The organism is Aeromonas sp. 600886, assembly GCF_049174935.1.
Taxonomy (GTDB): domain Bacteria; phylum Pseudomonadota; class Gammaproteobacteria; order Enterobacterales; family Aeromonadaceae; genus Aeromonas; species Aeromonas veronii_A.
Genome location: NZ_JAAKUB010000005.1, coordinates 57672 through 172773 on the forward strand (window position 1 = coordinate 57672; position 115102 = coordinate 172773).

Consider the following 115102-nt stretch of genomic DNA (forward strand, 5'->3'; position numbering starts at 1 on the left):
GATTGATGCGCAGGCGCGAGGCGACCCGCACCTCCTCGCTCTGGCCATCCTCACCGACAAACTGCCAGCGCTCGTGCTCGCCCCAGTTGCCGTGCAGACACTGGTGGCGAGCGAGATCGGCCGGATGACGGGGCACGCCGTGGCGATTGAGGTAGTCGGGGGCCGCGCAGAGGCGGTAGTGCTGGGTCAGCAGCGGACGGGCGATCAGCGCCTCATCCTGCGGGCGCAGGGTGCGGATGGCGGCGTCGAACCCCTCCTCCACCAGATCGACCCAGCGCGGGGTGAGCTGCAGATCCAGATCCAGCTTGGGGTAGCGGTCGAGAAAAGCGGGCAGCAGCGGCACCAGCCGGTGGTGGCCAAAGCTGAGGGGAGCTGCGATGCGCAGCCGTCCGGCCGGCTCGGCCAGCAGGTTCTGGGTGAGCGACTCGGTCAGTGCCAGCTCCTCCAGCACCCGCTGGCAGCGAGCCAAAAACAGCTGGCCCAGCTCGGTGAGAGTCTGCTGGCGGGTGGTCTTGTGAAACAGCTTGCCCCCCAGCCACTGCTCCAGCCCCAGCACATGCTTGCCCACCATCTGGGCGCTGATCCCCTCTTCGCTCGCCACCGCGCTGTAGGAGCCGAGATCCACTACCCGGGTGAAGATTCGCATGCTGGTCAATCGGTCCACAACCCCTCCTTTTTGCCCGTTTCAAGGCCGTTTGTCCCGCGACCAGGGCCCCGATTCACAACCAAAAGTTTAGTAAGAAATGGATTTTAGCCAATTTATTCAACTTTTAGTTACCAATACAGTGATGCCGTCCCTTCCCCACAGGATAAATTCCCATGAAAAGCACCTATCTGGCCGCATTACTGGTCGGTCTGCTGGCCAGCGGCGCCAGTCAGGCTGCCGAGAGCAGCTTTATCAGCAACCACGATCATGCCCCTGCCTCAGCAACTCAAGCCCGGCCCGATATCTTTCGGGTCAGCCTGCTCGGCACCGGCACTCCGGTACCCCAGATCAGTCGTGGCGGTTACAGCACTCTGGTCGAGGCGGGCAACCAGAAGCTGGTGTTCGATTTTGGCCGCAACTCCGCCACTCGCCTGTGGCAGCTGCATATCCCCATCGGCCGGGTCAACGCCTTCTTCCTCACCCACTTTCACTCCGACCACACCAACGGGCTGGCGGATCTCTGGCTGACCGGCTGGCTGCAACCGGCCTATGGCCAGCGCCACGCGCCGATGGAACTCTACGGCCCCAAAGGCACCACAGCTCTCGCCCGTGGCTTGCAGCAGGCCTACGCCACCGACATCGCCACCCGGGTCAAGGATGAGGGTACGCCGCTGGATGGGGTGGAGATCAACAGCCACGAGGTTACCGCCGGGGTGGTCTACAACCATGACGGGGTCAAGGTAACCGCCTTTGACAACGACCACGGGGTCAACATCAAGCCGTCATTCGGCTATCGCATCGACTATCACGGCCATAGCGTGGTGCTCTCCGGCGATACCCGCTACAGCCCCGAAGTGGTGAAGCAGGCCAAAGGGGCCGATCTGCTGGTGCACTGCGTCTCCATGACCTCTGCCGAGCAGATGAAGGCCAACCCCGGCTACAAGGCGATCGCCGGTCACCTCGCCTCCCCTGAGCAGGCGGCCCGGGTAATGAACGAAGCCAAACCGGCGCTGACCGTGTTCAGCCATATCGGCCTCAACGGCAAGATCAGGGTCAAAGATCTGGCGCAGGATCTGCGCGCCCGCTACTCGGGCCCCTTTGTCATCGGCAACGACCTGATGCAGATTGATCTGCCTACCACGGCCTCCGGCAAGGGCTATGCCCTCTGGCAGTCGGAGAATATCGACAATGCCCAATCCTGAATCCCGGCCATAAAAAAACCGCCTCTTGCGAGGCGGCTTCTTCATTCAACTTGGTAACCTGAGTTATCAGGCAATCAGCTTGTAGATGATACCGGACATGGCGATCAGGCCGATGATGGTCACGAAACCGTTGCTGATGTTGCCAGCGTATTTGCGCATGGCCGGAACCTTGGTGATGGCGTACATCGGCATCAGGAACAGCAGCATTGCGATGATCGGGCCGCCCAGGTCTTCAATCATGCCGAGGATGCTCGGGTTGATGGTAGCGATGGCCCAGGTGGTCAGGATCATGAACACGGCAGTGACTTTGTTCAGTTGCTTGGTGTCAACGTTCTTGCCCTTCTCGCGCAGCGCCTTGGCCATCAGGCCGTTCATGCCTTCTTGCGCACCCAGGTAGTGCCCCAGGAAGGATTTGCTGATGGCAACCATGGCGATCAGCGGAGCCACAGTACCGATAACCGGGTTATCGAAGTGGTTGGCCAGGTAGGACAGGATGGAGATGTTCTGTTCTTTGGCAGCAGCCAGGTCAGCCGGGGAGAGGCTCAGTACGCAGCTGAATACGAAGAACATAACGGTCATCACCATCATGACGTGGGCGCCCAGCAGGATGTTGCTGCACTTCTTCTCGGCACCTTCACCGTAACGACCTTTGTTGTCCACCGCGAAGGAGGAGATGATCGGGGAGTGGTTGAAGGAGAACACCATTACCGGGATAGCCAGCCACAGGGTCTTGATGAAGTCACCGTTGAAGGCGTCGGACAGGGCCGGAGCTTCAGTGATGATGGCACCGTTCCAGTGCGGGATCAGGTAGAACGCCAGACCCATCAGGGTGAGCACGAACGGGAATACCAGCACGCTCATCGCTTTGACGATAACCTGGCCGCCCAGACGAACAACCGCCATCAGACCGAGGATCAGGGCCAGTGACAGAACGGCACGGGGAGGTGCAGACATGCCCAGCTGGTGAACAATCACGCTCTCGACGGTGTTGGTGATGGCGACTGAATACATCAGCACGATCGGGTAGATGGCAAAGAAGTAGAGCAGGGTGATGAATTTGCCTGCGGTCTTGCCGAAGTGCTCTTCTACTACTTCAGTGATGTCGCCATCACGGGTAGAGCCGGACAGCACGAAGCGGGTCAGACCACGGTGAGCAAAGAAAGTCAGCGGCAGCGCCAGGATCAACATGGCAACCAGCGGCCACAGGCCACCTACACCGGCGTTGATTGGCAGGAAGAGCACACCGGCACCGATCGCGGTACCGTACAGACCCAGCATCCAGACCACATCGGCCTTGTTGACGCCGCGGGAGGTGTTGCTGGCTAAACGACCATCAGCTGCAATATTCATGTCAGACATACGTTGTTCCTGTCATCTAGGAAAATGGGATTCTTGTTTGGTCGGGCCTTGGCCCGGTTCCATCTCCCTGGAACGCCTGCTGTCCGTCCTTGATATTAACCTCTCGCCCCCCGGCAACCTGGCCATCACTCCTTGTGACAACAGGATTGCAACAAACAACAGTGCGAGATTTTGACCCTGAGGGTCGGCGCCCGTCTCACTTAACAACCGATTAACGTGCGCCACTCTTGATGGGCTGACTTTAATTAAATGCCCTTATTAATCACAGCGTTTTTTTGAATTAATCAACCAAAGTTTGATTTTGGTCGCCTTTCGGACGACCAAGATCACACTCAAAGCGCCTTATTGTGAGTTTTTTTTAACAATTCAACTTAGTTTCACTGGAATCAATGGCCTGCGAGCAGCTACATATTTGCAACAAGCAACCCATTTAGCGCGGATTGTGTGCAGCACGGCCTTGGCGTACCCTTGTGACTCACGCCTTTTTGTTGATTGATGATGACCATTACCCGTACCGATCTCGCCGAACTGGCGGTGTTTGCCGCCGTCGCCCGTCACCGCAGTTTCAGCAAGGCAGCCCTCGAACTCGGGGTCTCCGCCTCCGCACTCAGCCATAGCCTGAAGGGGCTGGAAGCCCGTCTGGGGGTGCGGCTGCTCAACCGCAGCACCCGCGCCGTGGTGCCGACCGAAGCGGGCCAGCGGCTGCTCAAGCAGCTGCTCCCCACCCTCAATACTCTTGAAGAGGCGCTTTGCGAGCTAGCCCGCAACAGCGATGAACCGGTGGGTCGACTCAAACTCTGCGCCCCCCGCGGCGCCATCGACAGCCTGCTGGCACCTGTGCTGATCGACTATCTGGCCCGTTATCCGCGGATGCAGGTGGAGGTGGTGGAGCAGGAGCTGATGCCCCGGCTGATTGAAGATGGTTACGATGCCGCGCTCTTTTATGGCGATCTGCTGCCCAAGGAGATGATCGGCATCCCCCTCGGCCCGCCCCAGCGTTATCTGGTGGTGGGCTCCCCGGCCTATCTGGCGGAGCACGGTACGCCGGAGCACCCGAGCGAGCTGAGCCGCCACGCCTGCATCGGCTATCGCCTCACTCCGCACCATCACTATCGCTGGGCCTTTGCCGCCGACGGCACCATGCTGGAGATCGAAGTAACCGGGCCGCTCACCACCAGCACCCCGGCCCTCTATCTGGGCGCCGCCGAGGCTGGGTTGGGGCTCGCCTACTGTCTGGAAGAGGAGGTGAGCCAAAAGGTCGCGGAGGGGAAACTGCTCACCGTGCTGGAGCCCTGGTGCCCTACCTTTGCCGGCTTTTACCTCTTCTATCCCAGTCGGCATCAACTGGGCAGCGGGCTGCGCATCCTGATCGACATGCTCAAGGCCCACTACCAAAACCCCGGATTAGTGAGTAATACTCAGCAATTCATCAAGTGAAACCCTGATTATCACCAAATTAGTATTAATCTAGACTAGCTGTTCGATAATCGAACTCCCCGAGAGAACAGATATGTCTGCCTATTTAACACTGCGGCAACGGGCCATGACCCGTCGCTTCTGGGCTTACGCCCTCCCCTCCATTCTTGCCATGCTGGTCTCGGGGGCCTACTACCTCATCGACGGCATCTTCGTCGGCCACTATGTCGGCGCCGCTGGCCTCGCCGGGATCAACCTGGTCTATCCGGTCATCATGGTGCTGATCGGCCTGGCCGCCATGATCAGCATGGGGGCGGCCACCGCCATCTCCTTCCAGCAGGGGGCGAAAAACGACACGCTGGCCCGTCAGGCGCTGGTCAACGCCCTCTGGCTGCTGGCCGGTCTCGGGGTAGTTGCGCCGGGGCTGCTCTATTACACCCACACCGATATCCTGCTGGGGCTGGGAATTGAACAGGGCACCGAGACCTGGAAACAGGCGAGTGACTACCTCACCTGGATTGGCGGCGGTACCCTGCTGCTGGCCAGTAATCTGGCGGTGCCCTATCTGCTGCGCAACGATGGCCGCCCGAAACTGGCCATGGTGCTGGTGAGCAGCGGCGCCGTGCTCAACATCATCCTCAACTACATCATGGTGGGTCGGCTGGGGCTGGGATTGATCGGTACCGCGCAAGCCACCCTGATGGCAGAGGGTGCGGTGAGCCTGATCGGCCTTGGCTACTTCTTTACCCCCTGGGCGCGGCTGCGCCTCAGCTGGCGGGATCTGGTGCCCAACCTCCCCGCCATGCCGCACCTGCTCTTTACCGGTCTGCCGAGCCTGATTGCCCAGTTCAACCTCGGCCTGCTCTTGATGCTGCACAACAGCCAGCTGATGGTGTATGGCAATGTGAAGGATCTGGCGGGTTTTACCGTGGCCGGTTACACCGAAGCTGTCTTTATCGTCATCCTGCAGGGGCTCGCCTTCGGCATTCAGCCGCTCATCAGCAAGGCGGCGGGGGCCAAGCGCCACCGCAACCTCAAGTACCTGATGGAGATGGGGCTCAAGTTCACCTTTATCTACGGCATGCTGGTGTGGCTCACCATCCAGTTGCTGCCGGGACAGGTCGCCATGCTCTATACCGGCGACAAGGATCCCGAACTGCTGGCCGCCGCCATCAGCAGCCTGACCCTCAACCTCGGCGCCATTCCGCTGGAGGGGATCATCATGTTCGGCATCGTGCTGCTGCAATCCATGGCGCGTACCCGTCAGGCGCTGGTCATCTCCATCGCCAAAACCCTGTTGCTGCTGCCGCTCATCTTCCTGCTGCCGCAACTGTGGGGGCGTGATGGGGTGCTGATGGCCCAGCCCGCGACCGTGCTGTTGCTCACCCTGCCGCTCTGCTGGCTGCTGTGGCGCGAGTGGCTGCGCCTGAAGATGGCCTGCGCGCCAAAAAACAAGCGTCGCCCGCAACCGGCCCGCGCACGCGCCGCCGTCCAGCTGGCCCGTTAAGGCCACCCATCCCGCAAAATAATAAAAAACCGGCATCCATTGATGCCGGTTTCTGCTATATGGGCTGGTCTGCCTGCCCTTACACGAGGATTCAGGCCAGCACTGCTGCCCACACTATGCCAATACTTCTGGCCTGAGCTGGGCCATCAGCCCCGGGTTGTCGGAGTAATCCACCGGGATCGCCACCACAGCAGGCCCCTCCACCGCCAGTGCGGCCCGCAGGGTGGCGCGCAGCTCATCGGCCGAACGCACCGCGAAACCGGCCGCCCCGAACGATTCGGCATAGCGTTTGAAGTCGATGGGGCCAAAAGATACGCCGGAGGTGCGGCAATACTTCTGCTGCTCCTGCATCGCGACCATGTTGTAGCCGTTATCGACCCAGATGATGTGAACGATATTGCTCTTGAGCCGCACCGCCGTCTCCAGCTCCATGCTCGACTGCATAAAGCTGCCATCCCCCGATACCGAGATCACCTTCTCACCCGGCCGCACCAGCGCCGCACCGATGGCCCACGGCAGTGCCACCCCCATGGTCTGCTGACCGTTGGAGATCAACACCTGACGAGCGCGGAAGCTGTAGAGGTAGCGGGCAATCCAGATATGGAAGCTGCCCATGTCGACGCAGAGGGTCATGTCGTCGCGTACCAGATCCTGCAGCTCGCGCACGATACGCAAGGGGTGAACCGGATTGCCGTGCAGATCGTCGGCCCGCATCGCCAGTCGCAGCCGCTGCTGGCGAACCCCTTGCAGCAGCCGATCCACCTCGGGGGGGCGGATTTTCGGATTGCCCATGATGCGGGTCAGCTGCAACAGGTTGGCGCGGATCGACCCCACCAGCTCGGCGGTCGGGCAGTAGCTGCTGTCGATATCGGCAGGCAGCACGTCGATATGGAGGATGCGCCGCTCCCGGTCGCCATTCCACAACACGGGGTCGTACTCGATGGGGCTGTAGCCGATGCAGATCACCAGATCGGCCCCTGCCAGCAGCTGATCCCCCGGCTGGTTGTTAAAGAGCCCCACCCGTCCGGCAAAGTCATCGAAGTGGCAACTGTCCACCACCCCGGCCGCCTGATAGGTACCGGTCACCGGCAGCCGCGCCTTGTCGAGGAAGGCGCGCACTGCCTCGGCATTTTCCGGCCGGCTCGCCATCAGGCCGAGCAGTACCACCGGATTCTCGGCGTTGCGCAGCAGGGTCAATGCCTGCTCCATATTCTGTTCGTCGGCGCAGCCCGGCTCCGGCACCTCCCGGGGCACCAGCACATTGCCCTGCACCGGCTTGTTGATGATGTCCATCGGGAGGCTGACAAACGCCGCCCCCGGCCGTCCCAGCTCGGCGGCGCGAAAGGCGTTGGCCATCACTTCCGAAATTGCCGTCCCGCTGTTGACCTGGGCGCTGAACTTGGTGACCGGACGGCAGAGGTTGACCGTATCCATGCTCTGGTGGGTGAGCTTGAGACCATCGGCACGGCGCACGGCGCCGCCCAGCGCCACCATGGGGTCCCCCTCCGAGGTGGCAGTCGCCAACCCGGTAATGAGGTTGGAGCAGCCGGGGCCCGAGGTGACCAGCGCCACCCCCGCCTTGCCGGTCAGGCGCCCCACGGCGGCCGCCATAAAGGCGGCATTCGCCTCGTGGCGTACCACTATGGTCTCGATGGGGAAGTCCTCCAGCGCATCGAACACCCGGTCAATCTTGGCCCCCGGGATCCCGAACACCTGCTTGACCCCTTGCGCCTCCAGATGACGAACCACCAGCTCGGCACCGCACTTCCACTGTCTGTTTTCCATGATATTGCTCCTTGTCTATCAGCCTTCGGCGGCCTGAATGGCGCGATCGAGATCGGCGGGGTTGAGGTCGGCCTGCCGGAAAGCGGGATCCGATGGCAGGGCCAGATTGAGGTGACGCACCACAGAAAGTCGCAGGGTGCCGTGGGCCATGGTGTAGTCGAGCAGATGACCGCCCCCCTTGCGATCGGCGGTGATCATATGCTCGTGAAAGCCCGCCACATTGACCCCCTGCACGAACGGCGGGCAGCGAAATCCCACCAGGGTTCCCGCCACCGCGGCAAAACGGAACAGCGGCTGCTGCTCGATGGCCTCCAGCATGGGGCGATAGGGCGGCTCCTGACGCGGCACGGTACGTACCTTGGCCGTTTCAAACTGGCCGTCGAGGCGCAGGGCGACGAAGACGTTGTCGGATCCCACCAGCCGATCCACCCACTGGTGGATCTCGTCACGGCTCAGGGGGTGGTCGAAGCGACGCTCCAGACAGGGGCGAAAATGGGTCATCACCGCGAAGGGGGTCTTCTGATCGGCGCGGGCAGGACGGGCCGAGCCATCGGAGCGCAACTGGTGGATCTGGCGCTCGAAGGCGATCAGCTCGCCATCGAGGTGATTGAAGGTGCCAAGGCCAAAGTCGCCGTGGCGCAGCAGCTCGCTCATGGTGGTCTCCCCTTCGTAGACCCCTGCCAGCAGGGCGCTCATCAGGGAACTCTGGTAGATCTCACCACCGTCATGCTGCCTGCGCCAGCGGGAAAACTGCTGGCTCACTTCGAGGGCACAGCTGCACCCGGCACTGTCAGATGTTGCAATATGTTCCATTCGGGTTTCACCTCCACCGTGAATCCTGTTAGCGTTCGGATCCAATGGTGACTTGGTTCACATTTCAACACCAATACGCTGATCCCATGACTTTGAGACTCAATCGATATGGAACTTCGTACGCTCCGCTACTTCATGGCCGTTGTTGAAAAGCAGAATTTCACCCGCGCAGCCGAATCACTCAACATGGCCCAGCCGCCGCTGAGCCAGCAGATCCGCAAGCTGGAAGAGACCCTGGGCACCCCGCTGCTGCGCCGTTTGACCCGCAGTGTCGAGCTGACCGAGGCGGGCGAAAGCCTCTATCGGGATGCGGCGCAGATCCTGGCGCTGGCCGATGCGGCAAAACTTAAGGTGAAACGGATTGCCCGGGGCGAGCAGGGGGCGCTGCGGATCGGCTTTGCCGGGTCCACCGTGCTCCACCCCGCGGTGCTGACCCTGCTGCACGACTATCGGGAGCGCTACCCCGAGGTGGCCCTCAGCCCGCAGGAGGGCACCATGCCGGCACTGGTGGAGGCGCTGCGCAACGATCGGCTGGACGCCGCCATCTTGCGGCTGCCCTGCCGGGGTAGCGAGGGCTTTGCCCATCACCTTATCGAGCAGGAGCCGCTGCTGATCGCCCTGCCGACCAGCCACCCCAAAGCCAAGCCGGGCCCCTTGTCACTGGCCAGCCTGAAGGATGAGAGTTTTATTCTGTTTCCCCACGCCATCGGGCCCGGGCTCTATGACGGCATCGTGGGTCTCTGCCGGGAGGCCGGCTTCGAGCCGATACTGGGGCCCGAATGCCCGCAGGTGATCTCTACCGTCGGCATGGTGCAGGCGGGCTTTGGCGTGACTCTGGTGCCCAGCTCGGTGGCGGCGCTGCGCCCGCTCGGGGTCAGTTATCACCCCATCGCCGGCAACGGCATGATGACCAGTATCAGTCTGGCGACACGGCCACACCCAAGCAGTGCCGTGTTGCGGCACTTTATCGCCCAGATCCGTGCAGCCCAGATACGACAAGACCTCCCGAAGGAGGCCCTGTTAAACAAGCTTGAACCGGCCTGATGCGACTGCTTATTTGACAGTCACGCGGGCAAACTTGCGCTTGCCGACCTGATAGACGGCGGTACCGGCACCGATGAGTGCCTTGCCATCTTCCAGCTTCTCGCCATCCACCTTGACCGCGCCCTGCTTGATCATCCGCAGCGCTTCGGAGGTGGTGGCCACCAGATCGGCCTCTTTCAGCAGGTTGGCGATGGCCAGACCTTCGCCTTCCAGAGCCAGCTCGATTTCCGGCATCTCGTCCGGAATGGCGTTCTTGGAGAAACGCTGGGTGAAATCTTCGTGGGCCGCTTCAGCCGCCGCTTCGTCGTGATAACGGGCGATGATCTCTTTGGCCAGCCAGATCTTCACATCGCGCGGGTTGAGGGTACCGGCAGCGATGCCTGCCTTGAACTCTTCAATTTCAGCCAGCGGGCGGAAGGAGAGCAGCTCGTAGTAGTTCCACATCAGATCGTCGGTGATGGACATGATCTTGCCGAACATCTCGCCCGGAGCGTCGTGAACGCCGATGTAGTTGCCTGCGGACTTGGACATCTTCTTGACGCCATCCAGACCAACCAGCAGCGGCATCATCAGCACGCACTGGGTCGCCATGCCGGCATCTTTTTGCAGCTCGCGGCCCATCAGCAGGTTGAACTTCTGGTCGGTACCGCCCAGCTCAACGTCCGCCTTCAGCGCGACCGAGTCATAGCCTTGCAGCAGCGGATAGAGGAATTCGTGAATCGCGATGGATTGGCCGCCGGTGTAGCGCTTTTTGAAGTCGTCGCGCTCCATCATGCGGGCCACGGTCTGCTTGGCCGCCAGCTTGATCATGCCAGTCGCACCCAGCTCGCTCAGCCAGGTCGAGTTGTACTCGATGCGGGTCTTGGCGGGGTCGAGGATCTTGAACGCCTGCTCGGCATAGGTGAGGGCGTTATGCTTGATAGCCTCTTCGGAGAGCGGCGGACGGGTAGCGTTCTTGCCGGAGGGGTCACCCACCATGGCAGTGAAGTCACCGATCAGCAGGATCACTTCATGGCCCAGATCCTGGAAGGTCTTCAGCTTGTTGAGGATCACGGTATGACCCAGGTGAATGTCAGGGGCGGTCGGGTCCATGCCCAACTTGATGCGCAGCGGGCGCCCTTCCTTCAACTTGGCGACAAGTTCTTCTTCAACCAGAATTTCTTCCGCTCCGCGCTTGATCTCGGCTAGCGCCACCTCGAGCTGGGACATTTTTTGACTCTCCATCACGATTCCACAGGGCCAAACATATTACTGGAATGGCGGGCCAATTGGAAAGGCTGTAAAATCCGTCCATTCTGCCCGACTTCATCTGCTTCTCATGGTTATTTGGCACGCCTTCAACGCACTCCCCCACTGGCACCGCAAGATGGTGCTGATCTTGAGCATCATGATCATGATGCTGGCTGCCTGGCCAAGCGAGCAGGCGGTGGCAACACGAGTCGATGAAAACGGCAACGAAATTGCCCTGCGGGAACCGGCCAACGACAACGCGCTAAACAACGAGCTGCCAGCCGAGGCCGCCCAGCCCGTTACCCCGCCCAAGCCGCGCTATATCACCAAGCAGGTGAAGGTGCGCCGTGGCGACAACATGGGGGTGATCTTCCAGCGCATTGGCCTGAGCACCACGGATCTGCACCTGATCGACCAGCTCGAGGGCAGCGATCCCCTGCGGATGCTGCAACCGGGGCAGGAGCTCACCTTCAAGCTCACCGAGAACGGCGAGCTGCACAGCCTCTATTACCCCCACAGTCTGGAGCAGGCGCTCAAGGTGAGCCGCAAGGAGGAGACCTTTGTCGCCCGCAACGTCAAGATCGCCCTCGACACCCGCGAACAGGTGAGCAAGGGCGAGATCCGCTCCAGCTTCTGGGGCGCGGCGGTGGATGCGGGGATGACCGAAGATCAGATCATGGACTTGGCCGCCATCTTCGGCTGGGACATCGACTTTGCCCAGGACTTGCAGCCGGGGGACAGCTTCCGGGTGGTCTATGAAGACAAGTTCCGCGACGACGAGCGGGTCGCCTCCGGCGATATTCTGGCCGCCGAGTTCGTCAACCAGGGCACGGCCTACCGCGCCGTGCTCAATGAAGATGGCAACTACTACACCCCGGAAGGCAAAGCCATGCGCAAGAGCTTCCTGCGTGCGCCGGTCAACTTCAAATACATCAGCTCCAACTTCAACCCGCGCCGCCTCCATCCGGTGACCGGCAAGATCCGCCCCCACAACGGCATCGACTATGTGGCGCCAGTGGGCACCCCCATCATGGCGGCGGGCTCAGGCAGCGTGGTGGCCGCCGGTTACAACCAGTTCAACGGCAACTACGTCTTTATCAAGCATGCCGGCAACTATGTGACCAAGTACCTGCACCTCTCCAAACGCACCGTCAACAAGGGACAGCGGGTGAAGCAGGGGCAGACCATCGGCACTCTGGGTGGCACCGGTCGCGTCACCGGCCCGCACCTGCACTACGAGTTCGTGGTGGGCGGCATTCACAAGAACCCGCGCACCCTCACCCTGCCGCAGGCAGAGACCCTGAGCGGACGCGAGCTGGCCAACTTCAAAAAGCTGGCGATGCCGCAACTGGCCAAGCTCGACAGCCCCGAGCTGCAGCTGGCCCAGAACAAGCGGGATAGCCGCGGCAACTAAGCCATCAGGGCTGGCGGGGTAGCAGCCCCGCCAGCCCTTTTTATTTTGCCTGCGCATGGCTCGGCGCCATGCTGCATCGGTGTCGGGAAGCGGACTATCCCGACCAGCGAGTGAGGAGAGCCAATGGCTGAACGCTATATCGGATTGATGTCAGGCACCAGCATGGACGGTATTGACGCCGTGCTGGTGGTGATCGACGGGGATCAACTGCGGGTCGAGGCGGCCCTCAGCCACCCCTGGCCCACCGCCCACGAGCTGCATGAGCTCTGTACCCCTAGCGACAACGAGATCGATCGCATGGGGGTGGCCGACAATCTGGTGGCGCGCGAATTTGCCGCCGCCACCCACGCCCTGCTGGCCAAGACGGGCCTCACGCCCGCCGATATTCGCGCCATCGGCAGCCACGGCCAGACCATCCGCCACCGCCCCCAGCTTGGCTTCACCCTGCAGATCGGCAACGCGGCCCTGCTGGCGGCGCTGACCGGCATCGATGTCATCGCCGACTTTCGCACCATGGACATGGCCCTCGGCGGTCAGGGGGCCCCGCTGGTGCCCGCCTTCCATCAGGCCTTCTTTGCCCGCCCCGGTGCATTGCGGGTGGTGCTGAACCTCGGCGGCATCGCCAATATCTCGGTGCTGCCGGGCCATGCCAACGGGGTCTATGGCTTCGATACCGGCCCGGCCAACACCCTGCTCGACGGCTGGTATCGCCGCCATCACCCCAAGGGGACCGGTTACGATGCCGGCGGCCAGTGGGCGGCCAGCGGCAAGCCAATCCCGGCCCTGCTAGAGAAGCTGCTGGCTCACCCCTATTTCGCCGCCCCCGCCCCCAAGAGCACCGGGCGGGAGATGTTCACCCTGGCGTGGCTCGATGGCGAGCTGGCTGGCCACCCCTATGCTGCGGCGGATGTGCAGCGCACTCTGCAGGCGCTCACCTGCCACAGCATCGCCCGCCAGCTGCCTGCCCCGAATGAGGCGCAAACCCGTCCCGAGCTGTTTGTCTGCGGCGGCGGCGCCCATAACGCCCCGCTGCTGAGCGAATTGGCCAGCCTGCTGCCCGCATGGCGCATCGCCAGCACTGCCGAACTTGGCATTGCGCCCGACTGGATGGAAGGCGCAGCCTTTGCCTGGCTGGCGGAGCGCTTTATCAAGCACAAACCCGGCAACCTGCCCGCCGTCACCGGCGCCAGCCGTCCGGCTGTGCTGGGTGCTCTCTACCCCGCACCCTAGATATCCCCCAGATATGCAAATGACGACAGCCCCGATATGGGGCTGTCGTCATGTCACATCATGAACAGTGGCACTTTGGCCAACACCCGTTGTTACATGGCATTGGTGGATTCAAAAATTTTGTCGGCGGACGCTTCGACAAAGCCCGGATAGAGCACGCCATCAGGCTGCGGGTAGCGCAGGGCAAACTCGTAGAAGCAGCTCGGGATGGTACGCACCCCATCGCTGAACGGCACCTCTGCTTTGTCGGCCATGGTGGAGGATTGCTCCAGCATCACCTGCGGGTCCCCTTTCACCTCGCCACCCACGCTGTTGAGCACGAAACCCGCCGTCTTGAGCGCCGCATTGACCTGATGGATGGTGTCAAAATCCTTCAACTTGTTGATATTGACCGTGAAGTGGTTGGCACGATAGCCCCATGCCGCCATCCAGGCCGCGTACTCACTCTCCGCCAGCAGAGTCTGATAATCGGCATAGGAGACCTGCCAGGGGGCACCGGTGTAGAGAAATGCCGGGGTATCGGTCAGATGATCGGGCACCTGATCCGCCAGCTTATGGATAATGGCCTGTGCGCCTGCGGAGAGTTCTTCGACCTTCAGCTCACTGATAAACACCTTGGGAGCGTCCGGATCTTTGTGCTCAAAGTGCTTGGCGTAGAGCTTCTTGGCCTTGAAGACGTACTCGCCCTTCTGCTCGTAACCGAGCGCCAGGAAGTGGGCGGCCAGCTTCTCCAGCCCCAGCTTTGGCAGGTTATAGGTACGAAACGCCACGTGATCGTTGACGATGGGCTCGCCGCCACCCAGCAGGGTGTGCACCTTGAGGGCACTCGGAGTCACCTTGATGTAGTTGTCCCACAGATGGCTGAACAGAGTGTCGATATCCTTTTGCATCTATCTTTCCTTTGATTGCGGGTACGAAACGGGGCCCCGATGGGTGCCCCTTGTAGTTGTCCGTTTAGAAGAAGAGGCCCGGCGAGAGCTGCTCCGGCATAGCGGCCTTGCTGTCTTCGACCGACGCAACCGGATAAGCACAGTAGTCAGCAGCGTAGTAGGCGCTCGCCCTGTGGTTGCCGGAAGCGCCGATACCGCCAAACGGCGCAGCACTGGAGGCACCGGTGATGGGCTTGTTCCAGTTGACGATGCCAGCGCGGATCCGCTTGAAGAAGTGATTCCAGTCCGCCTCCTTGTCACCCAGCAGACCGGCCGAGAGGCCGTAGCGGGTAGCGTTGCCCTGATCGATAGCGGCATCGAAATCATCGTAACGAATGAGTTGCAGTAGCGGGCCGAAGTACTCTTCGTCCGGCAGCGCGCTCACTGAGGTCACGTCGATGATGCCCGGGGAGACAAAGCCGGTGCCCGCTTTCAGGTGCTCAAGCACCTGCAGGCTCTCGCCGCCCAGCTGTTGCAGGTTGGCTTGTGCCTCGACCATGCCAATCGCAGCTTTCTCGCTGATCATTGCCCCCATAAACGGCTGTTCGGCGGCGTCGTAGAGGCCGACCTTGATCTTGCCTACCACCTCGACCAGTCGTTTGACCAGCGCATCGCCACGCTCACCGCGCTCGACAAACAGGCGACGGGAGCAGGTGCAGCGCTGACCGGAAGTGATGAACGCCGACTGGACAATGGCATGGACGGCGCCGTCGATGTCGCTCACATCTTTCACGATCAGCGGGTTGTTACCGCCCATCTCCAGCGCCAGAATTTTGCCCGGCTGGCCGGCAAACTGTTGATGGAGGAAATGGCCGGTGCGGGAGGAGCCGGTAAAGAAGAGGCCGTCGATATCGGGATTGCCCGCCAGCGCCTTGCCGGTCTCGACCTCCCCTTGCACCAGATTGAGCACCCCCTTGGGCAATCCGGCCTGCTGCCACACCTTGACCATGGCCTCGGCCACCATGGGGGTCAGCTCGGAGGGTTTGAACACCACGGCGTTACCCGCGATCAGGGCCGGGACTATATGGCCGTTGGGCAGATGGCCCGGGAAGTTGTAGGGGCCGAACACAGCCACCACGCCGTGGGGCTTGTGACGGACAAACGCTTTGGCGCCCGGCATGGCATTTTCAACGGTGCCGGTGCGCTCGTCGTGGGCACGAATGGAGATGGCAATCTTGCCCTGCATGGCGGCTACTTCAGTGCGGGTCTCCCACAACGGTTTGCCGGTTTCGCGGGCGATGGTCAGGGCCAGCGCCTCTTTCTGCTCGCCGAGCAGGTCGGCATAACGGCGCACTATGGCCAGACGATCTTCAAGGCTCATATCCGCCCAGTTGTAGAAGGCGGCACGGGCGGCCTTGACGGCAGCATCCCCTTGCGCCGCACTGGCGGCAGCCCCCTGCCAGATCACCTCGTTCTTGGCCGGATCGGTTGACTCGAACGGCTTGCCTTCACCGGCAAGCCACTGACCGTCGATAAATTGCACTAACTGGCTCATCCATTCACTCCCTGTCGCTGGCAGGCAGCCTCGGCTGCCTGCCTGATAATCGGTTTGCTTGTCCTGTTTGTCTCAGTCGAGGTCGACCACCCGCACCATGTCGCCATCCTGTACCTTGAGTGCCGCCGCCATCTTGGGCGGGATGATGGCTTCGTGCTTGTCGAGATCGACCCGGATATTGCCGTAGCAGGCGCGGTAATGCTCGAAACGGCTGTTGCAGATAAGGTGGGTCTTGCCACCGATGGGCTCGCCCACCAGCACCCGCAGTTTCTTGCTGCGGCGCACGCTGCGGATATTCTTCACGTCGCACTCGACGGTGGGGCCCGCATCGAAAATATCGACGTAGCCACGGTTCACGAAGCCCTCGTCCTGCAGCATCTTGATGGCCGGGCGAGTCTTCTCGTGGGTCTGACCGATAACGGCCCGCGCCTCTTTGCTCAGCAAATTGACGTAGATGGGGTACTTGGGCATCAGTTCGGCGATAAAACGCTTCTTGCCGATGCCGGTCAGATAGTCGACGGTGGGAAAATCCATCGAGAAGAAGTGGGTTTGCAGCCACTCGTAGAAGGGGCTGTGACCGTTGGCATCGGAGACGCCGCGCATTTCGGCGAAGACGGTCTCGTCAAACAGCTCGGGGTGCTCGGCCATAAACAGAAAGCGGTGCTTGGAGAGCAGGCGGCCGTTGAGCCCTTCGCGGGCACATTCGCGCAAGAACAGGGTGCAGAGCTCGGAGTTGCCGGTGTAGTCGTTGGAGAGAGTCAGGGTTTCAACGACGTTGTAGATGCCGAGCTTGGGAGAAGAGTGCACCACTTTGCCGATGTGGTAGTTGTAAAACGGCTGGGAGAGGCCAACCGCGGCATCGATGGCACAGGTGCCGACCATCTCGCCGGTCTCCAGATCCTCAGCCACGAAGAAGTAGAGGCAGTCCCCCTTGCCGGCGGGCTTGTCGGAAAAAGTCTGGGTAGAAGCATCGATCTTGCGCTGCAGCAACTCATCGTTGACGGGCAACGAGGTCATGCCGGTGCCGGACTCGATGGCGCAGGTCTTGAGCCCGGCAAAATCTTTTTGCTCGATGGGACGGATAACCAACATAAATGACAACTCCCTTTCATTGACGACAGGTGGGGGCCCGGCTCCTGCCGGGAGAGCTCCCCACCTCAATTTGGAATCAGGCGTTGACCACCTGGGCAACCGCCTTCTCGAAGCGGGCCAACCCTTCCTTGATGTCCGCTTCCGGGATCACCAGTGAAGGGGCAAAACGAACCACGTTGGTACCGGCAACCAGTGCCATCAGCCCCTGATCGATAGAGGCCAGCAGGAAGTCGCGGGAACGCCCCTTGAAGTCCTCGCTCAGAGCGGCACCCAGCAGCAGCCCCTTGCCACGCACTTCGCTAAAGCAGTGGTATTTGGCGTTGATCGCCTCAAGCCCATCGCGGAACAGCTGTTCGCGCCGCTTGACCCCGTCCAGTACCTCGGGAGTATTGATCACGTCGATCACTGCCTCGGCGACCGCACAGGCCAGCGGGTTACCGCCGTAGGTAGAGCCGTGAGTGCCCACTTTCAGGTAAGAAGCGATTTCGTCGGTGGTCAGCATGGCGCCGATGGGGAAACCGCCCCCCAGCGCCTTGGCGCTGGTGAGGATGTCCGGCGTGACGCCGAGCCCCATATAGGCATAGAGATCACCGGTCCGGCCGACCCCTGACTGCACTTCGTCATACACCAGCAGGGCATTGTGTTTGTCGCACAGCTCGCGCACCCCTTTGGCAAACTCGTCGGTAGGACGAATAATGCCACCCTCCCCTTGCAGCGGCTCCATCACCACGGCGCAGGTGTTGTCGGAGATCACCTCGGCTAGTGCCGCCAGATCGTTGTAGGGAACATGGGTAATGTCACCGGGCTTGGGACCGAAGCCATCGGAGTAGGCAGCCTGGCCACCGACGCTGACGGTAAAGAAGGTACGACCGTGGAAGCCCTGATTGAAGGCGATGATCTGGGTCTTCTGCTCGCCAAACTTCTCGATGGCGTAGCGGCGAGCCAACTTGAGGGCAGCTTCATTCGCTTCGGCGCCGGAGTTGCAAAAGTAGACCTTGTCGGCAAAGGTGGCCGCGACCAGCTTCTTGGCCAGACGCAGGGCCGGTTCGTTGGTCATTACGTTGGAGAGGTGCCACAGCTTCTCGCCCTGGGTTTTCAGAGCCTCGACCAGCTTGGGATGACAGTGACCCAGGCCGTTAACGGCGATACCACCGGCGAAGTCGACATACTCGCGCCCCTCCTGATCCCAGACACGTGACCCTTCACCACGCACCGGGATGATCTTGGCGGGCGCATAGTTGGGAACCATCACTTCATCAAACACTTCACGTGTCACTGCCAACAACTCTGACATATAGCTCTCCTTCAGATTCGGCGACAGAATAATCCACCGCCTAAAAGTTAAATCCGTGTAAACGTGACGGGATTATCACAGAAATAAAGTAAAAAGTCTGTAACAAGACGACCTATGAGGAACAATGTTCGATTGACCTTGAGATTTTAGGCAACCGCATTGCATAACGACTCAGGGGGGCTTGGCAAGAGATAATTTGGGCTGGAAGGGGGCTGAATAAAGTGTCAGAGAAATATTTTTTACCTTCTTTCAAACTTGAGAAGGTGATCACAAATTTTTATGAACAGGACAGAAAATTGGCCAGCAGCAAATGGCCCTGTTCGCTCAAAATACTCTCCGGATGGAACTGAACACCCTCGACAGGAAGTGTCTTATGGCGTAATCCCATGATTTCGTCAAACGAGCCATCGGCATGCTCGCTCCAGGCGGTGACCTCGAAGCAGTCGGGCAGCGTGTCGCGCTCCACCACCAGTGAGTGATAACGGGTCACCCGCAAGGGATCCTTTAGACCGTAGAATACCCCTTCGCCGCGATGGCGAATCAGGGAGGTCTTGCCATGCATCACCTGACGCGCGCGAACCACGCGGGCACCAAACGCCTGCGCCAGCGACTGGTGGCCAAGGCAGACGCCAAGAATGGGTAGCTTGCCGGCGAAGTGGCTGATGGCATCGAGAGAGATCCCCGCCTCATTGGGTGTACAAGGACCGGGAGAGATCACCAGAAAACGGGGGGAGAGCTGCGCTATGGCATCAAGCGTCAGTTCATCATTGCGCTTGACCACAACCTCTTGTCCCAGGGCGCCGAAATATTGCACCAGATTCCAGGTAAAAGAGTCGTAGTTATCGATCAACAACAGCATGAGATAACCAACAGTGGAGAATTAACGATCGAGATAACGACCCTGTTCCATTTCCCGTTCACGCTGACACTCGGCCAGATAGATGGCTGCAGCGATGGCAGCAGTCTTGTGATGTTTATCGATGGCATTGGAGACCATCAATTGCAGGGTATTGAGGTTTTTCGCCTTGCGGAACTTGCGCAGCCAGTGACCTTTATCACTCAGCTCTTCAATCGAAATATTTGGTTGAACAGACATGCGTACTCTTGGGGATATAACCCGGGTTGAAATAAAGAATTAAACAAAATACAACGTGGGAAAATAAAGAAAGCCAGGCAAATACCCAGCTCTCTTCTACTACACCTTCCCAGTATGTCAGGCTCGAGGAACGAAGCCGACTACATCATATACGCTGGTCAGGGTTTTTTCAGCTCTTTCACGCGCCTTTTGTGCCCCTTCGGCAAGAATCGCAATCAGATGGGCCTCATCCTGACGCAACTCGTGGAAACGAGCCTGGATCGGTTCCAGCAGCGCAACCACGGCTTCGGCGGTCTCGGTCTTGAGGTGACCATACATCTTGCCTTCGAAGTGCTGCTCCAGCTCGGGGATGGAGCGGCCAGTCACGCCGGACATCAGGGTCAGCAGGTTGGAGACACCCGGTTTGTTTTCCGGGTCGAAACGCACCACCGCCGGCTCGTCGGAGTCAGTCACCGCACGCTTGATCTTCTTGACGATCTGCTTGGGATCTTCCAGCAGGCCGATGAAGTTGGCCTCGTTGTCATCCGACTTGGACATCTTCTTGGTCGGATCCTGCAGGCTCATCACCCGCGCCCCTTCGGTCGGAATGAAGGGCTCCGGCATGGTGAACACTTCACCATAGAGGTTGTTGAAACGGGTACAGATGTCGCGGGTCAGCTCCAGATGCTGCTTCTGGTCGTTGCCGACCGGCACCTGATTGGCCTGATAGAGCAGGATATCGGCTGCCATCAGCACCGGATAACCGAACAGGCCGACGTTGACGTTGTTCTCGAAACGGGCGGACTTGTCCTTGAACTGGGTCATGCGCGACAACTCACCCATCTGGGTATAGCAGTTGAGGATCCAGCCCAGCTCGGCGTGCTGCGGCACGTGAGACTGGATGAAGACAGTGCTCTTCTTGGGATCGATACCGACCGCTAGATAGAGGGCGGCTGCGTCCAGACAAGCCTTGCGCAGGGCAGCCGGGTCCTGACGAGTGGTGATGGCGTGCAGGTCGACGATGCAGTAGAGGCAGTCGAACTCATCCTGCATGTTGACCCACTGACGCAGGGCCCCCATGTAGTTGCCGATGGTCAGTTGACCGGAGGGTTGCGCCCCGCTCAATACGATTGGTTTAGTCATGAGAGTGTTAATCCTTGTTATTCAGCCAGCCCAGCTGCGCTATTAGACCAAAAGTGCATCGAGCTGGGCAAACTGCTCGAATACCCAGTCTGGATGGGAGTCGGCAATGGGGCGGCCATAGTTGTAACCGTAGGTCAGGCCCACCACCTTCATGCCGGCCGCCTTGGCCGCCAGCACGTCATTTTCGGAGTCGCCCACCATTAGAGTGCGAGCCGGGCTCACCCCCAACTCCTGGCAAGCGTGCAGCAATGGCTCCGGGCTCGGCTTCTTGACTGGCACGCAGTTGCCGCCAAGCCAAAGTTCGAAACAATCGCTGATGCCAAGGGCATCGAGGATGGGTGCCACGAAATCACTCGGCTTGTTGGTGACGATCGCCTGCTTGTAACCCAGGGTTTGCAGGCGACGCAGACTCTGGGCAACCCCGTCATACATAGCCAGCCCTTGCAGCAGGCAGGCGTTGTAGTGCTGGAAAAAGATCGGTCTGGCCTTGGCAAACAGCTCGGGGTCAGCCTCGCGATAGGCGAGCGCCCGCTGGATCAGCTTGTCGGCACCATTGCCGACCCAGGTACGGATCACAACTTCATCAGCCTGTGCCAGACCGAGGTCTGCCAGAGTCAGATTGACTGCCAGCGCCAGCTGGGCGGCACTGTCAATCAGGGTGCCGTCCAGATCGAACAGCACCAAATCAAATGCGCGCTCAGCGTGTGACATGAGCCAGCTCCGCACGCATCTTGTCGATCACCGCCTTGTAGTCAGGCTGGCTGAAAATGGCAGAGCCGGCGACAAACATGTCGGCGCCCGCTTCGGCGATTTCACGGATATTGTCGACCTTCACCCCGCCATCGATCTCGAGGCGGATATCGCGGCCGCTCTCGTCGATCAGACGACGCACCTGACGCAGCTTGTCGAGGGTGCCGGGGATAAAGCTCTGGCCACCGAAGCCCGGGTTGACCGACATCAGCAGGATCACATCCAGCTTGTCCATCACATACTCGAGGCAGGAGAGCGAGGTAGCAGGATTCAGAACCAGACCCGCCTGGCAGCCCATCTCCTTGATCAGGCCCAAAGAGCGATCAACGTGATCGGACGCTTCCGGATGGAAGGTGATGAGGGAAGCACCGGCCTTGGCAAAATCGGGAATGATGCGATCCACCGGCTTGACCATCAGGTGCACGTCGATGGGGGCCTCGATACCGTAGTCACGCAGCGCCTGACAGACCATGGGGCCAATGGTCAGGTTGGGGACATAGTGGTTGTCCATCACGTCGAAGTGAACCACGTCGGCACCTGCAGCCAGTACCTTGGCTACATCGTCACCCAGACGGGCAAAATCGGCAGAGAGGATCGAGGGGGCAATCAGAAAGTCTTTCATCAGCATCATCCATTGGCAGCCAGGGAGAAAAAGCGGCGCAATTTTAACGTAAAAGGCGGGCGAAAACGACTCGAATGCGGGGTAAATGGGGCAATCGCCTCCCCTCCCCCAGCCACCTAGGTTTTGGGGCATCGGCACGGGCCTAGGCGCGCCCATAAAAAAACGGCGCCCCTGGGCGCCGCATGGTCTGTTACGTCAGCGGCAGCAGTTCACTGTCGCTGGGATAGTAACCCTGCTCAGGTTCGATTCCGGGGGGATAGAGCGCCAGCAACTCGGCCACCTTGTTGCGGGTGCCGCCGTTGCGACTGATGGTGCGCTTGACCAGGATCTCGTCGAGGCGGGCACCGCGATAAAGCTCACGAGTCAGCTCGATATCATGGTTGCTGATCAGCACCGGCACCCCTTTGTGAGCGGCTGTGTGACGGGCCAGTCGCGCCAGGATCGCCTGATCATCCAGGGTAAACCCGCCGGAGGCATAGGTGGTGAAGCTCGCCGTAGTGGAGAGCGGCGCATAGGGTGGATCACAATAGATAACCCAATCCTCTTCGGCACGCTTGATGGCGTCGGCGTAGCTCTCGCAGATAAAGGTCGCCTTCTGCGCCTTTTCGGCAAAGGCCCACAGCTCTTTTTCCGGGAAATAGGGCTTCTTGTAGGAACCGAACGGCACGTTGAAGCCGCCCTTCTTGTTGTAGCGGCACAGTCCGTTGAAACCGTGACGGTTGAGAAACAGGAACAAGAGTGCCCGCTCGAAGGTGGTCTCGGTCTGATTGAACTGGGTACGCAGCCGATAATAGGCCGCCTTGTGGTTGTGCTCTGCCACAAACAGCTTGCGCGCCTCGGCAATGAAACTGTCCGGCGTCAGCTTGAGGTGGTTGTACAGGCAGATCAGATCCGGATTGATGTCGTTGAGCACATACGCGTCGTAGTCGGTGTTGAGAAACACAGACCCGGCCCCGACGAAGGGCTCCAGCAACACACGCCCGGCCGGCAGGCGCTCGGCAATCTCTTCAACCAGGGAGTATTTTCCCCCGGCCCATTTTAAAAAAGCGCGTGTTTTTTTCATGGAAATCCGGTGTGTAAGAAGGCAAGACCCAAAAAGGGGGACGATTCTACCCCCTTATCCGGTATCAAGGCTATTGCTTCAGCTCTTTTTGTACCTGTGCAAACGACTTGGGCCAGGGCTGGCCTTTCAGCAAGGCTGGCGGAAGCTTGCGAATGGCACTCTTGGCCTGGGTCAGACCGGCATAATCTCCTTGCAGCACCACATACCAGGGACTGCCACGGAATTTGGTCTGATAGACCCATACCTTGCCCGCCAGACTATGCTCGGCGACAAATTGATCCACCGCCTTGGTGTTGCTCGCCCCCATCAGCTGAACGCTGTAGTGGTTGCGCGGCTTCTTGTTCAAGGTGGCGACCGGTGTCAGGGCCACTTTGGGTGCGGGCGCGGCAACCGGCTCGTTGCTGGCTGTTTTGGTGGTAGCAACAGGCGTTGCGGTTGTCGCCGGATTCAGTACTTTGGAGGTACTGGCTGGCACCGTGGTTGCGATTGCACCACTGGGGGCTGTGCCACTCGGGTTCTTGCCGGTCAGCTCGTCCACCACGTCAGTAGGCAGAGCGCCGCTCACCTTGGGTTCGGTCATCAGCTTTTGCACGACCTCGTCAGAGATCACCACCCGACGCCCTTCGTAATTGGTTGATTCGGTGGTCACGGTTTCGCTCTCCACCGATTTGGGAAGCACTTTCGCCTCCGGCTGCCAATCTTTCACTACCCCGTTGGGATTGTTGGCTGCATCGCGGTTTTGCGCGCCTTGTGCAGCGGCATCGGTATTCGAACCGCCTGCGGTGAGGGGATCGCCTCCCGCTACCGGGATCGGCAATGCCGTGTTCTGCGCCGGATCCTGCAGCGCCGGTTTGCTTTCATTGTCAAACAGCGCAGGCAGCAGGTAGCTCAACGCCAGCAGGCCGCCAGCGACCAGCGCGATAGCGGTGGCAATCTTCTTGACGGGCAACTCCGCCTGACGCTTCTTGGGCCTTCTGTCGGTCATGATATCCTCCAGTGACTGCATGATGGTGGACGGATGTCCGTTCGCCGTTTTCAGGATCTCCTCCACTTGCGGCTTGGGCAAGAGGGTCGCCGGGATCTTGAGCTCTTTGGCTTTTTCATACAAGAAGATGCGCTGCTCCGGCGGGCTCAGTGGCGGCACTTCCAGCTCAAGGGCTGGCATGGCTCGCCCTTTGAGCTGCGGCCGTTGGGTACGACACCAGACGTCACTGCCCGAGACGATAATGGCCAGCTGATGGGGCGCCGCCAGGGTATCGTTATGACGGATGATCGCCCACAACTCTCCCAGCAGGTCGGCCGGCAACTGGTCGGCCCGCTCTATCAGTAGCAACAGGGTGGCAGGCTTGCTCCCCTCCAGCATGCGAAAGAAGCTCTCCGCCAGCGCATCCTGTGGATTGAACAGCGGGCGCGCCACCACCTGTGGCAGCAACAGCTGGCGCACATCCACCATCTTCATGGCAGGCGTACCAATCAGGCTTACCACCCGCACTTTTTCCGGCAACACGCCGAGCAGGGATTCGCACAGGGTACCGCGACCACAACCGGGTTTACCGGAGAGAAAAATGAAAGGGTGATTGAATTCAATCAGATGCAGCAGCCGGTCAACCAGCTGCCGCTGGGAAGGAAGTTTTAGCAGTTTATTCGTCACGACCAGACTCGATCACCGCCAGCAACTCGGCATCGGACACATCCCCCACCACCTGCGCATGGCCGATGCCAACCGGCAACACCAGACGCAGCTTGCCTTCCAGCACCTTCTTGTCACGGCGCATATGGCGAATAAAGGCGGCGAAATCCATCTCGGCAGGCGCATGAATGGGCAGATTGGCGGCCAGCAGCAGGGCGCGCACTCGCGCAACGTCCGCTTCGCTCATATCGCCACGTGCCTGCGCAGTCCAGGCAGCCAGCATGGTGCCGGCGGACACTGCTTCACCGTGCAGCCAGTTGCCATACCCCTGCTCGGCCTCGATGGCATGACCAAAGGTGTGGCCCAGATTGAGCAGCGCACGGACGCCGTGCTCGGTCTCATCCTGACCGACCACATCGGCTTTGATCTCGCAGCAGCGTTTGATGGCGTAGGCCAGCGCGGCAGGTTCCAGCTGTTGCAGACGCACCATGTTCTGCTCCAGCCAACTGAAGAAATCAGCATCCCAAATGATGCCGTACTTGATCACCTCGGCCATCCCTGCGGCAAATTCGCGGGCTGGCAAGGTACTCAGACATTCGGTATCGATAACAACTTGTTTGGGCTGATAAAAAGCCCCAATCATGTTCTTGCCGAGGAGGTGGTTGACCGCGGTTTTACCGCCAACAGAGGAGTCAACCTGGGAGAGCAGAGTGGTCGGGATCTGGATAAAAGGAATGCCACGTTGATAGCTTGCTGCCGCAAAGCCCACCACATCCCCGATCACGCCGCCCCCCAGAGCGATCAGTGTCGTATCGCGCCCATGGTTGGTTTCAAGCAGAGCAGACATGATCTGCTCAAAGGTCGCCAGGTTCTTGTACGCCTCGCCGTCGGGCAGAACAAGGTGTTCCACCTGAAAATCCGCCAGCAGGGAAGTCACTTTCTCAAGATAGAGCGGGGCGACGACCGTATTGGTCACTATCATCACCCGCCTGCCCTTGATGCTTGCTGCCAGCACCTCGGGGTGCTGTAGCAAACCGGCAGCTATCTCGATGGGATAGCTGCGCTCACCCAGTTCAACCTTCAACCGTTCCATGGACGTCCTCTTGATTACATACCGATCAGCTTCACAATCTGATTGGCAACGATCTTTGCGCTTTGATCATCTGTCTGGATAACAAAGTCAGCCACTTCTTCATACAGGGCGTTGCGCTCTTGTGCCAGACGCTCAAGCACCTCACGCGGCGGCTCTTCAGTCTGTAGCAGAGGACGGCGTTTGTCTCGCTGTGTACGCGCCAACTGCTTTTCAATGGTGGTTTCGAGGTAGACCACGATGCCACGAGCAGACAACTTGTTGCGGGTTTCCCGGCTCTTGATGGCTCCACCACCGGTTGCCAGCACGATACCCTGCTGCTCAGACAATTCGCTGATCACCTTCTCTTCGCGAATACGGAAACCCTCTTCGCCTTCAACATCAAACACCCAGCCGATATCAGCACCACTGCGGCGCTCAATCTCATGATCTGAGTCGAAAAACTCCATATGCAGTTGTTCTGCCAGATGTCTACCTATGGTGCTCTTGCCCGCACCCATGGGACCTATCAGGAAAATATTGCGTTTCTCAGCCATGTTTTTTCGTTAGTAATTACAAACCGTACGACCCCGATAAATACTGGATCGGGGTACCTATGAACCTTATCTTGCGATGGATCAGGAGGGGGATTATCTCAATAGATATCGGGACTGGCAACCGCAGCCCTTACGCCCCAGCCTCATTGGGGCGTAAGGTTATATGTGTTTTACCTTCACATGTAAAGCCTTCAGAAGGCGTCGGTGACTATCTTGGGGGTCACGAAAATAAGCAGTTCACGCTTTTTGTTCTCGCTGGTGGTCTTGCGGAACAGGGCGCCCAATCCGGGGATATCACCCAGCAAGGGCACCTTGGTCACATCGCTTTTGATAGTCTGCTGATAGATGCCGCCCAGCACCAGTGTCTCGCCATTGTTAACCAGTACCTGCGTCGTGATGGACTGGGCGTTGATGGAGACTGCATCACCGGTACCGGTCGGTACGGTTTCGCCCTTGGTATCCTGGGTCACGGTCAGGTCGAGGATCACCCGGTTGTCAGGGGTGATCTGCGGCGTGACTTTCAAGCTCAGTACCGCCTTCTTGAAGGTGACCGAGGTTGCACCACTGGAAGAGGACTCCACATAGGGGATCTCGGTACCCTGTTCGATCAACGCCGGTTTCTGGTTCGCAGTGGTCACCCGCGGACTGGCGATAATCTCGGCCTTGCTCTCTTTTTCCAGCGCAGACAATTCAAGGTCAAGCAGGGTTCCATCGGCCAGACGGGCAACCTGGAATGCCAAGGTACCGGCAGCATTGGTCACCGGCAGATTGACGTTCATCCGATTATCGACCGAGGGTCTGGTAATCGTTGAACTACCGTCGTTATTACCGGACGAATCATTCCCTTCAATAGAGCCTGAAGTGCTGTTGCCGTGACCATCGTTCTTGGTCACTCCCCAACGTACCCCGAGCGCTTCATCGAAACCGTCATCGATGGTCACCATACGCGCTTCGATCACCACCTGCTTGACCGGGATATCCAGAATATCCAGCATCCGCTTGATACTGCTGATAACCTCAGCCGTATCCTTCACAACCAGCACGTTGGTCCGTTCATCCACACTCACCGCGCCACGTGGCGATAGCAACTTGGTACTCTCGGATGAGAGCAGAGCAGCCACTTCGGATGCTTTTGCATAGTTGATCTGCATATATTCGGTATATAACTGGGCCAAATCAGCCACCTGATTCCGGCTCTCCAGCTGCTGTTTCTCCCGTGCCGCAATCTCTTCAGCCGGAGCAACCAGCAGGATGTTGTTATCAAGCCGCTTATCCAGACCGCGCACTTTTAAAATGATGTCGAGCGCCTGCTCCCAGGGCACGCCATCCAGACGTAGTGTCAGATTGCCTGCCACAGAATCGGTAGTAACCAGATTGAGGTTGTTGAAGTCAGCGATAAGCTGCAACACGGTTCTAACCGGGATATCCTGGAAGTTCAATGAGATGGGCTTGCCCTGATACTGCTTTGAAGACGCAGATGCCGCCGTGCGTTTTTTCACTTCGATAATGAACAGTTTATCAGCCTGATCGTAACGGTAATCAAACTGGCCATTAACCGACAGCTCAAACAGGGTATCGTTGCCCTGCCGGGACACCTCAACCTGAGAGACCGGTGTCGCAAAATCCTGCACATTGATCAGATTAAGCAAACCATCAGGCACGCGAGTACCATGAAACTTGGCCAGCACAGTTTGACCGCGGCTGCTCACATCGACGGCAGCCGAGCTGTTGTCAAGTGTGACCAGAAACTCCCCCTGACCATCCTTGCCACGACGAAAATCCACCCCGGTCACCGAGTTGAAATAGGCTCCACCGCCACTGTTCTGATAGCTGCCGAGCAGTGGTTTGCTGGCAGCAGGCGTCGCAACAGGAGGGGTTACCGGTGCAACAGGCATTGACTTGGCAACAACCTGAGAATTGAGCAGTGCCGAAGGAGCTGGAGTGGCCACCATGGCTGAGGAAGCCGTTGCGGCAGGTGCAATCAGGGCGCTTTCGCCATTAATCAGAGCTGATGAGGTCCCTTCACCAAGGGAAACCAGCAATTTATTACCCTGTTGCTGCACCTGATAGGGAGCCAGCTGATCGAGAGCGATCTTGATATCAAGGCCTGCCCCCTTCCCTTCCACCTTGATGTTGTCTACTCCCTGACGCTGAATAGGCAGCGGGTTCACCTTGAGTGCGCCCACAGCACCGGGGACATGCAACAGGAGCTGGTTAGGTTGATAGGAGAGACGATCGGTAAAGCCACTCACAGGCTCGCTGAAGCTGAGCTCCAGTTGCAACTGGTCTGCCAGCAATGGATTAACTTTTATCTCTTGCAAGGTTGCCACTGCCCACGCCTGACCAAAGGCACTGGCGCAAAACAGCAAAGCCACTTTTGTTACACTGTCTATGGTTGTTCTCATTGCTGTTCGTCCCTGATTATTGTTTTTCTTGCATATTGGCCATCGCCAACTGGGTTTCTCTTGTTACCCAGCACCCCTTCCCGTCCGGAATGGTTTCCAGTAAATCCACTGCCGTAGGAGTAATCTTGATGACTCTACCCTGATCGAGCCCCATATACTGGTTGAGCCCGACCCGTATTGATTTTCCATCAGGTGTGCTGATCAGGGCCCACAACTGCCCGGCCTTTCCCAAGGAGCCGTGCATTGACAAGCTGGCGAGAGAGTAGTTTTCCAATACCTCTTTTTCTCTGTCCATCATAACCTGTGCGCAATCAGGCTTCACCTGGGCACTATTCGCGCGCCCGACACTTGCTTCTGGTTGCGGCATCATGAAGGGGCTACGCAGATCGCGTTGTTGATAGTGCATGGGGGAAAACGGCTTCAACTGGGGTAAGGGTTCAATAGGTACAGGGGGTCTTGCCTTGGTTTCGGCAATATAGGAATCCATCTCCTCCTGACCACCACAGGCCGTCAGCAAGAGGGCAGGTAACAACCAGCAGATGCGTCTCATTGTTTCTGCTCCACTGTTTTACCGTTGTACTTGTAGGTTTTGGCCAGCATCGACATAGCAATCAGGTCTCCCTCATCCTTGCTCTGACTCAAGGTAAAGGAGTCGAGTATGACGATACGAGGCAGGGCTGCCATATCTGCCGTAAACTTGCCGATCTGATGATAATTACCTACCACCTCGATCCGCATGGGCAATTCGGTAGAAAACTCGTGCTTGACCTCCGGTTCCCAGTTGATGCGATTGAGTTTCAAGCCATTATCGGTGGCAATAAAACTGATATCGTCCAGCAAACCGGCGACCTCATGGGTATTGGGCAGCTGCTTGAGCTGGGTATCGACCAGTTGCTCGAGCTGGATCATTTGTGCCTTGTAGGCGCCCAAATTGGCTGCCAGCATCGCCTTGCTTTCAAACTGGCCTTTCAGCTCCGTCTCTCTGGCGCTCTCTTTGGTCAGATTGCCTAAGGAATTGGCAATCACGTAGTAATAAATAGCGCCACCAGTCAACACACAGCACAGCAGGATAAAGACAGCTTTCGCCCATTTTGGCCAGCTCGCGATGTCATTCAGATCAAGCTCGTTGAGTTGCTGAAGGTTCATTTGCTCTCCTTGGCCATATCCCCGGCAGCAGCGGTATTATTGGCAATCAGGAACATCATCGAGAATTGACTCAACGATACCGGCGCGACCTCCGCTGCAAAAATGGTGCTTATTTTCGACTGTCCCAGCCAGCCGGAACCATCGATTCGACGCATCATGCTGGCCACTCGACCATAAGCTTCTGTCTTGCCGTTGACATCGATAATATTGTTCTGCAACGAGAGGGTATTGAGGTAAACCCCATTGGGTACCAGAGAGGGCAGCTGGTTGAAAAGACGAACGGGCACATTTCGACGCATTTGGAGATGTTCGATGAGTTGCATCCGATCGATCAGCTCCTTGCGACGTTCTTTAAGCAGGCGGATTTCTCCCAGTTGTGCATCCAGGATGGTCATCTCCTGAACCAGACGCTGATTACGCTGCTGCTGGGCGGCAATCTGACGCTCGACCAGCCAGTTGGCAAAGAGGCTCAGTGCGACAGTGACCAACACGAAAAGCCCGAGCAGGGCACCGAACTGTTTCTTTTGCCGCTGAGCACGAGCCTCGCGCCAGGGGAGAAGGTTTATATTTGACATGGTGTAAAACTCCTCAGAGCCAACCCGAATGCCGTCATATATTTAGCGCCATGTACCAGATCAACCTCTCCTTTCGGTTTGCCAAACAGGGCGAACAAATCCGGATGAAACACCTCGCAGTTGGCTTCCTCTTTTACCTGTACCAACAAGCCAGGCAGCAAGCTGCCTCCCCCGGTCAACACCAGTTTGGCTATATCGCGATAACCTGACGAGCTACAAAACAGCTGGATATTGCGCCGCACCTGTTGCAACAGCGAGTTGATATGTGGCATCAACACGTCCAACTCATGGTCAACAGGCAAGGTGCCTTTGGTCTTGGCTTGCTCAGCTTCATCGAGGGTCATGCCATAAAAAGAGGAGAGCGCCTGGCTATATTGATCACCGCCGAAATTCTGCAAGCGCGAGTAGATCACCTCTCCCTTGACCAAGGCTGCGAAGGTCATGGCACTGGCGCCAATGTCGATCACCCCGATCGGTCGCTCACTCTCCTGCAACTCGGGCAAACAGGCCACAACGGCCCGCCCCAAGGCATGGGCTCCCACATCCACTACCTTGACGGCAATGCCAGCCTCAGCGAGAGCGCTGACCCGGCCATTGACGCTCTCAGTACGGGCTGCGCTCAGCAGGACATCCTGACGATCTTCACTGGCGCTGGTGTCCAGCACCTCAAAATCGAGGCTGACTTCATCGAGGGGAAAGGGAATGATCTGTTCGGCCTCCAGCTGCACCTGACTCTCCAGCTCCTTGTCACCAAGGCGAGCATCAATCTGGATGACCTTGGTGATCACGTTGGAGCCGGTCACCGCTGTCGCGGCATAATCGCTGTGGCCAGAGATAAGGCGCTTGAGGGTTTTCAAAGATGGGCTGACCCGCTCGATATCCTGTAGCTGGTAATCAACCAGCGTACCTTTCGGGGTGGCGACCTCGGCAACAGATTCAATATGCAGCTTGCCGGGACGACCAGTGAGGGTAACGGCCTTGATGGTCTGGCTACCGAAATCAATGCCCACCAGGGGGAGGAGGGATCCCTTATTAAATAGCCCAAACATATACACATCCATGCGTTATTGGGTTTTATACCTGAATTGAGTGTAGGACACTCTAATCAGATGAGAGCTTGATCCATCCTAAATGCTCTAACTATCAATGTCATAAAGTTTATACCGAAAAGTGACCCACCTCGCTTTCTTGAGATAAAGGGAGGCACCTTGGTTATTGCTCACTGTAGTGCTAACCTCTCGCATCCTATCGATGGGTGACTTGCCACAGGAAAACCTCGAATTCCAGATGGCAAAAGGGCTATACTCTGCGCCCGTTGGCTAAATTTAAGACGATTGGTAGTTCTTCCATGCTGAAATGGCTCGTTCGCCTGTTTATTGTCATGATGCTGGGTGCTGTGCTGGGTGTTGCCAGCCTCATCGGTATCTACTTCTATATCAAACCCCAACTGCCCGATGTCACCGCACTGCGTGATGTCAAACTGGCAACCCCGATGAGGGTCTACAGCCGGGATGGGGAATTGATCGCCCAATATGGCGAAATCCGTCGCATTCCGTTGCGCCTGGATGAAATCCCCCAGCCAATGATCGATGCCGTACTGGCAACCGAAGATGCCCGCTTCTACGAGCACCCCGGCATTGACCCCATCGGTATTATTCGCGCCGCCTCCGTCTGGGCCGTATCAGGTCATGCCCGTCAGGGTGCCAGCACCATTACCCAGCAGGTTGCACGCAACTTCTTCCTGAGCAATGAGAAAACCATCATCCGCAAGATAAAGGAGGTCTTCCTGGCCTGGCGGATCGAGCAGAATCTCTCAAAAGACGAGATCCTCGAACTGTACCTCAACAAGATCCCTCTCGGTTATCGCTCCTTCGGGATCGGTGCTGCGGCTCAGGTTTATTTTGGTAAAGAGGTCAAGGATCTGGGGCTGGACGAGATCGCCATCATTGCCGGTCTGCCCAAAGCCCCCTCCATGCTCAACCCCATCCGATCCCCAGATCGCGCCTTTGCGCGCCGCAACGTTGTGCTTGGTCGGATGCTGGAGACCGGCAAGATCACCCAGGCCCAGTTTGACGATGCGTCCAAAATGCCGATCAAGGCCCGTTTTCACGGCGCCGAAGTGACCCTGCACGCTCCCTATCTGGGTGAAATGGTACGCCAGAAGATGGTAGAGCAGTTTGGTGAAGATGCCTACACCATGGGCCTACACGTCTACACTACCGTCTCTGCCGAACGCCAACGGGCCGCCAGACAGGCACTGCTGGATGGCGTCTTTGCCTACGATATGCGTCACGGCTATCGTGGCCCGACGGCCCAGTTGTGGAAGGCAGGCGAAACAGCTTGGGATTACGAGCAGATCGTGGCCCACCTTGGCAAGCAACCCACTTATGATCCGCTGATGGCGGCCGTAGTTACCAAGCTCGGTGACCGTAGCGCCACACTGGTACTTAAAAATGGCAAGGAAGCAGAGCTGGGCTGGAACGGCATTAAATGGGCTCGCTCCTTTATTACCGACGACCGCCAAAGCTATGCCCCGAAATCGGCACGCGATGTACTGAAAGTCGGCGCCCAGATCTGGGTGCGGGAAGAGGGCGAAGAGTTGCTGCTGGCCCAAATCCCGGACGTCAACGCCGCGCTGGTTGCCATGAACCCGAAAAATGGCGCGCTGGAAGCAGTAGTTGGCGGCTTCAGCTTCGAACTATCCAAATTCAACCGGGTCGATCAGGCGCGTCGCCAGATCGGTTCAAATATCAAGCCTTTCCTCTATGCGACCGCGCTGGAGCACGGCTATACCCTGGCGTCGCTCATCAACGATGCGCCAATCAACCAGTGGGATCCGTCAAAAGGGCCCATGTGGCAGCCCAAGAACTCCCCGGCCGTTTATGATGGCCCCACCCCGCTGCGTCTGGGTTTGGCCAAGTCCAAGAACGTGATGTCGGTTCGACTGATGCGCGCCATCGGTCTGGATACCTATATCGACGGTCTGACACGCTTTGGCTTCCCCCGCGACTTCATCTCGCCCCATGAGTCGCTGGCGCTGGGCGCAGCCGAATTTACCCCCCTCGAGGTGGTGCGTGGTTACTCGGTACTGGCCAACGGTGGCTTCCTGGTGACCCCATACTTCATCGACAAAGTCACCGACAGCCTGGAGAACACCCTCTATCAGGCCAATCCTGCCATTGCCTGCAACAATTGCGAACAGCAGACGGCGTCCGAGCAGAGCACACTGCCGGAGCCAACTGTTGATGGCGCAGCACAAGATGGCACGCAGACCCCTCTCGCGCCAACCATCGCCCCGCATACCATCAGTGCCCAGAGCGCGTTCCTGATCACCGACACCTTGAGCACAGCCATCTGGGGTGGCAACGGCTGGCGTGGTACCGGCTGGCGTGCAGCCCGTGACCTGAAACGTCACGATATCTCCGGCAAAACCGGTACCACCAACGAATCGCGGGATGCCTGGTTCTCCGGCTATACCCCGGACATCGTAGCTACTTCCTGGATCGGTTTTGACAACCACCAGCGTGGCCTTGGCCGTGCCGAGTTTGGTGGTGGCGCTGCACAGCCTATCTGGATCGACTTCATGAAAGTCGCCCTCAAAAAGCTGCCGGAGCACAAGATGCCGGTTCCCGAAGGGATCATGACGGTGAAGATTGACAGCGAAACCGGACTGCTGGCGACCAGTGGCGGAACCGACGAATACTTCAAGGAAGGGACCGAGCCGACCCGTTACGCCGCGCCCAGTTCGGACGGCAATCAGGTCTATGGTGGTGACAACCCCGATGTGGAAGGGCCTGTCTCAACCGACGATATCTTCTAAGCTGCTCTCGCGGCAGAAGCAAAACCGGCAGCCTTGGCTGCCGGTTTTTTTATTGGGCCAACTGCTTGCTCATCAGCGTGGCAATCGAGGCTGCCAGCTCGTTGAAACAGGGGCGACGTACCGAGTAGTGGCGATAGAGCAGCGAGATGGTACGACCCGGCACAGGGTCAACCACAGGACGATAGCTCACACCTCCCTCATCATGATCGGCGGGTACGGCCAGCTTTGGCACCAGGGTCATGCCGCTACCGGCGGCCACCATGTTGCGCAGCGTCTCGAGACTGGTCCCCTTGAAGCGTTGATCCTCACCTATCCCGCCGGCGAAACAGAATCCCATCGCCTGCTCCCGCAAACAGTGGCCATCGGCCAGCATCAGCAATTTCTTGCCCTTTAGATTGCCGAGTGGCACCTGTCTGGCCTGTGCTTCGGGGTGATGGCAAGGCACCGCCAACCACATCGGCTCGTGGTAGAGCTGGATTGAACCAAACCCCTCCATCCCCGGCATCTCGGCCAGAATGACGCAATCCAGCTCCCCCTCTTCCAGCCGTTTGAGCAGGGTTTGGGTCTGCTCCTCATAGAGATAGAACTCCAGCTGGGGAAAATGCTCACGCAGGGTCTGGATAATGCGGGGCAACAGGTAGGGGCCCACGGTCGGAATAAAACCGATATGGATCTCCCCGGACATCGGCTCGGAGAAGTGCTGACCGATGCTCTTGAGCTCGCGCACCTCCTTGAGCACCCGACGAGCCTGATGGGCCATGGCATCGCCAGCCGGGGTAAACAGCACCTTGCGCGAGGTACGTTCGATCAAAATGACCCCGAGTTCATCCTCCAGCTTGCGCAGCTGGCCGCTCAGGGTGGGTTGACTGACAAAGCAGCGTTCAGCGGCTTTGCGAAAATGTTTTTCCTCATCCAGCGCCACCAGATATTCGAGATCGCGAAGATTCATACAGCAAGAGTCCTGCCTGGAAAATGGGCCATCAGCATGCACAATATCGTCCGGCGGGACAAGTCATCCACTTGCAGTGAGCCTCTCTGGCTGCCCCTCCAAAACAGAAAAGCCCGATCACCTCGCGGTAATCGAGCTGTTTGACTCGCCGATGGATTACACCCTGAAACGGCGCACCATATCCTGCAGTTGGGTAGCCAGGTGGTTCAACTCGTTGCACGCCTGAGCCATCTGGGTGGCACCGGCGGCCACCTCTTCGGAAGCGTGGCTGATATTGACCACGTTACGGTTGAGCTCCTCGCTCACCGCGCCCTGCTCTTCGGTGGCCGTTGCTATCTGGATGTTCATGTGGGAGATGCTGCTGACCGAGCCACTGATCTGGGAGATAGACTCGCCCGCTTCCCGCGCGGTAGCTACCGTGGTGTTCATCAGCTCCTGACTCTGTTGCATGGTACTGCCCGCCTGTTCGGCACGCTGCTGCAACTCGGCAATGATGGTATTGATCTGGGAGGTGGAGTCCTGGGTTCGTTTGGCCAGAGTACGCACCTCATCAGCCACCACCGCAAAACCCCGTCCCTGCTCACCGGCCCGGGCCGCTTCAATCGCCGCGTTCAATGCCAGCAGGTTGGTTTGTTCGGCAATGCCGCGGATCACCTCCAGCACCATGCCGATATTGCGGCTATCATCGCCCAGTTGGCGGATCACCACTGCAGTGCTCTCGATGGCCCCCGCCACCCGCTCGATGCGCAAAATAGAGTCATTAACAGTCTTGGCCCCAATCTCTGCGGTTTCGCTGGCCGAGGTGGCGGCACTGGCGGCATCGCTGGTGTTGCGAGAAACCTCCTGAACCGTAGCCTGCATCTCGTTCATCGCGGTTGCCAGCTGATTAAGTTCATGCTGCTGGGCACTCATGTTGGCCGCTGACTGCCTTGCTACCGAGCTCATCTCTTCGGTGGCCGAACTCAGTTGCACCACTGAGCCCGAGACTTCACTGACCAGGGTACGCAAATTGGTCTGCATCTCGCCAAACCCTTTGGCAAGAGTCCCCAGTTCATCATTGTTGAACTGTTGCATATCGATGCGGGAGGTAAGATCACCGGAGGAGACACGGCGGGTCTGCTCCAGCAGGGCCATCACCGGATTGCGGATCTGGGCGGTCAACAGCCAGGCAATCACCACCACAAAACCCAGCGTCACCAGGCTGACAATAATGCTCATGGTTCTGGCATTGCTATACATGGCCGCAATGTCTTTCACCATCTCATCGGCAATCTCGTTATTGATCTCCCGCAAACGATAAGACTTGGCACCAACCTCTTCCAATGCGGCACGCGTCTCGTTTTTGCGCAGACTTCTGACTTTATCCAGATCGCCAGCAGCAAAGGCATTTATCAGCTGGTCATGCACCAAAAAATACTTGGCCCCCGCCGCAACCACCTGCTCATAAACCTGCTTCTCTTCACCAGTAGTGAAAGGTAAAGCACCATATTTTTGGGCTGCTTGCTCAAATTCCTGCTTGGCCTTATTGAAGGTCAAGGTGCGATCGCTTACCTCTTGCTCATCCTTGTTCAGGCCACCGATGACCTGGGCCAACTCTGAACGACGCGCATCCAGCACTGCGACATGCATCTGGCTCGCCAGACGAGTAGAAGGCAGCAAATTACCTGTGATGGTTTCGGTATCACCATAGAGCTTTGCCAGCTGGCTGATTGAAAACCAGGCCAAGCCCAGTACCAACAAGGCCAGGATGGCAAATCCGGCACTCAGTTTCTGGCCGATGGACATGTTTTTGAACATATAAGGGCTTCCTTGAAATGAGTCTTCACTCCCGCAACATCCACCGGGAATGGTCATATAGAGCATAGCCTGCACCCGGAAAACAGAAGGATTTCATACCGTTTCTGTGCTTGTCTGCCTATCGGCCCTGGACACCTTTCCTGAAGCGATCCCGTGTTCAAATAACAGCCATCATGTCATTAGCGCCAGCAGATGCGTGCGCAGAGCATCCGGTTCCCCCATAAAATCGGCAACCCGTACAGGCGTGACCCGCCCCTTGTGCATCAGCCCAAGGGTAGGATAACCCTGACCACCCAGCCGTTTCATCCAGCTCTGGCTATCTGCCAGATGTTGCAGCAAGGGGGCCTGCAGATAAGCTTGCTGGAATGCCTCCGCTGCAATCCCCTGCTCTGCCGCCAGCCTGGCAAGAAACGCCGGCTCACCAATCCAGCACCCTTCCCTATAGTGGGATTGCTGGATCCGGTGCAACATGGCCAGCCCATCGCCCGCCAATGTCGTGACGGCCAAGACCGCACGGATCGGCGGCTCGGAGTCCAGCAGAGCCCCTTCCCTCAGCAGCAGTTCGTTAAAGTAGCGCTCGCCAAAATGCTGGCCGGTCAGCGCTTCGATCCGTTGATCATGGGGACGCACATAATCACGCAATGCCTCGCCCATCGGCTGACGGCGACTACCCAGCCAGAGACCGCCCGCATGCAGCTCGATCTCGAGCCCGTCAATGGTGGCTGCCGCCTGCAACAGGGGGGCGGCACCGTAGCACCAGCCACAGAGCGGGTCATAGACATAATGGAGGATGGTTTGTGGTTCGCTCATCTTCATTCTCACTTCAATCTCGGATAAAAAACCGGGCCCTGGGGCCCGGTAAAAAAACACAGGGAAAGCAGGCTCAGTGGCTTACCACTTCATCTCGCCGGTATTGACCTTGGCACCGATGGCCAGACCATCGTCAACCGGCAGTGCCGGATAGGCTTTCTTCAGAGCCTCAATCAGCTCACCGGAGTTTTTCGCCTTGGCCAGCTCCTGTTCGAAACGCTCTACATAGTCACGGGTAAAGGTCACAGCAGCAGTGCCTTTGGGAGCAGTGCCCAGGAAGTGGCCCGGTACCACACGCTCGGGTTTCAGGGCCAGCAGGTTGTCCAGCGCCTTGACCCAGTTGCTGCGAGCCGCCTTGGTCTGGCTGTCCGCCATCCAGACATGCACCCCGTGGTAAACCGGCACACCACCAAAAGCAGTCTTGATGGAAGGGGCCCAGAGGTAGGCATTCGGGGTATTCATCTCTTTGATTTCAATCTTCTCACCATCCAGCGTCAGGTGGCTGGCGGTCATCACTTGCGGCACGGTCAGGCTCTTCGGTGCACCCTTCCCGAGGATCGGGCTCCAGTAGCTCAGCTTGGCATCCTTGGTCTGGTTGATATGGTCAACCACATGCTGATCGGCCAGCACTTTGACATCCGGGAACGCCGCCATGACCGGCTCCAGACCGAAGTAGAAGTCGGGGTCACCGGCACTGATATAGACAGTGGTCAGCTTCTTGCCACTCTTCTTGATCATGTCGACCAGCGCCTGACCATTTTGCACATCGAACTGGGCATCGATCAGGATGGCCTCTTTGTCACCGGTCACCAGTGAGGAGGAGACCGGGAAGATCGCCTTCTCGCCGGGGTTGTAGACGGTCACGCTCAGGGGGGCGGCCAGTACGGCGCCACTCAACAGGGTGGTCGCCAGAGTCAGGTTGCGGATCAGGGTGTTGTTCATCATCTATTCCTCATTAAGTATTCGGGGGTTCATTTGATGGACAGAGTGTATTGGATCACTTAAGGTGCAAATACAGCATAAAAAGCGCATCACTGTTGCACATATCGAACATATAGAGAGCCATACATGGATCGACTGACCGCCTTGCGGGTCTTTGTCAGCGTAGTCGAACAGGGGAGCCTGAGCGGCGCCGGAGAGAAACTGGATATGTCGCGCGCCATGGTATCGCGCTATCTGGCCGAGCTGGAGAGCTGGATGGGCGCCCGCCTGCTGCACCGCACCACCCGTCGTCTGAGCCTGACAGGGCCAGGAGAGGAGGCGCTGAACCGGGCCCGCGCCATGCTGGCACTCGGCGAAGAGATGGAGCAGATCGCCGTGAAGGGAGATGACGCCCCCAAGGGACAACTGCGGATCACCAGCAGCTATTCCCTGTCAGAAGCGCTGCTGGTCGGGGCTGCCAACGACTATCTGACGCAATACCCGGGGACGGCCATCGACATTCTGCTGCTCGACAGAACCGTCAATCTGGTAGAGGAGCGGATCGATCTGGCGGTGCGCATCACCAACGACCTCGACCCCAATCTGGTGGCGCGCCGTCTCGGCACCTGCCACTCGGTAGTCTGTGCCAGCCCGGCCTATCTGGCCCGTCATCCGATGCCACACAAGGTGCAGGATTTGGCGCTGCACAACTGCCTCACCTACACCTACTTCGGCAAGAGCCTGTGGGAGTTCAATGGACCGGACGGTCCCGAGTCAGTGCCGGTCAGCGGTAACCTGAGCGCCAATATCTCCAACCTGCTGCTGGAAGCAACGCTGGAAGGCGCAGGGATCAGCCTGCAGCCACGCTACTCGGCCCAACCCTATCTGGAGCGCGGAGAACTGGTGCCCCTGCTGACCGACTGGCAGCCCAAGCGCCTCGGGGTCTACGGGGTGTATGCCACCCGCAAGCAGATGTCGCCGCTACTGCGCAGCTTCCTCGATTTTCTGCTGGCCCGCATGGCGGCGGATCCCATCTGGCAGGAGTAAGCACTCCGCACACCCAAACATAACGAAGGGGCCGCTGCGGGCCCCTTCTTCACTCTGATCCCTTGATCAGGCTTCAAATCCGAATGGTTCTGAGTGCGACGCTTCCGGCTGCGCACTCTCGTCCAGGAAAATATCCCGATAAGCCACATAGATGGAGTAGTTGAGCGCCGGGATCACCACCAGCAGACCTACCAGCAACAGCACAGCGCCAAACAGCAGCAAAATAGCTGAAAGCAGCCCCCACCAGAAGAAGGGCCACATATTGCGCCAGCAGCCAGCAAAGCTCAGGCGTACGGCCTGGATGATGCCTATATCGTGGAAATAGATGAGCGCCGGTGCAAAGGTGACCCCCATCAGCACGGGAATGATAAGCAGCATCCCCACCAGCAATACCAGCAGCAGCTGTTGCAACTGGCTGGCTGAGACCACCATGCTCTCGGGATCCTGCGTCAGCAGCGGGAGCAGCCCCCACATGGAGAGCAGACCGAGACAGACGAGGCCCACCAGGCTGAACAGCAGCAACGCCAGCAGACCGCCTAGCATCAGCGGGGTCAACTTGTGGCGAAAACCGGCGAAGAGATCGGCAAACTGCAGCGGCTCCCCCCGATAACCCCGAGCGGCGACCGCCACCCAACCCGCGCCCCACACCATGTAGAGCAGCTGGGAGATAAGGCCACCCGCCGGCAGTTGCTCCAGCAGCATGCCCACCATAAACCAGACCAGCACCATGGCTACGCTGATCCCCATCCCCTTGTTGAAGATATCGAACCCGCTGCGAACCCAGAGCCAGCCACGACCTGTCGTGTACCGAGCCGGTGTGGTGCGCAAAGGGGGTAATCCGTTCATATCGTCTCCTCGGAGTGTCGGTGGCATCAGTGCCGGAAGCCGATTCTAGAGCCAGGGCGGGGGCGACTCAATGGCGAAGCGGCCCGACCACGACATAAAACCTGACGCAGCTATGCACAAAAGGGGCGTCAGCCATGCCCCGCCACTGGCTGCCCCGACCATAACGAGGCACAATCTGCCCCCTTCCCCAGCCGCGCCTGTCGTGGCCAGCGTGCCGTGATCATCCTTTAGTGATCGACGAATGCCGGACAGGGGGGTTGTCATCCCGCCATCCCGGGCGCTTTAACATCGAGTGGTATCGTCATGAGAGTTGTTTGTTGTCTGTTGTTGTTACTGGCCAGCCAGTCAGCCCTGGCCGAGGGTTTTATCAGTCGCCTGCTCAACCATCCGGTGCCGGGTGGCGTTGCGGTGATCCCTCTTGGCGCCTCTGCCACTGCCCCCACGGCCCGCTATCACGACAAACCCGTGCTGGTGGTGCGCGAAGACAACCAGTGGATCGCCATCGTCGGCATCTCTCTGAAAAGCACGCCCGGCGCCCAGCAACTGACCACAGGTGATGGCCGTACTCTCGGCTTCACCGTGACCCCCAAGCACTACCGCGAGCAGCACATCAAGCTCAAGAACAGCCGTCAGGTCAATCCGCTCGCCGAGGATATGACACGTATCAACCGCGAGCTGGCGGAGCAGACCCGGGCTTACCAGACCTTCAGCCCCAACCAGCCGAGCAACCTGATGTTCGACAAGCCGGTCAACGGCCCCCTCTCCAGCCCGTTTGGCCTGCGTCGCTTCTTCAATGGCGAGGAGCGCAATCCCCACTCCGGCCTCGACTTCGCTGTCGGCGCCGGCACCCCGATCAAGTCCCCCGCCGCAGGCAAGGTGATCCTGATCGGCAACTACTTCTTCAATGGCAATACCGTCTTTGTCGACCACGGTCAGGGGCTCATCAGCATGTTCTGCCACATGTCGAAGGTAGATGTGAAGCTCGGCCAGAGCCTGCCGCGTGGCGGCATCGTCGGGCGAGTCGGTTCGACCGGCCGCGCTACCGGCCCCCATATGCACTGGAACGTCAGCCTCAACGATACCCGGGTCGATCCCGCCATCTTTATCGGCGCCTTCAAGCCCTGAATCGGCAGAGCCCGTTAACAAAACATCCTCTAACAAAACAGGCAGCCCATGGCTGCCTGTCTGCTATCTGCACGTCGAACCCGATTACCTATCCGGCCAGCGCGTGGGCGCCGGACTCCCGACGCATCGCCCGCCACATTACCAGCACCAGCAGCGAGCTGCACGTTGGCAATGCCAGCCAGACGCCGAGCACGCCCCACAGGGTCGAGAATCCCCACAAGAAACCGCCGATCAGCACCAGCTTGCCACCGGTGAGCAGGGAGGCGATGCGGGCCCGATTGATGGCCTGGAAGTAAGTGGCCCCCACCAGCAGCAAGCCCTCCATCGGCAGCCCCCAGAAGTAGAGCCAGATCCCGAGGCTCGCCACCGGCAGCAAGGTGGCGTTGTCGCCAGCAAACAGATAGACCGCCACCTCCGGCCACAGATAGAGCGGGATCATCGCGGATAGGGCGATCCCCAACGTCACTCCGAGTGCCAGATTGCGGATCCGCAACACCCGCCGCCAGTGACCTGCGCCCGCGTTAAAGCTGGCGATGGGCTGGATACCCATGGCGATCCCCTCAAACACCAGATAGAAGAAGGCCTCGGTGTAACTGATCACCCCGTAGGCCGCCACATGCAGCGAAGTACCCACCGCCAGCAACGCCTTGTTGTGCAGTGCCAGCACCACAGAGAGATAGAGGTACATCAGAAAACTGGAGATCCCGAGGCGCACCGTTTCGCCCATCAGCCGCAGATCGGGGCGCAGGGTGTCCCAGCTTATCCGCAGCTGGCTGCGCGGCGTGAAGAAGTGCCACAGGCAGGCAAGGCCCGTCACTGCCTGGGAGAGCATGGTGGCCGTCGCCACCCCGGCCAGTCCGAACGGAAACACCACCATCAGCAGATAGTCGAGCAGCACGTTGAGCAGGCCCCCGACCACCATGATGAGGGTGACAAAGCCGGGGCGGCCATCGTTGCGCAGCAGCGAGCTGAACGCCATCGACAGCACCGCAAAGAAGCCAAGCCATGCGTAGGCCTGCAGGTAGGAGAGCCCGGAGGTGAAGATCTCCCCCTCCGCCCCCATCCAGGCCAGCATGGGCTCGCCATAACGGATCCCGATAAAACTGAGCAGTGCCGAGGCCAGCAACACCATCACCAGCGCATTGCCGACGATATGGCGGGCTTTGGCCGGGTTGCCCTGCCCCAGATAGAAGGAGACCAGCGATGAGGCCCCCATACCGATCAGCGCCCCCACCGCATAGAGCACGGCGCAGATGGGATAAGCCAGCATCAAACCGGCCATGCCATCCTGACCCAGCACATGGCCAACGAAGATGCCATCGATGGTGACATAGATGCCGGTGATCAGCATGGCCGCCACGGTCGGGGTTACGTAACGCCAGAAAAGGCGAGATAGCGGGGCTGTGCCCAGATCAACAGCTGACATATTCGACTCGGTGGAGAGAAAGCGGCCGGGATCATAGCGAAACGGCAGCACGACTTCCTGTTATTTGTGTTATGAATCATTAATATAGACTGCTTTACCCGCCTCCCTGCCCTGTTTTAGGCTAGGGCCACCTCTTCTGAACGGAAACGAGCCTCATGTTGCAACGCCTGCTCACCCTCTTGCTGCTCTCCCTTATCTTGTTGTCGCCAGCCGTGCGCGCCGATGATGCCATTGCCCAGGCCGAATCCCTGTTGCAGAGCGTGCCCAAGAGCGATACCCCGGAAAACCAGAAGCTGCGGGAGAGCTACCAGCAGGCGCTGCAATTTGCCAGAGAGGCCGAGCGCTACCGGGAGCAGAGCAAAGCCTATCAGCAGATCCTCATCGATTACCCCAAGGAGTCGGCGCGCCTCAAGGAGAGCCTGCACAACTATCAGCCCGCAGCTCGCCCGCAGCTGGCGAGCCTCAAGGAGGAGGCGCTGCGCCAGGCCATAGGTCTGAGCAGCAACCGTCAGCTCAACCTGCGCAAGGAGCGGCAGGGGGTGATGGATAGCCTCAACCAGCTGGAGAGCACCGGGCAGGAGTATCACCTGCGGGTGGACGATCTGCGCAAACAGCTGCAACTGACCCGCAGCCAGCTGGAGCGACTGAGCTTCAGCAGCGAATCGGATCGCCAGCAGGAGGCACAGCTGCTGCTGACCAGAATGAAGGAGCAGAGCCTCTCCGACCGGATCCAGATGCTGGAGCTGGAGCAACTCTCGGCCCAGCAGCGCAACGATCTCGGCAAGCTGAGACTGCAGGAGCTCAATCTGGCTATCGCCGACGAGGATGAGTGGCAAGCCAGCCTGCTTACCCAGCAGAACCAGCTGCGTAGGGAGAAGACCGAGCAGGCGCTGGAGGAGAGCGAACGGCTGCGCAAACAGCTCACCACCGACATGCCGCTGCTGCTGGAGCAGCAACAGCAGAATCAGGCGCTCTCCATCCAGCTCGGCACGCTGGAGGATCAGATTGAGCGGGTGCAGGACGAACAGCGCACTGTCGACAAGAATCTGTTTGAACTGAATGAGCTGGTCAACTCGGTACGCGAACAGCTGGAGTGGCTGCAGATCAGTAATGCCTACGGCGAGAACCTGCGCAGCAAACTCTCCGATCTGCCTCCTCAGTTCCCCCTCGACAAGCTGGAGTCCGCCATCGTCAGCGCCCGCATGGCCAAGTACCAGTACGAGAGCGAGCAGGATGGGCTCAAGGATACCCGCCAGCTGCGCGACAAGCTGATGGCCGAAGAGGAGGTGACGCTCGATCGGCCGCAGCAAGCGGTGCTCGACAACCTGCTCAAGGCCCGGCGCCAGCTGCTGACCCGGCTCAACGACGCCTCAGACACCCTCATTCAGGAGCAGACCCGCCTCAAACTGCTCTACAGCCGTCAGAACAGCAAGATCGACGAGATCCGCGAAATAAGCGCCAGCCACCTGTTCTGGATGCCGGATGTGCGCCCCTTTACCCCACAGGTGATGATCGGTATTCCTGCCGCGCTGACACTGGCCTTCAACCCGGACAACTGGTTGCAACTGCCCTATGCCATCGCCGAGAACAGCCCGCTGAGCCTCACTCTGGCCGGTATTGGTCTGCTGGTGCTGGCCTGGAGCTGGTTCAAGTTGGCCCGTCACCTGAGCCTCTATTGCGACCATATTGCGCCGCGGATCGGCAAGGTAACTCAGGACAAATTCAGCCTCACCAGCCGCTTGCTGCTGCGCTCCCTGCTTGCCGCCCTCCCCTTGCCCGCCATGGTGCTGATGGTGCGCGGCCTGCTCGAAGGGGCCTGGCAATACCCGTTTGCGGTGGCTGTGGCGCGCGGCCTTGGCGAGATCTGGTTTCTGCTGCTGGCGTTGGTGATGGCCCGCCATCTGACACTGGAGAGGGGGATTTTGATCCACCACTTCCGCTGGCCCCGGGAACAGGTGCAAAAGGTATGGGGGCAGTTTCGCACCCTGCTGCTGGTGCTGATCCCGAGTTTCTTTGTGCAGGGGATGGCCAACAGCTATCAGGAGCACGCCTTCTACGACTCCCTCGGCCGGATGGCCTTCATGATCGGTGCACTCTGGCTGCTGCTCTTCTTTGCCCGTCTCAACCGGGAGCGATTGCCGCTCACCTGGGGCCAGACCGACATGACCAAGCCCCATCTGCTGCACCACTTCATCTGGAACAGCCTGATGCTGGCGCCGCTGCTGGCGGTGATCGGCGCCCTGTTTGGCTACTTCTATACCTCGCGCACCCTGCTGCGCCAGCTGGAGCTTAGCCTGCTGATGGGGCTGGGTTGCCTGCTGGTCTACTATCTGGCCAGACGCTGGATGCTGATCCAGCGCCGCCGCCTCGCCTTCGAGCGTGCCAAGAGCAAGCGGGCCGAGATCCTGGCCCAGCGCGGCCGGGAAGAGGGGCATGACGAGCTCAGCTCCGAGACCCCGGACGTGGTGGAAGAGACTGAGCTGGATCTCGATACCATCAGCGCCCAGTCGCTGGGACTGGTGCGCACCCTGCTGATGCTGGGATTCACCATGCTGGTGGTGGTGCAATGGTCGGATCTCAACTCCGCCTTCAGTTTCCTCAGCAATATCGAGGTGTGGCAGGTGAGCAGCAAGATTGGCGGCATCGAGCAGCTCTCCGCCATCACCCTGCAGGATCTGATGCTGACCGCCTTCGTTTTCATTCTGACCGTGGTGACTGCCCGCAACCTGCCAGGACTGATGGAGCTGACCCTGCTGCAACACCTCAGCCTCTCCCCGGGTACCGGCTTTGCCCTCACGACCACCAGCAAGTATCTGGTGATCCTGATCGGCGCCCTCACCGGCTTCTCCATGCTCGGCATCGACTGGTCGAAGACCCAGTGGCTGGTCGCCGCCCTCTCGGTGGGGTTGGGTTTCGGTCTACAGGAGATCTTCGCCAACTTTGTCTCCGGCCTCATCATTCTGTTTGAGAAGCCGATCCGGCTCGGTGACACCGTCACCATCCGCGATCTCACCGGCACCGTCACCAAGATCAAGACCCGGGCCACCACCATAGTGGATTGGGATCGCAAGGAGATCATCGTGCCCAACAAGGCCTTCATCACCGAGCAGTTCATCAACTGGTCGCTCTCCGATGCCATCACCCGGGTCAAACTGCGGATCCGGATCGGCCTGACCCGGGATCCGAAACTGGTGCAGCGCATTCTGGAAGAGTCCATCCAGGCATCGACCCTGGTATTGGAGACGCCGACGCCCGAGGTCTTCCTGATCGAATTCACCGACTCGGCACTGATCTACGAGATCCGCCTCTACGTCAACAACATGGATCACCGGATGCCCATCACTCACGAGGTTCACTCGCTGGTGCTGGAGAAGATGCAGCAGCAGGGACTTACCCTGCCCCATCAACAGATCGACATTCACCTGAGCCGCGGCTGATCCGCGAGGTAAAAGGAGCAGAACATGCAGATTATTGCCCATCGTGGCGCCAGCGGTCTGGCACCGGAGAACACCCTCAAGGCGATGGCAAAAGCACTGACGCTGGGAGTCAGTGCCATCGAACTGGATGTACAGGCAGCAGATGACGAGTTATGGGTATTTCACGATCGGAGGCTGGAGCGTTGTACCAACGGCAAGGGGGTGCTGACTGAACAATCACGAGCCTATCTGGAGCAACTCGATGCCGGTGAGGGAGAGGTGATCCCGACCCTGTGGCAAGTGATGGAGATTATCGCCGGACGCTGCGAGCTGCATATCGAGCTCAAGGGTGCCGATACCGCTAACGCAGTGGCATCCCTGACCCGAAGGGCAGAGGCCGAGCTTGGTTTTACCCCAGAGCAGTGGGTGGTTTCGTCCTTCCATCACCCGGAGCTGGCCCGATTTGCCGCCTTGCGGCCCGATATCCGCCTCGGCGCCCTGACCGCCAATCTGCCACTCAACCTGGCGCTGTTTGCTGATGAGCTGGGGGCCTGGTCACTTAACTGCGACGTGGATTTTGTCGACCGGATACTGGTGGAAGATGCACATCAACGCGGATTAAGGGTTCTAGTTTATACCGTTGATTATCATGAAGATTATGAAAAACTAGCCAGCATGGGGGTCGATGGAATCTTCACCAATCGTCCAGATCGTTTCCTGTAGCCACCTGACAAGGATACACATATGGATAAGCTCTGATTTAGGCACTAACTTTAAATAGCTGATCGGGATACAAAGAGTTCAACTTCAGCCGATAAGAACAGGCACATAACAATAACCAGTTTCCACACACTCAGACTGACGCTCACAAGGATGTAACTATGAACTTATCGATTAAAAACAAGCTGGTCCTGGCTATCGGGGTCATCATTCTGGTGATCACCGGGATACAGGTCTGGTACAACACCTCGCAACTGCGCAGCGAGACCCAGCGACTGGTCTGGAACATCATCGACGAAAGCTCCATGGCCAACGTCAAGGGGATCTCCCGCTGGGTCGACTCCCGGATCAGCATGGTCAGCACCACCAAGGAAGCATTCGCCAAAGAAGACGAACCCATCAGTCATCTGGCCCAGTCCATGAATGCCGGTGGCTTCGACCTGGTCTATGCCGGTACCGCAGACGGCAAGATGATCCAGAGCAAACCAACCGATTTGCCCGCCGGTTATGACCCCCGTCAACGCCCCTGGTACAAGGACGCGGCCGCCGCAGGCAAGCTGGTCATCACAGCCCCCTATGCCGACATCTCCACTGGCCAGCTGATTGTCACCATTGCCGAGCCGTTCCAGCGTGGCAACACCCAGGGGGTCATCGCCGGTGACGTCTCCATCAGCTCACTGATCTCGGACATTCTTGCGGTCACCACCGAGGGCACCTACGCCATGCTGGTGGACAGCAATGGCACCATCATCGCGCACCCCGATGCCTCCCTGAGCCTGAAACCCGCCACTGCGTTAGCCCCTGAGTTGACCGCATCTTACATCAACCAGATAGCTCATGACGGTACGATCAACGAGCTGGTGATCAGCGGCAAGAAAGAGGTCTTTGACTTTAACGCCATCCCCAATACTAACTGGTATTACGGCATGATGGTTGATGAGGATACCGCCTACCAGTCGGTACGCAACATGGTCACCTCTTCCCTCATTCAGGGGCTTATCACCATACTGATCGTGGCAGGCTTCTCCTATGTCGCCATCAACGGCTCGCTGGCCCCTTTGAAAACCCTGGGCGAAGCGATTGCCGATCTCTCCCGTGGCAACGGCGATCTGACCCGCCGGATCAAGATTGAACGTGAGGATGAAGTAGGCGCGGTTGCCAAACACGTCAACACCTTCATCGAGCGGATCCATGTGATGGTGCAGGATATCTCCAACTCCTCCGGCCAACTCAATCAGCAGGCCAAGTCCTCCCACAGCATGGCGGAAAAGGCCAATCAGGGGCTGGCACGCCAGCAAAACGAGATCTCCCAGATCGCCACTGCAGTACACGAGATGTCGGCCACCGCGGTCGAGGTCGCCAGCAACGCCGAGCAGACCGCCGAAGCGGCCCGCAGCTCCTCCAGCAGCTGCGAGCATGGCAAGCAGGTGATTGCCCGCAACCAGCGCTCCATCACCGATCTGGCCACCCAGGTGGAACAGGCCTCCAACATCATTCAGGAACTGGAAAAAAACGCTCAGGAGATCAACACCATCCTCTCCACCATTCAGGGCATCGCCGAGCAGACCAACCTGCTGGCACTCAACGCCGCCATCGAAGCGGCACGTGCCGGTGAACAGGGTCGCGGCTTTGCGGTGGTTGCCGACGAGGTGCGCGTCCTGTCACAGCGTACCCACAGCTCCACCGTCGAGATCCGCAATATGATCGAAACCCTGCAACGCAATACCCAGGGGGCGGTCAGCACCATGCACGAAGGCCAGCTGCTGGCCCAGAACAGCGTGGATGACGCCAACAACGCCACCCATGCGCTGGAGCAGATCACCACCTCGATCAACCAGATCTCCGACATGGCGACCCAGATCTCCAGCGCGGCTGAAGAGCAGCGGGCCGTCACCGATGAGGTAAGCCGCAACATTCAGGCGGTGAAAGATGTCTCGGACGAACTGGCAGTGGATGCAGACAGCTCACGCCATCTCTCTGAACAACTTAAAAATATTTCGGGTGAACTGAGCAATCAGGTCGGTATGTTCCGCATTTGAGGATGAGCAAAAGGGGCCGTACAGGCCCCTTTTATTTTTCTAAATAGCGCTTAATTTTCAGTGAGTAATCTCACATTACCTGCCAAATACCCCGCCTTGAAATCCTTGTAATTCGTCTGGAATTATCAGATCACCGCCGTGGTCACCGCAGCACTTCGGATTACCTATTTCTATCCGAATAGATAAATGCCAATAATTATCATTAAAAAATTACAATAAAAAACTTAAAATTTTTTTCGCGAGTACCTAAAAAGAGAGGTGATTCGCATTTTATTGAAAGAAAACTACGTACAATCCAGAAGTTAAAGTGCTCGTAGCTAGGTGTTCAACTGCTCAGTAACACCAAAAAATGACGATAATAACGACATTTTCATCCAGGGATTTGGGTGTTTTATAGAAAAATAACCAATAAAAAGGGAATAAAACCTAGCAGTTTGACTTGCATCAAGCCTGAATTTTTTTCATAGAGCAAAATCGTGCCCAGCAAATCTATCCCTAAGGAGGCAGATGTGGATATTATCAAGACCGATGTGGCCATCATCGGTGCTGGCGGTACCGGCTTACGCGCCGCTATCGCTATAGCCGAATCACAGCCAGACCTGGACATCGCCCTGATTTCCAAGGTTTACCCGATGCGCAGCCACACGGTTGCTGCCGAAGGCGGCGCCGCCGGTGTCGTCCGTGATGACGACTCCCTCGAAAACCACTTCAACGACACCGTCTCCGGTGGTGACTGGCTGTGCGAGCAGGACGTAGTGGAATACTTCGTCAACAACGCGACCAAAGAGATGATCCAGCTGGAGCACTGGGGTTGCCCCTGGAGCCGCAAGCCGGATGGCAAAGCCAACGTGCGTCCGTTTGGTGGCATGAAGGTTCCCCGTACCTGGTTCGCCGCTGACAAATCCGGTTTCCACATTCTGCACACCCTGTTCCAGACCTCCGTCAAATACCCGAGCATCAAGCGCTTCGACGAGCATTTCTGCCTTGATCTGATCGTGGATGACGGCCGCGTTCAGGGCGTACTGACCTTCGACATCCAGAACGGTATCACCCGCTTCATCCAGGCCAAATCGGTGATCGTGGCAACCGGCGGTGCTGGCCGTGTCTATCGCTACAACACCAACGGTGGCATCGTCACCGGCGACGGCATGGCACTGGCCTACCGTCACGGCGTACCGCTGCGTGATATGGAGTTCGTCCAGTATCACCCGACCGGTCTGCCGGGCACCGGCATCCTGATGACCGAAGGTTGTCGTGGTGAGGGTGGCGTCCTGCTGAACAAGGATGGCTACCGCTACCTGCAAGACTACGGCTTGGGCCCGGAAACCCCGATCGGCCAGCCGAAGAGCAAATACATGGAGCTGGGTCCGCGCGACCGCGTTTCCCAGGCATTCTGGCAAGAGCAGCAGAAAGGCCGCGTCATTCAGGGCCCGATGGGCGATGTGGTTCACCTCGACCTGCGTCACCTTGGCGAGAAGTACCTGAAAGAGCGTCTGCCGTTCATCTGCGAACTGGCCAAAGCCTACGTCAACGTGGATCCGGCCAAAGAGCCCATCCCGGTACGTCCGACTGCCCACTACACCATGGGTGGTATCGAGACTGACAACAAGTGCGCCACCCGTCTGCCCGGCCTCTACGCCGCGGGCGAATGTGCCTCCGTCGGTCTGCACGGTGCCAACCGTCTGGGTTCCAACTCCCTGTCCGAGATCGTGGTATTCGGCAAGCTGGCCGGTGAGCAGGCAGGTGAATTTGCCAAGACTCAGAAGCATGGCAACACCGAAGCGCTGGCCGCCAAGGCCGAGGCGCTCATCAAGCAGCACCTCTCCCTGATGGACGTAGACGGTACCGAAAACCCGGCCGATATCCGCAACGAGCTGGGCATGTCCATGGAAGCCGGCGTCGGTATCTACCGTACCGAAGAGCTGATGCAGGGCACCATCGACAAGATCAACGAGCTAAAAGCCCGTTACAAGAAGGTCAAGATCAACGACAAGTCCTCTGTCTTCAACACCGATCTGCTGTACGCCATCGAACTGGGCTACATGCTGGACGTGGCTGAAGCCATGGCGCACTCCGCCATCAATCGTAAAGAGTCCCGCGGTTCCCACCAGCGTCTGGATGGTTACGAAGAGCGCGATGACGTGAACTTCCTCAAGCACACGCTCTCGTTCTACAAAAATGGCGAAACGCCCTCCATCGATTACTCCGATGTGAAGATCACTAAGTCCCAGCCGGCAAAACGCGTGTACGGCTCCGAGGGTGAGAAACAAGACGAGGCTAAGAAGAATGGCTGAGATGATTGAAATTGAGATCCTGCGCTACCGTCCGGAACAGGATAACGAGCCCTGGATGCAAACCTTCCAGGTGCCATACCAGAGAGAGATGTCTCTGCTGGACGCCCTGCAGTACATCAAGGATCACCTGGACTCTACCCTGAGCTTCCGCTGGTCCTGCCGAATGGCGATCTGCGGCTCCTGCGGCATGATGGTCAACGGTGTGCCCAAGCTGGGTTGCAAGGCGTTCCTGCGCGACTATCTGCCGGGCAAGATGACCGTCGAGCCGCTCAACAACTTCCCGATCGAGCGCGATCTGGTGGTCGACATGTCCGACTTCATCGAGAAGCTGGAGAGCATCAAGCCCTACATCATCCCGAGCGAGCCGCGCAGCCTGTGTGATGGCGAGTACATCCAGACTCCGGCCCAGATGGCGCAGTACAAGCAGTTCTCCCAGTGCATCAACTGTGGTCTCTGCTACGCGGCCTGCCCGCAGTACGGCATCAACAAGAAGTTCACCGGCCCGGCGGCACTGGCTCTGGCCTATCGCTACAACGTCGACAACCGTGATGCCGGCGCCAAAGAGCGTATGCGCATCATCAGCCAGGACGAAGGCGTCTGGGGCTGTACCTTCGTGGGCTACTGCTCCGAAGTGTGCCCGAAAGGCGTCGATCCGGCGGCGGCCATCCAGCTTGGCAAGGTCGAAAGCGCCAAGGACTACATGATCGCCATGTTCAAGCCAGATTGAGAGCAGGATTGAGACCATGAACAACACTGATAGCAAACGTAAACCTTACGTCCGCGAAATGAAGAAAGACTGGTGGCTGAAGAACGCCTTCTACACTGGTTACATGATCCGTGAAGGCACCAGTATCTTCGTCTCCATCTACGCCGTTGTGCTGATGTGGGGCCTGATGCGCCTGGTTCAGGGTCAGGAAGCGTTCAACGGCTGGCTGGAATCCCTGCAAAGCCCGATCGCCATCCTGTTCCATGTCGTCGCTCTGGCGGCGTGCCTGTTCCATGCCAAAACCTGGTTCGCCCTGGCGCCGAAAGCCATGCGTATCTTCCGTGGTGAAGACCTGGTACCGGAGAAGCCGATCGTTCTCGCCCAGTATGTGGCGCTGGCGGTGGTGTCCCTGCTTGTCCTGATCATCGTGGCCTGAGGAGAAAACAATGAGACGTTCTGACGAACCAATTTACTGGGGTCTGTTTGGTGCGGGTGGCATGGTCGTTGCCATGCTGCTGCCGGTCATTGTCCTCATCACCGGTCTGCTGGTGCCCATGGGCATCATGGACGTGGAAACCATGAGCTATGACCGCGTGCACGCGTTCGCCAGCTCTTGGTGGGGTGCCTGCATCCTGCTGGTGATCATCGCCCTGCCAATCTGGCACGGCATGCACCGTATCTACCACGGTCTGCACGATCTGGGGATCCACACCACCAAGCTGCACCACTATGTGTTCTATGGCTTTGCCTTCCTGGTATCTGCCATTACCGTCGGTCTGCTGATGGTACTGTTGTTCCAGTAATCACACCGACTGATTGAGAAAACCGGGCACTGTGCCCGGTTTTTTTATCCTCCTGAACAGGTGAAAAGGGCCAGCCGGATTGCTCAGGCTGGCCCTTTTCACCTGAATTTCCTGATGAGCACCTACTCCATCGGTGGCAAGAAACGGCGCATCACCTCGTCGGCATGCCCCCCTTCCTGAAACGCCACCAGCGACTGATTGAGGATGTTCACCAACTGGTGGCCGCGGGGGGAACCCTTGCTCACCAGCAGATAGAACCCCTTGCGGCTGGGCAGGGCAAGATTGAGCAAACCGCTCTCGCTGCGGTAGATGCCAAGGCTGATGCCTGCCACCAGAGGTTCGATTTCGCTTGGCAGAAAGTCGCAGCGATCCCGCTCCAGCATGTCGAGCGCCTGCTGCAACTGTTTGACCCGGCGTGGCTCCTGCGCAAGCCCGTAGGGGGTGTAGTTGTAGCCAATCACCCCGCACACCCGGGAACGATTGACCGTCTGCAGATCCGGCGGTTCGGGGTAGCGGCGCTTGAGATAGAAGAAACCGAGGTGGGTGTAATAGAGGGGTACGCTATAGAAGGCAAACTCGGCCCGCTCCGGCTTGTAGCTGGCATCCCAGGTCAGCTCGCACAGACCGTTCTGGTGATAATCCGCCAGCTCCTGCTGCACCCGCGCCCAGGGCAGATAGCGGATCTGGTGCGAGAGCCCGCTCTGTTGCAGGGCATCGAGCACCAGCGTCGTCGCCGAACCGGTCAGGCGGCTGGTATCGGGCACTCCGTCCTTGCGCTCCCAGTAGGTAAAGGGGGCCCACTCGTTGCCCTCCCCCAGACAGATCTTCACTGGCGGCTCTTGCCCCCATAGCGCGGGGGACAAGATAGCCATCGCCAATCCCGCCCACCATGTTCCTGCTCGTTTCATCTCCCGCTCCCGAACTGTTTATCCCTCTTGCAGCTTAGCCCAGAAGGGATAGATCTCACTTTGCAGGGGCGCTTTCATGCCACAACGCCAGCAAATTGGCCGGAATGGCACCATAACGGAGCTGCGGTGTCTGGTGCCAGTCAGCCAGCTTTTGCAGGGCTTTCGCCAGATCCTGTGCAAGCGTGCGGGTCACTCTCACCCCGGCTTCCAGATAGAGGCTCTTGATCTCGAAGATCCCCTGCTGACGATGAGCCTTGGCATCCATTCTGCCCACCAGCTTGCCGCGATGGAGCAAGGGCAACACGAAGTAGCCGTATTGGCGCTTGGGGGCAGGGGTGTAGCACTCGATGCGATAGTCAAAATTGAACAGTTCACTGGCCCGCTTGCGATCCCACACCAGCGGGTCGAACGGCGACAAGGCTGTGGTATGGGTTGCCTTGAGGGTGCCCGCCTGCGCCCTTGCCAGCTCATCGGCCAGCGAGGCGTGCACAAAAGCGCCGTGCTGCCACCCGTCTACCCGTACCGGCAGCAGTTCCCCCTCGTCCGCCAGCTGATGGAGCAGGGCGTCATATTTGCCGCGCCGCAGCCGGTAGTAGTCCGCAACCCAGCCAGTTTTGACCAGCCCCAGCGCCCGGCAGCTGGCGCGCACCATATCCCGTTGGGCCTGCTCGACGCTCGGCAGATCCCGCTGGTCGCTCCACTCGGGGAGCACCCGTTCGGCGAGATCATAGACCCGCTGAAAGTTGCGCCGCTCCCGTACCATCAGCTGACCAGTGGTAAACAACACCTCCAGATGGCGCTTCTCCGGCTTCCAGTCCCACCAGCCGTTCCCCTTGCCGGTTGTGCGTTCAAAGTCAGCCGCCCGCACCGGACCATGCTGGCGAATACGCTCGATCAGCTGGCCAATCTCCTGCTGATGGGTGGCAAGCCAGTTGGCCGAAAACTTCCAGCCCATGGCGGCAGGGTCGAGCATCCGATGGCGCAACAGCCGGTAATCCTCGCGGGGCACAAAGCAGGCCTCGTGGGCCCAATATTCGAAGATCTCGCCGTCGGCCAGCAGCTGCTCCAACCAACGCGGTTCGTACTGGCCAAGCCGGCTAAAGAGCACCAGATAGGGGCTGCGCGCCACCACCGAGATGGTGTCTATCTGCAGCAGCGCCATGCGGCGAATGGTGGCCAGCAGATCGGCCGGGGTCGCCTTGCTGCGACGGGGGGCCAGCAGCCCCTGCGCCGCCAGTTGCAGATGACGGGCATCTTGCAGTGATAAATGGGTAATCGACATCAACAACCGCTCCCTGGTATATGACCATCGCGCGCCCGGCGGATGGCCAACAAAACCGGAGGAGGCACCACGCTGGCATGCCTCCCCGCCCTTGTGTGCCTGCGCCGCTATGAGTGGGCCGGGGGCAAGACCAGCTGATTGACCACCAGCATGATCTCTTGATAAGTGGCCTCTACCGTCTCGGGTGTCGGCTCCAGAATAAGGTCATCGGCATAGCCGTTGATGAGGGAGGTGATCTGACGCGCCAGTCGCTGGGCATCGCCCGCCACAAACTCGCCGCTGTCGATCCCCTTTTGCAGGATCTGCTCCAGCACCTCGCGCCACGCCAGAATGATTTTGCGGTAGCTCTCGGCAAATACCGGGTCGCGCAGTGACTCGTTCCAGGCATCCAGATAGATGGCCCAGGAGGCATCCTGACTGGTCGGCAGGTTGTCCCGCACAAAGAGCGGCAACGCTTCGCGGGCTGGCAGCGGCAACAGCCACTCCCGCTGCTCGGCTATCTCCTGACTGGTGAAACGCTCCACGGCGCAGAGGCAGAGCTCCTTCCAATCCTTGAAGTAGTGGTAGACGTGGCTGCGCGCCAGACCGGTGCGCTCGGCAATATCACGGGTTGACGATGCCGCCATCCCCTTCTCTCGAAACAGGGCCAGTACGGCCTCGATGATCATCTCTTTGCGCTGTTCTGCTGATGGGCGTGCCATCTGACCTCCTGCGATATCCATCGATCTGCTTGACTTTGAGCAGTCGCTCAAACAAACTTTGAGCACTCGCTCAAACTTAGCGTTTCCGACATCTTAGGAGATAACCCATGACAACACCAACCACTTCGGCAGCCAGTTGCGACGAGCAGGCCACGCCGTTGCCACACTCGGCCGGTCGTTCGCTGGGGGCGATTGCGCGGGCCAATCCCCTCAAGCTGGCGGGCACCTTCTCGCTGGTGGCCCTCGAAAACATCCTGCTGGTGGTCTATCCCCTGTTCGCCGGCTTTGCCATCGACGCCATCGTCAAGGGCCAGTGGCTGCAGGCCTCGAGCTACGCCCTCATCGTGCTGCTGTTCTGGCTCATCGGCGCCCTGCGCCGGGCGGTCGATACCCGCACCTTTACCCATATCTATGCGGCACTGGCGGTGCCGGTGATCCTGACCCAGCGCCAGCAGCAGGAGGGGCAATCTACCATAGTGGCGCGGGTCACCCTGGCGCGGGAGTTTGTCGACTTCTTCGAGAAACATATCCCGATCCTGGCCACCAGCCTGATCTCCATCGTCGGGGCGGCCGTGATGCTAATGGTGATCGAGTTCTGGGTCGGCATCGCCTGCATGGGGGTATTGCTGCTGTTCGGCCTGCTGCTGCCCGGCTTTTCGCGCAAGAACCAGCTGCTGCACGAGCGGCTCAACGATCGGCTGGAACACGAGGTCAAGCTGGTCACCCATGCCCAGCCAGCCTCGCCCGCCACTACCGCGCGCTGGCCTGGATCCGCATCCGGATTTCGGATCGGGAGGCACTCGCCTTTCTGGCGGTCGGCATCAGCGCTTCCCTGCTGTTCCTGCTGGCCATCACCATGCTGATGGCCCAGCCCCAGGTCTCGGCAGGCCATGTCTATGCTGTGATGACCTCCCTCTGGAACTTTGTCACCAGCCTGGATGAAGGGCCCGGCCTTGCAGATCAGCTGGCCCGGCTGAGAGACATAGGCCGCCGGGTCAACACCGCCCAACCCGATGAAATGATTTGATATTTTTTATCTGTAACCGGAGTAGAAGATGAATCCGACCACCCTTTGCCAACGAGCGTTGACCATGTGCATCAGCTGTTTTTTCCTCGCCGCCTGCGGCCCCAAGACGAGCGACTTTGAGCCCAACACCAGCTACTGGTTCAAGGAGAAACCGGCAGAGGAGAGCGCCCCGCTGGCGCAAGACATGAAGGTGGATATCGCCATCATAGGTGGCGGCTACAGCGGCCTCTCCAGCGCCTGGCATCTGGCCAAGGCCAACCCGTCGCTCAAGATCGCCATCTTCGAAGCCAGGCAGGTGGGCAGCGGCGCCTCGGGCCGCAACGGCGGCATGGTATTGCCGGGCTCAGAGGTGATGGATCTCTATGAGGAGGGGGAAGCGAGCAAACGTCACTACGATCTCACCGTCGCCAGCATGCGCAAGCTGCAGGCGCTGGTCGCCTCAACCGGCGTCGAGGCCGACCTCAAGCTCGATGGCTATGTGGAGGCGATCCTCGATGAGGAGGATATCGCCGAGTACCGCGACTATGTAAAAACCGCCAATCGCCTCGGCATCCCGCTCCAGTACTGGAACGCCGATACTACAGAGGAAAAACTGGGCACCGACCGCTACGTGGGGGCGGTCTACGACCCCAATGGCGGTCAGGTACACGCCATGAAACTGGTCAATGCCCTGCGCAAGGCAGTGGAGCAGGCGCGCGTCACCATCTACGAGCAGAGCCCAGTAATGGGGATCAAGGAGGGCAAGCAGATCGAGCTAAATGTGGCCGACAAGTACAAGGTGACCGCCGACAGCATAGTGCTGGCGACCAACGGCTATACCTCAAAACTTGGCTACTTCAGCGGCCGGGTCTTTCCGGTGCACGCCCAGAGCGCAGTCACCGAGCCGCTCACCAAAAAGCAGCTGGCCGCCATCCAGTGGCAGAGTCGGGTGCCCTACTACGACACCCGCAACATCCTGTTCCATCTGGTATTGACCCCGGATAACCGTATCGTCATCGGTGGCGGCAATGCCGAGTACGTCTTCAACGACGGCCTCAACTACAAAGGCGATCTTAACCGGGTCAGCGAGATGATGATGACCGAGCTGGTGACCCTCTATCCGGCCCTCAAGGGGATCAAATTTGAGCAGGTGTGGGACGGGGTTCTCGGCATGACCGGCGACAGCACCGAAGCGGTGGGGGTAATGGGGGAGCACAAGAACATCTACTACGCCCTCGGCTACAACGGCCACGGCATCAACCTCTCCTTCCTGTTTGGCGACATCGTGGCCAGCCTCTATCAGGGCAAGGAGCACCCCTGGTTCAACCACGCGGAGCAGAGTCTGCCGATGTGGCTGCCGCCAGAGCCGTTCAAGTCAATCGGCGTCAAATCTGCCCTGATGTACTACCAGTGGCAGGACAAGGGCTACAAGGAGTAGCGCCGGGCGAACCCGACGAGTAACAGACGAAGGCACGCCTCAGGGCGTGCCTTTTTGCAATACCGCCACATCGGCGTGGGGGAAGCTGAGCTCGGCCTGCCAGCTGGCGGCCAGCACCTGAAACGATGCCTCGGCAAAGAAGACGATGTGGGTCGGGTCGTGGCGATAGCGCCAGTTTTTAAAGCGCTCGTCACTGAGCACCCGCTGGGTCTGCAGCACCAGCAGGCCACCGGGCTTGAGGCAATCCCACAACTGCGCCAGCACCGTGCGCGGCTCGGCAATATGCTCGATCACCTCGGTACTGGTGATGAAGTCATACTGACGCGTCAGCAACTCGGGAAAGTCGGCATAGAACTTGTCATACCCAACCATGTCGTAACCTGCCTCGCGTCCCATCGCCACCAGCGCAGGGCCGGGACCGCAGCCAAAATCGAGACCACTGGCAGGTAGCGGCACCCGCGCCAGCACTTCGCCAAAAGCCCGCATCAAAAAAGTGCGATAACGGGGATCATCCACCCGGTTGTCGTGACCGTCATAGACCGCCTTCTCCGCCGCCTCATCCAGATGATCCGTCTGATCCAGCCAGACCAGCTCGCACGCGAGGCAGCGATGATAGCGTTTGCCCGCCACCGGCAGGGGATAACTGCGATGGCTGGCACACAGGGGGCAGCTGACGGTGGATGACATGGCGGTTCCTCTTGGGGGCTTCCTGTTGGATAACAGCGGCGCAGATTGCCTGCCCGCTGCCTCGCTGACAACTTTTTTTGCTCCTTAAGGGTTTCTTAAGTTTGCCCTTTTACTCTCAAACCATCGCAAGAGAAGGAGTCACCCATGACCATCGAGATCCAGGCCCCCTACCGATTGCTGCTAGCCAAGTCCCCGCAGCAGGTCATGGCGCTGCAAACCTATATCCAGGCCGCCTACACCCTCGAGTTCAACGCCCGCATCCCCCATTTCCTCCCCTGTCTGCTGGGGCTCTATCGGGCGGACGGGACGCTGGTCGGTGCCTGTGGTCTCAATCATGCCAGTGAGGGGCCTCTCTATCTGGAACAGTATCTGGAGCAACCCATCGAGGCCGCCATCAACACCCGCCTCGGGGTCTATCCGGCACGCAACCGCATTATCGAAGTGGGCAATCTGGCCTGCAGCGAACCGGGCAATGCCCGACTGATGTTCGCAGCCCTGTGTCGTCTGTTGTGTGAAAACGCCCTCGACTACGTGGTCTTTACCGGCACCGCCAAGCTGCGCAACAGCTTTGCCCGCCTGCAACTCAACCCGGTGGAGCTGGCCCCTGCACAGGCCCATCAGGTGGGTGCCGACGCCGATGCCTGGGGCGAGTACTACCGTTGCCAACCCAAGGTGATGGTGGGCGACATCAATCAGGGGCGCGAGGTGCTGGCCCAGCGCAGCCTGCTGCTCAATCTGCTGGCCCCCATGCCGACCCTGTTTGACGATGCCGGCGAGAGCAGTGATAACCAGACCCATCAAAAAAGGTGCGCCCAATGAGCCTGTTCGACGCCATCGCCAAACATGCCCACGAGGATCCGCAATCCCCTGCGCTACTGAGCGGCCAGCAGCGTCTCGATTACCAGACCCTGTGGCAACAGATCCAGCGTCTGGCCAGCCAGCTGCAACAGCTCGACATCAGCCGTCTGGCGCTGCAACTGGACAACGGCCTGCCCTGGGCGCTGCTGGATCTCGCCTGTACCCGAGCCGGTATCGTGGTGATCCCGGTGCCCCACTTCTTCAGTCAGGCCCAGCAGGCCTGGTTGCTGGAGAGCAGCGGCGCCGATGCGCTGGTGGGCCCATATCATCAGGGGTGGCATGCCGCCGAGCCGCTCTCGCTGATCACCGGCGAGCTGCCGCTCTGGCGCTATATCCCGGCCAATCGACCGGCGCTGCCCAAGGGCACTGCCAAGATCACCTACACCTCCGGCACCACGGGCCAGCCCAAGGGCGTCTGCCTGTCACTGACCCAGATGATGGCGGTAAGCCATGCGTTGGCCGAGCGTGTCGCGCCAGCCAAGGTGGAAAAACACCTCACCCTGCTGCCGCTGGCGACCCTGCTTGAGAACATCACCGGTCTCTATGTACCGCTGCTGACCGGCGCCTGCAGCCGCATTCCGTCCCTCGGGGAGCTCGGTTTCACCGGATCCAGTTCGCTCAATCCAGCCATGCTGGGGGAGGCCCTGCTGCGCTGGTCGACCCACAGTCTGGTGCTGGTGCCCGAACTGCTGCGTTTGTTGCTGGCGCTCTGCACCAGCACCCCGACGCTGGCCCAGCAGCTCAAGAGCCTGCGCTTTATTGCCGTCGGTGGCGGCAAAGTAGCACCCGACCTGATCAAACACGCCCGCCAGCTCGGCCTGCCGGTATATGAGGGATATGGCCTCTCGGAGTGTGGCTCCGTGGTGGCGCTCAACAGCCTGGATGCTGACAAGCCCGGCAGCGTCGGCCGCCCCCTGCCCCACTGTCAGATCACTATCGCCAGCGATGGCGAAATTATGGTGAGCGGCAGTGCCATGCTGGGCTATCTCGGCAGCAACGAACTGACTCCCGAACAGATCGCCACAGGCGATCTGGGTCATCTGGATGAAGAAGGCTACCTCCATATCACCGGGCGCAAGAAGAATGTCCAGATCACCGCCTTTGGCCGCAACTTCTCGCCAGAGTGGGTGGAAGCCGAGGCCCAGCTCTGCCCTGCCATCGCACGCATCGTGGTCTTTGGCGATGGTCAACCCGCCAACGTGGCGCTGATCCAGCCCCTGCCGGGGAAAGAGGCGGATCTGCCACGCCAGATCGCAGGCCTGAACCAGCGGCTGCCCGATTATGCCCGGCTGCACCACTGGTTGCCGGTGGCGCTGGATCAACATCCCGGCCTGCTGACCGCCAACGGGCGCCCCCGTCGCAACGAGATTTACCAACACTTTTCCCGGCAAATCAGCCAATGCCTTACAGGAGAATCGTCATGAGCTTCTATCAGACTCTGCAACAAGCCACTGCCAGTGAGCGTGAGCATCTGTTCAACGCCCCCATCATCGAAGCCTGTCGCCATGGCGATATCAGCCGTGACACCTATCTCGCCTTTCTGGCGCAGGCTTACTACCACGTGCGCCACACAGTTCCACTGCTGATGGCCACCGGCGGCAAGCTGGGTCAGGAGTACGAGTGGGTGCGCGGCGCCATTGCCGAGTACATCGACGAGGAGTATGGCCATCAGGAGTGGATCCTCAACGATATCCGCGCCTGTGGCGGCGATGCCGAGGCGGTGCGCCACGGCCAGCCGGGGCTACCCATCGAGCTGATGGTCGCCTTCCTCTACGACCAGATCCAGCGCGGCAACCCCATGGGTTTCTTCGGCATGGTGCAGGTACTGGAAGGCACCAGCGTGGCCATCGCCCTCACCGTCGCTGATCAGCTGAAAAAGGGTCTCGGCCTGCCACCCCAGGCGATGAGCTACCTGAGTTCCCACGGCGCCCTGGATCAGGAGCACCTCAAGTTCTTTGAATCCTTGATGGATCGGGTCGAGAGTCCGGCGGATCAGGCCGCCATCATCCACGGGGCCAAGGTGGTCTACCGCCTCTATGGCGAGATGCTCTACAACCTCACCGCCACACCGTAAGTCGGCAGCAGACAGCAAAAAGGGAATCCATACCATGAACCTTGAAGGGAAACTCGTGCTGCTCACCGGCGCCAGCGGTGGCATAGGTGAAGAGCTGGCGCAGGAGCTGGCCGCCCAAGGGGCACACCTGCTGCTGCACGGACGTCGCGGCCCGGCACTGGAGCGGCTGTGCAAGTCACTGCCCCACCCCGAGCGCCATCAGGTGGTGCTCGCCGACCTCGGCTCAGCACAGGAGCGGGCCAAGCTGTTGCAACACCCTGCGCTGGAGGACGGGATCGACATCCTGATCAACAACGCTGGCTGCAACCAGTTTGCCTGGCTGGAAGATCAGAGCTTCGAGCAGGTGGAGCGCCAGCTGCTGCTCAATATCGAGGCGCCCATCCAGCTCACCCGTGCCCTGCTGCCAACCATGCGCAAGCCGGGGATCATCATGAACATGGGCTCGAGCCTGGGCAGCATCGGCTACCCCGGTTACAGCGTCTACTGCGCCAGCAAATTTGCCCTGCGCGGCTTTAGCGAAGCGCTGGGACGGGAGCTGGAGGGGAGCGGCATCAAGGTGCTGCATTTTGCCCCACGCGCCACCCGCACCAAACTCAACTCCGAGGCCGCCTACGAGATGAATGCGGCGCTCGGCACCCAGACCGACAGCCCGCAGGAGGTGGCCGAAGAGGCGGTCATCGCCCTGTGCAACGAAACCCGCCGCAGCTGGCTCGGCTGGCCGGAAAAACTGTTCGTGCGGCTCAATGCCCTGCTGCCCGGCATTGTCGACAAGGCGCTGGCCAGACAGCTGCCGATCATCAAACGTTATGCCCGTCATCTTCAGCCAGGGACGGCTGATGCTGGCGCCAACAGTGCGCCACAACCAGACTTGTCCCGCCCGATCCCGACCAAGAAGGAGCATTAATATGAATTTTTCCCGTCAATCAGTGACCTCTTGTGCCATCGCCATCCTGCTGGGTTCCACCTCGGTTATGGCCGCGGATGATGCCCTCATCCCCATCCAGCAACAGTGGGCCGTCTGCCAGTACCAACAGAGCGGCAAGGCGAAAGAGAGCTGCCTCGAAACCCTGAGCACCCAAGCCGAAGCGACCAGCGCCAAGGAGCCTTTTCGCGCCGATCTGCTGATCTGGTCGGCCATCGTCAAGAGCACCTGGGCTGGCGCCAAGGGCGGGCTGGGAGCGCTGGGGCTGGTGAAAGAGGCCAAAGCCAAGCTGGAGCTGGCACTCAAACAGGATCCAAAGGCGCTGGATGGCTCCGCCTATACCAGCCTGGGCTCCCTCTACTATCAGGTGCCCGGCTGGCCGGTCGGCTTTGGCGATGACGAAAAGGCAGAGCAGCTGCTCAAGCAGGCGCTGGCCATCAATCCCGATGGCATCGACCCCAACTTCTTCTATGGCGACTTCCTGCTGGATCAGGGGCGCAAGGCCGAGGCCAAAACCTATCTCGACAAGGCGCTGGCCGCCCCGGCCCGCCCGGGTCGCGAAGTGGCCGACGAAGGGCGCAGAATGGAGATCCGCGATCGGCTGGCCAAGCTATAAAACCCTGATGGATCAAAGAACTATTTAAACTCTGCCCACCAGCTTGCATACTGGTGGGCAGGGTTGTTTATGCCACGGCACGCCCTGGCGCTGAGCCAGATCGCCACACCCAACAAACAGGGAGAAAAGAATGCGGATCCTGCTGGTGGAAGATGATGTGATGCTGGGGGATGGTATGCAGGATGCACTGCGCCATAGCGGCTACACGGTGGACTGGCTGCAACAGGGGTTGCCCGCTCTGGCAGCCCTCAAGAGCGACGAGTTCGCCGCCCTGATCCTCGATCTCAACCTGCCCGACATCGATGGCCTCAGCCTGCTGCGCAAGTTGCGACGTGAAGGACACCAGCTGCCTGTGCTGATCCTCACCGCCCGCGATGCGCTGGACGATCGGGTGGTCGGCCTCGATGCCGGCTCCGACGACTACATGGTCAAGCCCTTCGCCCTGCAGGAGCTCAACGCCCGCCTGCGCGCCCTGGTTCGTCGCAGCAAGGGGCAGGCTCAGGCGGTACTGGAGTATGGCGACATCCTCATCTATCCAGAATCCCAGCAGGTCACCTATCAGGGGGAGGCGGTCAAACTCACCCCCCACGAATACAAGCTGCTGCAGGAGCTGATCAGCCAGAGCGGCCGGGTGCTGAGCAAGGATCAGCTGCAACAGAGCCTCTACGGCTGGGATGAAGGGGCCGAGAGCAACGCGGTAGAGGTGCATATCCACCATCTGCGCAAGAAGTTCTACAGCGACCTTATCCGCAATATTCGCGGGGTCGGATACATCATTCCCCAGCTCGAACAGCCAAGCCGGACACCCGCACGATGAAACGTCCCCGCTCCATTCGCCGCTTTCTGCTCACCGGTATCCTGACGCTGGTGAGCCTGAGTCTTACCATCAGCGCCTTTATCGGCTACATGGAGGCGAGCCACGAAATGGAGGAGCTGTTTGATGCCCGCCTCGCCCAGTCGGCGCGCATCACCAACCAGCTGCTGGCCCGCTATATGGCCCAGCAGGGGCAGTTGCCCGCCAATGGCACCGTCTATCAGGAGTGGGAGGCGCAGAACCCCGATGAGTGGCAAAAAGATCCCAGCCTCAACCTGACCGGCGAAGATCGGGAGATCACCCCCTACGGCCACGAGTTCGAACGCAATCTCTACTTCCAGCTGCTCGATGAAAAGGGCGGCCTGCTGCTGCGCGCCCCCAGCGCCCCGGAGCAGCCGCTGGTCACCTTGGCTATCGGCTTCGACACGGTCGAAAAAGATAATCACCAGTGGCGCACCTTCACTCTCTACAACCAACAGGAGCAGACCTGGCTGGTGGTGGCCGAGCGGGACGACGAGCGCAGCGAACTGGCCAGCAAGATGGCCACCCTCACCATGCTGCCGCTGCTGATCACCCTCCCGTTTCTGCTGGCCCTGCTCTGGTGGCTCATCACTCGCGGGCTGGCCCCCCTGCGCCAGCTGGCCCAGGCCATCAGCGAGCGTCACCCCGCCAACCTGAGCCCCCTCAGCCTCAAGATAAGCGCTCAGGAGCTGACGCCTCTCACCAACGAGATCAACCGGCTGATGCAGGCACTGGCGGAGACCATAGAGCGGGAGAAACAGTTCACCAACGAGGCGGCCCACGAGCTGCGCACCCCGCTGGCGGTGCTGCGGATCCACAGTGAAAATGCCCTGGCTGCCATTGATGACGCCAGTCGCCAGCAATCCCTGCACAAGATGTTGCAGGCCCTCGACCGCAGCGATCGGCTGATCCGCCAACTGCTGACCCAGGCCCGTATCGACAACCAGCAGGGACTGGTACTGACTGAGCTGGAGATAGGCCACCTGCTGCAAGGCACCCTGGCAACGCTTGCTCCTATCGCGCTCAAGAAGGATCAGCAGCTGTCGCTGGAGTGTGAATTGCCGCTGCTGGTGATGGGGCAGGCCACCCTGCTCGAGCTGCTGTTCAGCAATCTCATCGACAATGCGCTGCGCTATACCCAGCCGGAGGGCGAGATCAGGGTGCGGGTACTGCGAGAGGTCAACCGGGTGAGGGTAGATGTGAGCGACAATGGCCCCGGCATTCCCGCCAACGCCTTGCCCCGGCTGTATGAACGCTTCTTTCGGGTCAATCCCCAGCAGGGGGATGGCGTCGGTCTCGGCATGGCCATCGTCTCGCGCATCGCCCAGCTGCACGGCGCCGATCTCGATGTCCACAACCGACCGGAAGGGGGGTTGGAGGTGAGTGTGCTGCTCCCGCTGCCGCCGGCAAGATAAGTAAAGAGCCCGCGATGCGGGCTCTTTACTGTCAATGACAATCTGGCTGCACGGTAAAGGTTCGACTGGCATCCACCGGGCCCAGCTCCGCCAGCAGACGGCGGCCCAGCAGTACCGGATAGATCATCTTGCTGCGATCCCGCAGGGTAAACCACTCCTCATACACCTTGTCCCCCAGACAGATGGACATGGTCACCGTTGGCCGCTGCTCCATACCGCCCGCCCCACGCACCGTCACGCTGCGCTCGACCCGCCTCTCGAACTGCTGCTTGACCAGTTTGCCGCTGTCGGCATCGGTCACCACCAGCATGAAGCGCACCCAGGGCTTGCCATCCCGTTTGAATCTGGTGATGGTGCGTGCATCGAGGGAAGAGGTGAGCGCCCCGGTGTCGAGTTTCATCTTCACCGCCACGCCGGTGGGCAAAATAAGCCCCTTCTCGATCCAGCCATAGCTGGTCGGGGTCTCAGCCAGCGCACTGCCACACAGTGCCAGCATCAGGGTGATCCCCACCATCATCTTGCCCATTTTACTGCCCTGCCTTGTCAATTCTGCGCCCAGATCTACCACAGTCCCATTGTGGGTCAATCCGATTTATTTCAGCTACTTGGATAATATCTGGCGGGTCAGGAGAGAGACGACAAGGGGTGGCCGAACGGCGGCCCAAACGGGCGGGAACATCGAAGGAGAGCAAGGCACCGAACGGTGCTGGATGAAACTGGTGGTTAACCTCAGGTTGTGACGCCAAAGGCTACCACAAGGATTTACAAATTATCAGTCTTGTTCTGAAGGGATTTTTGCCTACACTGTTGTAAACCGGAGGGCCTGAAAACCACCGGTTTTTTTGCGCCTGCCGAAAATTTGCCACTGCAAAAGTGACTTTCAACAAGGCTCAATAAGGAATTTGTAATGCGTATCGAAGAAGACTTGAAGCTCGGTTTCAAGGATGTCCTGTTCCGCCCCAAGCGCTCTACTCTCAAGAGCCGTTCCCAAGTAAGCCTGACCCGTCAGTTCACCTTCAAACACACTCAGACCCAATGGCAAGGCGTACCCGTTATCGCCGCCAACATGGATACCGTCGGCAGCTTTGCCATGGCGCGCACGCTGGCCGGTTTCGAGATGATGACCGCGGTACACAAGCACTACAGCCTTGAGCAGTGGCAAGCTTTCGTCAACGAGACCGATCCGGCGCTGCTGGGCCATGTGATGGTCTCCACCGGCACCTCGGCTGAAGATTTCGCCAAGACCCGCCAAATCCTCGCCATGTCCGAAGCGCTGCGTTTCATCTGTGTCGATGTGGCCAATGGCTACTCCGAACACTTCGTCGAGTTCGTGCGCAAGATTCGTGAAGCCTGCCCCAACCACGTCATTCTGGCGGGCAACGTGGTGACCGGCGAGATGGTCGAAGAGCTGATCCTCTCCGGCGCCGACATCGTCAAGGTCGGCATCGGCCCGGGCTCTGTCTGCACCACTCGCGTCAAGACCGGCGTTGGCTATCCGCAACTCTCCGCCATCATCGAGTGTGCCGATGCGGCCCACGGCCTCGGCGGCCAGATCGTCGGTGACGGCGGCTGCACCTGCCCGGGCGACGTCGCCAAAGCGTTCGGCGGCGGCGCCGACTTCGTGATGCTGGGCGGCATGCTGGCAGCCCACGAAGAGTGCGGTGGCGAGATCGTCGATGTAGACGGCGAACCCTTCATGAAGTTTTACGGCATGAGCTCCTCCAGCGCCATGGACAAGCACGCCGGTGGCGTCGCCGAATACCGCGCCTCCGAGGGTAAAACCGTGCTGCTGCCCTACCGCGGTCCGGTCGAGAACGCCGTGCGCGACATTCTGGGCGGTGTGCGCTCCACCTGCACCTACGTGGGCGCCAGCCAGCTGAAAGAGCTGACCAAGCGCACCACCTTCATCCGGGTCCGCGAGCAAGAGAACAACGTCTACGGCAAGGAGTAACCTGCAGCAGCGACCGTCACGCGCTGACGGTTAGAAGCCAGTCAACCGGTGTGCTACCCTGCGCACCGGTTTTTTTGCATTTGGAACCCCGAGCCATGACCACTCCCCTGCCCCCGTTTGACTGGGATATCTTCTGTTGCGTCGTCGACAACTTCGGCGACATCGGCGTCACCTGGCGACTTGCCCGCCAGCTAAAACGGGAGGGGAATATTGCGGCACATGGCAATGAGGTTCAGGTGCGGCTCTGGGTGGACGATCTGGAAAGTTTCGCCCGCATCTGCCCCAAGCTCGACCCAGCGCAGGATGGCCAGTGGGTCGATGGCATCTATATCCAGCACTGGCATGAGACCTTGCCGACCGACATGACCCCGGCCAGAGTGGTGATCGAAGCCTTTGCCTGCGAGCTGCCCGCCCCCTTCATTGAACGAATGGCCGAACTGATGGCGAGCCAACCCAAGCCCCCCTGCTGGATTAATCTGGAGTACCTCTCGGCGGAGAGCTGGGTCGAGGATTGCCACGGTCTCGCCTCGCCCCAGCGGGTTGGCAATCAAAGCCTCAATAAATACTTCTTCTTCCCGGGCTTTACCGCTAAAACCGGCGGCCTTTTGTGCGAACGCGACCTCATCACCGAACGGGAACAGTGGCAGCAAGATGAGGCGGGACTTACCGCCTACTGGGCCAGCCTCGGTTTGCCGCCAAAACAAGAGCACGAGCTGCGGGTCAGCCTCTTTACCTACGAGAGCGATGCGCTGAAGAGTCTGGTCGAGAGCTGGTGCCAGAGCGCCACGCCCGTCACCCTGCTGCTGCCGCTGGGGCGCTCTCTCAACGATGTGCTCACCGGTGCCGGTCTGACTGATGCCATCCCTGCAGCCAACGCGGGGGACCTACTCCACTCGGGCAACCTCACCATCAAGCTGCTGCCGATGACCGATCAGGCTGGCTACGATCGACTGCTGTGGAGCTGCGATCTCAATCTGGTACGCGGGGAGGACTCCTTCGTGCGGGCCCAGTGGGCGGCTCGTCCTTTCCTCTGGCACATCTACCAACAGGAGGAGGAGGCCCATCTGGTCAAGCTGGAGCAGTTCCTTGACCACTACTTATCCGATCTACCCGCCGAGTGCGGCCAATGGCTGCGCCGCTTTAATCTGGCTCTCAACCGTGGTGAAGATTGCCGCGAACTTTGGACCCAATGGCCACGATATAGCGCCATTTGGCAGCAACATGGGCGAAGCTGGTCACAGAAGTTGCTCCGGGATGGGGATCTCGTCACACGGTTGGTGAAATTTTTAGAAAGCCGTATATAATCTGGCAGTTTTTATCCGTCCGTTTCACGAACAGGAATTTTTTACATGAAAACCGCACAGGAAATCCGCGCTGGTAACGTAGTCATGATCGGCACCGAGCCGATGGTGGTTCAGAAGGCTGAATTCAACAAATCCGGCCGTAACTCCGCCGTGGTCAAAATGAAGCTGAAGGGCCTGCTGAACGGCAGCGCTACCGAGACCGTCTTCAAGGCCGACGACAAGCTGGACGTTGTTCAGCTGGAACGTAAAGAGTGCACCTACTCCTACTTCTCCGATCCCCTGTATGTCTTTATGGACACCGAGTACAACCAGTACGACGTAGAGAAAGACAACCTGGGTGACGTGCTGAACTACCTGGTAGACGGCATGGAAGACATCTGCGAAGTGACTTTCTACAACGAGAAAGCCATCTCCGTAGAACTGCCGACCACCATCGTGCGTGAAGTTGAGTACACCGAGCCGGCTGCCCGTGGCGACACCTCCGGTAAAGTGACCAAGCCTGCCCGTCTGAAAGGCACTACCTACGAGCTGGCTGTTGCCGCTTTCGTAGAGATCGGTGACAAGATCGAAATCGATACCCGCACCGGCGAATTCAAGCGTCGCGTCAACTAATTGACCGCTTTGAATTGATTACAAAAAAGCGAGCCACCGGCTCGCTTTTTTATTGCCTCCGAGTTGCCATCACACCGCCCGCCTTCAGAAAATCCCGCCGCCGCCGCTAACCCAGATAACCGGGGGAGCACACTATGGCCAGATTATCCTTATCACTGCTGTTATTGACCTTGCTGGCTGGCCATGGGGCAGAGGCGAGCGAGGTCGCCCCCCCCGTTGCCGAACCTATGCCCCTCGACCACTGGCAAGCCAGCGACTGGAAAGGGTTGCCCGATGCTACCCAGATCGACAAGCAGACGGTGCTGTTCGCCAAACACGACAGTGAAAACTATCTGGGGCTCGCCATTTTACTGCCCGACTGGCAGCGCAGCGGCCAACTCTGGCAACTGACTCGCGCTCTCAGCCGGCTGGGCTTTGATACCCTGCTGCTGCTGCCCTCCCCCCAGCAGACCGAACTGGACCCAGCCGCCGAGAAAAAAGCGAAAAACAGCGATGAGTTTCGCAAGCAGTTTGCCGAGCGGATCAGCAAGCTGGCCGATGCCAAGCTGCAGGAGGGGGGCTTCAAGCTGATCCTGGCGCAAGGTACCGGCGCCGCCTGGACTGCCAATCTCATCGCCAGCGAACAGTTGCCCGCCCCCGACGCGCTGGTGCTGCTCGATGGCTTCTTCCCCAATCAGCAGAGCAACCAGACCCTGGCCAAACAGGTGGCTCAGGCGGCCATCCCCACCCTGGACCTCTATCAGGAGGATGGCGGTCGCTGGCCACTGCTGGCCGCCGAGGCCCGCAAAAGCGAGAGCCGGCGCAGCAACAAGCTCAACTATCGCCCCTACGCCCTGATGGAGCTGGAGGAGACCCCCACCCGCATTCAGGGCTGGCTCAACCATCTGGGCTGGCTCTAAACCGGCCGCTAGCGTGGCGCAATAAAGCGCGCAAGCTCACATCTGCCGGATAAAGCCCAGCCATGACACAGCGGCGAGCTGGCAATGACTGTATCCTGTTTGGCATCATGATCCCTCGACACCGGAAAAATGGCAGGAAGGACCATGCAGCAAATCGTATTTCTCGACAGCGATACCCTGGATGCGGGCATCACCCTGCGTCATCCCGACTTCCCCCACCACTGGCAGAGTTATCCCAGCACGGCCCCGGAACAGGTAGTCGAGCGGCTGAAAGATGCCAGTATTGCCATCATCAACAAAGTACGGATCGGCGCCGCCGAGCTGGCCCAGCTACCGGAGCTCAAACTCATAGCGCTCGCCGCCACCGGCAGCGACAACGTGGATCTGGAGGCGTGCCACGCCGCCAACGTCGGGGTGTGCAATATCCGCAACTATTCGGGCCCCTCGGTGCCGGAGCACGCCATGGCGCTGATGCTGGCACTGTCGCGCAACCTCTTCTGCTGGCGCCAGTCGCTGCTGGAGGGGCGCTGGCAACAGAGCGGCCAGTTCTGCTTTTTCGACCACAACATCATGGATCTGCACGGCAAGCAGCTTGGCATCATCGGCAAAGGAACGCTCGGTCAGGCGCTCGGCGAGCGGGCCAAGGGGATGGGGATGACAGTGCGTTACGCCCAGAGCCAGGTCGGCACCAGCCACGACGAGGATCGCCTCCCCCTCGACGAGTTGCTGCAAAGCTCGGACGTCATCAGCCTGCACTGCCCGCTCACCCCCTACACCCGCAACCTCATTGGCGAGCGGGAGCTGGATCTGATGAAACCGGGAGCCCTGCTGATCAACGTCGGCCGTGGCGGACTGGTGGATGAGGAGGCGCTGCTGCAAGCGCTGGCCAATGGCCGCCTCGGCGGTGCCGGTTTCGATGTAGCGAGCGTCGAACCTCCGCCTCCCGACCATCCCCTGATGAAGGCGCTGCAATACCCTCACTTCATTCTGACCCCCCATGTGGCCTGGGCCAGCGAGGAGTCTATGCAGCGTCTCGCCGATCAGCTGATCGACAACATCAACGCCTTTGCCGCCGGTCGCCGTCAGCACCGGCTGGTGTAACCGCACAAGCGAGTAACCGCAAAATCGAGTGACCACACCATGCAAAACGGGACCAACAGGCCCCGTTTTGCATCTTCCGCACTCACTGCACACGCATCAATTGTCGTCGTGCCATCTGTGCTTCTTATGCTTTTTGTACTTCTTGTGGTGCTTGTGATGGTGATGATCATCGTCATCATCGTAATAGCGCTCCTGACTCTGGTGGCCATCGCCAGTCTTGGCACCGATGGCCGAGCCACTCGCCCCACCAACCCCGGCGCCGATCAGCTGGCCGGTATCACCACCGACACTCTTTCCGATGGCGGCACCGCCCAGCGCCCCCACCGCGCCGCCAAGGGCCGCTTCATTCTTGTTGCCCTTGTTGGCCGTCGCCGCACCACCGGCTGCGCCGCCAATGGCCGCACCTACCAGCGCACCGGTATCTCCCCCCAACTCCTTGCCGATCATGGTGCCCGCCACCCCGCCTGCGCCACCACCGAGAATGGTGTTGAGAGTTTCCGAACCGTGGGCCGCAGTGCTGCCCAGCAATGACGCCCCCAACAGAGCCAGAGCACCGATGCCACGCGTACTCATATCCATGGATACTCCTGTCAAACCTGATTAATAATCAGCAGCACTATACAAAGAGCTATCAGGTTCGCCAGCCAGCAGAAAACAGGGATGCGACAGTCAATGGCAGTACAGTCACAGCCAACACAGGAAGAGTAGAATCAACCTATTGAATTAAGACGTGAAAATTAACATTGAACCAGACAGTCACGACAAAGTGACCGATAACCTGGCAGCCGCGTCCTGTCGAATAGTCAGCGCGCTGGGACAAAAGCTGTCAGTCAAGGGCCCCTGCCACCCCTTCAGCCAGATGCCAGCAGTTCCGGCCAGCCTCCTTGCTGCGGTAGAGGGCAGCATCAGCCCGCTCGAAGATAGGGCCGGCGGCAGGAGAATGGCAGGCGCCGCCGGCACTCAGGGTGATCGGCCCATGGTGTTCACGCCACTGTTGCTGACGCACCAGTTCAAGCAGACAACCGAGTTTCTCCGCCAACTCATCCTGTGGCTGTTGCAGCAGAGCGGCAAATTCATCCCCACCTATCCGGTAAACCGTACTCACCCCCAGCACATCAGCAAGACAGTTGGCCACCCGACACAGCACCTGATCGCCGAAGGCATGGCCCTGGCTGTCGTTGATCCCCTTGAAGTGATCGACATCAAACAGCAGCAGCCAGAAGCACGCCCCCCTCTGCTCCAGTGCCGCCTTGTGCTGCTCGAAGGCTCGTCGGTTCATGATACCGGTCAGGGGATCCCGCAACAGCGCATCCTGCCCCTTGAGAAAACTGGCCCTGACCTGATCGATCTCGTTCAGGCTACGCCGCACGAACCAAGTCTTGGGCTCACTGACAGGCGCTGAACGCTCCAGATCGCGCACGATGCCGGTCAATGAGCCCGACACCAGCTCCTGCTCCTGGCGGAAGATCCGCACCAGCAGACTCAGGCTGCAACACCAGATGGCAAACAGAGAGAGCAGTGGAAAAACCACCATCTGCAACGCATCGTAGAGGCTGTCACGAAACAGTACTGGCGGCAGATAGATGTTGAGATCCCAACCAATATCCGCCAGCTCACGCTTGATATAAGTCCCATGCCACAGCACATCCAGGCCGAGCCACTGCTGACTCTGATGCTGCTTGATGGTGTTGGTCGCCAGCAGATCCATATTGCTGCCCACTACCAGCTGATCAGTGTCACGCAAGGTCAGATAGAGTGCCGCCTGATTACTACCGACCGTGCGCTGCAGCGCCTGCTGCAGCGAGTCGAATGACATGTCAACCATCAGCAGACCCAGCAACTGCCCCTGCTCGTCCCTCACCCGTTTGATCAGGCTGAGAATCAGCTCCTGAGTATTGTATTCAGGGTAGGGGCCAAACCAGACGGGCTCGTCGCCCGGCATGGCGGTCACCTGATACCAGGGGCGCAGCGCTGCCTTATAACCTGGGGGCGCGAGCCACTCCGGGTAACTGTCGATGCGATCCGCTTTCAGGTTGTAAAAGTAGATATAGTGGTTGCCGGGCTTGATCTGATGGGCAATAGCCCAGATGGGAGAGTCGGCCGGCTCGCCGCGGGCTATCTTCTCCTTGTCTAGGGAGCCCTCCAGCACTGCCAGTTGCCGCTCATTGACCTTCACCATCTCGTGGATCAAGGACGCCTCAACGGAGGAAGCCATGTGACCGAAGCCGGATACCGTCATGTCGATATCCCGCAGATAGCTGGCAATGGCCATGATGATCGTCACGATCAGGATCAACAAGCCAAGCAGTGCGGAGAGGGGGGCCAGCACATAGTAACGCTTGTTGAGATACGAGCGGCTCACATGACATCCGAACAGGGGAAAACATAGCGGGATTGTGCGAGAGAAAGGAGAGTGAATCATTGATTAATATCACTTCAACGCCCCTTTAATGACATTTCCAATACTAACAAAACATCAAGGTTCGCAAACGAATATCAACTGACAGGAAAAACGCTAGTTACCCCGGGTTAACCCCGCTCTGCATTGCGGGTGTTATAGTCTATACCTGACGCGGCCGGCGCTGGACACACCGTCCATCACCGGCTGCAACGCCAAGCAGAACAAGGAGATGTTATGAGCAGTCCGTTTATCGAACAGATCAAAGCACGTCGTACCATCTATGCCCTGGGCAGCCAGGTGTCCCATACACCGGAACAACTGACGGCCCTGATCCAGGATGCCATCAGGCACAGCCCCTCCTCCTTCAATTCCCAGAGCTCCCGCGCCGTCATCCTGTTTGGCGCCCAGCACCATAAGCTGTGGGATATCGTCAAAGCCGAGCTGAAAAAGATCGTGCCGCCGGAGGCCTACGCCCAGAGTGAGGCCAAGGTGGATGGCAGCTTCCGCGCAGGTTTCGGCACTGTGCTGTTCTTCGAAGACACCGACGTCATCAAGGATCTGCAGCAAAAGTTTGCCCTCTATGCAGACAACTTCCCCATCTGGTCGGAACATGCCACCGGCATCACCCAGTTTGCGGTCTGGACCACCCTGGCCCAGGAGAAGATCGGCGCCTCCCTGCAACACTACAACCCCCTCATCGACGAGGCGGTACGCAAGGAGTGGAACCTGCCAGCCAGCTGGCTGCTGCGTGCCCAGATGCCCTTTGGCAGCATCCAGCAACCGGCCGGCGACAAGACCTTCATCGACGATGCCACCCGTTTCCGCGTTTTCAAATAACGGCCAGATAGCAAAACGCCCCCGCATCTCGGGGGCGTTTTTATTGCGACATCAAGAGTTCGGATAGCGATGGTTCATACCGCAATCTGCGGTCGTCACGCACTCGCACCACAGCTCAGGCGGGCAGCGTCACCAGCAGGGATGTCTCTCCAGGTTCCACCTTCACCTCGTGCCAGCCTCAGCCGTGCTGACTACTTAGCTGTTCGATAATGGTGGCGCGCAGCAGGGCTCGCCCTTCGTCGATGCGAGTTGATCGGGAGAGTCCTTTCGCCCACATCAGCGCCAGGGTTCGACTCAGCACTGGCTCGTGCAGCGCCACGACTTTCAGCTGGGGATCGCGCAGGTTCGCGGCATAGAGTCCGGGCAGGATAGCAACTGCCAACCCTGAGCGCACCAAGCCGTAAAGCGTCTCGACATAATCTGTGGTGTATCTGGGCTTGAGCCCGGGCAACTGGCTCTGGGCCAGTCCGTTGACCTGCCGGCTGACGTTGCCTCTGGCAAAAAGGGCGATGTCGCGGCGGGTCAGCTCATGCCAGCTGATGGCCTCTTCCCCTGCCAGCGGATCCTGCTGGTTGATCACCGCCACCAGCGCATCGTCCAGCAGCGGCGTCACCTCCAGCGAGTCGGGCAACTCGCCATCCAGCACGCCAATTCCCGCATCCAGAGCCCCCTCGGCCAGCGCCTGCAACAGACCGTCGTTGGTGTGATCCTGAAACTCGACCCGCAAGCCCGGAAATTGCTGCTGCAGACGGGCGGCCGCCAGCGGAAACATCAGGGTGCAGGCCGACGGGATCAGACCGATGCGCAGGGTGCCATCGCCCCCTTCGACCATCACCTGCTGCATATCGGAAAAAGCGGCGTGGGCTACATTGAGCAGCCCTTTGGCGTGGGGCAGGATCGCCTCCCCCTGTTCGGTCAGGGTAACCGCCTGCGCGGTACGGTGAAACAGTTTACCGCCAAGCACAGATTCAATCTGGCGCAGGGCACTGCTCAGGGCGGGCTGGCTGATGGCCATCTGATTGGCCGTTTCGGTGAAGTGGCGCAGCTGGGCCAGCGTGACAAAATACTGGATCTGCTTGAGAGAGAGCGCAGGCAGACGGCGCCAGGGTTCGGACATGAAATCGACAACCGGAGAAAAACGTTTACAGCAGCATAACCCTTTCTTATCCAGTTATAAATTCTTTGCGCTATGCACGGACCAATCCCCTCCCTAAAGTGGGCCCATTATTCCCCTTGTCAGGCCATCTCCTTCATGTGTGAACAAGATGCATCCCTCAACTTGCGCCGCCGCGCCGTGCAGGCTGCCCTCGGCGAAGCCCCCTTCGATCTGCTGCTGACCAACGCCAACCTGATCGACATGGTGACCGGCGAGATCCGCCCCGTCGACGTGGGGCTGGTCGGCCCGCTGATTGCCAGCGTCCATCCGGTCGGCTCCTTCCAGCAGGCACGCGAGACCCACGATCTGGCCGGCGCCTATCTCTCGCCCGGTCTTATCGACAGCCATGTCCATGTGGAGAGCTCCCACCTGACGCCGGAGCGCTACGCCGATGTGGTGGTCGCGCAGGGCACCACCACCATCTTCTGGGATCCCCACGAACTGGCCAATGTGCTCGGGCTGGCGGGGGTGCGCTATGCCATCGACGCCAGCCGCAATCTGCCGCTGCGGGTCATCTGCGCCGCCCCCTCCAGCGTTCCCTCGACGCCGGGTCTCGAGATGTCGGGCGCCGACTTCCATGGCCCCGAGATGGCGACCATGCTGGAGTGGCCGGAGGTGGCGGGGATCGCCGAGGTGATGGACATGCAGGGGGTGCTGGGCGGCAGCGAGCGGATGACCGGCATCCTGCACGCCGGTTTGCAGCGCAATGCCCTGATTGAGGGACACGCCCGGGGCTTGTGTGGTCACCGGCTGCAAGCCTATCTGGCCGCTGGAGTCAGCTCGGATCACGAACTCACCTCGGCTGCCGATGCGCTGGAGAAGCTGCGGGCCGGGCTCACCCTGCAGCTGCGCGGCTCCCACCCCTACCTGCTGCCGGAGATCGTCGCGGCGCTGAAACAGCTGCCCCACCTCTCCTCCCAAATCACCCTCTGTACCGACGATGTGCCGCCCGACATGCTGCTGGAGAAAGGGGGCATGATTGCGCTGGTCAAACTGCTGGCAGAGCTGGGGCTGGCGGTGCCCGACGTGCTGCGGATGGCCACCCTCAATGCCGCCATCCGCCTGCAGCGCAACGATCTGGGGCTGGTTGCTGCCGGCCGCTGCGCCGACCTGGTGGTGTTCGACAACCTCACCGATCTCAACCCGATCTGGGTCTACAGCCGCGGCCAGCGGGTCGCCCGCCATGGCGCCATTCTCAACCCCTCCGAGCCTGTCGCAGGTTGTCAGGCGCCGCGCGATACCATGCAGATCCCCCTGCGCACGCTGGAGGAGTTCATCATCCGGGTGCCCGGGCTGACTGCGGGTCGTGCCCGCTTCAAGACCATCAAGGGGGCTCGCTTCACCCAGTGGAGTGAAACCGAGGTTGAGGTTCGGGATGGTCAGGTCATCGTGCCTGCGGGATTTAGCCTCATCTCGGTGCAACACCGCCATGGCCGCCATCAGGCGGGCACCCGGCTGGCGCTGCTGGAGGGGTGGGGCGAGCTGCAAGGGGCCATCGCCACCAGCTACTCCCACGACTCCCACAATCTGGTGGTGCTGGGGCGCGACCCGCAAGAGATGATGCTGGCCGCCAACACTCTGATCACCAGCGAGGGCGGCATGGCGGTCGTCCAGCAGGGTGAGGTGCTGGCCCACGTTGCCATGCCCATCGCCGGCATGCTCTCCGACCTGCCGGCCAGCGAGCTGGCCGCCAGCTTCCACGCTCTGCGCGAAGTGAGCGGCAAGGTGGTGGAGTGGGAGCCCCCCTACCGTGTCTTCAAGGCCATCGAGGGAACCTGCCTTGCCTGCAATGCGGGGCCCCATCTGACCGATCTCGGCCTCACCGATGGCCTGACCCGCGAGATTGTCGACCCCTTTATCTGCTGCTGGCCCCACGATGCCAGCCAAGCCGATTAACCTCGAGGAGAACAGCGTGAACCCTGTCGCCATTATTCTGGATACCGACCCCGGCATCGACGATGCCGTTGCCATCGCCGCCGCCCTGTTTCACCCCGGGATCGAGCTGGCGCTCATCACCACGGTCGCCGGCAACGTCGATGTCAGCAAGACCACCCGCAACGCCCTGCGCCTGCTGCACTTTTTCGGCCAAGAGGTGCCGGTGGCACAGGGGGCCAGCCAGCCCCTCGTGCGCCCCCTCGACAATGCCAGCCATATCCACGGCCACTCCGGCCTCGATGGTTACGAGTTTGCCGAACCCGGGCAACAGCCGATACCGGAGCATGCCGTCGAAGCCATGAAGGCCACCCTGCTCGCCAGCGAACAATCCATGACGCTGGTGCCCATCGGGCCGCTGACCAATATCGCCCTGCTGCTCACCCTGCACCCCGAGTGTCGGGAGAAGATCGCGCGGATCGTGTTGATGGGCGGCTCGGCCGGTCGGGGCAACCACACCCCCAATGCCGAGTTCAATATCTACGTGGATCCGGAGGCGGCTCACATCGTCTTCAGCAGCGGTCTGCCCATCGTGATGTGCGGACTCGATGTCACCAGCCGGGCCACCCTGACCGGCGAGATGATTGCGGCGCTGCCCGCCCTCAACCGCACCGGCGCCATGCTCCACGCCCTGTTCGGCCACTATCGCGGCGGCAGTATGCAGACCGGGCTCAAGATGCACGATCTCTGCGCCATTGCCTATCTGGTGCGCCCCGATCTCTTTATCACCCGGGCCTGCCATGTGGCCATCGAGACCCGGGGTGAGCACACCCTCGGCACCACCTCGGTGGATATCAACAACCGGCTCAAACGCCCGCCCAACGCCGAGGTGTGTCTCGATATCGACGTGCCCGGATTCAGGGCCTGGTACATGGAGACCCTTGCCCGCGCCATCTGATCCCGAACCGCCAGCCCGCTGGCCCATTCACATCAAGAAGAGAGTGTTGGAAACATGCTGGAAATAATTGTCAGCACCCTGATCCTGGTCATCTGCGGCTATCTCATCGCCAAAAACTACGATGCCAAGATAGTGCTGTTTGGCGCCGGGCTGCTGCTGATGTTTGCCGCCGTCGGACTGGGCCACCCCCTGCTGCCTGCGGCGCAGAGCAGCGGCCTCAGCTGGCTTGATCCCTTCGTCCAGATCAAGCAGATCTTCATCAGCCAGATGGGCAATGTCGGCCTCACCATCATGGTGCTGTTCGGCTTCTCCAGCTACATGAGCCACATCGGCGCCAACGACGTCACCGTGATGCTGCTGACCCGCCCCTTGAGTCGCATCCGCTCCCCCTACCTGCTGGTGCCGGTGATTTTCCTATTGGGCAATCTGCTCTCGCTGGTGGTGCCAAGCGCTGCCAGTCTGGCAGTGTTGCTGATGGCGACCCTCTATCCGGTACTGAAGGCATCGAACATGTCCTCCCTCACCGCGGGGGCCGTCATTGCCACCACTGCCACCATCATGCCCAGCCCGCTGGGGGCCGATAACGTGCTGGCCGCCCAGAAGCTGGGCATCCCGCTGGTGGAGTACATCGTCTCCTACCACGCCCCCATCTCGCTGCCGACACTGGCGTTGATGGCAGTGGTGCACTACTTCTGGCAGAAGGCGATGGACAAGCGGCAGCAGTCGCGCAGCGGACTGGAGGAAAAAGAGGAATCGCTCGCCGTGCCCACCGGCTTGCCACCCGCCTACTACGGCCTCTTCCCTGTACTGCCGCTGGTGCTGGTACTGCTGTTCGGCATCTGCTTCACCCATATCTCCCTCGGGCTGGTGGAGATCACCTTCGTCTGCCTGCTGCTCACCATAGGGGTAGAACTCTTGCGCAAAGGCAATATCAAGGAGACCAGCAAGGAGTTCGCCATCTTCTTCACCGGCATGGGGACGGGTCTGGCTCAGGTGGTCTCGCTCATAGTAGCGGCCAGCATGCTGGTGGAGGGACTGAAAGCCATCGGCATCATCGATACCCTGGTCGATAGCGTGAAACACATCGACGGCGTCGGCTCCATCTTGATGTTCTTCTTCTCCGGTACGGCGGCGCTGATCGGCTTTATCAGCGGCAGTGGGCTGGCAGTCTTCTACTCCTTTATCAACATCATTCCCGAGATCACTGAGAAGGTCGGCGTCAACAGTGTCGCGGTGGCCCTGCCGATGCAGCTCACTGCCAACCTGATCCGATCCATGTCGCCGGTCGCCGCGGTGATCATCGTCATCGCCTCGATCACCGGCAGCAATCCCATCGAGATCATCAAGCGCACCTCGGTGCCCATCATCTCGGGCATCATCTGCTGCATGACCCTTTCCTACCTGCTGTTCAGCTAAACCAGCTCCATCTGCAGGCGATCAATCCGGTCGCCTGCAGACGGTTTTTTACCTCCGGTTGAAAGTGAACCCACTGCATGTAAACGCCCGGAAGATAATCGGTGGGGATCGTCTATAACTTTTGCGACCAAGAGCCACATACGCCTGAGTAACTGACCGCCAGCCATCAGGCTCAGCCCCCTAATTCAACTCCCAGAGCTCTCGTGCCGTCATTCTTGGTTGGCGCCCTGCATCGACAGCATCACCAGCAAGGACTCGCCTTTCCCTGACACCACTCTCACCTCGCGCCAGTCGCGGATCACCGCCACCACCGCCGGATTGAGCGGCGCATCGCCCCCTACCTGCACCACGGTGCAACCTGCACGCAGGGCGCTCTCGATACCGGCCGGGGCATCCTCGAACACCAAGCAACGAGCGGGCGACACGCCAAGCCGTACAGCGCCCAGCAGATAGGGCTCGGGATCGGGTTTGCCATTGATCACAGCTTCGGCCCCCACCAGCACGGCCGGCAGCGGCAAACCGGCACAATTCAGGCGGTGACGGGCAACCTGCTCACTGGCGGAGGTCACGATGGCCCAAAGCTCTGGCGGCAAATGGCGCAGCAACTCGCCAGCTCCTGCGATGGCGTCGCCGCCGGTATGCAGCATCTCCAGCTCGTCGAGCCGCGCCGCTTCCCGCTCCACATCCAGCTGCGGGGCCAGCTCCCGGATCACCTCGCGCGAACGTATACCGTGGCACATCGCCAACACTGGCTCGGGATCGAGCAGATGTTCACGACACCAGAGCTGCCATACCTGCTCCACATCGCCTGTCGAGCAGACCAGGGTGCCATCCATATCGAGCAGCAGGGCGGATACCGACAGGGTGATCGTGTTCATGCCAGCACTCATACAGACACTCATACAGGCACCCCGGCCAGCTCGGGCAGAGAGCCAGAGAGCGCATCGGCAAAGGCCTGCTGCTGGGCGGCACGCTCATAACAGGCGAGCGCCTGCTCGGCACTGCCAGCCCACACTTGCAAGGGGCCGACCACAAACCCCTGTTGCAACAGGCTGGCGAGCAGCTCCCCAGTCTCCGGGGCCGCCAACGGCTGAGCCAGCACCAGCTTGCCCTTGATCAAAAACAGATAACGTTGGGTAGACATGATATGGCTCCTTGTTCCGGTTCAGAGGAGGGCGATTCCCCCCTTGCCGAGCCATTAGAACAAGGCGATTAGATAATTTATAATCAATAAATCGCCACTTTGGATAACCAATTGGAATGAAATTCGACTTGAGGCAACTGCAGGCGTTTGTGACGCTGGCCGAGACCGCCAACTACCGGGAAGCGGCCAATCGCCTCTTCATTACCCAACCGGCCCTCACCAAGCAGATCCAGGGGCTGGAGCAGACGCTGGGCTGCACCCTGTTCAAGCGGGGCCGCCATGGTGCCGAGCTGACGGCGCTCGGCGCCCAGCTGCTCACTCAGGCAAGCGCACTGGTCAAACACGGCAGGGAGTTTGAACGTCACGCGCTGGCAGTGGCGAGTGGCGTGGCCGGTCGGCTCAAGATTGGGTTTGGCCTGTCGAGTTTCGCGCTGGCCCCTGCGCTGGTGGCCCGCTTCAAACAGCAGGTCACGGACGTGATGGTCCATCTGCAGGATATGCCCTCCGCGATCCAGCAGGAGCAGCTGCTCTCCGGCCAGTTGCAACTTGGTTTTATGCGTCGGCCAGAGACTCCGCTGTTGCAGGAGCATCGGCTGCTGACCGACCGGCTGGTACTGGCGGTGCCAACCCGGATAACCCAGCCAGATCCGTCATCGTTTGACGTCCAGCAGGCACTGACTAGTCAACCCCTGTTGCAGATGGTGGGCTACCGTTGTCCCGGCCTAACCCGGCAGATCGCCGGGTTTCTCGGCGCCAACCGGCTGACCGGCATGGTTCAAGAGGCAGAGGATATTCAGACTCTGGTGGCATTGGTTGCGGCAGGCATAGGTAATGCCATCCTGCCGCACAGCGTCAGCTTTATCGCGGGCCCGGACGTCACCCTCTATCCCCTCTTTGGCCCCTGTTCCGAGTGGGAGATAAGTCTGGTGTGGAACCCCGCCTTTGCCGACCCGATCCGCGATCGCTTCGTGCAGCTGGTCCTCGATCCCCATCCCGCACCGCACCCAGCCACAATCGATCGCTGACCCAGCCAAAAACTCCCGCAGACGGAACCAGGAGAAGATAGCGCTCAGCAATCGAGATGAATTAATCGGGCCTTTGTGAATCAAAGCATTTCAATTAACACACCACTGATCTTCACAGGGGATGCCATCTCCTTCCCCATCCATCTTGGTACCAGGGCAGTTTTGTAAAAACCAGGTTGCCTCCTCGCAGGAGGTCATCTGGGAGCAATGCTGCCGACCATCACACTGGCGAGTAAAGGTCGCTGCCTGTGGCGTACTGAAGGTGGGACTAACCTCCTCTTGAGTAACTGGCGATGCGGGCGGCAAATAGGCAAAGAAGCGGGAATAGATGGAAAAGAGGCCGACGAGCAGCAACAGGGGGAGCAATTTACCACTCCAGCTGCTCTTGCGACGTCGATAGGGGTTACTCCGCTCTCTGGTAAAAGTGGGTCTTGGCGGCTGACTTGCCGCCCGAAATGCAGGCGCCGCCGATGATGCGGCTGATCTTGCTGCTGATGGTGTGACCGACGGCACAACACCCGCCAACGTGAGCGGGCGATCGGGGAAAAAGACCTGCAACGCCCTTGGCTTGCCATCCTGACCACTGCCGATCAGATAGGTGACACGCTCCCCCGGCTCGGGCACCCGGCCATCTGATTGCAGCGCCGTAACATGCACAAACAGCCCTGCACCGCGTGATCCATTGATTGTCTGCTCGGCGCCATTTTGCTCCGGCGTAATAAATCCAAAGCCGCGCGCCTCGTTCCAGCTCGCGATCCGTCCCTGATAACGCATCTGTCCATCCTTGTTGTTATCCATGTGAGCACTATCTTGCCCGACAATCATGTTGCCCAAAAGCGCAGCGGCCCAACAGGGATCTGCAGAGTCAATCTCAACACGGTGATCGGGCGCAGCCTGCGTTAAGGATCAAGCCAGCTGGGACACCTTGATGATCTCGGCGATGCGACCCAGCATCCGCAGCGAGGTGTGATGCTCGGTGGCATCTGCGGCGGCGCAGGCATCATCCAGAATGGTGATGGCGTAGTCGCGATCGTGACCATCCCGCGCTGCCGCCTGAATGGCCCAGCTGGTGCTCACCCCGCACAGATAGAGGTGGTCGATGTGATTGGCCCGCAGCGCAGGCTCCAGCGCCGTGCCATAGAAGGAGCTGACCCTGGGCTTGGTCAGCACCAGATCGCCGGGCTGCACATCCAGATCAGGATGAAAGTCGGTGCCGCTGTCAGCCAAAGAGAGCGCCCCCAACTGGTGAGCGCGACCAAACATGGGAGACCCCTTGGGTTGCAGCTGATAGCCGCCGTCAAAGCCCACCTTGATCAGCACTACCAGCCAGCCGTTGGCGCGGGCATGGGCCAGCGCCTGATTGGCATGCGCGATGGCATTCTGCTCCAGCACATGGGCTGCGGAGGCAGCAATGCGCCCGTCGGGGTGGGCGATATCGTTGATAAAATCGATCACCAGCAGTGCCTTGCTCATCACCTTTGCTCCTTCGCGCATTCAGCCCGTGTTATCTGGTTTCTACCTGTCAAACCAGCCCCAGTGCATAGCGCAGCGCCATCTCCTTGAGCGGGCCCGCCTTGTCCGCCAGATTGAGGGCCAGATTGCGGGCCAGCTTGAGGGGGCCAATCTCGTTGCTGAATACCCCGTAGAAGAGATCCATTCCCGACTGCATCAGCAGGTTGTCGGGGCGACGGCGTCGCTCGTAACGCTCGGCCAACGCCAGCTGATGCCAGTCGGCGCCAGCTCCTTGCAGCAGATCAGTCCAGCAGGCCACATCCTTGAAGCCAAGGTTGACCCCCTGCCCCGCCAGCGGGTTGATGGTGTGGGCAGCATCGCCAAGCAGCACCACCCGACCGAAGTGATAGTCGTTGGCGTGGCGGCGCACCAGCGGGAAGCTCCCCTTGCCGGTGACGGTGAACCCGCCGAGCCGGCTTGGGAAGTGGCGACGCACCTCGGCGGCAAGCCCTTCGTTGCTCATCGCAGTGAGCGCCCGGATCCGGGCCGGGCTGTCATACCACACCAGAGAGCCGTGCTGACCGGGCAGCGGCAGGAAGGCGCGCGGACCGCTCGGGGTGAACTGCTGCCAGGTGATATCTTCCTGCGCAAAGTCGGTGTCGATATTGATCAGCATGCAGTGCTGGCGGTACTCGAAGCGCGATACACCGATACCCGCCAGCTTGCGGGTGTGGGATTCAGCACCATCGCAGGCCAGCACCCAGCGGGCCGCCAGCTCGGAGCCATCATCCAGAGTCAGCACAGCTTCATCCGCACTCTGGCGCAGGCTGGTCACCGCCGCCGGGGTGTGGGTCTGGATGGTGGGAAAATCCTCCATCCGTTTGAGCAGGGCGAGCTGCACCAGCCGGTTTTCGATGATGTAGCCGAGCTGGGGCAGACCGAGATCGGCGGCATTGAAGCGGGTGGCAAAGCCGTCCAGCTCCCAGGTCTCCAGTCGGCGATAGGGGCAGAGCCGCATCTGCTGCAGATGGTGCCAGGCACCGGCCAGCTCCAGCAGCGCCACCGAGGCCTGACTGATGGCGGAGACCCGCAGATCCAGCGGCTGCTCCGGTGCGTAATGCTCCGGCAGTTGGGTCTCGATGACCCGCACCGAGAGGCCCTGAGCCGCCAGCAGACAGGCGGTGGCGGCGCCCACCATGCCGGCGCCGACGATGGCGATATCACACTGTTCCATACATTTATTCCTGAAAGGGTGCGTCCGGCGACAGCGCCCGGACGTGAACCGGATGGCTGCATGATAGCGCAAGGGCGACTGATAAACAGTGAGACAAACGGGGAATTGCTGCGTCAAATCAAGGAGAAAGCTTATTGAGCTTGCTGGCAACAGGTATCGGGTGAGCACCATTGCCAGCTGGATATTAGCTAGGCAGTATCCAGATTGCGGAGTAAAATGCGCGGTCCTTTGACCATGCCGATTTCAAAACAAGTCAAGAGAAGCAATGAGCAAGAAACTTCACATTAAAACCTGGGGTTGCCAGATGAACGAGTATGACTCGTCCAAAATGGCCGACCTGTTGGATGCCAGCAATGGCTACACCCTTACCGAAGAGCCCGAAGAGGCAGATGTCTTGCTGCTGAATACCTGCTCCATCCGCGAAAAGGCGCAGGAGAAGGTGTTCCACCAGCTGGGACGCTGGAAAAAGCTCAAGGCCAACAAACCCGGTCTGGTGATCGGCGTGGGTGGCTGCGTTGCCTCTCAGGAGGGCGATGCCATCCGCCAGCGCGCTCCCTATGTGGATATCGTGTTCGGCCCGCAGACCCTGCATCGCCTGCCCGCAATGATCAAGGAAGTGCAAGAGGGCCGTGGTGCCCAGGTTGATATCGCCTTCCCCGAGATCGAAAAATTCGACAGCCTGCCCGAACCGCGCGCCGAAGGGGCCACCGCGTTCGTCTCCATCATGGAAGGCTGCTCCAAATACTGTACTTACTGCGTGGTGCCCTACACCCGCGGTGAAGAGGTGAGCCGTCCGCTGGACGACGTGCTCTACGAAATCGCCCAGCTCGCCCAGCAGGGCGTGCGCGAAGTGAACCTGCTCGGCCAGAACGTCAACGCCTACCGCGGTCCGACCTTTGATGGCGGCATCTGCACCTTCGCCGAGCTGCTGCGTCTGGTGGCCGCTATCGACGGTATCGATCGCATTCGCTACACCACCAGCCACCCGATCGAGTTCACCGACGACATCATCGAAGTCTACAAAGACACCCCGGAAGTGGTCAGCTTCCTGCACCTGCCGGTACAGAGCGGCTCCGACCGTATCCTGACCATGATGAAGCGCCCGCACACCATCCTGGAGTACAAATCCAAGATCCGTCGCCTGCGTGCCGCCCGTCCCGACATCACCATCAGCTCCGACTTCATCGTTGGCTTCCCGAACGAGACGGACGAAGACTTTGAAGCGACCATGAAGCTGATCGAGGATGTGGGTTTCGACATGAGCTTCAGCTTCATCTTCAGTCCGCGCCCGGGCACCCCGGCCGCCGACATGCCCGACGATGTCGACATGGAAGTGAAGAAAGCCCGTCTGGCCCGCCTGCAGCACGTCATCAACAACCAGGCGATGCAGATTGGCCGTGCCATGCTGGGCACCACCCAGCGCATCCTGGTGGAAGGGCCCTCCAAGCTCGACCCGATGCAGCTGTGTGGCCGCACCGAGAACAACCGGGTGGTCAACTTCGAAGGCCAGCATACCCTGATCGGCGGTTTTGCCGACGTGGAGATCACCGAGGTGCGTCCCAACTCCCTGCGCGGCAAGTTCATCCGCGGCGAGAGCGAGATGAACCTGCGGATCGCCACCGCCCCGAGCGAAATCCTGGCACGTCGCCCGGATAACGTACCGGACGAGCTGGGCGTGGCCGCCTTCACACCCCATTAATCCCCTCCTCCCCATTCGCCCGGCGGATGGGGAGCGCCTTGAGACGAGGATATTTTGAGCCGACACATCTCGACCCTGAATCTGCATCTGGAGCCCGCCGACAACCAGCGCCTTGCCAGCCTGTGCGGCCCCTTCGATGACAACATCAAGCAGCTGGAGCGCCGCCTCGGCGTCGAGATCAGCTACCGTGACAGCCACTTCCAGCTGGTGGGCAAACCGGCCCAGCTGGATGCCGCCGCCGTCATCCTCAAACACCTCTATGTGGAAACCCAGTCCCTCAAAGGTGGCAAGGTGACCGACATCACTCCCGACATGGTCCATCTGGCCATTCAGGAGTCGCGAGTGCTGGAGCAGGATGACGAACCGGCGCCGAGCATCCCCTATGGCAAGGAAGTGACGGTCAAGACCAAGCGCGGTCTCATCAAGCCACGCAGCCCAAATCAGGCCCAGTACATTGCCAATATCGTGCGCCACGATATCTGCTTCGGTATAGGCCCGGCCGGTACCGGCAAGACCTATCTGGCGGTCGCGGCGGCGGTGGATGCGCTGGAGCGTCAGGAGATCCGCCGCATTCTGCTGACCCGTCCGGCGGTGGAAGCGGGCGAGAAGCTGGGCTTCCTGCCTGGCGATCTCTCCCAGAAGGTGGATCCTTACCTGCGCCCGCTCTACGACGCCCTGTTCGAGATGCTGGGTTTTGAGCGGGTCGAGAAGCTGATGGAGCGCAACATCATCGAAGTGGCGCCGCTCGCCTATATGCGCGGAAGAACCCTCAATGACGCCTTTATCATTCTCGATGAGGCCCAGAACACCACCACCGAGCAGATGAAGATGTTCCTGACCCGGATCGGCTTCAACTCCAAGGCGGTGGTCACCGGCGACATCACCCAGGTAGACCTGCCGCGCAACGCCAAATCCGGCCTGCGCCACGCGCTGGAAGTGCTGCAAGGGGTCGATGGTCTGTCATTCAACTTCTTCGAGTCCAAAGACGTGGTGCGCCACCCGGTGGTGGCCCGCATCGTGCAGGCCTATGAGGCGTTCGACGCCAAACAGGCCGCCGAGAAGGTGGCCGGCCAAACAAACGCCAGCAAAGAGAGCGAGCAATGAGCGTAACCCTGGATCTGCAGCTGGCCAGCGCCAGCACTGACGGCCTGCCCACCGAAGCCCAGCTGCAAGGCTGGCTCGATGGCACCATTCTCGGCTTCCAGCAGGAGGCAGAAGTGACGGTGCGCATCGTCGACGAGGCGGAGAGCAACGAGCTCAACCTTACATATCGCGGAAAGGACAAGCCCACCAACGTGCTCTCCTTCCCGTTCGAGGCGCCACCCGGTCTGGAGCTGCCGCTGCTCGGCGATCTGGTGATCTGCCGTCAGGTGGTAGAGCGCGAGGCCGAGGAGCAGGGCAAGCCCCTGATGGCCCACTGGGCCCACATGGTTGTGCACGGCAGTCTGCATCTGCTAGGTTATGACCATATCGAGGATGAGGAAGCCGAAGAGATGGAAGCGCTTGAGCGCGACATCATGCAGGAGCTCGGTTTTGCCGATCCTTATCTGAACGACGAAGAGTAAAACGCCGGACGGTCATCGTCTTGAAACAGCAGATGGCCATCCTTATATAACCCGAACTATTTCAAGTGTGTTCATACGAGTAACCAAGAGAGAAAATGACCGACGATCACCCTAGTACCGGCTCGCCGAAGAAAACCTGGCTCGACAAACTCAGCCAACTCTTCCAGGGCGAGCCAAAAGACCGCAATGATTTGGTAGACGTGATAGCCGATGCCGAAGAGCGCGACCTCATCGATCAGGACACCAAGGATATGATCGAGGGGGTGCTGGAGATCGCCGATCTTCGCGTGCGCGATATCATGATCCCCCGCTCCCAGATGGTGACCATCGAGAAGTCCCAACCGGTGGATGCAATCCTGCCGGTGATCATCGAGTCCGGTCACTCCCGCTTCCCGGTGATCAACGAGGACAAGGATCATGTGGAGGGCATTCTGCTAGCCAAGGATCTGCTCCCCTTCGGCTTTGGCGGCCATCACGCCAGCGAGCCGCTGCAGCTCGAGAAAATCTTGCGCCCCACGGTGATCGTCCCTGAAAGCAAACGGGTTGACCGTCTGCTCAAGGAGTTCCGTGAAGAGCGCTACCACATGGCCATCGTGGTCGACGAATTTGGTGGCGTCTCCGGTCTGGTGACCATTGAAGACATTCTCGAGCTTATCGTCGGCGAGATAGATGACGAATTCGATGACATCGAGGATGAGCCGGACGAGATCCGCCGCATCAGCAAACGGGTCTTCTCGGTTAGTGCCCTTACCGAGATCGAGGATTTCAACGACTTCTTCGGCACCCAGTTCAGCGATGAAGAGGTGGATACTGTGGGTGGTCTGGTGATGCACGCCTTCAGTCATCTGCCCAAGAAGGGCGAGGAGATCGAGCTGGACGGCTACCTGTTCAAGGTGATGCATGCCGACCGGCGTCGTCTGCAGCAGTTGCAGGTGAAGATCCCCGAGCACCACGCGGCGGCGCAATCCGAGCCGCAATAAGCAGATCCGCTCAATGTGTGAAACAACGCCCCGACCTCGGGGCGTTGTGCTCTCTGCCACCGGCATCGAGGCTCGCCGTTGCCCCGCTTACAGGTTAAGATACCGGCCATTCGACCCAGTTGCAGACCAAGACGAGCACCATCGCCCGTGAGATTATCCCCCGTTACGTCCAAAATCCTGTTGAGCCTCGGCGCACTGGCCAGTGGTGCCATCGCTATATTGGCTTTCTCTCCCTTTGGCTACTGGCCGCTGGTGATCCCCTCCCTGCTCGGCCTCTACGCCCTGCTGGACAAAGCCACGCCAAAGCAGGCCGCCTGGCGTGGCTTTGGCTATGCCATGGGACTCTTTTTACCTGGCCTGTGGTGGATCCACGTCAGCATGACTGAATTTGGCGGCATCCCGCTGCCGATGGCCTTCGTACTGCTGGCCGGGCTCTCCGCCTATCTGGCGCTCTACCCGACGCTCGCCTGCTGGGTTTTCGCCCGCTTCTTTGGCGGCCGTCACTGGAGCCGCTGGCTGCTCGCCTTCCCGGCACTCTGGCTGCTGGCGGACTGGCTGCGTGGCTGGGTAATGACCGGCTTCCCCTGGCTCTGGTTTGGCTACAGCCAGATCGACGGCCCCCTCAAGGGCTTTGCCCCCATTCTCGGGGTGCAAGGCATCACCCTTGCTCTGCTGTTCTCCGCTTCCGCTATCTGGCTGGTGTGGAAATCCCGCTCCCCGCTCTGGCTGGCGGTGCCCGCCCTGCTGGTTGCCGGTGCCCACGGTCTGATGCAGCTCAGCTGGGTCACCCGTGGCGAGCCGGTCAAGGTGGCGCTGGTTCAGGGCAATATCGCCCAGTCCCTCAAGTGGGATCCGGAGGCGCTAGTGCCGACGGTGCGCAAATATCAGGATCTCAGCCGCGAGAATCAGGATGCCGACATTATCATCTGGCCGGAGTCGGCCATCCCGGCCATCGAGAAGGAGATGGGGCCCTATCTGGAGAATCTGGACAAGGCGATGAAGGTGAACAACACCGGTCTGCTGGCGGGGATCATTCACTATGATTTCGAGCAAAGACGATTCTTCAATACCGTACTCGGCATGGGGGTGCAGGATGCGGATGGCAAGGAGTCCTACTTCTACGGGCACCCCAACCGTTACAACAAGTACCACCTGCTGCCCATCGGCGAGTTCGTGCCGTTTGAAGATCTGCTGCGCCCCATCGCCCCCTTCTTCAACCTGCCGATGTCCTCTTTCAGCCGGGGTGACGAAGTGCAGCCGAATCTGATCGCCAAGGGGCTCAAGTTCGCCGCCGCCATCTGCTACGAGATCATCTTCCCGGAGGAGGTGCGCCGCAACGTCAATGCCGATACCGATTTCCTGCTGACCGTCTCCAACGATGCCTGGTTTGGCACCAGCATAGGCCCCTGGCAACATATGGAGATCGCCCGGATGCGCGCACTGGAGCTGGCTCGTCCGCTGCTGCGCGACACCAACACCGGCATCACTATCGTGACCGAGATCGATGGCAGCATCATCGGCCAGATCCCGCAGTTTGAAGCGGGCGTGCTGCGCAGCGAAGTGCGTCCCGCCCACGGCGAGACCCCCTACATGCGCTTTGGCAGCTGGCCCCTCTACGGCCTGACCGTGCTGCTGCTGGGTCTGGCGCTGGCGCTGCGCCCCAAGGCACACCCCTGGGCACGCGAGCTGTAATGGCCATCCGCCATCCCTGATAAACAATGAGGCGCCCGCAGGCGCCTCGTTTTTTTCATCTCCAATCAAAGCGATATACCGGAGAAGGACATAAAACCGAGGGACATCAGCCCCGCCACGATAAAGGTGATGCCGATGCCCCGCAGCCCCTCGGGGACATCGGCGTATTTCAGCTTCTGGCGCAAACCGGCCATGGCGACAATAGCCAGCAGCCAGCCAAGCCCGGAGCCTGCGCTGTAGACCAGCGACTCGGCAAAATCGTAATCCCGCTGCGCCATAAACATCACCCCGCCGAAGATGGCGCAATGGACCGTCAACAACGGCAGATAGATGCCGAGCGCCTGATAGAGGCTTGGGAAGTACTTGTCGAGCAGCATCTCCATCACCTGCACCAACGCCGCCAACACCCCGATGTAGATGATGTAATCGAGAAATCCCAAATCGAATTCTCCGAAAAAGGTGCTGCCTGCCCGCAAGATATGGCGGTAAATCAAGTTGTTGAGGGGAATGGCGATCACCATCACCACCAGGATTGTCATGCCAAGGCCAAAGGCAGTGTTGATGTTCTTCGAAACGGCCAGAAAGGTACACATCCCCAGAAAGAAGGCCAGGGCGAGGTTCTCGACAAAGATCGAGTGAATAAACAGGTTGAAGTAGTAGTCCATAGGGTGTGCTCACCAGATGTTTGCGCAAAGAAAAGTCTGCCTCTGGCCGATGGCCAGCAGCATGGACGACACAACAGAAAGCGCGGACGCAGCACCAGACGATAGAGCGCAGGCAGCAGGTATCAGCCTGCCCGTCAGTCAATCAGGAGCGTTACAAACCGAGTGAAAAGGTGGATGGGCGCCCGCCAGCAGGGTGGGCTAGTCGCCGTGACAGAAACGATATTGCAGGTGGCGACAGCGCAGCAGCCGTCGGTGCAAATAACCGAAGTAGACGGGGAGCTGCCTGACATAGAGAAGAGGGAGAACCAGTAGCAGACCGCAGAGCAGGCCGAGGATATCGTGCTGGAACCAGGCCAGCACCATCTGATAGCGCTCGGAATGAGTGGCCCCTTCGAGTCGCCGCCCCGGCTCGAAGCCGAGTCGCCACTGGGAGGCAGGAGGAAGGCCGACACTGTTGACCAATCCCGGATCGGATTGCTCATGCAACTGCATCGAGACCTTCTGCCTGACCGACGCCTGATGAGGTGTTGCAGTGACCCCTACCGCAGCGAAAGCGGCAAACCACAGCAGGCTGGCGATAGCGAGGACCATCGCCCAGGTCGATAGTCGGCCAGAAGACAGCAAAGAGTCAGTCCCGTTCAAACAACAAAATGATGCGGGGATGAATGTATCACAACGCCTCTTTTTCTTGAATTTGAAACCGTACTAACTGACGTAAAACGATACTAAAAACCCTCTTTCTAAGAAAGCCAGCAATTAAATACCAACATAACAAGGCGGTAGAGTCACCCCCGGGCCCACAGTAAAACGGCCACCCGAGGGTGGCCGTTGTCAGCGATCAGAGCAGCAATGCTACCTGCTCAGAGACCGGCCGCCTCCAGATGCTCCACCAGCAGCTGCACACTGCGGTTGCCGCGCCACTCGTTGACGTCAAGCCGGTAGACAAGCCGCACCCGCTTGACCGAGGCATCGGGCCAGCGCTTGAGATCGACGCCGAAGGCGATGGCATCCACCGCGTGGCCAGAATCGGTAGTCAGCATCATCTTGAGGTGCTTCTCCCCCACCAGCCGCTGCTGCACTAGCACGAATTCGCCGTCAAACAGCGGCTCGGGGAAGGCCTGACCCCAGGGGCCGGAGGCGCGAATAAGCTCCGCCAGCTCGAGAGTGAGCTCGTCCGGCAGCAGCTCGCCATCGGTGAGCAGCACCCCGGTCAAGAGCTCCGGCGTCACCAGCTCGCTGATGACCGCCTCAAAGGCCCGACCGAACGCCTCGATATTGGCCTTGGGCAGGGTCAGCCCCGCCGCCATGGCATGGCCGCCAAACTTGCCCATCAGGCCCGGATGGCGGGTATCGAGCAGTTCCAGCGCATCGCGCAGGTGCACCCCGGGGATGGAGCGGCCGGAGCCCTTGAGCTCGGTCTCGCTGCTCTCGGCAAACGCGATGACCGGGCGGTAGTACTTCTCCTTCACCTTGGAGGCCACCAGCCCCACCACCCCCTGATGCCACTCGTTGCGGTGCAGCACTATGCCCGACGGCACCTCGCCATCGCGAAACCGGATCTGCTCCAGAGTGGCGAGGGCCTCCTGCTGCATCCCCTGCTCGATCTCCTTGCGCTCCTGATTGAGGCTGTCCATCTCGGCCGCAAGCTGGCGCGCCAGATTGAGATCATCGCAGAGCAGACAGGCGACCCCAAGGGACATATCATCGAGGCGCCCTACCGCATTGAGACGTGGCCCCAGCGCAAAACCGAGGTCGGCGGCGGTGAGGCGGCGACCATCGCGGCCCGACACATCCACCAGCGCCTGAATGCCGGGGCGACAGCGGCCGGCCCGGATCCGCTGCAAGCCCTGATGGACCAGGATGCGGTTGTTGCCATCGAGCGCCACCACGTCGGCGACCGTACCAAGAGCCACCAGATCGAGGTAATCCGCCACATTGGGGGCTCGCAACCCTTGCCGTTCGTACCAGCCAAGCTGACGCAGATGGGTGTTGAGGGCCGCCATCAGGTAGAAGGCCACCCCCACCCCGGCCAGCGACTTGGAGGGGAAATCGCAACCGCGCTGGTTAGGGTTGACGATGGCATCGGCATCAGGCAGCTCCTGACCCGGCAAATGGTGATCGGTAACCAGTACCTGCATACCAGCCGCCTTGGCAGCCGCCACCCCGGCGATGCTGGAGATGCCGTTATCCACCGTGATCAGGAACTCGGCGCCGCGCGCCACCGCCAGCTCGACAATTTCGGGGGTAAGGCCGTAGCCAAACTCGAAGCGGTTGGGCACCAGAAAATCGATGTGGCGACCGCCCATGGCGCGCAGGGCCAGCAAACACAGGGCGGAGCTGGTGGCACCATCGCAGTCGAAGTCGCCGACGATAAGGATCCGTTTCTGGGCAGTCAGGGCATCCGCCAGCAGCGGCACCGCCTGCTCCATCCCATAGAGGCGCTGGGGCGGCAACAGCTGGCTGGCGCTGCGCTCCAGCAGGGCGGGATCCTCTACGCCACGGCTGGCGAAGATTTGACGAAGCAGGGGGTGCAGGGTGGCGGGGAGATGGGAATCATCAACTCGCGGACGACGACGGATTTGCAGGGGCATCAATGTGATCCAGTATCTTGAGCAGTTGTTCCGGGCTCTGGTAGCCCCTTACCAGATCTCCATCAGAGGAGACCCAGGCAGGCAGTACCTTGACCCCCAACCACTGGCTCAGGCCAATATTCTCGATAAGGGTCTCACTACATTCCTTTTGAGGCAAATAGGCTTTGAAGGGATCATTCTGTAGCAGGGGATCCTTGCACCAGTGGGAAGCCTGTCCTGCATGTTCAATCACGGGGTAGAGCTCGACACTGACCCCGGACGCCTGCAGATGTTGCAGCGTGCCGGACAGCTGGCGACGAGCGGCATCCTGCTCACCGAAAAAGAGCGCAACCCGATGACGCTCATTACTGGCCTGGAGAACGACCGGTGTATGGGTCACCTGGGACAAGCCCAGTCGACGCTGCTCGCGCATGCCCGAGATGGTGAGGTTCTTCATGTTATGAGTCATATCCAGCATGACCCCCTGCACCACATAGTTCCCCTTGGCATCGCTGTAGAGCACCCCTTGCGAAGTGCCCAGCATATAGAGCCCGGGAATAGGGGTCTGTTCCACCAGATAAACAGAGACCCCTAACCGGGCGGTAATGGTCTGTTTCAAGGTTTGGGTATCCATCCCCGCTCTGGCAGCAAATGTGCACAAAAGCATCATTCCCAGTAGTAAATACTTCACTTGTTTACTCACGCGGTATGAATGAATCGACCCAGCAAACTACAGCAGCACAGCTCATCATTCAACCAGCTACTTATCAAAAAATTAATATCACTTTGTACCAAAAAAATGGTTCCCCCCGATTGCCAAGGACTCATAACGCCCGCAAGCTAGTCAGGACGACAGGAATAACGCAGCTTAGCCTCTGTTTTTCCTGACAAGAGTTCGCCCTTTGGCCAAGGTAGTCAACGCGCTATCTTGTTTAATTTCGGAGGAAATAATGAGTCTGATTCAAGAGTTCAAAGCCTTTGCCGCCCGCGGCAACGTCATCGACATGGCCGTCGGTATCATCATCGGTGCCGCCTTCGGCAAAATTGTCTCCTCTTTTGTCGGTGACGTGATCATGCCGCCCATCGGCCTGATCCTGGGCGGCGTGGACTTCAGCGACCTGGCGGTCACCCTGAAGGCTGCAGAAGGGACAACACCCGCCGTGGTCATCGCCTATGGCAAGTTCATCCAGACCATCATCGACTTTCTGATCATATCTTTCGCCATCTTCATGGGACTGAAGGCCATCAACACCCTCAAGAAAAAGCAGGAAGAGGAAGCCGCCGCCCCGGCAGGCCCGACCAAGGATCAGGAGCTGCTGACCGAGATCCGTGATCTGCTGAAATCCCAGCAAGGGAAATAAGCGCCATCTCCTGTCGTGTAGAGATAAAAAAACCGCCTGCTGGCGGTTTTTTGTTTTTGGGAGGCCAGCCACTCAAGCTCTGGGGTGGTGCTCCCCGTGCAGCGCCTTGAGTCGCTCGTTGGCCACATGGGTGTAGATCTGGGTGGTGGAGAGATCCGCGTGACCCAGTAGCATCTGCACAACCCGCAGGTCGGCGCCGTGGTTGAGCAGATGGGTGGCAAAGGCGTGGCGCAAGGTATGGGGGGATAGCTCGCCGTTAATCCCGGCCCGCTGCGCGTAAAGCTTGATGCGGTGCCAGAAGGTCTGGCGGGTCATCATACGGGCCTGCTTGGAGGGAAACACCACATCTGAGCTGGTGCCCCCCAGCAGCAGGGTGCGGGCCTCGCGGTAGTAACGCTCCAGCCAGTGCATCGCCTCCTCGCCCATCGGCACCAGCCGCTCCTTATTGCCCTTGCCGACCACCCGCACCAAACCCTGACGCAAACTGACATGCTCGGCAGTGAGCCCCACCAGCTCGGAAACCCGCAAGCCGGTAGCGTAGAGCAGTTCCAGCATTGCCTTGTCCCGCAACTCCAGCGGGTCATCCACCAGCGGCGCACTCAGCAACGCATCCACCTCCGTTTCGCTTAAATCGGAGGGGAGTTTTTTCGGCAGCTTGGGCCCCTCCAGCAGCACGGTCGGATCATCGCTGCGCAGCTTCTCACGGTTGAGATACTGATAGAAACGGCGCAAGGCCGAGAGAAAACGGGCGGTGCTGCTGGCCGCAAACTGGTGATCGACCCGCCAGGCGAGGTAGTGCTGGATCTCGTCCATCCCCGCCAGCAGCAGCGAGCTCCCCTGCTCGTCGAGCCAGAGGGAGAACTTCTCCAGATCGCTGCGATAGGAGCTGACCGTGTTGTCAGACAATCCCCGCTCCAGCCAGAGGGCGTCGAGGAAGGGTTCAATCAGGGGATGTGGGTCGGGCTTGCTCATAGTGCGCTGCAATCAGGGGAAAGATGGCCCATTGTAACGCGCCAACTCCTTAGAAAGACAAGGCACTTTCATTGGAAAGATAAGGCTCGTTTGCCACGACCCTTGCCGGGCGGTGAAGGTCGAATGGCAATCTGCTAGACTGGCGCCCTCCCCTTACGTTACCCATCGTGTTGCCAACATGGCGCAGCCCACACGAGCATGCGAGAACGCGCCAAAAGCAAGCGAGAAAGCGCCAACAGAGAGTAGAGCGATGAAGATTGGTCTGTTTTACGGTTCCACCACCTGCTACACCGAGATGGCTGCCGAGAAGATCCGCGCCCTCATCGGCCCCGAGCTGGTGGATATTCACAATATCAAGGATGTCTCCCTGCGCCGGATGGAGGATTACGAGATCCTGATCCTCGGCATCTCCACCTGGGATTTTGGCGAACTGCAGGAGGACTGGGAGTCCCGCTGGGAAGATATCACCGATCTCCATCTGGAGGGACGCATCGTCGCCCTGTTTGGCCTCGGCGATCAGCTCGGTTATGGCGAATGGTTCCAGGACGCCCTCGGCATGCTGCACGATCAGCTGGTGCCAAAAGGGGTCAAGCTGGTGGGCTACTGGCCCAACGAAGGGTACGAATTCGATGCCTCCAAGGCACTGATCGACGATGGCCGTCACTTCGTCGGGCTGGCGCTGGACGATGCCAATCAGTATGACCAGACCGATCCGCGCATCGAGCAGTGGGTCGAACAGATCCTGAGCGAAATCCACGCCCTGCTCTGATCTTTTTCACTCATCTCAAGGCGGCCACTCCCTGTGGATGTGGCCGCCCGGGCGCAGTTATCGCACCGGTTTTCTCAATCGGTATCATCGCATGACGCTATAGCGACTTTTTTGTGCTGGTCTGCAACAATGGACTCGACATCCCATAACAATCAGAGCCGGATGTCGGAAGCAAACGGACAGACCAGAAAAGGATATTCTATGACCCCATTCTCCCTGTTGGCCCCCGCCATCGCCCGTGACGTGCTCGATCACGCGCTGGCACTGGGTGCCGATTTCGCCGAGCTGTTTGTCGAGCGCAAGCGCCGCAGCCAGCTCAGCCTGCTCTCCAGCCAGATAGAGAACATCAGCGGTGGCCTCGATTTCGGCATCGGCGTGCGCCTCTGTTACGGCCACAAGGTGCTCTACGGCTACACCAACCAAGCCAGCCGCGACGAGCTGCTGCGCATCGTCACCCTGCTGGCGGCCAAAGACCGCCGCGACCCCGTGGTGACCGCCACCGCCTTCGATTTCACCCGCCTGAGCGATCGCAACCCGGTGGCCCTGCCCTTGTCGGTAGACAAGCTGCTGGAGCAGAAGATCGCCTATCTGCACGCCATGGATGCGGTGGCCCGTGCCGAGAGCAGCAAGGTGAGCCAGTTCTCCGGCAACGTGCTGGGCTGGGAGCAGGAGGTGGAGATCTTCAACAGCGAAGGGGTGCAAGTCGCCGATCGCCGCCACTACAACCGCATCATGGCCCAGACCATCGCCATGGAAGGGAGCGAGCAGAGCGTCGGTTACGAGGCCCCCGGCGCCCTGATGGGGTGGGAGCATGCCGATCGCATCGATCCGCGCGAGCTGGCGCTCACCGCCACCCGTCAGGCACTGGTGAAACTGGGCGCGGCTCCCTGCCCGAGCGGCACCCTGCCGGTCATCATGGAGAACGGCTTTGGCGGCGTCATCTTCCACGAGGCGTGCGGCCACCTGCTGGAGACCACCTCGGTAGCCAAGAAGGCCTCGGTGTTCCACGACAAGATGGGCCAGCTTATCGCCAATCCGGTGGTCAATGCGGTGGATGAAGGGCTGCAAGGCAATGCCTGGGGCTCCATCAACGTCGATGACGAGGGGATGGCGACCCAGCATACCCAGCTCATCAAGGACGGCGTTCTGACCGGCTTTCTGGTGGACAGAATGGGCGCCCTCAAGACGGGCTACGCCCGCACCGGCTCGGGGCGGCGCGAATCCTACAAGTACGCCCCCACCTCGCGCATGCGCAACACCTATATCGAGCCGGGCAACCACAGCCTCGACGATATGCTGGCCACCGTCGAACATGGCATCTATGCCAAGAAGATGGGGGGCGGCTCGGTACAGCCCGGCACCGGTGAATTCAACTTCAATGTGCAGGAGGCCTACCTCATCGAGCACGGCAAAATCACCAAGCCGCTCAAGTCAGCCACCCTGATCGGTACCGGCCCGCAGGTGCTGAAAGAGATCTCCATGGTGGGCCGCAATCTGGCGCTGGCCGCCGGTATGTGCGGCTCGGTCTCGGGCTCGGTCCCCACTTCGGTGGGCCAGCCGGCGCTGAAAGTGGACAATATTCTGGTGGGAGGGAACGCCTGATGAGCCAACTCGACATGAACCAACTGCTCACCCGCCTGCTGGATAAAGTGGCCGACCTCAGTGCCGAGGCAGACATCATCGCCAATCAGGAGAAGGCCTTCTCCCTCAAGGCAGACAAGGGCGAGCTGGGTGAATACAAGGTCACCAGCAGCCAGCAGCTCGGCATTCGCCTGATCAAAGAGGGTCGGGTCGGCATCGCCTACTCGGAATCCCTCGATGAGCTGGCGCTCGATGCCATGCTGCAGGATGCGCTCGATGCCAGCCGCTTTGCCAAGGTGGATCCGGATCAGCGCATCTCGGTGGCCAATAGCCGGATCACCACAGATTGCGCCGAGATCAACCAGCCCGATACCACGCCGGTTGAGGAGAAGATCGCTCTGGCCCTGCGTCTGGAATCTGACATGCTGGCCATGCCCGATGTGAGCGGCGCCCCCTACAACAGCTTCTTCGAAGGGGAGAGCCAGCTCTGGCTCGCCAACAGTCAGGGCACCCTCTGCCAGCACGGCGAGTTCAGCGTCGGCTGCTACACCTCGGCGCTGGTGGAGCGGGATGGCCGCCAGTCGATGCACTCGCAGGGGCAGTATGGCCGTCGCTTCGACGAGCTGGATAGTCAGGCCCTGATCGAGCAGATCTACGCCATCGCCGATGGTCTGCTGCCCGGTGAAGCGGTGCCGAGCGGTCGCTACAGCGTCATCTTCAGCACCAACTGCTTCGCCAGCCTGTTTGGCTGCTTTCAGGGCGTGCTGTCGGGTAAGTGGGCCCAGCAGGGGATCAACCCGTGGCGCAGCAAGGTCGGCCAGAGCGTGGCGTCACGCTGGCTCACTCTGGAGAGCCGGGTCTATATGCCTGGCGGTATGAACATCAAGGCGTTTGATGGCGAGGGGGCTGCCAGCTCGGATCTGCTGCTGATTGGCGAAGGGGAGCTGAAGACCCTGCTCCACAACAGCGCCACCGCCCGCCACTTTGGCGTCGCCAGCAACGGCTCGGCCGCTCGCGGTGCCCGCAGCGCCCTCGATGTGACCGCTCGCCATCTGGTGTTTGGCGCGGGCCCCCACTGCGAAGCGGAAGTGCAGAGAGGCGACTATCTGGAGCTGGTCAAGCTGGATGGCCTGCATTCGGGTGCCGATGCGGTGAGCGGCGACTTCTCCTTTGGCGCGTCGGGCTTCCTCTGCCGCGATGGGGTGCGACTGCAGCCGGTGCGCGGCATCACGGTAGCAGGCAACTTCTACCGCCTGCTGGGCGAGCTGGAAGCGGTCGGTGACACCCTGCACCACAACGACGGCAAGGGCTTCTACGCCCCGCTTATCCGTTTTGGTGGCCTCTCCGTCGCAGGCAAGTAAACGCCCCGACGAAACCTGCAAGTAAGAAAAAGGCGCCTGATGGCGCCTTTTTGCTCGTTATCTCGTCCGCCTTGATGGCATGACTCAGGGCGAGAGCGGCTCGCGATGATACTCGGCGCAGCCGCACTCGGGGCAAGTATCGAGCTGCTGGGGATGCAGCACGGTATGGCGCCAGCCACACTGGTCGCACACCATGACCCCGAGCCCCACCCAGTCACCCGCTTCGTAAACACCCTTGTGCTCCAGCTCGTCGGCCAGCTCGCGCCACTCCACCTGGGCGCGGTCGGTCACATCCGCCAGCCAGGACCACGCGGTGTCTTTGAGGGCCAACATAAAGGCTGACTCTTCCACCTGCGCACTATCGTCATGGCGCCCCTCGTCATAGTTGCCCAGATCCCGCTTCACGTACTCGGCGATGAGCGCCAGTTCGTCCTGAGTCAGGTCGCTGGCAGCCTCCAGATAGGCCTGCACCTTGGCAATCATCCGGTTGAGGCGCTCCCCCTGGAACTCTTCAGTCTCTTGCCACTGTTTTTGCAGCTCGGCAATGAAGGCTTCGTACCCTTTTTGACGTTTGTCCATGGCTCTAACTCCTCTACTAAACCCTGATCTGGCCCGGCTTAAGGCCCAAGGGACGCTGGCGGTTGTTGCCGCCGCAGGATATGGGTATTCTATTGCGATTTCCCAGCTGATTTATCTATTCATTTCACAGATCCGGATGTCACCAATGCAAGAGCAATACGTTCCCCAATCAATCGAACCAGCAGTGCAAAAGCACTGGGATGCCAAGAAAACCTTCAAGGCCGTGGAGAAGGTAGACAAGGAGAAGTTCTACTGCCTGTCCATGTTCCCCTATCCGTCTGGTCGACTACACATGGGGCACGTTCGTAACTACACCTTAGGTGATGTGATCTCCCGTTATCAACGCCTCAATGGCAAGAACGTGCTGCAACCCATAGGTTGGGATGCATTCGGTCTGCCGGCCGAGAACGCCGCCATCAAGAACAACACCGCACCGGCGCCCTGGACCTACGAAAACATCGAATACATGAAGAACCAGCTGAAGATGCTGGGTCTGGGTTATGACTGGGATCGTGAAGTCGCCACCTGCAAACCGGATTACTACCGCTGGGAGCAGTGGTTCTTCACCAAGCTCTACGAGAAGGGTCTGGTCTACAAGAAGACCTCCTCCGTCAACTGGTGCCCGAACGACATGACAGTGCTGGCCAACGAGCAGGTGGTCGACAACTGCTGCTGGCGCTGTGATACCCCGGTGGAGCAGAAAGAGATCCCCCAGTGGTTCATCAAGATCACCGACTACGCCGAAGAGCTGCTCAGCGACATCGACAATCTGGAAGGCTGGCCAGAGATGGTCAAGACCATGCAGCGCAACTGGATTGGCCGCTCAGAAGGGGTCAACATCAGCTTCGCCATCGAAGGTCAGACTGAGCAGCTGGAGGTCTATACCACCCGTCCGGACACCTTCATGGGCGTCACCTATGTCGGTATCGCCGCCGGTCACCCGCTGGCGCTGCAAGCAGCCCAGAACAATCCTGAACTGGCCGCCTTTATCGAAGAGTGCAGAAACACCAAGGTCGCCGAAGCAGAACTGGCCACCATGGAGAAGAAGGGCATGGCCACCGGCCTCTATGCCATTCACCCGCTGGATGGCCGCAAGGTACCGGTCTGGGTCGCCAACTTCGTGCTGATGAACTATGGCACCGGCGCCGTGATGGCAGTTCCGGCTCACGATCAGCGTGACTTCGAATTCGCCACCAAATATGGCCTCGACATCAAGGCGGTCATCAAGCCGGTTGATGGCGACGTCGACGTGAGCGAAGCCGCTTACACCGAGAAGGGCGTACTGTTCAACTCCGGCGAGTTTGACGGTCTCGACTTCCAGGGCGCCTTTGATGCCATCGCCAACAAGCTGGAAACACTGGGCAAGGGCAAGCGCACCGTCAACTTCCGTCTGCGTGACTGGGGCGTCTCCCGTCAGCGTTACTGGGGTGCCCCCATCCCCATGCTGACCCTGGCGGACGGCACAGTCGTGCCGACCCCGGAAGATCAACTGCCGGTACTGCTGCCGGAAGATGTGGTGATGGACGGTATCCAGAGCCCGATCAAAGCCGACGCCGAGTGGGCCAAGACCACTTACAAGGGTCAGGAAGCGTTCCGCGAGACTGATACCTTCGACACCTTCATGGAGTCCTCCTGGTATTACGCTCGCTACTGCTCCCCCGACTACGACAAGGGCATGCTTGACCCGGCTGCTGCCAACCACTGGCTGCCGGTGGATCAGTACATCGGCGGCATCGAGCACGCCTGTATGCACCTGCTCTACGCCCGCTTCTTCCACAAGCTGCTGCGTGACGCGGGGCTGGTGAACAGCGACGAGCCGTTCAAGCGTCTGCTCTGCCAGGGCATGGTGCTGGCCGACGCCTTCTACTACAAAGACGAAAAAGGCGGCAACGTCTGGGTCAGCCCGACCGACGTCAAGGTAGAGCGTGACGAGAAGGGTCGCATCACCAAGGCCATCGACAACGAAGGCCGTGAGGTAATGCACTCCGGCATGACCAAGATGTCCAAGTCCAAGAACAACGGCATCGACCCGCAGCTGATGGTCGAGCGTTACGGCGCCGATACCGTCCGTCTGTTCATGATGTTCGCCTCTCCGGCCGAGATGACCCTGGAGTGGTCCGACTCCGGCGTAGAGGGTGCCCAGCGCTTCCTGCGTCGCCTGTGGCGCGTCACCTTCGAGCACGTCTCCGGTGGCGCCGTTGCCGCACTCGATGTCGCTGCTCTCACCAACGAGCAGAAAGCGGTACGCCGTGAACTGCACAAGACCATCGCCAAGGTGAGTGATGACGTGGGTCGCCGTCAGACCTTCAACACCGCCATCGCCGCCATCATGGAGCTGATGAACAATCTCTCCAAGCTGGGTTCAGAAGAGCAGGACCGCGCCCTGATGCAGGAAGCGCTGGAAGCTGTGGTAGTCATGCTCTACCCCATCACCCCGCACATCGGCTTCGAGCTGTGGAAGATGCTGGGCAAGGGCGACGACATCGATCACGCAGCCTGGCCGGTGGCCGATGAAGCGGCCATGGTCGAGACCGAGAAGCTGGTGGTGGTACAGATCAACGGCAAGATGCGCGGCAAGCTGACCGTGCCGGCCGAGATCAGCCAGGCCGACGTCGAGAAGCTGGCGATGGCTGATGCCTCGGTACAGAAGTTCACCGACGGTCTGACCGTGCGCAAGGTGATCTATGTACCAGGCAAGCTGCTCAATATTGTCGCTAACTGATCGGTTGCCAACTGATGTCATACCATTTGGCGACCTTGGCTGACTGTGTGGCCACTCATGGGTAACGACGTACCGGCCCATGACAGCTCAACATTGTCGCTAACTAATTGGCTGCCAACTGATCATTGCCAATCTGTGACAGCAAACGGATGATAACGGCGGGCCCTGCGCCCGCCGCTTTCCCTTAATGCAAAGAGGATTTTCTATGGGCACCATCTTCACCCGCTGGATGGCCATCGTGCTGGCTGGTCTGCTGCTGCAAGGCTGCGGCTTTCACATGCGCGGCAACGGCATTCCGAGCGAGCTGATGACCATGAAGGTCGTGGGCGACAACAAGAGCGACTTCTACCGGATGGTTACCACCCGCCTGAAGGCCTCTGGCGTGACCCTGGCCGACAAGGAGGGCATTCCGGTGCTCACTCTGGGCGGCGTAGGCAGCACCAGTCAGGTCGCCTCGGTCAACGCGCTGGGGACGGACACCGAATATGTGCTGGGCTTTGGTACCCAGTTCACCATCTCGGTACCGGGCAAGCCGACTCAGGTCTTCCCCATCAACTTCAACCGCAGCTTCCTCAACAAGCCGGATGCAGCGCTCGCCTCCTCCCGTGAGCAGGAGCAGCTCAACCGCGAGATGCAGGAGCAGGCGGCCAATCAGGTGATCCGGCAGTTGAGTCAGGTCAGCTTCTGATGCGAGTACTTTGATGAGAGTCTACCCTGAGCAATTTGGTGACCACCTCAAAGCAGGGCTTCGGCCCTGCTATCTCGTTTTTGGCGACGAGCCCCTGTTGCGACTGGAGGCCATCGATGCCATCCGTCAGGTCGCCCGCAAGCAGGGTTTCGATGAGCGCCACACCTTCGTGGTGGAACAGGGGCTGGACTGGAATCAGGTCTACGATGCCTGTCAGGCCATGAGCCTCTTCTCCGCCCGCCAGATCATCGAGCTGGAGCTGCCCGCCAAGGTTGACAAGGATCTGGCCGCCCGCATCAGCGAAATCGGCAAGCAGCTTCATCCAGATTTGCTGCTGGTGCTGAGTGGCGGTCGCCTCAACCAGACCCAGATGAAGGCAGCCTGGTTCGACAAGCTCTACCAGATTGGCACCTATGTGCCGGTCAACCATCCGGAGCCCAAGTTCTTCCCGCGCTGGATGAGTGCCCGCTTTGCGCGTTTCGGCCTCAAGGCGCTGCCGGATGCCATCAACTTCATGTGCCACTCCTACGAGGGCAACCTGCTGGCCGCCAGTCAGGAGATCGAGAAGCTGACCCTGCTCTCGCCGCCCCAGCCCATCAGCGTCACCTATCTGCAAGAGACCATTATCCGCCACGCCCACTTCACCCCGTTCCAGCTGGTCGATACCCTGCTGGAGGGCAAGGTGAACCGGGCCCAGCGCATTCTGGCCGCCCTGCGGGCCGAAGGCACCGAGCCGGGGATGCTGGCCTGGACCCTCTGCCGCGAGCTGGAGCAGCTGACCGAGCTGTCGCTGGCGATGCGCAACGGCCAGCCGCTGGGTGAGCACTTCAGCCGCCTGCGCATCTGGCAGAGCCGCCAGCAGCTCATTCAGCAAGCGCTGACCCGCCTGCCATTTGCCAAGTTGCAGCAACTGTGGCAACTGATGGCCCAGCTGGACGATGCCCAGCGCCGCTTCGATACCGAACAGGCCTGGCTGATGCTGCAGACCATTGCCCTCGGCTTTCGTGATGGCACCCCGCTGCCGCTGGTGATGGAGAGCAGCCCGTGCTGAAGGCGCCCATTGGCCTGCTGGGGGGCACGTTCGATCCTATCCATATCGGCCATCTGCGCCCGGCCATCGAGGCGCGCGATGCCCTCGGGCTGGCCGAGATGCGGCTGATCCCGAACCATATCCCGCCCCACCGTGCCAATCCGTTCTGCTCCAGCGAACAGCGTCTCGCCATGGTCAAACTGGCGGCGGCAGAGAACCACCACTTTGTGGTGGATGAGCGGGAGCTGAGACGGGACAAGCCCTCTTACACCATCGATACCCTGATCGAGCTGCGTCGTGAACTGCCCGATACGCCGCTCTGTTTTCTGATGGGGATGGATTCCCTGCTGAGCCTGCCAAGCTGGCACCGCTGGCAGGAGCTGCTCGACTATGCCCATCTGGTGGTGAGCGTACGGCCGGGCTGGCAACCGGATTATCCGGCCGAGGTGGCGCAGTTGCTGGCGCGCCAGCACACCACGGATGCCAACGCGCTGCATCTGCGTCTGTCCGGCCATATCTGGCTGGCGGACAACCAGCCCATCGAACTGTCAGCCACCCGACTGCGGGCCTTGCTGGATGCGGGACAAGACACCCGCTACCTCTTGCCCGAGTCGGTTGCGCACTATATTGATCAACAGGGGCTCTACCGCGCCAACCGCCGCTAGCCTCTGTCGTAATCCCGCCTCACCCGATGGGAAACGGGAGTGACCATGATATAATCCGCCGCCCTGACGCAAACGCTGCGCGCCGGAATACAGGAGAGACTCATTGCAAGGCCAAGAATTGCATGCCTTTATCATCGACAAGATCGATGACATGAAAGGCCGCGACATCATCACCCTCGATGTACGCGGCAAATCCAGCATTACTGACACCATGATCATCTGTTCCGGCAACTCCAGTCGTCACGTCAGCGCCATTGCCCACCATCTGGCCAGCGAGGCCCGCCACGCGGGTCTGGATCTGCTGAGCGTGGAAGGGCAACTGAGCGGTGAATGGGTGCTGGTAGATATGGGCTCGGTGATCGTGCATGTGATGCAGGATGAACACCGTGACTTCTACCAACTGGAAAAGCTGTGGAGCGGTGCCGCTCAAATGAATACGTAATAAGAGCACAAGTGTAACGACCATGAAGATCCAGTTGATTGCGGTGGGCACCAAGATGCCCGCCTGGGTAGAGCATGGCTTCGAAGAGTATCGTCGCCGCTTCCCCAAAGACATGCCGTTTGAACTCGTCGAGATCGGCGCTGGCAAACGGGGCAAAAATGCCGACATTCCCCGCATCCTGCAGAAGGAAGGGGAAGCCATGCTGGCGGCTGCGGGGCGCTCGCGCATCGTTACCCTCGACATTCCGGGCAAGCCCTGGACCACGGAGCAGCTGGCCACCCAGCTGGAGGCGTGGAAACTCGATGGCCGCGATGTGGCCCTGCTGGTCGGCGGACCGGAAGGCTTGTCCCCCGAATGCAAGGCTGCCGCCGAACAGAGCTGGTCACTGTCACCGCTCACCCTGCCCCATCCGCTGGTGCGGGTGCTGGTGGCCGAGAGCCTCTATCGGGCCTGGAGCATCACCACCAATCATCCGTATCATAGAGAGTGAGCCATGCGTCTCTGGAGTCTCACCTCTCATATTCACCCCTATCACAGAGAGTGAACAATGCAGTTCCTGCTCTTATTGCCCCCAAGGGTCTTGAGGTAAAGGCATGCTGAAACAACGCATCGAAATGCGCGATCACAGTGCCGAGGGCAATCTGTTCTTCCGGCGCACCCTGGTAGCCTACATCGGTATCGTCGTGCTGATGCTGGTGCTGCTGGGCAATCTCTATTATCTGCAGGTCGAGTCCTACGACACCTACCAGACTCGCTCCAACTCCAACCGAATCCGCGTGGTGCCGGTGGCACCGCCACGGGGCCTCATCTATGACACCAACGGTGTGCTGCTGGCGGAAAACCGCCCAGTCTACAGTCTGGAAATCGTGCCGGAAGAGACCAAGGATCTCGAAAAAACTGCCGACCAGCTGATCACCCTGCTGGGTCTGCCGGAAGGCACCAAGGAGAAGTTCCTCGCCGAAGTGAAGCGCCAGCGCCGCTTCAAGCCGGTCGCCCTCTACGAGAAGCTGACCGAATATCAGGTGGCCCTCTTCTCGGTCAATCAGCATAACTACCCGGGCGCCAGCATCGAGGCCTACCTCAAGCGCTACTACCCGTTTGGCGACACCCTGACCCATGCGCTGGGTTATGTGGCCAAGATCAATACCCGCGACGTGGAACGTCTCGAAAAAGAGGACAAACTCGCCAACTATGCCGCCACCAAGGATATCGGCAAGCAGGGGGTGGAGAAGTATTACGAAGATGAGCTGCACGGTGTGGCGGGCTATCAGGAGGTCGAGGTGAACAACCGCGGCCGGATTGTCCGCACCCTCAAGTTCCAGCCACCTATTCCGGGCAAGGATATCTACCTCAATATCGACGTCCGGATGCAGCTCAAGGCCCAGCAACTGCTGGCTGGCCAGCGCGGAGCCATCGTGATGATGGACCCGAAAACCGGCGCCATCCTGGCCCTGGAGTCGAGCCCGAGCTATGACCCCAACCTGTTCGTGACCGGTATCTCCAGCGCCAACTACTCGGCGCTCCTCAACGATCCGGCGCGACCACTGGTGAACCGCACCACTCAGGGCATTTATGCCCCTGCCTCCACCGTCAAGCCCATGATGTCCATCATGGGTCTCAACGAGGGGGCCATCACCCCGGGCTACCGCTATTTCGGCGGCCCGAGCTTCTCCATTCCCGGTACCACCAAGAAGTTTCGCGACTGGCGCCGCTGGGGTCATGGCTGGCTCGATGTCTATCGCGCCATCGAGGTCTCGGCAGATACCTACTTCTACGATCTCGCCTATCGGGTCGGCATCGACAAGATCCACAGCTACATGACCAAGTTTGGCTTTGGTCAGTACACAGGGGTCGATCTTTATGAAGAGACCAAGGGGGTCATGCCGTCTCGTGACTGGAAAATGGCCCGTTGGCGCCAGCCATGGTATCAGGGTGACACCATCTCTGTCGGTATCGGTCAGGGCTACTGGAGCGCCACCCCGCTCCAACTGGCCAAGGCGATCAGCATCCTGACCCAAAACGGTCACGACGTCACCCCGCACCTGCTCAAGAGCACCGCCTCCCAGGCGGGGGTGGTCGATGCCCCCATCAACCCCAATATCGCCCTCAAGCTCAAGAACGACAGCTTCTGGAAAGTGGCACAGGACGGCATGTGGCGCGTCAACCATGGCAGTGAAGGCAGTGGCCGTCACTCGTTTGCCAAGGCGCCTTACTCCTCAGGCGGCAAATCGGGCACAGCCCAGGTAGTCGGTTTGAAGGAGAATCAGGTTTACAACATCAAGACGGTCAAGGCGGAGCATCGCGATAACGCTTTGTTCGTTGCTTATGCCCCATTCGAGGCACCCAAAGCGGTGGTAGCTCTGGTACTGGAAAACTCCATCGGAGGTGGTGGTGGTCGAGCTGCATCGCCCATTGCACGCCAGATGCTGGATGCCTATCTGCTGCCCCCTGATCCACAACTGCCACCGGCACCGGAAAAGCCGTCCCAACCGAGTGAGGTCGCTCCCAATGAGTAATTCTGCCCGCCAGCAGAGCATCTGGTACAAGCTGCATATCGACTTGCCCCTGCTGCTCGGTCTGCTGGCCGTGATGACCCTCTCCATGGTGGTGCTCTACTCCGCCTCCGGTCAGGATATGGACTCCATCGTGCGCCAGCTGGTGCGCGGCGGTCTCGCCTTTGCTCTGATGATCGGCCTGGCCCAGCTGCCCCCCTCCCTCTACGCCCGCTGGTCGGTGCCGCTGTTCGCCGTGGTGGTGCTGATGCTGATTGCGGTGGACGTGTTCGGCCACATCGGCAAGGGGGCCCAGCGCTGGCTCGATCTGGGCTTTATGAAGTTCCAGCCCTCCGAGGTGATGAAGCTCTCCATGCCGATCATGGTGGCCGCCTGGCTCAGTCGCCACTCGCTGCCACCCAAGTTCAGCCATGTGGTGATCGCCCTCATCATGGTGCTGCTGCCCACCCTGCTGATCGCCGCCCAGCCTGACCTTGGCACCTCCATTCTGGTGGCCGCCTCCGGCTTCTTCGTCATCTTCCTGGCGGGGCTCAGCTGGTGGCTGATCGGCTTGGCGGTCCTGCTGATGCTGGCCTTTATGCCGGTACTCTGGTTCTTCCTGATGCACGACTACCAGCGCCAGCGGGTGCTGATGCTGCTCGACCCGGAGAAAGACCCGCTCGGCCGCGGCTATCACATCATCCAGTCCAAAATTGCCATCGGCTCCGGCGGCGTCTTCGGCAAGGGGTGGCTGCAAGGGACCCAGTCCCAGCTGGAGTTCCTGCCCGAGCGCCATACTGACTTCATCTTCGCGGTATTCAGCGAGGAGTTCGGTCTGGTGGGGGTTGCCCTGCTGCTGGTGCTCTACCTCTACGTCATCAGCCGCTGCCTGTTTATCTCGATGCAGGCCCAGAACAGCTTCGAGCGACTGCTGGGCGGCGCCATCACCCTCACCTTCTTCGTCTATGTGTTCGTCAACATGGGCATGGTGAGCGGCATCTTGCCGGTGGTAGGGGTGCCCCTGCCGCTGGTGAGTTATGGCGGTACCTCCATGGTGACCCTGATGGCCGGCTTTGGCATACTGATGTCCATCCAGACTCATAGAAGGCTGCTGGCATGATGAGATGGATCTATTTGCCGGTGGTGGGTGTTCCCCTGCTGCTGGAGATCGATGGCAGCACCTCCATGGTGACCTTGATGGCCGGCTTTGGCATACTGATGTCCATCCAGACTCATAGAAGACTGCTCGCCTGATGAGACGGGTTGGATTGCTGCTCTCGCTCGCCACCACGATGGCGACCGCCGCCGTGGCGCCGGATCGGTTGGCCCTGCTCGCCGACCAGCAGCAGGTGCCGCTGGCGGAGCTGCAAGCGGCCGTCGCCCGAGCCCAATTACGGCAGGAGGTGCTCGACACCATCAGCAAGCCGTGGGAGGCCAAGCCCTGGCATCGCTACCGGCCGCTGTTTGTTACCCCGGATCGGATCCGTGATGGCCAGCAGTTCTGGCAACAACATGCCGAGACGCTGGCCCGCGCGGAGCTGACCTATCGGGTGCCCGCCTCGCTCATCGTGGCCATCATAGGGGTCGAGACCTTCTACGGTCGCCAGATGGGCCTCCATCCGGTGCTCGATAGCCTCTACACCCTTGGATTTCACTACCCGGAGCGGGCGGACTTCTTTGCCAAGGAGTTTGCCCAGCTGGTGGTGCTGGCCAAAGAGGAAGGGTGGCAACTCGATGCCCTCAAGGGCTCCTATGCCGGCGCCATGGGGATGGGGCAGTTCATGCCCTCCAGCTACCGCCACTACGCCGTCGACTTTGACGGGGATGGCAAGCGGGATCTGTTTGCCAACCCGGTCGATGCCATCGGCAGCGTGGCCAACTATTTTGCCAGCCACCAGTGGCGCTGGGGCGAATCCGTGGTGGAACCGGCCCAGATCGGGTTGATGGCAGTCGAACCTCTACTCAGGCCTGAGCCCGAGTTAACACAACAGTGGTCAGAACTGGCGGCGGCAGGGATTGAGCTCGCCACGCCGCTGGCCCCACAGACGCCGGTCAAGTTGCTGGCGTTTGCCCAAGCCGATGGACCGGAATACTGGGTCGCACGGCATAACTTTTATGTGATCACCCGTTACAATCGCAGCCCACTCTACGCGATGGCGGTGTATCAACTTAGCCAAGCCATTCAGGAAGCGTATGCATCTTCGTCACAAACTCCTCCCGCTCAGCCTGAGCTTGTTGCTGGCCGCCTGTAGCAGCCAGCCGGAACAGAGCGCCCCCGTAGAGCCGCAAGCACCGGTCAACAAGCCACCCGTTATCGAGATCCCGCAAGCCACCGGCGCCATTCCGCGCCCCGAGCCCCTGAGTGCCAGCGGCAACCGGGACTACTGGATCGGCAAGCAGAAGCACGAGGTGTGGCGCGACATCAAACACTACAGCGAAGAGGGCACCGCCAGCTGGCTGTCGCCGGATCTGGACGGCCAGAAGACCGCCAACGGCGATGTGCTGGACAGCAAGCTGTTCAGCGCCGCCCACCGCAACCTGCCCATCCCGAGCTATGTGAGGGTCACCAATCTGGACAACGGGCTGGAGACCATAGTGCGGGTCAACGATCGCGGCCCTTTCAACAGCCCGCGCCTGATCGACCTCTCCTATGCGGCGGCCAAGCAGCTGGAGATGGTCGATAGCGGCACAGCTCGCGTTCGACTGGAGCTGATCAACGACACCCCGGACCAGATGGTGATCATGGAACCGATGAAGCCCATCGAGATGACCCCGACCACCCCGCCAGCAACGGCATCCAACACAGTGGCGCAAGATGGCTTCCTGGGTGAACCAACCGCACTGGCGATGGCCACTCCCGCTGCCGAACCCGCTCCCGTCAAGGCGCCCGCGACCACGCCCGCCAAAGCGGCACCTGTCAAGCCAGCACCAGCCAAGGCTGCAGTGCCCGCCAGCAGTGGGGATGGCAAGATGATCCAGGTACTGGCCAGCGGCTCCCGGGATCGGGCCGAGGCGATGGGCAAGGTGATGACCCAGCGTTACGGCGTGCCCTACCGGATCGATGCTCATGGCGCCATTTTCCGGGTGCTGATTGGCCCGGTGGAGGCGGATAAACAAGCCGCACTGCTGGAAAAAGTACGGCAAGGGGGACTGGAACAGGCCTTTATCGTGCCCTGATCCCTCCTCTGACAGCGGCGGTGACCAATCTCCCGGCCCCGCCATCACGTCGCTTTATGGCGTGATGGCAGGGATTGATGGATAAAAAACCAGTCATGATCGCCATGTCGGACTATAACCTGCGGGCGCATCTGGTATAGTTAGGCCCGCATTTTATCCCCATCTGGCTCGCAGGAATTTCAAGATGTCCAAATTTGCCCGTTCAGTTCTTCTGGCCTCACTGATCAGCGTAACCGCTCAGGCCAATACGCCGGTGCCGACACCCACGCCGAACGCCAACCCAGTGGTGGTTCCCGCCGCGCCGGAGATCTCCGCCAAGGCCCATATCCTGATCGACTACTACTCCGGTCAGGTGCTGGCCGAGCAGAACGCCGACGAGCGTCTGCCCCCTGCCAGCCTGACCAAGATGATGACCTCCTACATCGTTGGCGACGAGCTGCACAAGGGGAACATCAAGGGCACCGACATGGTGACCATCAGCCAGAACGCCTGGTCCAAGAACTACTCAGACTCCTCCAAGATGTTTATCGAGGTGGGCAAGCAGGTCTCTGTCGATGACCTGAACAAGGGCATCATCATCCAGTCCGGCAACGATGCCTGCGTCGCCATGGCCGAACATCTGGCCGGCAGTACCGACTCCTTCGCCAGCCTGATGAATGCCTGGGCCGCCAAGCTCGGCATGAAGGACACCCAGTTCAAGAACCCCCACGGTCTGGATGAAGAGGGTCACTACAGTACAGCCCGTGATATGGCCCGCCTGGGTCAGGCACTGATCCATGATCAGCCGGAGGAGTACAAGATCTACTCCCAGAAATCCTTCGTCTTCAACGGTATCACCCAGCACAACCGCAACCGCCTGCTGTGGGATCAATCCCTGCAAGTGGATGGCATCAAGACCGGCCACGTCAGCCAGGTCGGCTATAACCTGGTCTCCTCTGCCACCAACAACGAAGGCATGCGCCTGATCGCCGTGGTACTGGGCGCCAGCAGCGAAGCCTCCCGCGCCGCCGAGAGCAAGAAACTGCTCACCTACGGCTTCCGCTTCTTCCAGAGCCTGACTCCGTACAAGGCAGGCACAGAGCTGGTCACCCAGAAGATCTGGATGGGCGACAAATCTGAAGTGAAACTGGGCGTCGACAAGGATGTCTCCGTGCTGGTCACCCGCGGTCAGGGCAACAACCTCAAGGCAGACTTCCAGCTCGACAGCGAGCTGAAAGCCCCGTTGGCCAAGGGTCAACGCGTTGGTACCGTGTTCCTGAAGCAGGGTGACAAAGAGATCAAGCAGGTACCGCTGGTCGCTCTGGAAGAGGTGCAGGAAGGTGGCTTGATGAGCCGTCTGTGGGACTACCTGGTACTGCTGGTCACCAGCTGGTTCAAGTAATCCGATGCACAATCCTCACCAAACAGCGGCGCCAACAGGCGCCGCTGCTGTCTGCGCCGGACAATGGCAGTGAATAACCCTGTAAACTGCAGGTTCCGCCTTACCCTGATTTGTGGTAAAAAGCAGCACTTCCATCCTTGTCTGACCGCTCCCGGCCTTGATCCCGGAGTTTGCGGCGCCCATATAGGGTTTAGCCGCACCCATACAGACTTGAAATGGCGGCCTCCACGGGCCATCGGCCACTAGCCATCCAAGATGAAGTCATCATGCTGATGACGAAAAAGGTGAGTAAATGAATACCAAGTTTGATGAACTGCTGGAGTTTCCCTGCAAATTCCCGTTCAAGGTACTCGGCATCGCGGATCCTGCGTTGCCGGATATGGTGGTTGAAGTGCTGCAGCAGCATGCTCCGGGCACCTACAGCCCGACCGTCCAGCCCAGCTCCAAGGGCAACTATCACTCGGTTCGCGTGACCGTGACTGCCCAGAGCAAAGAGCACATCGAAGCGATGTACACTGCGCTTGGCAAGATCGAGCTGGTGAAATACGTACTGTAATTTCTCTCTCGCCCCGTTCTGCGGGGCGACTGTTTTTGGCCGCAGCACGCCACGAGGACACCATGTCATCCCAGATCCCCGCTCAGCACAGCCTGATAGTCAGGCAGCTGGGTCGCCGCCCCTACCAGCCGGTATGGGACGCCATGAAAGCCTTCACCGACAACCGCACCAGCGACACCCCGGACGAGTTCTGGGTGGTCGAACATGACCCCGTCTACACCCAGGGCCAGGCCGGCAAGGCCGAACACCTGCTCAATCCGGGCAATATCCCGGTGGTGCAGAGCGATCGCGGCGGTCAGGTGACCTATCACGGCCCGGGCCAGCTGGTGCTCTACGTCCTGGTGGATGTCCGCCGCTGCAAATTCTCGGTGCGCGAGCTGGTGACCGCGCTGGAAACAGCCATCATCAACACCCTGGCCAAAAGCAATATCCAGGCCTATGCCAAGGCAGATGCCCCCGGGGTCTATGTGAAAAATGACCTTGGCATGGAGGCCAAACTGGCCTCGCTGGGACTGCGCATCCGCAAGGGTTGCTCGTTCCACGGGCTGGCCCTCAACATCAACATGGACATGACCCCCTTCCTGCACATCAATCCGTGCGGCTATGCGGGCATGGCCATGACCCAGACCAGCGCCCTGGGCGGCCCGCAGAGCGTGGCCGAGGCGCAATCCATTCTGGTGGCCGAACTGGCCAGCCTGATTGGCTATCAGACAATAACAAACACCGAGAGTGAATCATGAGCAAACCCGTTCGTATGGAGCCGGGCGTCAAGCTGCGCGATGGCGACAAGATGGCCCTGATCCCGGTGAAATTCATGCCGGATCCCAACGAAGAAATCCTT

At 59.9% G+C, this 115102-nt stretch carries 107 protein-coding genes and 1 pseudogene (2 of these 108 only partly in view); 60 read left to right on the plus strand and 48 right to left on the minus strand.

What is annotated here, in order from left to right; all coding sequences use genetic code 11:
• Positions 1–664, minus strand: partial view of a LysR family transcriptional regulator gene (locus G5179_RS05570; protein WP_421258024.1) — the 5' portion only. 236 nt of this gene lie to the left of the window's left edge; the window shows 664 of its 900 coding nt (coding positions 1–664); its start codon is at positions 662–664; its stop codon lies off the left edge, out of view.
• A 155-nt stretch (positions 665–819) separates the two neighbouring features.
• Here G5179_RS05570 and G5179_RS05575 point away from each other — a divergent pair, with 155 nt between their 5' ends.
• Positions 820–1848 carry an MBL fold metallo-hydrolase gene (locus G5179_RS05575; RefSeq protein ID WP_216949498.1) on the plus strand — a complete coding sequence of 343 codons (1029 nt, stop codon included), beginning with the start codon at positions 820–822 and terminating at the stop codon, positions 1846–1848.
• Between the two features lie 66 nt (positions 1849–1914).
• Here the strand turns inward: G5179_RS05575 and G5179_RS05580 are convergent, their stop codons facing one another.
• Entirely contained in the window at positions 1915–3207 is a 1293-nt protein-coding gene (locus tag G5179_RS05580) for an HAAAP family serine/threonine permease (RefSeq protein WP_005338498.1), read from the minus strand.
• 498 nt (positions 3208–3705) lie between these two features.
• On the opposite strand from G5179_RS05580, the gene G5179_RS05585 reads away from it, so the two are divergent.
• Complete coding sequence (locus G5179_RS05585) at positions 3706–4644, plus strand: LysR family transcriptional regulator (RefSeq protein WP_042055187.1); 939 nt, start codon at positions 3706–3708, stop codon at positions 4642–4644.
• A gap of 73 nt (positions 4645–4717) precedes the next feature.
• Positions 4718–6130, plus strand: coding sequence for an MATE family efflux transporter (locus G5179_RS05590; RefSeq protein WP_421258025.1), 1413 nt, complete (start codon positions 4718–4720; stop codon positions 6128–6130).
• Between the two features lie 114 nt (positions 6131–6244).
• Here G5179_RS05590 and alsS read toward each other — a convergent pair whose 3' ends face one another.
• Both alsS and budA read right to left on the minus strand, forming a co-directional pair.
• Complete coding sequence (gene alsS / locus G5179_RS05595; protein WP_421258026.1) at positions 6245–7915, minus strand: acetolactate synthase AlsS; 1671 nt, start codon at positions 7913–7915, stop codon at positions 6245–6247.
• A gap of 18 nt (positions 7916–7933) precedes the next feature.
• Positions 7934–8728: an acetolactate decarboxylase gene (budA, locus tag G5179_RS05600; protein WP_005338506.1), complete on the minus strand. Its 795-nt coding sequence runs from the start codon at positions 8726–8728 to the stop codon at positions 7934–7936.
• 108 nt (positions 8729–8836) lie between these two features.
• Here budA and G5179_RS05605 point away from each other — a divergent pair, with 108 nt between their 5' ends.
• Positions 8837–9772: a LysR family transcriptional regulator gene (locus G5179_RS05605; RefSeq protein WP_421258027.1), complete on the plus strand. Its 936-nt coding sequence runs from the start codon at positions 8837–8839 to the stop codon at positions 9770–9772.
• Positions 9773–9781: 9 nt separating this feature from the next.
• On the opposite strand, the gene tyrS is transcribed toward G5179_RS05605, so the two are convergent.
• Positions 9782–10981, minus strand: a complete 1200-nt coding sequence (tyrS, locus tag G5179_RS05610; protein ID WP_005347884.1) for a tyrosine--tRNA ligase — start codon at positions 10979–10981, stop codon at positions 9782–9784.
• Between the two features lie 109 nt (positions 10982–11090).
• On the opposite strand from tyrS, the gene G5179_RS05615 reads away from it, so the two are divergent.
• Both G5179_RS05615 and G5179_RS05620 read left to right on the plus strand, forming a co-directional pair.
• Positions 11091–12416 carry a peptidoglycan DD-metalloendopeptidase family protein gene (locus tag G5179_RS05615; RefSeq protein ID WP_216953070.1) on the plus strand — a complete coding sequence of 442 codons (1326 nt, stop codon included), beginning with the start codon at positions 11091–11093 and terminating at the stop codon, positions 12414–12416.
• A 123-nt stretch (positions 12417–12539) separates the two neighbouring features.
• On the plus strand, positions 12540–13646 hold the full coding sequence (locus G5179_RS05620; protein ID WP_421258028.1) for an anhydro-N-acetylmuramic acid kinase: 1107 nt from the start codon (positions 12540–12542) through the stop codon (positions 13644–13646).
• 92 nt (positions 13647–13738) lie between these two features.
• Here the strand turns inward: G5179_RS05620 and G5179_RS05625 are convergent, their stop codons facing one another.
• From G5179_RS05625 to tapM, 18 genes are all read right to left on the minus strand, one after another.
• A complete protein-coding gene (locus G5179_RS05625; protein WP_216953068.1) occupies positions 13739–14536 on the minus strand; it encodes a DUF1338 domain-containing protein in 798 nt (265 codons plus the stop codon).
• A 64-nt stretch (positions 14537–14600) separates the two neighbouring features.
• Entirely contained in the window at positions 14601–16070 is a 1470-nt protein-coding gene (gene astD, locus G5179_RS05630) for a succinylglutamate-semialdehyde dehydrogenase (protein ID WP_216953067.1), read from the minus strand.
• A gap of 72 nt (positions 16071–16142) precedes the next feature.
• Positions 16143–17162 carry an arginine N-succinyltransferase gene (gene astA, locus G5179_RS05635; protein WP_005334994.1) on the minus strand — a complete coding sequence of 340 codons (1020 nt, stop codon included), beginning with the start codon at positions 17160–17162 and terminating at the stop codon, positions 16143–16145.
• Positions 17163–17238: 76 nt separating this feature from the next.
• Positions 17239–18456, minus strand: coding sequence for an aspartate aminotransferase family protein (locus G5179_RS05640; protein WP_216953066.1), 1218 nt, complete (start codon positions 18454–18456; stop codon positions 17239–17241).
• 277 nt (positions 18457–18733) lie between these two features.
• Positions 18734–19315: an aminodeoxychorismate synthase component II gene (locus tag G5179_RS05645; RefSeq protein ID WP_216953065.1), complete on the minus strand. Its 582-nt coding sequence runs from the start codon at positions 19313–19315 to the stop codon at positions 18734–18736.
• A gap of 21 nt (positions 19316–19336) precedes the next feature.
• On the minus strand, positions 19337–19552 hold the full coding sequence (locus G5179_RS05650) for a hypothetical protein (RefSeq protein ID WP_216953064.1): 216 nt from the start codon (positions 19550–19552) through the stop codon (positions 19337–19339).
• Positions 19553–19669: 117 nt separating this feature from the next.
• Positions 19670–20674: a tryptophan--tRNA ligase gene (trpS, locus tag G5179_RS05655; RefSeq protein WP_005362251.1), complete on the minus strand. Its 1005-nt coding sequence runs from the start codon at positions 20672–20674 to the stop codon at positions 19670–19672.
• 42 nt (positions 20675–20716) lie between these two features.
• Positions 20717–21385, minus strand: a complete 669-nt coding sequence (locus G5179_RS05660) for a phosphoglycolate phosphatase (RefSeq protein WP_227342109.1) — start codon at positions 21383–21385, stop codon at positions 20717–20719.
• The gene (gene rpe / locus G5179_RS05665) at positions 21372–22046 is read right to left on the minus strand and encodes a ribulose-phosphate 3-epimerase (protein ID WP_005335006.1); all 675 of its coding nucleotides are present in this window, start codon (positions 22044–22046) and stop codon (positions 21372–21374) included. Before rpe ends, G5179_RS05660 begins: the two co-directional genes overlap by 14 nt.
• 190 nt (positions 22047–22236) lie before the next feature.
• Positions 22237–23109 carry a Dam family site-specific DNA-(adenine-N6)-methyltransferase gene (locus G5179_RS05670; RefSeq protein WP_005335008.1) on the minus strand — a complete coding sequence of 291 codons (873 nt, stop codon included), beginning with the start codon at positions 23107–23109 and terminating at the stop codon, positions 22237–22239.
• A gap of 70 nt (positions 23110–23179) precedes the next feature.
• On the minus strand, positions 23180–24760 hold the full coding sequence (locus tag G5179_RS05675) for an SPOR domain-containing protein (RefSeq protein WP_421258029.1): 1581 nt from the start codon (positions 24758–24760) through the stop codon (positions 23180–23182).
• Entirely contained in the window at positions 24750–25832 is a 1083-nt protein-coding gene (aroB, locus tag G5179_RS05680; RefSeq protein ID WP_421208787.1) for a 3-dehydroquinate synthase, read from the minus strand. Before aroB ends, G5179_RS05675 begins: the two co-directional genes overlap by 11 nt.
• A 14-nt stretch (positions 25833–25846) precedes the next feature.
• Positions 25847–26365 (minus strand): shikimate kinase AroK, encoded by a 519-nt coding sequence (gene aroK, locus G5179_RS05685; RefSeq protein WP_005347909.1) that lies wholly within the window; start codon positions 26363–26365, stop codon positions 25847–25849.
• A 191-nt stretch (positions 26366–26556) separates the two neighbouring features.
• Positions 26557–28770, minus strand: a complete 2214-nt coding sequence (locus G5179_RS05690; RefSeq protein WP_323912610.1) for a type IV pilus secretin PilQ family protein — start codon at positions 28768–28770, stop codon at positions 26557–26559.
• A 16-nt stretch (positions 28771–28786) separates the two neighbouring features.
• A complete protein-coding gene (locus G5179_RS05695; protein WP_216953060.1) occupies positions 28787–29320 on the minus strand; it encodes a pilus assembly protein PilP in 534 nt (177 codons plus the stop codon).
• Positions 29317–29916, minus strand: a complete 600-nt coding sequence (gene tapO / locus G5179_RS05700) for a PilO family type IV pilus biogenesis protein TapO (protein ID WP_216953059.1) — start codon at positions 29914–29916, stop codon at positions 29317–29319. Before tapO ends, G5179_RS05695 begins: the two co-directional genes overlap by 4 nt.
• Positions 29913–30491 (minus strand): PilN family type IV pilus biogenesis protein TapN, encoded by a 579-nt coding sequence (tapN, locus tag G5179_RS05705; RefSeq protein WP_216953058.1) that lies wholly within the window; start codon positions 30489–30491, stop codon positions 29913–29915. Before tapN ends, tapO begins: the two co-directional genes overlap by 4 nt.
• Entirely contained in the window at positions 30479–31540 is a 1062-nt protein-coding gene (gene tapM, locus G5179_RS05710; RefSeq protein WP_302055918.1) for a PilM family type IVa pilus assembly protein TapM, read from the minus strand. Before tapM ends, tapN begins: the two co-directional genes overlap by 13 nt.
• A gap of 299 nt (positions 31541–31839) precedes the next feature.
• Here tapM and G5179_RS05715 point away from each other — a divergent pair, with 299 nt between their 5' ends.
• The gene (locus G5179_RS05715) at positions 31840–34311 is read left to right on the plus strand and encodes a penicillin-binding protein 1A (RefSeq protein WP_421258030.1); all 2472 of its coding nucleotides are present in this window, start codon (positions 31840–31842) and stop codon (positions 34309–34311) included.
• A gap of 49 nt (positions 34312–34360) precedes the next feature.
• On the opposite strand, the gene oxyR is transcribed toward G5179_RS05715, so the two are convergent.
• The 4 genes from oxyR to G5179_RS05735 all read right to left on the minus strand — a co-directional run bounded on the left by oxyR (position 34361) and on the right by G5179_RS05735 (position 38809).
• Positions 34361–35260, minus strand: coding sequence for a DNA-binding transcriptional regulator OxyR (gene oxyR, locus G5179_RS05720; RefSeq protein ID WP_216953055.1), 900 nt, complete (start codon positions 35258–35260; stop codon positions 34361–34363).
• A gap of 156 nt (positions 35261–35416) precedes the next feature.
• Positions 35417–37057 (minus strand): methyl-accepting chemotaxis protein, encoded by a 1641-nt coding sequence (locus G5179_RS05725; RefSeq protein ID WP_421258031.1) that lies wholly within the window; start codon positions 37055–37057, stop codon positions 35417–35419.
• Positions 37058–37228: 171 nt separating this feature from the next.
• Positions 37229–37873: a DsbA family protein gene (locus G5179_RS05730; RefSeq protein ID WP_421258032.1), complete on the minus strand. Its 645-nt coding sequence runs from the start codon at positions 37871–37873 to the stop codon at positions 37229–37231.
• Between the two features lie 75 nt (positions 37874–37948).
• Positions 37949–38809, minus strand: a complete 861-nt coding sequence (locus G5179_RS05735) for a Vmh family MBL fold metallo-hydrolase (protein ID WP_042054609.1) — start codon at positions 38807–38809, stop codon at positions 37949–37951.
• Between the two features lie 126 nt (positions 38810–38935).
• On the opposite strand from G5179_RS05735, the gene G5179_RS05740 reads away from it, so the two are divergent.
• Complete coding sequence (locus G5179_RS05740; RefSeq protein ID WP_416004165.1) at positions 38936–39835, plus strand: LysR family transcriptional regulator; 900 nt, start codon at positions 38936–38938, stop codon at positions 39833–39835.
• Positions 39836–39901: 66 nt separating this feature from the next.
• On the opposite strand, the gene G5179_RS05745 is transcribed toward G5179_RS05740, so the two are convergent.
• Positions 39902–40681: a BPSS1780 family membrane protein gene (locus G5179_RS05745; RefSeq protein ID WP_421258033.1), complete on the minus strand. Its 780-nt coding sequence runs from the start codon at positions 40679–40681 to the stop codon at positions 39902–39904.
• 303 nt (positions 40682–40984) lie between these two features.
• Here G5179_RS05745 and G5179_RS05750 point away from each other — a divergent pair, with 303 nt between their 5' ends.
• Positions 40985–41806, plus strand: a complete 822-nt coding sequence (locus tag G5179_RS05750) for a peptidoglycan DD-metalloendopeptidase family protein (protein WP_216953051.1) — start codon at positions 40985–40987, stop codon at positions 41804–41806.
• An 88-nt stretch (positions 41807–41894) separates the two neighbouring features.
• Here G5179_RS05750 and G5179_RS05755 read toward each other — a convergent pair whose 3' ends face one another.
• Positions 41895–43232, minus strand: coding sequence for an MATE family efflux transporter (locus G5179_RS05755; protein ID WP_421258034.1), 1338 nt, complete (start codon positions 43230–43232; stop codon positions 41895–41897).
• 155 nt (positions 43233–43387) lie between these two features.
• On the opposite strand from G5179_RS05755, the gene mscM reads away from it, so the two are divergent.
• From mscM to frdD, 7 genes are all read left to right on the plus strand, one after another.
• The gene (gene mscM / locus G5179_RS05760; RefSeq protein WP_421258035.1) at positions 43388–46669 is read left to right on the plus strand and encodes a miniconductance mechanosensitive channel MscM; all 3282 of its coding nucleotides are present in this window, start codon (positions 43388–43390) and stop codon (positions 46667–46669) included.
• 24 nt (positions 46670–46693) lie between these two features.
• Entirely contained in the window at positions 46694–47371 is a 678-nt protein-coding gene (locus G5179_RS05765; protein ID WP_216953048.1) for a glycerophosphodiester phosphodiesterase, read from the plus strand.
• Between the two features lie 158 nt (positions 47372–47529).
• Positions 47530–49407 (plus strand): methyl-accepting chemotaxis protein, encoded by a 1878-nt coding sequence (locus tag G5179_RS05770; protein WP_216953047.1) that lies wholly within the window; start codon positions 47530–47532, stop codon positions 49405–49407.
• Positions 49408–49916: 509 nt separating this feature from the next.
• A complete protein-coding gene (gene frdA / locus G5179_RS05775; RefSeq protein WP_005335056.1) occupies positions 49917–51701 on the plus strand; it encodes a fumarate reductase (quinol) flavoprotein subunit in 1785 nt (594 codons plus the stop codon).
• Positions 51694–52428: a succinate dehydrogenase/fumarate reductase iron-sulfur subunit gene (locus tag G5179_RS05780; protein ID WP_005335057.1), complete on the plus strand. Its 735-nt coding sequence runs from the start codon at positions 51694–51696 to the stop codon at positions 52426–52428. The genes frdA and G5179_RS05780 overlap by 8 nt, the downstream gene beginning before the upstream one ends.
• A 16-nt stretch (positions 52429–52444) precedes the next feature.
• Positions 52445–52843 carry a hypothetical protein gene (locus tag G5179_RS05785; RefSeq protein ID WP_005335058.1) on the plus strand — a complete coding sequence of 133 codons (399 nt, stop codon included), beginning with the start codon at positions 52445–52447 and terminating at the stop codon, positions 52841–52843.
• A gap of 10 nt (positions 52844–52853) precedes the next feature.
• A complete protein-coding gene (frdD, locus tag G5179_RS05790; protein WP_227342095.1) occupies positions 52854–53210 on the plus strand; it encodes a fumarate reductase subunit FrdD in 357 nt (118 codons plus the stop codon).
• A gap of 122 nt (positions 53211–53332) precedes the next feature.
• On the opposite strand, the gene G5179_RS05795 is transcribed toward frdD, so the two are convergent.
• The 3 genes from G5179_RS05795 to G5179_RS05805 form a co-directional block, all read right to left on the minus strand.
• The gene (locus G5179_RS05795; protein WP_421258036.1) at positions 53333–54082 is read right to left on the minus strand and encodes a substrate-binding periplasmic protein; all 750 of its coding nucleotides are present in this window, start codon (positions 54080–54082) and stop codon (positions 53333–53335) included.
• A 91-nt stretch (positions 54083–54173) separates the two neighbouring features.
• Positions 54174–55400 carry a winged helix-turn-helix domain-containing protein gene (locus G5179_RS05800; protein WP_421254227.1) on the minus strand — a complete coding sequence of 409 codons (1227 nt, stop codon included), beginning with the start codon at positions 55398–55400 and terminating at the stop codon, positions 54174–54176.
• Positions 55401–55507: 107 nt separating this feature from the next.
• Entirely contained in the window at positions 55508–56101 is a 594-nt protein-coding gene (locus tag G5179_RS05805; RefSeq protein ID WP_421254228.1) for a TetR/AcrR family transcriptional regulator, read from the minus strand.
• 107 nt (positions 56102–56208) lie between these two features.
• Between G5179_RS05805 and G5179_RS05810 the strand changes: the two are divergent.
• From G5179_RS05810 to G5179_RS05820, 3 genes and pseudogenes are all read left to right on the plus strand, one after another.
• Positions 56209–56930: pseudogene (locus G5179_RS05810) on the plus strand (ABC transporter six-transmembrane domain-containing protein); the annotation flags it as partial.
• Between the two features lie 27 nt (positions 56931–56957).
• A complete protein-coding gene (locus G5179_RS05815) occupies positions 56958–57128 on the plus strand; it encodes a hypothetical protein (RefSeq protein WP_421258072.1) in 171 nt (56 codons plus the stop codon).
• A 28-nt stretch (positions 57129–57156) separates the two neighbouring features.
• Positions 57157–58545 (plus strand): NAD(P)/FAD-dependent oxidoreductase, encoded by a 1389-nt coding sequence (locus G5179_RS05820; RefSeq protein ID WP_421258037.1) that lies wholly within the window; start codon positions 57157–57159, stop codon positions 58543–58545.
• 39 nt (positions 58546–58584) lie between these two features.
• Here G5179_RS05820 and G5179_RS05825 read toward each other — a convergent pair whose 3' ends face one another.
• Positions 58585–59232, minus strand: a complete 648-nt coding sequence (locus G5179_RS05825) for a class I SAM-dependent methyltransferase (protein ID WP_421258038.1) — start codon at positions 59230–59232, stop codon at positions 58585–58587.
• Positions 59233–59376: 144 nt separating this feature from the next.
• Between G5179_RS05825 and G5179_RS05830 the strand changes: the two genes are divergently transcribed.
• The 7 genes from G5179_RS05830 to G5179_RS05860 all read left to right on the plus strand — a co-directional run bounded on the left by G5179_RS05830 (position 59377) and on the right by G5179_RS05860 (position 65952).
• The gene (locus G5179_RS05830) at positions 59377–60051 is read left to right on the plus strand and encodes a thermostable hemolysin (RefSeq protein ID WP_106842811.1); all 675 of its coding nucleotides are present in this window, start codon (positions 59377–59379) and stop codon (positions 60049–60051) included.
• A complete protein-coding gene (locus tag G5179_RS05835) occupies positions 60048–61514 on the plus strand; it encodes an AMP-dependent synthetase/ligase (protein ID WP_421258039.1) in 1467 nt (488 codons plus the stop codon). The genes G5179_RS05830 and G5179_RS05835 overlap by 4 nt, the downstream gene beginning before the upstream one ends.
• Positions 61511–62164, plus strand: a complete 654-nt coding sequence (locus tag G5179_RS05840; protein WP_266134327.1) for a TenA family transcriptional regulator — start codon at positions 61511–61513, stop codon at positions 62162–62164. The genes G5179_RS05835 and G5179_RS05840 overlap by 4 nt, the downstream gene beginning before the upstream one ends.
• 34 nt (positions 62165–62198) lie before the next feature.
• A complete protein-coding gene (locus G5179_RS05845) occupies positions 62199–63068 on the plus strand; it encodes an SDR family oxidoreductase (RefSeq protein ID WP_042082681.1) in 870 nt (289 codons plus the stop codon).
• A gap of 1 nt (position 63069) precedes the next feature.
• Positions 63070–63702: a tetratricopeptide repeat protein gene (locus G5179_RS05850; RefSeq protein WP_421258040.1), complete on the plus strand. Its 633-nt coding sequence runs from the start codon at positions 63070–63072 to the stop codon at positions 63700–63702.
• Positions 63703–63832: 130 nt separating this feature from the next.
• Positions 63833–64519 carry a response regulator gene (locus G5179_RS05855; protein WP_005335091.1) on the plus strand — a complete coding sequence of 229 codons (687 nt, stop codon included), beginning with the start codon at positions 63833–63835 and terminating at the stop codon, positions 64517–64519.
• On the plus strand, positions 64516–65952 hold the full coding sequence (locus G5179_RS05860; protein ID WP_421249398.1) for an ATP-binding protein: 1437 nt from the start codon (positions 64516–64518) through the stop codon (positions 65950–65952). Before G5179_RS05855 ends, G5179_RS05860 begins: the two co-directional genes overlap by 4 nt.
• A gap of 31 nt (positions 65953–65983) precedes the next feature.
• Here the strand turns inward: G5179_RS05860 and G5179_RS05865 are convergent, their stop codons facing one another.
• Complete coding sequence (locus tag G5179_RS05865) at positions 65984–66478, minus strand: ATP-dependent zinc protease (RefSeq protein WP_319920073.1); 495 nt, start codon at positions 66476–66478, stop codon at positions 65984–65986.
• A gap of 381 nt (positions 66479–66859) precedes the next feature.
• On the opposite strand from G5179_RS05865, the gene G5179_RS05870 reads away from it, so the two are divergent.
• The 5 genes from G5179_RS05870 to G5179_RS05890 all read left to right on the plus strand — a co-directional run bounded on the left by G5179_RS05870 (position 66860) and on the right by G5179_RS05890 (position 71819).
• Positions 66860–67903, plus strand: coding sequence for a GMP reductase (locus G5179_RS05870; protein WP_005348017.1), 1044 nt, complete (start codon positions 66860–66862; stop codon positions 67901–67903).
• A 95-nt stretch (positions 67904–67998) separates the two neighbouring features.
• Positions 67999–69207 (plus strand): elongation factor P maturation arginine rhamnosyltransferase EarP, encoded by a 1209-nt coding sequence (earP, locus tag G5179_RS05875; protein ID WP_421258041.1) that lies wholly within the window; start codon positions 67999–68001, stop codon positions 69205–69207.
• Between the two features lie 45 nt (positions 69208–69252).
• The gene (gene efp, locus G5179_RS05880) at positions 69253–69819 is read left to right on the plus strand and encodes an elongation factor P (RefSeq protein ID WP_005362323.1); all 567 of its coding nucleotides are present in this window, start codon (positions 69253–69255) and stop codon (positions 69817–69819) included.
• 134 nt (positions 69820–69953) lie between these two features.
• Entirely contained in the window at positions 69954–70718 is a 765-nt protein-coding gene (locus tag G5179_RS05885) for a DUF3530 family protein (protein ID WP_164536241.1), read from the plus strand.
• Positions 70719–70862: 144 nt separating this feature from the next.
• The gene (locus G5179_RS05890) at positions 70863–71819 is read left to right on the plus strand and encodes a D-2-hydroxyacid dehydrogenase (RefSeq protein WP_164536240.1); all 957 of its coding nucleotides are present in this window, start codon (positions 70863–70865) and stop codon (positions 71817–71819) included.
• Between the two features lie 96 nt (positions 71820–71915).
• Here the strand turns inward: G5179_RS05890 and G5179_RS05895 are convergent, their stop codons facing one another.
• Positions 71916–72398, minus strand: a complete 483-nt coding sequence (locus G5179_RS05895; RefSeq protein WP_164536239.1) for a YMGG-like glycine zipper-containing protein — start codon at positions 72396–72398, stop codon at positions 71916–71918.
• 247 nt (positions 72399–72645) lie between these two features.
• Positions 72646–74181, minus strand: a complete 1536-nt coding sequence (locus G5179_RS05900; protein ID WP_164536238.1) for a sensor domain-containing diguanylate cyclase — start codon at positions 74179–74181, stop codon at positions 72646–72648.
• Between the two features lie 273 nt (positions 74182–74454).
• Between G5179_RS05900 and G5179_RS05905 the strand changes: the two genes are divergently transcribed.
• Positions 74455–75057: a nitroreductase family protein gene (locus G5179_RS05905; protein ID WP_421258042.1), complete on the plus strand. Its 603-nt coding sequence runs from the start codon at positions 74455–74457 to the stop codon at positions 75055–75057.
• Between the two features lie 178 nt (positions 75058–75235).
• Here G5179_RS05905 and G5179_RS05910 read toward each other — a convergent pair whose 3' ends face one another.
• Complete coding sequence (locus tag G5179_RS05910) at positions 75236–76174, minus strand: LysR family transcriptional regulator (protein ID WP_216953035.1); 939 nt, start codon at positions 76172–76174, stop codon at positions 75236–75238.
• Between the two features lie 135 nt (positions 76175–76309).
• On the opposite strand from G5179_RS05910, the gene G5179_RS05915 reads away from it, so the two are divergent.
• From G5179_RS05915 to dcuC, 3 genes are read left to right on the plus strand one after another with little or no spacing between them, the layout of a single operon-like run.
• On the plus strand, positions 76310–78109 hold the full coding sequence (locus tag G5179_RS05915) for an adenine deaminase (RefSeq protein ID WP_227342079.1): 1800 nt from the start codon (positions 76310–76312) through the stop codon (positions 78107–78109).
• A 16-nt stretch (positions 78110–78125) separates the two neighbouring features.
• Positions 78126–79043, plus strand: a complete 918-nt coding sequence (gene rihC / locus G5179_RS05920; RefSeq protein ID WP_227342078.1) for a ribonucleoside hydrolase RihC — start codon at positions 78126–78128, stop codon at positions 79041–79043.
• Between the two features lie 54 nt (positions 79044–79097).
• On the plus strand, positions 79098–80459 hold the full coding sequence (gene dcuC, locus G5179_RS05925; protein ID WP_227342077.1) for a C4-dicarboxylate transporter DcuC: 1362 nt from the start codon (positions 79098–79100) through the stop codon (positions 80457–80459).
• Between the two features lie 209 nt (positions 80460–80668).
• Here the strand turns inward: dcuC and G5179_RS05930 are convergent, their stop codons facing one another.
• Positions 80669–81337, minus strand: coding sequence for an HAD-IA family hydrolase (locus G5179_RS05930; RefSeq protein WP_216953031.1), 669 nt, complete (start codon positions 81335–81337; stop codon positions 80669–80671).
• A 20-nt stretch (positions 81338–81357) separates the two neighbouring features.
• On the minus strand, positions 81358–81603 hold the full coding sequence (locus G5179_RS05935; RefSeq protein WP_139463531.1) for a hypothetical protein: 246 nt from the start codon (positions 81601–81603) through the stop codon (positions 81358–81360).
• Between the two features lie 116 nt (positions 81604–81719).
• Between G5179_RS05935 and G5179_RS05940 the strand changes: the two genes are divergently transcribed.
• Positions 81720–82628 carry a LysR family transcriptional regulator gene (locus G5179_RS05940; protein ID WP_421258043.1) on the plus strand — a complete coding sequence of 303 codons (909 nt, stop codon included), beginning with the start codon at positions 81720–81722 and terminating at the stop codon, positions 82626–82628.
• Positions 82629–82718: 90 nt separating this feature from the next.
• On the opposite strand, the gene G5179_RS05945 is transcribed toward G5179_RS05940, so the two are convergent.
• The 3 genes from G5179_RS05945 to G5179_RS05955 all read right to left on the minus strand — a co-directional run bounded on the left by G5179_RS05945 (position 82719) and on the right by G5179_RS05955 (position 85314).
• On the minus strand, positions 82719–83402 hold the full coding sequence (locus G5179_RS05945; RefSeq protein WP_421258070.1) for a cold shock domain-containing protein: 684 nt from the start codon (positions 83400–83402) through the stop codon (positions 82719–82721).
• A gap of 132 nt (positions 83403–83534) precedes the next feature.
• Positions 83535–84101: a cysteine hydrolase family protein gene (locus G5179_RS05950; protein ID WP_247823304.1), complete on the minus strand. Its 567-nt coding sequence runs from the start codon at positions 84099–84101 to the stop codon at positions 83535–83537.
• A gap of 49 nt (positions 84102–84150) precedes the next feature.
• Positions 84151–85314: an FAD-dependent oxidoreductase gene (locus tag G5179_RS05955; RefSeq protein WP_058058874.1), complete on the minus strand. Its 1164-nt coding sequence runs from the start codon at positions 85312–85314 to the stop codon at positions 84151–84153.
• 265 nt (positions 85315–85579) lie between these two features.
• Between G5179_RS05955 and miaB the strand changes: the two genes are divergently transcribed.
• The 5 genes from miaB (at position 85580) to lnt (ending at position 91250) form a co-directional block, all read left to right on the plus strand.
• Positions 85580–87013, plus strand: coding sequence for a tRNA (N6-isopentenyl adenosine(37)-C2)-methylthiotransferase MiaB (miaB, locus tag G5179_RS05960; RefSeq protein WP_005335132.1), 1434 nt, complete (start codon positions 85580–85582; stop codon positions 87011–87013).
• A 54-nt stretch (positions 87014–87067) separates the two neighbouring features.
• Positions 87068–88117: a PhoH family protein gene (locus G5179_RS05965; protein ID WP_058058876.1), complete on the plus strand. Its 1050-nt coding sequence runs from the start codon at positions 87068–87070 to the stop codon at positions 88115–88117.
• The gene (gene ybeY, locus G5179_RS05970; RefSeq protein WP_005354089.1) at positions 88114–88578 is read left to right on the plus strand and encodes an rRNA maturation RNase YbeY; all 465 of its coding nucleotides are present in this window, start codon (positions 88114–88116) and stop codon (positions 88576–88578) included. The genes G5179_RS05965 and ybeY overlap by 4 nt, the downstream gene beginning before the upstream one ends.
• A gap of 95 nt (positions 88579–88673) precedes the next feature.
• On the plus strand, positions 88674–89558 hold the full coding sequence (gene corC, locus G5179_RS05975) for a CNNM family magnesium/cobalt transport protein CorC (RefSeq protein ID WP_203118663.1): 885 nt from the start codon (positions 88674–88676) through the stop codon (positions 89556–89558).
• 147 nt (positions 89559–89705) lie between these two features.
• Positions 89706–91250: an apolipoprotein N-acyltransferase gene (gene lnt / locus G5179_RS05980; RefSeq protein WP_421258044.1), complete on the plus strand. Its 1545-nt coding sequence runs from the start codon at positions 89706–89708 to the stop codon at positions 91248–91250.
• Positions 91251–91315: 65 nt separating this feature from the next.
• Here lnt and nqrE read toward each other — a convergent pair whose 3' ends face one another.
• From nqrE to G5179_RS06000, 4 genes are all read right to left on the minus strand, one after another.
• A complete protein-coding gene (gene nqrE / locus G5179_RS05985) occupies positions 91316–91915 on the minus strand; it encodes an NADH:ubiquinone reductase (Na(+)-transporting) subunit E (protein WP_216953026.1) in 600 nt (199 codons plus the stop codon).
• A 198-nt stretch (positions 91916–92113) separates the two neighbouring features.
• Complete coding sequence (locus tag G5179_RS05990) at positions 92114–92506, minus strand: hypothetical protein (protein WP_254204248.1); 393 nt, start codon at positions 92504–92506, stop codon at positions 92114–92116.
• A gap of 269 nt (positions 92507–92775) precedes the next feature.
• Entirely contained in the window at positions 92776–94506 is a 1731-nt protein-coding gene (recJ, locus tag G5179_RS05995; RefSeq protein ID WP_216953025.1) for a single-stranded-DNA-specific exonuclease RecJ, read from the minus strand.
• Positions 94472–95119 carry a disulfide isomerase DsbC N-terminal domain-containing protein gene (locus tag G5179_RS06000; RefSeq protein WP_216953024.1) on the minus strand — a complete coding sequence of 216 codons (648 nt, stop codon included), beginning with the start codon at positions 95117–95119 and terminating at the stop codon, positions 94472–94474. Before G5179_RS06000 ends, recJ begins: the two co-directional genes overlap by 35 nt.
• 316 nt (positions 95120–95435) lie before the next feature.
• On the opposite strand from G5179_RS06000, the gene mscL reads away from it, so the two are divergent.
• On the plus strand, positions 95436–95846 hold the full coding sequence (gene mscL, locus G5179_RS06005; protein ID WP_042054731.1) for a large-conductance mechanosensitive channel protein MscL: 411 nt from the start codon (positions 95436–95438) through the stop codon (positions 95844–95846).
• Positions 95847–95918: 72 nt separating this feature from the next.
• Here the strand turns inward: mscL and xerD are convergent, their stop codons facing one another.
• Positions 95919–96818 carry a site-specific tyrosine recombinase XerD gene (xerD, locus tag G5179_RS06010; RefSeq protein WP_042061134.1) on the minus strand — a complete coding sequence of 300 codons (900 nt, stop codon included), beginning with the start codon at positions 96816–96818 and terminating at the stop codon, positions 95919–95921.
• A gap of 250 nt (positions 96819–97068) precedes the next feature.
• On the opposite strand from xerD, the gene fldB reads away from it, so the two are divergent.
• The 3 genes from fldB (at position 97069) to G5179_RS06025 (ending at position 100529) form a co-directional block, all read left to right on the plus strand.
• Positions 97069–97587, plus strand: a complete 519-nt coding sequence (gene fldB / locus G5179_RS06015) for a flavodoxin FldB (RefSeq protein WP_042082737.1) — start codon at positions 97069–97071, stop codon at positions 97585–97587.
• Between the two features lie 201 nt (positions 97588–97788).
• Positions 97789–99189, plus strand: coding sequence for a TldD/PmbA family protein (locus G5179_RS06020; RefSeq protein WP_421205126.1), 1401 nt, complete (start codon positions 97789–97791; stop codon positions 99187–99189).
• On the plus strand, positions 99189–100529 hold the full coding sequence (locus G5179_RS06025) for a TldD/PmbA family protein (RefSeq protein ID WP_421258045.1): 1341 nt from the start codon (positions 99189–99191) through the stop codon (positions 100527–100529). The genes G5179_RS06020 and G5179_RS06025 overlap by 1 nt, the downstream gene beginning before the upstream one ends.
• An 84-nt stretch (positions 100530–100613) precedes the next feature.
• Here G5179_RS06025 and G5179_RS06030 read toward each other — a convergent pair whose 3' ends face one another.
• On the minus strand, positions 100614–101108 hold the full coding sequence (locus G5179_RS06030; RefSeq protein ID WP_005335155.1) for a zinc ribbon-containing protein: 495 nt from the start codon (positions 101106–101108) through the stop codon (positions 100614–100616).
• A gap of 145 nt (positions 101109–101253) precedes the next feature.
• Here G5179_RS06030 and leuS point away from each other — a divergent pair, with 145 nt between their 5' ends.
• From leuS to lipA, 15 genes are all read left to right on the plus strand, one after another.
• Positions 101254–103830 carry a leucine--tRNA ligase gene (leuS, locus tag G5179_RS06035; RefSeq protein WP_421258046.1) on the plus strand — a complete coding sequence of 859 codons (2577 nt, stop codon included), beginning with the start codon at positions 101254–101256 and terminating at the stop codon, positions 103828–103830.
• 205 nt (positions 103831–104035) lie between these two features.
• Positions 104036–104518: an LPS assembly lipoprotein LptE gene (lptE, locus tag G5179_RS06040; protein WP_005335160.1), complete on the plus strand. Its 483-nt coding sequence runs from the start codon at positions 104036–104038 to the stop codon at positions 104516–104518.
• 13 nt (positions 104519–104531) lie between these two features.
• The gene (gene holA, locus G5179_RS06045; protein WP_005354117.1) at positions 104532–105569 is read left to right on the plus strand and encodes a DNA polymerase III subunit delta; all 1038 of its coding nucleotides are present in this window, start codon (positions 104532–104534) and stop codon (positions 105567–105569) included.
• Complete coding sequence (gene nadD / locus G5179_RS06050; protein ID WP_421258047.1) at positions 105563–106213, plus strand: nicotinate-nucleotide adenylyltransferase; 651 nt, start codon at positions 105563–105565, stop codon at positions 106211–106213. Before holA ends, nadD begins: the two co-directional genes overlap by 7 nt.
• Before the next feature lie 103 nt (positions 106214–106316).
• The gene (gene rsfS, locus G5179_RS06055; RefSeq protein ID WP_106842840.1) at positions 106317–106655 is read left to right on the plus strand and encodes a ribosome silencing factor; all 339 of its coding nucleotides are present in this window, start codon (positions 106317–106319) and stop codon (positions 106653–106655) included.
• Positions 106656–106677: 22 nt separating this feature from the next.
• Complete coding sequence (gene rlmH / locus G5179_RS06060; protein WP_005335166.1) at positions 106678–107145, plus strand: 23S rRNA (pseudouridine(1915)-N(3))-methyltransferase RlmH; 468 nt, start codon at positions 106678–106680, stop codon at positions 107143–107145.
• A gap of 103 nt (positions 107146–107248) precedes the next feature.
• Positions 107249–109171, plus strand: coding sequence for a penicillin-binding protein 2 (gene mrdA / locus G5179_RS06065; protein ID WP_421258048.1), 1923 nt, complete (start codon positions 107249–107251; stop codon positions 109169–109171).
• Complete coding sequence (gene rodA, locus G5179_RS06070) at positions 109164–110267, plus strand: rod shape-determining protein RodA (RefSeq protein WP_005335170.1); 1104 nt, start codon at positions 109164–109166, stop codon at positions 110265–110267. Before mrdA ends, rodA begins: the two co-directional genes overlap by 8 nt.
• A complete protein-coding gene (locus G5179_RS06075; protein ID WP_421258049.1) occupies positions 110264–110401 on the plus strand; it encodes a hypothetical protein in 138 nt (45 codons plus the stop codon). The genes rodA and G5179_RS06075 overlap by 4 nt, the downstream gene beginning before the upstream one ends.
• Positions 110401–111399, plus strand: coding sequence for a lytic murein transglycosylase B (mltB, locus tag G5179_RS06080; RefSeq protein WP_421258050.1), 999 nt, complete (start codon positions 110401–110403; stop codon positions 111397–111399). The genes G5179_RS06075 and mltB overlap by 1 nt, the downstream gene beginning before the upstream one ends.
• Positions 111341–112324, plus strand: a complete 984-nt coding sequence (locus tag G5179_RS06085) for a septal ring lytic transglycosylase RlpA family protein (protein WP_421258051.1) — start codon at positions 111341–111343, stop codon at positions 112322–112324. The genes mltB and G5179_RS06085 overlap by 59 nt, the downstream gene beginning before the upstream one ends.
• Before the next feature lie 184 nt (positions 112325–112508).
• The gene (locus G5179_RS06090) at positions 112509–113705 is read left to right on the plus strand and encodes a D-alanyl-D-alanine carboxypeptidase family protein (RefSeq protein ID WP_216953014.1); all 1197 of its coding nucleotides are present in this window, start codon (positions 112509–112511) and stop codon (positions 113703–113705) included.
• Between the two features lie 292 nt (positions 113706–113997).
• On the plus strand, positions 113998–114261 hold the full coding sequence (ybeD, locus tag G5179_RS06095; RefSeq protein ID WP_005348100.1) for a DUF493 family protein YbeD: 264 nt from the start codon (positions 113998–114000) through the stop codon (positions 114259–114261).
• Positions 114262–114323: 62 nt separating this feature from the next.
• Positions 114324–115001 carry a lipoyl(octanoyl) transferase LipB gene (lipB, locus tag G5179_RS06100; protein ID WP_216953013.1) on the plus strand — a complete coding sequence of 226 codons (678 nt, stop codon included), beginning with the start codon at positions 114324–114326 and terminating at the stop codon, positions 114999–115001.
• On the plus strand, positions 114998–115102 hold the 5' portion of the coding sequence (gene lipA, locus G5179_RS06105) for a lipoyl synthase (RefSeq protein ID WP_139740976.1). The gene runs 861 nt beyond the window's last position; 105 of the gene's 966 nt are visible here — the first part of the coding sequence; the start codon lies at positions 114998–115000; its stop codon lies off the right edge, out of view. The genes lipB and lipA overlap by 4 nt, the downstream gene beginning before the upstream one ends.

Bases quoted from the DNA above. Each gene is read 5' to 3' on its own strand.
- G5179_RS05575 (WP_216949498.1), top strand. From the start codon at position 820: ATGAAAAGCACCTATCTGGCCGCATTACTGGTCGGTCTGCTGGCCAGC.
- G5179_RS05580 (WP_005338498.1), bottom strand. From the start codon at position 3,207: ATGTCTGACATGAATATTGCAGCTGATGGTCGTTTAGCCAGCAACACC.
- G5179_RS05585 (WP_042055187.1), top strand. From the start codon at position 3,706: ATGACCATTACCCGTACCGATCTCGCCGAACTGGCGGTGTTTGCCGCC.
- G5179_RS05590 (WP_421258025.1), top strand. From the start codon at position 4,718: ATGTCTGCCTATTTAACACTGCGGCAACGGGCCATGACCCGTCGCTTC.
- alsS (WP_421258026.1), bottom strand. From the start codon at position 7,915: ATGGAAAACAGACAGTGGAAGTGCGGTGCCGAGCTGGTGGTTCGTCAT.
- budA (WP_005338506.1), bottom strand. From the start codon at position 8,728: ATGGAACATATTGCAACATCTGACAGTGCCGGGTGCAGCTGTGCCCTC.
- G5179_RS05605 (WP_421258027.1), top strand. From the start codon at position 8,837: ATGGAACTTCGTACGCTCCGCTACTTCATGGCCGTTGTTGAAAAGCAG.
- tyrS (WP_005347884.1), bottom strand. From the start codon at position 10,981: ATGTCCCAGCTCGAGGTGGCGCTAGCCGAGATCAAGCGCGGAGCGGAA.
- G5179_RS05615 (WP_216953070.1), top strand. From the start codon at position 11,091: ATGGTTATTTGGCACGCCTTCAACGCACTCCCCCACTGGCACCGCAAG.
- G5179_RS05620 (WP_421258028.1), top strand. From the start codon at position 12,540: ATGGCTGAACGCTATATCGGATTGATGTCAGGCACCAGCATGGACGGT.
- G5179_RS05625 (WP_216953068.1), bottom strand. From the start codon at position 14,536: ATGCAAAAGGATATCGACACTCTGTTCAGCCATCTGTGGGACAACTAC.
- astD (WP_216953067.1), bottom strand. From the start codon at position 16,070: ATGAGCCAGTTAGTGCAATTTATCGACGGTCAGTGGCTTGCCGGTGAA.
- astA (WP_005334994.1), bottom strand. From the start codon at position 17,162: ATGTTGGTTATCCGTCCCATCGAGCAAAAAGATTTTGCCGGGCTCAAG.
- G5179_RS05640 (WP_216953066.1), bottom strand. From the start codon at position 18,456: ATGTCAGAGTTGTTGGCAGTGACACGTGAAGTGTTTGATGAAGTGATG.
- G5179_RS05645 (WP_216953065.1), bottom strand. From the start codon at position 19,315: ATGCTGTTGTTGATCGATAACTACGACTCTTTTACCTGGAATCTGGTG.
- G5179_RS05650 (WP_216953064.1), bottom strand. From the start codon at position 19,552: ATGTCTGTTCAACCAAATATTTCGATTGAAGAGCTGAGTGATAAAGGT.
- trpS (WP_005362251.1), bottom strand. From the start codon at position 20,674: ATGACTAAACCAATCGTATTGAGCGGGGCGCAACCCTCCGGTCAACTG.
- G5179_RS05660 (WP_227342109.1), bottom strand. From the start codon at position 21,385: ATGTCACACGCTGAGCGCGCATTTGATTTGGTGCTGTTCGATCTGGAC.
- rpe (WP_005335006.1), bottom strand. From the start codon at position 22,046: ATGAAAGACTTTCTGATTGCCCCCTCGATCCTCTCTGCCGATTTTGCC.
- G5179_RS05670 (WP_005335008.1), bottom strand. From the start codon at position 23,109: ATGAAAAAAACACGCGCTTTTTTAAAATGGGCCGGGGGAAAATACTCC.
- aroB (WP_421208787.1), bottom strand. From the start codon at position 25,832: ATGGAACGGTTGAAGGTTGAACTGGGTGAGCGCAGCTATCCCATCGAG.
- aroK (WP_005347909.1), bottom strand. From the start codon at position 26,365: ATGGCTGAGAAACGCAATATTTTCCTGATAGGTCCCATGGGTGCGGGC.
- G5179_RS05690 (WP_323912610.1), bottom strand. From the start codon at position 28,770: ATGAGAACAACCATAGACAGTGTAACAAAAGTGGCTTTGCTGTTTTGC.
- G5179_RS05695 (WP_216953060.1), bottom strand. From the start codon at position 29,320: ATGAGACGCATCTGCTGGTTGTTACCTGCCCTCTTGCTGACGGCCTGT.
- tapO (WP_216953059.1), bottom strand. From the start codon at position 29,916: ATGAACCTTCAGCAACTCAACGAGCTTGATCTGAATGACATCGCGAGC.
- tapN (WP_216953058.1), bottom strand. From the start codon at position 30,491: ATGTCAAATATAAACCTTCTCCCCTGGCGCGAGGCTCGTGCTCAGCGG.
- tapM (WP_302055918.1), bottom strand. From the start codon at position 31,540: ATGTTTGGGCTATTTAATAAGGGATCCCTCCTCCCCCTGGTGGGCATT.
- G5179_RS05715 (WP_421258030.1), top strand. From the start codon at position 31,840: ATGCTGAAATGGCTCGTTCGCCTGTTTATTGTCATGATGCTGGGTGCT.
- oxyR (WP_216953055.1), bottom strand. From the start codon at position 35,260: ATGAATCTTCGCGATCTCGAATATCTGGTGGCGCTGGATGAGGAAAAA.
- G5179_RS05725 (WP_421258031.1), bottom strand. From the start codon at position 37,057: ATGTTCAAAAACATGTCCATCGGCCAGAAACTGAGTGCCGGATTTGCC.
- G5179_RS05730 (WP_421258032.1), bottom strand. From the start codon at position 37,873: ATGAAGATGAGCGAACCACAAACCATCCTCCATTATGTCTATGACCCG.
- G5179_RS05735 (WP_042054609.1), bottom strand. From the start codon at position 38,809: ATGAACAACACCCTGATCCGCAACCTGACTCTGGCGACCACCCTGTTG.
- G5179_RS05740 (WP_416004165.1), top strand. From the start codon at position 38,936: ATGGATCGACTGACCGCCTTGCGGGTCTTTGTCAGCGTAGTCGAACAG.
- G5179_RS05745 (WP_421258033.1), bottom strand. From the start codon at position 40,681: ATGAACGGATTACCCCCTTTGCGCACCACACCGGCTCGGTACACGACA.
- G5179_RS05750 (WP_216953051.1), top strand. From the start codon at position 40,985: ATGAGAGTTGTTTGTTGTCTGTTGTTGTTACTGGCCAGCCAGTCAGCC.
- G5179_RS05755 (WP_421258034.1), bottom strand. From the start codon at position 43,232: ATGTCAGCTGTTGATCTGGGCACAGCCCCGCTATCTCGCCTTTTCTGG.
- mscM (WP_421258035.1), top strand. From the start codon at position 43,388: ATGTTGCAACGCCTGCTCACCCTCTTGCTGCTCTCCCTTATCTTGTTG.
- G5179_RS05765 (WP_216953048.1), top strand. From the start codon at position 46,694: ATGCAGATTATTGCCCATCGTGGCGCCAGCGGTCTGGCACCGGAGAAC.
- G5179_RS05770 (WP_216953047.1), top strand. From the start codon at position 47,530: ATGAACTTATCGATTAAAAACAAGCTGGTCCTGGCTATCGGGGTCATC.
- G5179_RS05780 (WP_005335057.1), top strand. From the start codon at position 51,694: ATGGCTGAGATGATTGAAATTGAGATCCTGCGCTACCGTCCGGAACAG.
- G5179_RS05785 (WP_005335058.1), top strand. From the start codon at position 52,445: ATGAACAACACTGATAGCAAACGTAAACCTTACGTCCGCGAAATGAAG.
- frdD (WP_227342095.1), top strand. From the start codon at position 52,854: ATGAGACGTTCTGACGAACCAATTTACTGGGGTCTGTTTGGTGCGGGT.
- G5179_RS05795 (WP_421258036.1), bottom strand. From the start codon at position 54,082: ATGGCTATCTTGTCCCCCGCGCTATGGGGGCAAGAGCCGCCAGTGAAG.
- G5179_RS05800 (WP_421254227.1), bottom strand. From the start codon at position 55,400: ATGTCGATTACCCATTTATCACTGCAAGATGCCCGTCATCTGCAACTG.
- G5179_RS05805 (WP_421254228.1), bottom strand. From the start codon at position 56,101: ATGGCACGCCCATCAGCAGAACAGCGCAAAGAGATGATCATCGAGGCC.
- G5179_RS05815 (WP_421258072.1), top strand. From the start codon at position 56,958: ATGCTGATGGCCCAGCCCCAGGTCTCGGCAGGCCATGTCTATGCTGTG.
- G5179_RS05820 (WP_421258037.1), top strand. From the start codon at position 57,157: ATGAATCCGACCACCCTTTGCCAACGAGCGTTGACCATGTGCATCAGC.
- G5179_RS05825 (WP_421258038.1), bottom strand. From the start codon at position 59,232: ATGTCATCCACCGTCAGCTGCCCCCTGTGTGCCAGCCATCGCAGTTAT.
- G5179_RS05830 (WP_106842811.1), top strand. From the start codon at position 59,377: ATGACCATCGAGATCCAGGCCCCCTACCGATTGCTGCTAGCCAAGTCC.
- G5179_RS05835 (WP_421258039.1), top strand. From the start codon at position 60,048: ATGAGCCTGTTCGACGCCATCGCCAAACATGCCCACGAGGATCCGCAA.
- G5179_RS05840 (WP_266134327.1), top strand. From the start codon at position 61,511: ATGAGCTTCTATCAGACTCTGCAACAAGCCACTGCCAGTGAGCGTGAG.
- G5179_RS05845 (WP_042082681.1), top strand. From the start codon at position 62,199: ATGAACCTTGAAGGGAAACTCGTGCTGCTCACCGGCGCCAGCGGTGGC.
- G5179_RS05850 (WP_421258040.1), top strand. From the start codon at position 63,070: ATGAATTTTTCCCGTCAATCAGTGACCTCTTGTGCCATCGCCATCCTG.
- G5179_RS05855 (WP_005335091.1), top strand. From the start codon at position 63,833: ATGCGGATCCTGCTGGTGGAAGATGATGTGATGCTGGGGGATGGTATG.
- G5179_RS05860 (WP_421249398.1), top strand. From the start codon at position 64,516: ATGAAACGTCCCCGCTCCATTCGCCGCTTTCTGCTCACCGGTATCCTG.
- G5179_RS05865 (WP_319920073.1), bottom strand. From the start codon at position 66,478: ATGGGCAAGATGATGGTGGGGATCACCCTGATGCTGGCACTGTGTGGC.
- G5179_RS05870 (WP_005348017.1), top strand. From the start codon at position 66,860: ATGCGTATCGAAGAAGACTTGAAGCTCGGTTTCAAGGATGTCCTGTTC.
- earP (WP_421258041.1), top strand. From the start codon at position 67,999: ATGACCACTCCCCTGCCCCCGTTTGACTGGGATATCTTCTGTTGCGTC.
- efp (WP_005362323.1), top strand. From the start codon at position 69,253: ATGAAAACCGCACAGGAAATCCGCGCTGGTAACGTAGTCATGATCGGC.
- G5179_RS05885 (WP_164536241.1), top strand. From the start codon at position 69,954: ATGGCCAGATTATCCTTATCACTGCTGTTATTGACCTTGCTGGCTGGC.
- G5179_RS05890 (WP_164536240.1), top strand. From the start codon at position 70,863: ATGCAGCAAATCGTATTTCTCGACAGCGATACCCTGGATGCGGGCATC.
- G5179_RS05895 (WP_164536239.1), bottom strand. From the start codon at position 72,398: ATGGATATGAGTACGCGTGGCATCGGTGCTCTGGCTCTGTTGGGGGCG.
- G5179_RS05905 (WP_421258042.1), top strand. From the start codon at position 74,455: ATGAGCAGTCCGTTTATCGAACAGATCAAAGCACGTCGTACCATCTAT.
- G5179_RS05910 (WP_216953035.1), bottom strand. From the start codon at position 76,174: ATGTCCGAACCCTGGCGCCGTCTGCCTGCGCTCTCTCTCAAGCAGATC.
- G5179_RS05915 (WP_227342079.1), top strand. From the start codon at position 76,310: ATGTGTGAACAAGATGCATCCCTCAACTTGCGCCGCCGCGCCGTGCAG.
- dcuC (WP_227342077.1), top strand. From the start codon at position 79,098: ATGCTGGAAATAATTGTCAGCACCCTGATCCTGGTCATCTGCGGCTAT.
- G5179_RS05930 (WP_216953031.1), bottom strand. From the start codon at position 81,337: ATGAACACGATCACCCTGTCGGTATCCGCCCTGCTGCTCGATATGGAT.
- G5179_RS05935 (WP_139463531.1), bottom strand. From the start codon at position 81,603: ATGTCTACCCAACGTTATCTGTTTTTGATCAAGGGCAAGCTGGTGCTG.
- G5179_RS05940 (WP_421258043.1), top strand. From the start codon at position 81,720: ATGAAATTCGACTTGAGGCAACTGCAGGCGTTTGTGACGCTGGCCGAG.
- G5179_RS05945 (WP_421258070.1), bottom strand. From the start codon at position 83,402: ATGCGTTATCAGGGACGGATCGCGAGCTGGAACGAGGCGCGCGGCTTT.
- G5179_RS05950 (WP_247823304.1), bottom strand. From the start codon at position 84,101: ATGAGCAAGGCACTGCTGGTGATCGATTTTATCAACGATATCGCCCAC.
- G5179_RS05955 (WP_058058874.1), bottom strand. From the start codon at position 85,314: ATGGAACAGTGTGATATCGCCATCGTCGGCGCCGGCATGGTGGGCGCC.
- miaB (WP_005335132.1), top strand. From the start codon at position 85,580: ATGAGCAAGAAACTTCACATTAAAACCTGGGGTTGCCAGATGAACGAG.
- ybeY (WP_005354089.1), top strand. From the start codon at position 88,114: ATGAGCGTAACCCTGGATCTGCAGCTGGCCAGCGCCAGCACTGACGGC.
- corC (WP_203118663.1), top strand. From the start codon at position 88,674: ATGACCGACGATCACCCTAGTACCGGCTCGCCGAAGAAAACCTGGCTC.
- nqrE (WP_216953026.1), bottom strand. From the start codon at position 91,915: ATGGACTACTACTTCAACCTGTTTATTCACTCGATCTTTGTCGAGAAC.
- G5179_RS05990 (WP_254204248.1), bottom strand. From the start codon at position 92,506: ATGGTCCTCGCTATCGCCAGCCTGCTGTGGTTTGCCGCTTTCGCTGCG.
- recJ (WP_216953025.1), bottom strand. From the start codon at position 94,506: ATGCCCCTGCAAATCCGTCGTCGTCCGCGAGTTGATGATTCCCATCTC.
- G5179_RS06000 (WP_216953024.1), bottom strand. From the start codon at position 95,119: ATGGATACCCAAACCTTGAAACAGACCATTACCGCCCGGTTAGGGGTC.
- mscL (WP_042054731.1), top strand. From the start codon at position 95,436: ATGAGTCTGATTCAAGAGTTCAAAGCCTTTGCCGCCCGCGGCAACGTC.
- xerD (WP_042061134.1), bottom strand. From the start codon at position 96,818: ATGAGCAAGCCCGACCCACATCCCCTGATTGAACCCTTCCTCGACGCC.
- fldB (WP_042082737.1), top strand. From the start codon at position 97,069: ATGAAGATTGGTCTGTTTTACGGTTCCACCACCTGCTACACCGAGATG.
- G5179_RS06020 (WP_421205126.1), top strand. From the start codon at position 97,789: ATGACCCCATTCTCCCTGTTGGCCCCCGCCATCGCCCGTGACGTGCTC.
- G5179_RS06025 (WP_421258045.1), top strand. From the start codon at position 99,189: ATGAGCCAACTCGACATGAACCAACTGCTCACCCGCCTGCTGGATAAA.
- G5179_RS06030 (WP_005335155.1), bottom strand. From the start codon at position 101,108: ATGGACAAACGTCAAAAAGGGTACGAAGCCTTCATTGCCGAGCTGCAA.
- leuS (WP_421258046.1), top strand. From the start codon at position 101,254: ATGCAAGAGCAATACGTTCCCCAATCAATCGAACCAGCAGTGCAAAAG.
- lptE (WP_005335160.1), top strand. From the start codon at position 104,036: ATGGGCACCATCTTCACCCGCTGGATGGCCATCGTGCTGGCTGGTCTG.
- holA (WP_005354117.1), top strand. From the start codon at position 104,532: ATGAGAGTCTACCCTGAGCAATTTGGTGACCACCTCAAAGCAGGGCTT.
- rlmH (WP_005335166.1), top strand. From the start codon at position 106,678: ATGAAGATCCAGTTGATTGCGGTGGGCACCAAGATGCCCGCCTGGGTA.
- mrdA (WP_421258048.1), top strand. From the start codon at position 107,249: ATGCTGAAACAACGCATCGAAATGCGCGATCACAGTGCCGAGGGCAAT.
- rodA (WP_005335170.1), top strand. From the start codon at position 109,164: ATGAGTAATTCTGCCCGCCAGCAGAGCATCTGGTACAAGCTGCATATC.
- G5179_RS06075 (WP_421258049.1), top strand. From the start codon at position 110,264: ATGATGAGATGGATCTATTTGCCGGTGGTGGGTGTTCCCCTGCTGCTG.
- mltB (WP_421258050.1), top strand. From the start codon at position 110,401: ATGAGACGGGTTGGATTGCTGCTCTCGCTCGCCACCACGATGGCGACC.
- G5179_RS06085 (WP_421258051.1), top strand. From the start codon at position 111,341: ATGCATCTTCGTCACAAACTCCTCCCGCTCAGCCTGAGCTTGTTGCTG.
- G5179_RS06090 (WP_216953014.1), top strand. From the start codon at position 112,509: ATGTCCAAATTTGCCCGTTCAGTTCTTCTGGCCTCACTGATCAGCGTA.
- ybeD (WP_005348100.1), top strand. From the start codon at position 113,998: ATGAATACCAAGTTTGATGAACTGCTGGAGTTTCCCTGCAAATTCCCG.
- lipB (WP_216953013.1), top strand. From the start codon at position 114,324: ATGTCATCCCAGATCCCCGCTCAGCACAGCCTGATAGTCAGGCAGCTG.